The organism is Romboutsia sp. LXY-2 (assembly GCF_056171995.1).
The window spans coordinates 1-115343 of sequence record NZ_JBKFGI010000011.1 but is presented as its reverse complement, the minus strand read 5'-3'; the positions used below and the strand labels follow the sequence as shown (position 1 = coordinate 115343).

The window sequence follows — 115343 nt, the reverse complement described above, 5'->3', positions numbered from 1 at the left end:
AATATTATGGCTCAAATAGAAAGAAAGATAAACGTTGTATAGAACCGTATAAATTAATACTAAAAGAAAATAACTGGTATTTACAAGGATATTGTACTTTAAGAGAAGATTTTAGAGTATTTAAATTATCTAGAATATCAAATCTTGAAATACTAGAATCTACATTTACACCTAGGGAGTTTAAATCAAAACCATTAGACGGAAGTGGATGGATAGATAAAAAACTTGTTACTATTAAACTTTTAGTTGATTGGTCTCTTAGGGAATATATGGTTGAAAGATGTGGAGAAAATAATGTGAAATCTTATGGAGAAGATAAATTTATAATAGAATTTCCGTTTGTACCTGATGATTTAGGATATAATATATTAATGGGATTTGGGGATAAATGTGAATGTTTATCACCAGAAGATATACGTGTAGAACTTATTAATCGTATACAAAAACTATTGAAAATATATGGAGAAAATCATGAAGAACAAAATTTTAAATAATTTCATTTTAATGATAAAGTATAATTTTAGTACATTAATTTTATTTCAGCTATTTCACAAATTAATAATTTTACTTATGATTCCGATTTATAAATATATATTAGATATATCATTAGTGAGCTCTAATATAAAATATTTAAATGCAGATAATATTACAAAGTTATTAACCAATCCAATATCAGTAATTTTAATTTTATTAATATTTGTATTACTAGCATTTTACATATTGTTTGAATTTGTTTCAATGATTATATGTTTTAATGAGTCTATCCATTGTAAAAATATTGGAGTGTTTGAACTTATTAAAATATCAATAAATAGATGTATACAAATACTTAAATTAAAAAACATATTATTATTACTATTTGTATTACTTATAATTCCACTAACTAATTTAACTTTAACCTCTACTTTTATAGGAAAATTAAAGTTGCCAGATTATATACTAGATTATATCAGTTCTAATCAAGTATTAAACATAATTTATTTTGCGGTTATGTTGGTTTTATATATATTAGTTATTAGGTGGATTTTTAGTATACATGAAATCGCATTATCAACAACTAACTTTAAAGAAGCTAGAGAGAGTAGTATAAGAATTACTAAGGGTAAATATATTAAGATAATTCTAATTTCTATAGGACTATTTCTATTAACTTCAATTATAGGATACATAATTTATAAAGCCGCAATTATATTAATAGGTTTGTGGACAAAATATTATATTCCAAGACATTATGACTATAATACTGATCTAAAAAGTATATTTATAAATCGATGCTTTATGTTTAATGAATATGCAGTAGTTGGTTCAATGATACTTAATGCTATAATTAGTCTTGGTATTATTTCATCACTGTACTATGAGTATAAAGGGATTAGTGTTAATAAAACTAGTATTAACAAAAATAAAAAGTCAGTACTAAAATCTATTTTTAATTTAATAGTGATATTAATTTTATTTCAAATGGAATCATTAGGGTTTTCATATTTAACTCAAAATGATCAATTCAATACATCATTTTTCTATAACACAACAGCTACAGGTCATAGGATAGCTGCGGCAAGAGCACCGGAAAATACATTAGCAGCACTTGACGAAGCCATTAATAGTGGCGCAAAATATATAGAAATAGATGTTCAAGAGACAAAGGATAAAGAGTTAATTATAATACATGATTCAAACTTTAAAAGAACTACAGGTGTAGATAAAAATACTTGGGAAGTTAATTATGATGAGGTTAAAACCTACGATGCAGGAAGCTATTTTAGTTCAGATTTTGCTGGAGAGAAAATACCAACACTTCAGGAAATAATAGATCATTCTAAAGGAAAAATAAAACTAGTAATAGAGATAAAACTCAATGGTCATGAAAAGGATGATATAAGTCAAAGAGTTTTAGAGTTGATTAAAGCTAATAAGATTGATAATCAGTGTATTATAGCATCCATGGATCAAAATGTATTAAAAAGAGTTAAAGAATTAGATAAGGATATAGTAACATGTTATCTAACAGCAGTAGCTTATGGAAGTCTTTATGATTGGGATTATGTTGATATATATGGTATTGAATCTACGTTTGTAAATAAAGCAACTATTGAAGAGATACACAATAAGGGTAAACAAATATTTGTATGGACTGTTAATAATAGTAAACTAATAGATAAGATGATAGATTTAAACGTTGATAGTATAATTACAGATAACCCATATTTAGTTACGGATTCTATATATTGGAAGAAAAATGGATATATAAATAAAGTGGCTAATACTTTATTTACTAAAAAATAATGATATAAAAGGCAATTAATGGTTATGAATAAATAATATAAATTTTTCTTGTTTTATCTTGTAGATAGAAAAGGCAAATGTAAAGAAGTGTTCGTAAGCATGGGGACTGATTAAGCAAATAAAAATTAATTATGAGAAATTAGCACTAATCTTTGACTGATGAAGTGCTTTTTTTCTTTGCTATCAATTAAATTTGTCAGTAAAGGATATGGTTTATTTATATAAAATTTAAAGGGAGAATAAAAAATGATATATTTAACAATTTATTATTTCGACCCATTCTCCATTTATGCTTGCTATGAAAGATGCTAAAATATATGATCTTGATGAATGTCCAGTTTATATTAAAAAATGGACAGACTTAGAAAATGTGCGTACATACTATGACTTCTTTAAAGAACATGAAAATGAATTTTAATATATTAAAATATTTAAACTGTATCACAAATAAGTGATGCGGTTTTTTTATGTAATAAATATTAATCTACTATGTTTTAGGTATATAGGATCAAAGTTTTAGAAAATATGGCGACAAATTATGTGAATTTAAAACTATTGATTTTTTAAATTAATAATTTCTTTCATTACAAATGAATATAAATATTAAAACATATTATTAACGTAACGAGGTGATTAATATAAAATATGAAGTAGTAATAAAATATAATGGAGATATTTTAAATATAAAGAAAAAATCAGATGTAGATATAGAAATATTAAGCCCATCATATGCAATTATGACATCACCATCTGTAGAAAATATTGAGAGCCTTTTATATCATCCTCAAGTTGAGCAAATAGAAGAGCCATTTATATTGGATATGAAAGAAGAAGAAATATTATTTAATACTGAAATTAATAACTTTAAAAATAGGAATAAACTAAGCGGTAAAGGTACATTATTAGGAATAATAAGCTCAGGTATAGATTATAATCTTCCAGTTTTTAAAGATGCTAATGGTAAATCAAAGATACTTTATTACTATGATCAATCTGTGATTAATACACCACTCTATAAATTAAAAAAAGGCATGATATATAATAATGATGATATAAATAATGCAATTAACCATGTAATAAATAATAAAGATAATACTCCAATTTATTCAACTAGTGACAATGGAACTAGTATAGCTTCAATATGCTCAGAAATAGCAAACGAAGCAAATTTAATATTTGTGAGAGTAGGAAACCAGGAAGATAATAGTGCTAAAAGTACAGAAATTATGAGGGCAATAAAATTTATAATTAATAAGTCTATAGAGCTTAAAATGCCAGTAGCAATAAGTATTAATTATACTATTAATGAAAAGTACCATAGAAATACATCTTTGTTTGAACAATATCTTGAGGATATGTGTTTATTTGGGAAAAATAATATAGTTGTACCATTTTTAGTTTCTCATACTAAATCAAGGGTAATAGCAGGAACTCCACATATAGCAGGAATATGTTCATTACTATTACAATGGGGAGTAATAAATAATAATGATCCAGTTTTATATTCAATAAAGCTAAAAGAGCTCATCCTAAAATCCATAAGAGCCTCAGAAAAAATAATAAATCCAAAAAATCTGGTAAGGTATGAATCTTTAAACTTATCAGAGCTTAACCTAAAAAAATTTTTAGTGATAAATAAACTAAATAGTTATAAACACAGAAAAAAAACTAAAATGACAAAGAAAAGAAAAAGTGAATTGAAAAATTCAAACTATAGTTTATCAAGAAGACCTAAAAATATTAATGGAATTAATATTTTTCATAGGGGAAATTTTGAAGAAGAGATGAAATTAATATCTAAGGAAATAGAGTTTTATAAAATATGTGATAACTTTGGAGTAATATTCATAAATGAAAATAATTATAATACAGTTTTAAAAGCTATATCTTTGCCATCTGTCATCAGTTATGAGCCTACAGTAATGTTAGCCTCACTATCTGAAATATCTCAAGGAACTAATGATGGAGTAAATGCAAATGAAGAAATAGGAGCAAATTATTTGAAAAATAATGCGAATCTGTCCTTAACTGGAAGAGGAGTCTTGATAGCAATAATCGGAAGTGGTATAGATTATTTGCATCCTGATTTTATATATCCTGATGGAACATCAAAAATATTATTCTTGTGGGATCAAACAAAAGAAGGAAATCCTCCAAATAGATATTTTATAGGAACTGAATATACTAGGAATCAGATAAATGAAGCTATATCAAAAAATGATGGTAGTTTATCCTTTGATGAAGATGGAAGTGGAACCATGAATGCAGGTATATGTTCAGGGCTTGGAAACCTAAATAGTCAGTATAAAGGAATAGCAGAAGACTCTGATTTGATAGTAGTTAAAATGGATAAGATTAATGGAAGCTATAATAATGCAATGTATTTTGCAGCTTACCAGTATGCAATCCAAAAATCAATAGAAAATAAAATGCCTATAGTCATAAATGAATCATATGGAAATATCAGCTATTCAGGCTTATACACAAGAGCAATATTTGAGGATACATTTTATATTAGAGGAATTTGTACAGTTACAGCGGCTGGAAATGAAGGAGATACTCAAACCCATACCACAGGACAAATATTATTTAAAGGAGATACAAAAGAAGTGAATTTTGTTTTGACAAATGATGAAGAAGAAATCCAGATTCAGATCTGGATGGATAAGCCAGATATTGTAAAGGCTTCAATTATGACTCCTACTGGCGAACTCACTAGAAAAAATGTTTTATCAAATTATAGCATTATTTCAGGTTTATTAGATATAGAACAAACTAAGTATGAAATAACAAATATTTATCCAACAAGTTATTCGGGACAACAACAGATAAGTATAAAGTTGACCAACCTAAAAAAGGGAATTTGGAAAATACGATTAGAAGGGGAATATATAACAAATGGAATATATAACGTATATTTGCCTAATAGAGCCTTTATAGATGATGGAACTAGATTTTTAAATCCGGATCCAGACCAAACTACAACCTATCCATCAACGATTGAAGATAATATAACAGTTGGAGCCTATAATATTATAAATAATAGCTTATGGCAGGGGACATCAAGAGGTCCGGCTATATCTGGACATCAAAAGCCAGATATACTAGCACCTGGAGTTAATATAGTAGCACCATACCCAGACAATGAATATGCTATGATTACGGGTACAGCTGCGGCGGCATCCTATACATCAGGGTGTGTAGCATTATTATTACAATATTTATTATCAGAAAATATATATCCAGATAAAGGATTTGTTCAAAAGATAAGAACCTATCTTAGGATTGGAGCTACTAGAGATAATGATATTATATACCCAAACAATTTATATGGATTTGGCTATTTAAATGTGCGAAATACATTTGAGCAAATTAGATAGGAGGAGATTATGGAAATATCCTATACTATAATCTATCAAGGTAATATAGTTAATGCTCTAAACCAAGAGGGTATTAGCAAGTTTATGATTTTAAACGAAAAGTTAGCAATAATATATTTACCAGAAGGGTTTGAGGATACTATACTAGATAAAATAAAAGAAATTACCTGGTGGGAGATAGAGATGCCACTAAGCTCTTTAATTGAATTACAAGATGAAATTATAGATGGAGAAAGTGTAACAAATGCAGCCAAAACAGAGTTTATACATAGAAATCCATATATAAATCTTGATGGATCAGGTGTACTTATAGCAATAATAGACTCGGGTATTGACTATTTACATCCAGATTTTATAAGGGAAGATGGGACATCTAGGATAGTAAGTATATGGGATCAAGAAAGTGATAAGAAAAATCCTCCAGAAGGTATGATATATGGGAGTGAATTTACTAGAGACGATATAAATGAAGCAATATTAAAGAATGATTCTAACTTAAGTAAAGATATTATAGGAACTGGAACCATGGCTGCTGGAATAACTTCAGGAAGTGGAAGATTAGATCAAAGATATAAAGGCGTTGCTATTAATAGTGAATTAGTAGTAGTAAAATTGAATCAACACGAGGGCGTTTATAAAGAAGGCAAAATAAGCTATATTGACTCGGATTTTTTAGCAGGTATAAGATATGTTTTAAATGTAGCTAAACGAGAGAATAAAATGATTATTATAAATATTACTGTAGCAGATAGATCAAGGAGTTCAGTAATAACCAATTTATTAGATACATTTTCTGAAACAAGGGAAGTTGGTGTTGTATTAGTAAGTGGTGCAGGAAATGAGGGAAATACAGATATACATTTTGAAGGACGCTTTATAAATAATCAAGAATACCAAGATATATTAATACAAGTTGGAAATCAAAGAGCTCTTGATATTACCATATCGCCATCAGGTCCTGGTAAGATAGGAGCAAATTTAATATCGCCATCTGGAGAAATAAGCTTTACAGCAGAATATGCACCAGACTTGTTTATTTACGAAGGCGAATTTAATTTAGCAAACTCAACATATAGAATTGATATTGATTATCCATGGATTTTTTCGGGAAATCAAGAGCTAAAAATAAGTATAGATAACGTAAAACCAGGAATTTGGACCTTAAGATTGTTTCCGGAGCTTAGCATAACAGGGGATTATAACATATATCTTCCTAATAAAAATATAATAGATGCAAATACAAGGTTTATAGATTCAAGTGCAAACTCAACAATAACATTATATGCACTAACAGAAAGAGTAATAACTATAGGTGCATATAATGATAGAATTAATAGTATGTGGATTGGGTCATCAAAAGGTTCTTTGTTAGGACGTCTTACAAAGCCGAATCTTGTAGCTCCAGGAGTTGATATAATATCAACATATATTGACCAGGGGTACGCTATGGCAACTGGGACAGGTATAAGTGGGTCTTTAGTGGCAGGATTATTGGCGCTTATAATTGAGTATATAAGACAAAAAAAGCCATTACAAACAAGAGAGTTATTCACACATATTTTGAAAACATATTTAATGCTTGGGGCAACGAAGGAGGAGCTTTATAATTATCCAAATACTTATCAAGGATATGGAATTGTAGATTTTGAGGGAACAATAAAGGCTATATCTAAGTATCTTTAGAATATGCTATGTATATATTTATCTTAAAATATTTAATAATATAAGTCTTAGCTTAAATAAATTAGGCTAAGACTTTTTTGTCCATATATTAAAGATTATATTATAATTAGATATTAGCCGGTATATAAACTGACTTGAGCTTTAGAAAGGATAAGAATACTCTAGTATAGAAATTAATACTAATATGTAACATTATTACTAATATTTTGGAGGAGAATTATGGATGAACAATTTATAAATATAACTATTGATAATCTTGAAAGTCAGCACTTGTGCTGTGCTATTTCAGATAAAAAGCATCAACAGGGAGTTAGTACAAAAAAACAGTGGCTAAAAGATCGAATAAAAGAAGGTCATGTATTTCGTAAACTAGATGCTAAAGGGAAAGTGTTTATTGAATATGCTCCTACTGAAACTGCTTGGGTACCTATACATGGGGATAATTACTTATATATTTACTGTATGTGGGTATCAGGTTCATTTAAAGGAAAAGGATATGCAAATTCTCTTCTTAATTATTGTATAAATGATGCAAAAGAAAAAGGCAAGTCTGGGATCTGTATCTTAAGTTCTAAAAAGAAAAAGCCATACTTAAGTGATAAAAAATTTATGACTAAATATGGTTTTAAAGTAGTCGATACAATAGGAGACTATGAACTTTTGGCATTATCTTTTGATGGAACAAGTCCTTATTTTTCTGAAAGTATAAAGGGAGATAACAGAGAAAGTAATAAATTAACTATATATTATGGAATACAATGCCCTTATATTCCAAACTGTATCAAGGAAGTAAAAAATTATTGTGAAGAAAGTAATATATCTGTTGAGCTTATAGAAGTAGATACTTTAGAAAAAGCAAAGTCTCTTCCTTGTATTTTTAACAACTGGGCTGTTTATTATAATGGTAAGTTTGAGACAGTTAGTTTATTAAATGAAGGTAATTTGAAAAAGCTGTTAGGAAATTAAGACTATAAGTCTAAACAGTATAAATTTAAATTTAATAAGGATAATATACTATATCAATACTCCATAACATTTTTATTTATGGAGTATTTTTATATCTTAAGGTATTATAATCCATTTCGTTAAAAAGTAGTATGAAAATATTTATAAACTATACAGAAATATTTTTGGACTAGATAAATATACAGCAATTAGTATAGAATTAAAATATATAATACTGTAAAAATAAAGGAGATATTTTATGATAAATAGCAAGTATGATGATGAAAAATTCTTTGAGAAATATAGTCAAATGTCAAGATCAGTTTATGGTTTACAAGGTGCTGGTGAGTGGGAGACTTTAAAGAAGATGTTACCCGATTTTAAAGATAAAAGAGTATTAGATTTAGGATGTGGGTTTGGATGGCACTGTAAATATGCTATAGAGAATAATGCAAAAGAAGTAGTTGGGGTAGATTCATCAGAAAAAATGTTAGAAAAAGCTAAAAAAATAAATGGAGATAAATCTATAGAATATATAAATTCAACAATAGAGAACCTAGAAACTAAAAATGAATACTTTGATGTTGTAATAAGCTCTCTTGCTTTGCATTATGTAAAAGATTTCTCTGAAGTCTGTGAAAAAATATATGATACCTTAAAAGATGATGGAGATTTTGTATTTTCTGTTGAGCATCCAATATTTACAGCCTATGGAAATCAAAAATGGTATACTGATAAAAATGAAGAAATATTACATTGGCCAGTAGATAACTATTTTTATGAAGGAAAAAGAGAAAGTAATTTTTTAGGTGAAGATGTATTCAAATATCACAAAACATTAACTACATACATAAATGGTTTATTAAAATGTGGATTTATAATAAAAGAAGTTATTGAACCAACTCCACCAAAAAAAATGCTTGAAGAAATTGATGGCATGAAGGATGAGTTGCGTAGACCGATGATGTTATTAATTTCAGCAAGAAAAATAATTAATAATAAATAAATTAATCAATAAGAAACCAAGAAAATATGTAATAGAAAAGAAAGAGATAAGTTAATTAAAAATAGACAAATTAATTAAAAAAGAAAAGTTTACGACTGTGTAAATTCTAACAATATATTCAGATAAGGAAGGTATGTCAATAAAAGATGATCTTCCTTATATTTATGTGCTTAATTGTACTTGTGATAAATTTATAATATAATTAAGAATAGTTATTAATAAAAGGATGGGGGAGTATCAATGAAAATAAATTTTGAAATAACAAAAGATGACTACATAAATTTTAATTTACATCATCTAGAAAATTCTAAATCACAGAAAAATACATTTAATATCCTTAGATATATCTTGCCAATAGTATTTTCTGTACCATTATATTTTATAGGAACAGGTATATTTAATCAGCCTAGTCAGTTTTGGATTATAGTAGCTATAATTTTTATAGTTGTTTGGATTTTTACGTATCCAAAACAACATAGAAATTTAATAGTGAAACAAACTAATAAACTTTTAAGTGAAGGAGATAACTCATCAATATTTGGAAGTAAAAGTTTAGAAATTGTTGATGGAGACATAATAGTAAAAGGCGATTATACCTCAGAAACAATAGCATTAGAAAGTATTAAAGATATAAAAGTTTATGATGATATGATTCTCATATATATAAGTGCTTTTGTAGCTGAAATAATACCAAGAAGACACTTAGATGAAGAAGCGGAAAAAGAACTTATTGAAGCCCTTAAAAATAGTTAATATGTTTAATAAAAACTGATTAGGATGTGATTTTATGATTAACATATTAGGTCAGGTTAGGGTTTATATAAATAGTCTATATTAGAAATACAAAATATTACAAAAGACAAGAAGGCTTAATCTTTATAGATAGGCCTTTTATTTTAAATTATTTTAAAGGGGTTTAAAGATATGGCAAACTATAAAGAAATAACTTGTAATGAAGCCTGTAATAAACTTAAAAGGAAGATGCCTTACTCCTGGGATTTGAACATATATAGGGGGTGTGTACATGGCTGCAAATACTGTTATGCAATGTACTCACATAATTATCTAGGCTCAAATAAATACTTTGATGATATATATGTAAAAACAAACATAGTGGAAAAATTAGAAGAACAGTTAAGTCGTTCATCTTGGAAAAGAGAGGTAGTAAATATAGGAGGGGTTACTGATAGTTATCAAAAAATAGAAGAATACTATAAATTAATGCCAGAAATACTTAAACTAATGATTAAATATAAAACACCATGTATAATTTCTACAAAGTCAGATTTGATTCTAAGGGATTATGATTTAATAGATGAATTATCTAATATTACATATGTAAATATTGCAGCTACAATTACAACTATGGACGAAAATATAAGAAGAAAAATAGAACCTAATGGATTAGAATCTGCAAAAAGATTTGAGATGCTAAAAGAATTTTCAAAAACTAATGCTTCAACAGGTTTACATATTATGCCAATAATTCCTTATATAAATGATAATTATGAAAATCTAGAATGTTTATATAAAAATGCAAAAGAAAGTAATGTAAGCTATGTTTTGCCAGGAACACTTTATTTAAGAGGAAAGACAAGAGAAGAATTCTTTAAGTTTATCAAAGAAGAATTACCTGATTTTTATGAACTATTAAATGAATTATATGAAACGGGGTCAGCAGGTCAAGAATACAAAGATGAGTTATATAAAAATGTAAATGAAATAAAAGATAAGTACGGAATCTGTAATAGTTATTCAAAAATCATGAAAGAAAAATTTGATTATTTTAATGGTACTCAAATATCTTTTTTTACCTAAGAAAAAGAGTTTATTTCTATCCCACTATAATTATACCACAAATAATTATATTTTTTTAGACTTTGATTATATATACATTTCTATATAATTGGTATAGTAGATAAAATTAGTCAATTTATACTATTAAGGAGGAAATACATGAGTCTAAATAATAATGAATGGAAATTAGAAAATGAATGGCTAGAAAAAGTTCTTAAAGAGGCAAAAAAGCAGCTAGAAGAAAAGCGAGACGCTAAAGAACGATTAAAAAAAGAAGCATTAGAAACACAAAGAGAACTTTGGAATGACTTAGGATCTGTTTCTGTAGCAAATGGATTAGATCAACTTTCTGACTTTATGTCTTTTATGGACATTATGAAATATCAAAAAAGAGGCCATGAGTTTACACAAAAACTTGAAGACAAGTATGAAAAAATGCTTAAATCTCCTTATTTTGGTCGAATTGACTTTGTTGAAGATAATGAGGACTTTAATCAAAAATGCTATATTGGATTATCAAACCTTATTGATGAAGATTTTGATTTCCTTATTTATGACTGGAGGTCACCTATTTCAAGCATGTTTTATGACTATGAGACTGGTAAAGGAAGCTATGAGTGTCCAGAAGGCATGATTTCTGGTGAAATAACTGGCAAAAGACAATATAAAATAAGCAACGGAAAAATAGATTATATGTTTGATAGCAATCTAAGTATTGATGATGAAGTACTGCAAGAACTTTTAAGCAAAAACTCTGATGATAAAATGAAAGGCATAGTTACAAGTATTCAGAGAGAACAAAACCAAGTAATTCGTAATGAAAACTATAAAAATTTAATTGTTCAGGGGGCTGCTGGAAGTGGTAAAACTTCTGTTGCACTTCATAGAATAGCATATTTACTATATAAACACAGAGAAACAGTAACCCCTGAAAATATAATAATATTTTCTCCAAACAATATTTTTAATGACTATATTTCAAATGTATTACCTCAACTTGGGGAAGATAACATGTTCCAAACAACCTTTAAAGATTATATGCATAGTGAGTTAGGTAAAGAATTTAATAAAGAAACAGCTATGGAGATGATGGAATATATATTAGATTCTAAAGAAAAGCTAACTTATGAAGATAGAATTAAAAGTATTAAGTTTAAAACATCAGTAGATTTTGTAAAGATTTTAAAAGAATATATTAATTATGTAGAGACAAAAGAAAGAAACTTTAAGGATATAAATGTAAGAGGTAAATTAATAATATCATCAGAAGAAATAAAAAATCTATTCTTTAATGACTACTCAAATTTACCAGTAAAAAGAAGGCTAGAAAAACTAAGATCAAGGCTAGAATTTCTTATTGAACCCTATGAAAAAGCTTGGATTGAAGAATTATATGAAGAACTTTTCGCTTCTGGTGATTTTATAGATAAAGAAGAAATGAGAGAAAAAAGTACAGCAATAGTAAAAGGCAAATTAAGAAGTGAATATAACAAAATTTCTCAAATGACCTATTTTAATTTAGTACATGCTTATAAAGACCTATTTTATAAATTAGGTAAATTTACAAAGAAAATAAATCCTGAATATGATAATAAACTAATAGAAAATATAAAGGATTACACAATAGACAATTTAAATGCAAAAATACTTACTTATGAAGATCAAGTTGCACTTTTATATTTAAAAGGAGCACTTGGAGATACTCCAAATACATCACAAATTAAGTATATAATTATAGATGAAGCACAAGACTACACACCGTTACAATATGAAATATTTTATCAACTTTTTAGTTCAGCAAATATGACAATACTAGGAGATATAAATCAATCAATTAATCCATTTATGAATGTTGGAGATTATAATAATATTTACAACATATCTAAGAATAATACTTGTATAATAAATCTTACAAAAAGTTACCGTTCAACTATGGAAATCACTAAGTTTTCAAGAAATCTTCTTAGAGAGAATATAAATGATGACTATGTTGAAAGACATGGTGATGAGCCTAAGGTTATTAGTTTCAATGATGAAAATAAAATGAAGGCAAAACTAATTGAAGATATAAAAGTCCATAAAGATAATTATAAATCTATCGGTATTATTACTAAGACAGCAAGAGAGACTAAAGAATTATATGATTCCTTAAAAAACAATAATATTGATGTAAAATCTATAACTAAAGATGATGATGCATTTATCAATGGCGTAATAATAATACCTTCTTATTTAGCTAAAGGTCTAGAATTTGATGTGGTTCTTATATATGATGCAAGTAATGATAATTATAGCAGTGATGATGAGAGACTACTTTTATATACTTGTTGTACAAGGGCTCTTCATGTTCTAAACTTATATCATTTAGGGGAAATTACCTCGTTGTTAAAGAGCTAAAAATTAGTAAAGATAAAAATTAGTAAAGATAAAAATAGTATAAAGAAATATAAGTAAAGTCCAGCAATAATTTGCTGGATTTTTTTATTTTAAAAAATTAAACTCAAGAATAAGTAATAATTTATCAATCATTTGAAAAAACTATATACAATGATGTAATGGAGGATAATTAAATGAAAAAAATAAGTATATTATTAGTAATAGTGATGCTTTTCACTACAACTTCATATGCAATAGATAAAGCAAAACCTGAGACAATAAAATCAATTAATGAGCTTTCTGCAATAGATGGTGAATTATATATGGTTATCAATAATATAATAAACTGTAAATATGATAAAGATAATGAAGGTAAGACTTTAACTTTTATTAGAACTAGGCTTGGAGAGATTATGACTATGAACTATGCTTATTATAATATTAAAGACACGGACTTACTTAGCAATAGAGAATCTGCAGTTGTAATATATACAGCTTCATTATATGGACTAGCTATCAATGGTATAGGACTATACCTGGAAGACCCAGAGCGTAATCAAACTTTTTTAATAGATGCAATATCTCAATATAAAAGTGCGAATACATCATTATTAATGACTAAGCAATTAATTAAGTAATGTAAATAATATTTCAAATTAGATAAAATACTTTTGATTTAATATCTAACCACCTAGCAGTTATAAACTATATATAAAGGATTCTTATAACCTGTGAAGAACTATTAAATATAGAATTAATAAGGGGATTAAAATTTGAAAGGAAATAAAAAAGTATTATTATTAGTAATTTCGATATTAATATCTATATTTAGTATAGGTTGTTCAAAAGTAGAAAAATATACTGTAACTAATGAGAAGTCTCTAGAAGTTGGTGCAGATATACCAGAGGGAGTATACCTTGTTTATTCAGAAGATAAATCAGATAAAGATTCTAAAAAAGTTGAGGGGACTATAGGAGTAATAGAGAGTGATGAAGGACCAAGCGCAGTATATATAACAGGCAGCAATTTTACCGGTGCAGAAGTTGAGCTAAAAATAGGTATGACTGTATTTGCAGATGAAAATGTAGAATTAATTAAGAGATAGCATTTAATAAAAGAAGAGTAGATGAATAGAAGTAGCCTATTATAATAAAAATAGTGTGATAATAATTAATAAATATTACAGAAAAAAACTCATGATAAGAAAATATTATGAGTTTTTTGTTTATTTCTATTTTATAATTATTTTAATATTATAGAAATAAGCACTCTAAAACAAAAAAACTATTAAAGCATCATGTGTTAAACTTAACTTAAATATAAAAAGGGGATGGTACTATGAATAAAATCACATGTATATGCTTAGGGGTAAGAAACATGGAGAAAGCTATAAACTTTTACAGAGACAAGCTTGGATTTGAAACAGATGAAAATAGTAATAATCCAGAAGTAATATTTTTTAATACACCAGGAACTAAGTTTGAGCTTTATCCACTAGATTTATTAGCAAAAGATATTAGCGAAGAAAATACGCCGAAGATTTCTAACGGATTTGGTGGAATTACCTTAGCTTATAATGTGGAGCATAAAGAAGATGTAGATAAGGTTATTGAAAAAGCTAGAAGTGCTGGTGCAAAAATAGTTAAAGAACCTCAAGATGTTTTTTGGGGAGGATATCATGGGTATTTTGCAGATTTAGACGGATATTATTGGGAGGTAGCATGGGGACCAAACTTTAAATATGATGATAAAGGGATGCTTGTTTTTTAAGGATAAAAGAGAGGTATAGAAAATGAAGTATATGGGTGATAGTGAATGGTGGAATAATAGATTTAAAACTAGAGAATTGAAAGTTATGAGGCATGAAAAAATATTAGAAGATGACCTTTCATGTTTTCCAAAGGAAGGTAAAATATTGGATATTGCCTGTGGAGATGGAAGAAATGCTATTTATCTATCAAGATTAGGATATGAAGTTATTGCTATTGATTTTTGTGAAGAAGCTCTAAATAGGTTGAATTACTTTGTAAAAAATGAGGAAATCAATATAGATACCAAAATGGTAGATTTATCTAAAGATGATATATTTGCTAATTTAGGAAGTTTTGATGTAGTTATAATCAATCATTATAGATTGAATCCACAGTTATATAGTAATATAATGAATCATATTCAAAAAGATGGGATTTTGTGGGTAAATGGCTTTAGAGAAGTTCCTAATGATAACCCAAATATTACTGAATCAGATATATTAAAAGAAAATGATTTTTTATTTTTAGATAGACATAGATTAGAAAATAAAAAATTATATGAAATAGATCAAAGAAAGTTTATTAGGTATTTATGGAGAAAATAGATATAGTAAACCAAGTTAACTATTTGTATAAAAAGAGGCTCTATGGTATGAGAATAATGATTAGGATTGTATATTGTTAAACAGAACTGAGAGTATCACAATAGTAATACTCTCGGATTTTCATACAGAAAATTGGTAATCTATTATAATTTTTTAGGTAAATCAATAGTTATCTTATTACATTCACTGCAATAGTAGCCTTCTACCTTTGAGTCATACCATTCTAATATAGTGATTCCTTTTATAAAAGTATTTATAAACACGCCCTTATCTTTTTCTTTTGGAACCCATTTGATTGATTCTCTACTACCGCGTATAATTCCTAAAATCATTTCATTATTGCAGTATGGACATTGCATAATTATTCCCCCTAAATTTATATGTAAATATGCATCAATTGTAAATAAAAATGAATATGCTTTGATTTATTATAACATAAGCATAATTTCGCACACTATAAGAACTTAAAGATGAAATCGAATTAGTAGGATTTGAAACTACACAAAAGCACGTTATAGAAGGTATTATTTGGTTAGCTACATGTTTAGAAGAAAAGTGACCTAATAATTTATAGGTCACTTTTACTATTATAAAATATATTAATCAATATCATCTTCTTCTCTATCAAGCTCTTCCTCAATCCTATCCTTCTTCTTTTTACTTACATAATAAATAAGATAAGTACCACCACCAATGAAAACAGTATATATTAAAAAGAAGCTTAAAAGGTTCCATACATCTCTTTCACCAGTTAAAAAAGCATAAATAATAATAGTTCCCACTCCAGAAACTAAAGCATTCTTAAAAAGGCGCTTGCCTGAACCATTATTATCACAGTAAAAATCATCACCAAGGTTTAAATGACGAATCATAAAATAAATCCCAGCACCTATTAAACATAAAAGCTCACCCATAAACTGGCTAGGTGGAGCTTGTAAAAAGAACTGCTGAATTACTATTGATATTAATAATGCATAAACTAATAATTGATATCCATCACTTTGGATTCTTCTTTTTTGAGCTAAAATTCTTTCATCTTGATTTTTAATATTTTTCATAACTATTCCTCCCAAAATAAATCATCTAAGGTTTTCCCTAAAGCCTTACATATTGCAACACAAAGATTTAGAGTAGGATTATAATTTCCTGACTCTATTAATCCTATAGTTTGTCTTGTTACCCCTACTGCTTTGGCTAAATCGTCTTGTTTCATATCACATTCGATACGAGCTATTTTCATTCTTTTATTCTTCATATAAACCTCCTTATATTACATATGATATGATATAAATTACAAAAAGTAAACTATATATTGCATTTTGTTTTATAAAATATTCATTTAACTCTTTTAATGAAGTTGGTTTATATTGAAATTTTCTATATAAATTAATAAATTATTAAGTGAATATTTGAATTTAGAAAATCGAAAATAAATAAATAATAAGCAAAAATATACTTGGTAAAAAAGATTTTTATTTGGGTAATATAATCTTATACGAATCATTTAAGATAGGAGAGACATAAATGAAATACATTGTAAAAAGGGATGGCACAAAAGAAATATTCAACCGTAACAAAGTTTTTAACGCTATTTATAAATCAACTATCAACAGCAAACACGGCATAGATGCTAATCTTGCAGAAGAAATATCATTAAAAATAGAAGACCTTATAAATAGCAAAGATGAAATTACAGTAGAAGAAATTCAAGATACTGTAGAGCTATTACTTATGGAATCAAATAGAAAAGATGTAGCTAAAAAATACATCTTATACAGAGAAAAAAGATCAGATATTAGAAGTACAAAATGGAAAATGGACGAACTTCAAAAATCCATATGGAGCAATAAATATCAATACAACAATGAGTCTTTCAACGAATGGATAGAAAGAATATCTGGAGGCAATAAGAAAATAGCAAAGCTAATAAAAGAGAGAAAGTTCTTATTTGCAGGGCGAATATTAGCAAATAGAGGATTGCCAAAGGAAGGTATAAAAGTAACCTACTCAAATTGCTACGTATTAACACCACCTGAAGATAGTATAGAAAGTATCTTTGACACAGCTAAAAGACTAGCAAGAACCTTTAGCTATGGTGGAGGAGTAGGCTTTGATATTTCAAAACTAAGACCAAAAGGATCAGCTGTGCATAACTCAGCTAAGACAACTACAGGTGCAGTATCCTTTATGGATTTATACAGTATGACAACAGGGCTAATAGGACAAAGAGGAAGACGAGGAGCATTAATGATATCAATGGATGTTAATCATCCTGATATTGGAGAATTTATAGATATAAAGACAGATTTAGAAAGAGTAACTAAGGCAAATATATCAGTTAGAATAAATGATGAGTTTATGAAAGCTGTTGAAAATAAAGAAAAGTATGAGTGTAAATTTGTAGTAGACTCAACGGGTGAAGTTGTAAGTAAGGTAGTAGATGCTTATGAGCTTTTCATGAAGTTAGTAGTAAACAACTGGGACTATGCAGAACCAGGAATACTATTTTGGGACCACATTGAGAAAAATCATTTATTAAGTGAAGATAAAGAATTTAAATATGCAGGAGTTAATCCATGTGCGGAGGAGCCATTACCAGCAGGAGGTAGTTGTTTATTGGGCTCAATAAATTTATCTGAATTTATAGTAGAACCATTTACAGATAACGCAATATTTGATATAGAGAAATTTAAAGACTGTGTCCATGAAAGTGTAGTAGCACTTAATGAAGTATTAGAAGAAGGACTAGATTTACATCCATTAAAAGAGCAAAAAGAAACAGTAGGTAAATACAGACAAATAGGTCTTGGTGTAATGGGAATTGCTGATATGATGATAAAGCTAAACATAAGATATGGCTCAAAAGAAGCTATAGACCTTTGCGAAACTTTATCAAAAACAATGCTAAATGCGGCAGTAAAACAGTCAGCACTGATAGCAAAAGCAAAAGGAACTTATGAAAATTACAACAAAGAAGCCTTATTTAGTTCAGAGTTCTTCAAAAATAACGTAGAGCAAGATGTTAAAGAACTAGTTGAAAAATATGGTCTTAGAAATTCTCAAATACTTACAATACCACCAACAGGTTCAATTTCAACAATGCTTGGAATAAGTGGTGGAATAGAGCCAATGTTTAATACGTCCTACACAAGAAAGACAGAGACACTACATGACAAGGATGTATATTACAAGGTATACACTCCAATAGTTGAACAATACATGGATGTGAAGGATTTAATAGATGAAAAAGATCTACCAGACATCTTTGTAACAGCTATGACTTTAAGCCCTAAAGAAAGAATAGAAATGCAAAATGCTTGGCAAAAATACATTGATGCATCAATTTCATCAACAATAAATCTTCCTTATCAAGCTACTCCTAAAGATGTTTACGATATATATATGTTAGCTTGGAAAAATAATCTTAAGGGAATAACAATATATCGTGATGGATGTAAGAGAAGTGGTGTACTATTAAACGATAAAAATAAGAACAAGAAAAGTGAAGATAAAGAAAGTAGCGAAGAAAAGACAGAAGAGAAAAATGTAAAAGAAGTTAAGAAGGAAAGTAATGCTGAACATAATAAAGATAGTAATAAAGAACATGAAAGTGAAAGATTTGTTTGCCCAGAGTGTGGTAATGAAGCAATAATACCTACAGGTGGTTGCGCTATTTGTATGCAGTGTGGTTATAGTAAGTGCAATTAAGTAGTATTAAAGATAAGAATCCTGATAATACTTAGAGTATATAAAAAGAAGTCTGGGTATTAGTACAAGGAGAAAGAATGGATAATAATGAATTAAATAGTTCGCTAGATAATAATAAAGGTATAATATTTGTGTGTAGATACTGTGGTGAATTGTTTTGGAGCTTTGAAGAAAGAGACAAGCATAAAGCAAACTGTGAGCACAAAAAAGTTATTAAGTTAAGTAGACAAGTAGAGGTATACTAGTAGTGCATATAAGTAATGTTTGAGAAATAATGATTTCTTTACTATTAAGAGGTTATAGTCTATGAAAATAAAGTAGTTTAGCATAAAAGCTAGACTACTTTATTTTATTGTAGAAAAATGTAATAATTAGGAATCTAAATTATTCTAAAGTACCATTAAAATTACTACCCCATTATGATTACAACCATTAAAAATTAATTTAAAATATAATTAAAAAGTATTAAAATTATTAATCTTTTAAGTGAAGAAAAAAATAGTTTTTAGAAGTGAAGAAATATATCTTATATGTGGGCACTTAGAGATATATGGAGCTAGTAGTGCAACCGGCTAAATAACTGGTATATTTTTAAGGGGGAATAAATATGCAAGTTATTGTAATATCAGAATCACTTATAATTAGAAAAGGTATAGAAGGCATATTATCAAAAGAAAACTGTGTAAGAGACATTACAGAAAGTCATATATTTTCAGAAGCATATGAAGGAAATTATGATTTAATACTTATCGATTTAAACAAGAATAATGAACAATATTTAGATTATATTAGAGAAATAAAATGTAAGACTAATGCCAAAATCATGATATTAGATTTTTATGAAAATAAAAGTATATTTTCAAAATGTATGAAGGCAGGAGTAGATGGATACATATTGGCAAATATCGATTCAGAAGATATAGCTTATGCTGTAAAACAATTATCTAAAGGAAAAAAATATTACGATGGAGATTTTATAGAAAATTATATATCAAGAAAAAGTACAGAACAAGTGGATGAACTTACAAAAAGAGAAAGAGAAATACTAATATGCATAGCAAAAGGTAAAAGTAATTTTGAAATATCAAAGGACTTATTTATAACTGAACATACAGTAAAAAAACATACCAGCAATATTTTCTCTAAACTAAATTTAAAAGACCGAATTCAAGCAGCAATATATGCTTACGACAAGGGGCTATTAGTATTATAAAATATAAAAATAAGATTAGACTAGTGAAAAATTTATTTCCACTAGTCTAATTTCAGTAACATTTTTAAGCTCTAGTTAAATTAAATAAATAGTCTAGATATACCTGTTTGATTGAAATCTTTTTATCCTTAGAAATAGGTACCTGGCTTCCATTAGATAAAAGAAAATCACAATCAGAATAATTTTTCACATGCTCCAAGTTTACAATATAGCTTCTATGGCATCTTAAAAATATATCAGAATCTAATAATTTTTCAATCTGAGATAATGTCATATACGTCTTTATTGAATCAGAGGTAGTATGTATCAAACAATATTTATTAAATACTTCAATATATAAGATATTTTTTTGTAGAATCTTTATTAATAATCTATTAGATAAGACTTCAATATACTTTGAAGGCTGTGATAATAGTGAAAAACATCTATTTAAAGTGTTTAGAAGAACTTCAGATTTTATTGGTTTAACCAAGTAATCAAATGCATACACAGAGAATGCATCAAGGGCATGCTCATTACTAACAGTAGTAAAAATTATAATACAGCTTGAATCTATTTCTCTAATTTTTCTTGCAATATCAATACCAGTCATATCACTATTATCATTTAGATAAATATCTAAAAATATAAGGTTGATTTTATTCTCCTCAAAATTATTAAATAGATCATTACTATTACTACATGTAATTATATCAATATAATATTTATTTAAAAAACAATAGTTTTTAATATTATCGTAAAGAGTCATTCTATCGGTTTCTAAGTCATCACATATTATTATTCGCAAGTAAACACCTCTCAAAATATAGTTTTACAATAAAATTATTATATTTATTATAACATTAATTTTCAGAAAAATTATTAGAGTTGATTTCTATTTACACCATAAATTACCAAATTACGAAATGATACTTATATAAATTTCTTATTTTATTACAATTAAGTTATATAAATATAAAGAAGAAACAAATAGCTGTTTACAGAAGTATGGGGGAAATATGAATATACTAGTAGTTTCAAGTTCATTAATTATTAGAAGCGGATTAATAAATATATTAGATGGTGAAAGTATTGTATCAAGTATTGTGCAATGTAACACTTATGAAAAATTAGATTTAGAAGGAATTGATACAATAATTACAGATACAAATAATGGGAATATTAAATATTTAAACTTCTTGAAAAATATTAAAGATAAGAAAAACATTAAAATAATGATACTAGATTTTGAAGAAGATAAATCAATTTTTGGAAAAGCCATAGAACTTGGTTTTGATGCATATATTTTACCTAACATTGATTCGGAAAGTATTCCTTGGGCACTAAATCAAATACAAAAAGGGAAAAAATATCATGATGTAGAGTTATTAGATACAATTGTTCAAGGCCATAATAGTATAGCTACGTTTAAAGACTTAACAGCAAGAGAAAAAGAAATTACAATGTTGGTGTCAAAGGGAAAGTCTAATTTAGAAATTGCAAATGAATTATGTATAAGTACAAATACAGTAAAGAAGCATATTTCAAATATATTATCAAAATTAAGTTTAAAAGATAGGATACAAATAACCTTATATGTTTTTAATAATAGGAAATTTTAAATGGCTAAACCATTATAAAAATAGGACTGTAATTATGCAGTTCTATTTTGTGGTTTAGCCTTAAGTATTTAATTAGTTTATTTAATTTTTATCATTATCGATAGCCTAAATATATTATCAATGGTCTCAATTTTCATTTCACCATTATATTTGGTTACAATGTCACGAACGGAACATAAGCCTATACCTTGATATTGATAAGAACGCTTTGATGAAAGGTATACTTGGTCTTTTATTACTACTCTGCGATTAAAGTTATTATCTATTGCAATTATAAGCATATCATTATGATATCGAGATTTTATTAGTATACTTCGTTTATCTGATGGAATAGCATGGGAAGCTTCCATTGCATTTTCAATACAGTTACCAAATATTACACATAAATCACAATCTTTAATGGACGTATTGTTATCAAGTTGTAATTTTGTATCAATCTTAATATTCTTATCCTGAGCAATCGATAAATATTGTTGAAGAAGAGCATCAATAGCATAATTATTGCAAATACGAGTATCAACCTTAGTTGGTAGAGTATTTGCATAACTATTAACATAAGATGTTAGATTTTCATAGTCCTTCATATTCAAGTAACCGCCAATAACCATTAAGTGGTGTCTCAAATCATGGCGTGCAGCTCTGGTCTCTTTAATATTTTCAGTAATACTAGAATATTGTTCTTGAAGAAGAGTAACAACTCTTGACATATACATAGATTGCTTCTCTAATTTCGAATTTTGTTCAACCTCATTTATTATTTTAATATGTGTATGTATAACATAATACATGACTAGTAAGCTTGAGTATCGGGCAAAGATACGTCTAAATGATAAGTCATCATAAAATTCAAAATAAAACATTAGTATTATTGATACAAAGCATAAGCAAATTAAAAGTTTTGATGTATATTTCCATAGAACATCATTTCCCATATAAAGTGATGGAATAATTTTTTTATCCAAATATAACTTTACAAATGGATAACACATTATAAATTGGGCTATGGCAATAACTATTGTATATATATTAGGATTAAAGGAATTTAGATTATTTAGAAAAAAGAAATCTAAAAAGCTAGTATTCCAAAATATTACGGTGATAAAAATGTCTTGCAATAAAAATATATATAAAAATTTAGCAAACTTAGCTCTAACTAAATAGTATGAAATTCCCATAAAAAAGCAAGAAAATGCTAATTTTAAGCCTATTAAAGAGACTCCATTATAGTAGTTATCTTTTAATATTATTATCCATGAGATTATATTAATTAAAAATATAATAACTAGTGATACAAAAACTTTTTTAAAATCGTATCTTAAATTATGTCTAAAGGGATAATAAATAAATAAAAAAGAAACCATATAATAAACTAACATATATAATGAAAAATAAAATTTTGATGTCATCGTACCACTCCCTGATTAAAAACTCTGATGGATTTTTAGCATATGTTCATATAAAAAATATATTTTCTATATGTCAAAAGCTAACTTTATAGCATAAGAATAATCTAAAATTATTTTAGCATAAAACCAAGTTTCAAATCATTAAAAATAATAATGGTTTACATTAATTATTTTAATGGATATGATAAAAATCTCATTTGAGCCATTTAGATTTTGAAATTAAATAGAAGGAATTAATAGCGTGGTATTAAAATTAAAAGTATGATTCTTTTATATTTTTTGAATTGAATTATTATAACAAAAATGAACAATAATAAACATATAATAATAGTAACAAAAGTAAGGAGTGAAAGCATGAAAAATTTTAGAGACTTAGGTGGTTACAAAACCAGTGATGGAAGAAGTGTAAAAAAAGGAATATTTTACAGATCAGCACATCTAACAAATTTAAGTCAAGAAGATATAGATACACTAAAAAAACTAAATATTAAACATATATTTGACTATAGAAATGATGATGAAGCCGAAAAAAATCCATCAACAGAAATAGAAAACATAAAAAATATAAGAATTCCAGCACTAAAGATGCCAAGTACCGAAAGTGATGAATTTGACTCAGTAGAAGCAATGATTGATGAATTTTTTGAAAAAGGCATGGCATATAATAGAATGAAAGAAAGTTATTATCAGCTTCCTGTAAATAATGAATCTTATAAAAACTTAATAAACCTAGTAAAAGATCCCAATATGCTACCAATACTTAGCCACTGTACAGCAGGAAAAGATAGAACAGGGGTAGGATGCTCAATAATACTTATGCTACTAGGAGTACCTCGTGAAGATATAATTAAAGAATATTTAAAAAGTGAAGATTATGTAAAAGAATTTATAGGAGAGTTTTTATCTTTTAGACCAGACTTAAGTCATATACCTGAAGAAAAACTAAGATACATGTTTGGAGTATATGAAGATTATATTAAAGAGTGCTTTAAAAGAATTGATGAAATGTATAAAAGTCCTGAAGAGTACATTTGTAGCGAATTTAACATAACAGAAAAAGAGCTAGAAGAAATAAGAAATACTTATTTAGAATAATTTATTTTATAAAAACAAGGAATATTAACCATCGAAATAGAAATACTTAAATAAGGGTATATAAAACTATTTACTAGCTTTGTATACCTTCTATTTATATACAAAAATAGATATTATCTCATATACAAAATAAAAGAAATTGCATTTATTTATATTATGAATAAATGTGATTTATTTATTTTGGAGAAAAATATAAATTTTATATGCTATAACTAATAAATTATTAAATAGATAAATAATAGGAGGAGATTATAATGAAAGTGCTATTTTGCAACATAGCATGGATGGAAAACTACAAAGGAATAACTGAGAAAGATCAGCCTGAAAATGGAGGAAAATGGATTAAAGAAAAGCTACAATTAGAAGAGTGCTCTAACTTTTTAGTAAAAGAAGATGGTAGCTATCAAGGATATATTTACACCAAACCATCAAGAGGTAAAGATAGTGCACTAAAAATTGAAAATATAGAAGATATAACAGAAGAAGATGAAACAGCAAACAACGTATTAGTAATATGGGTAGCAAAAGATCCATTCCAAAACAAGCTAAATATAATAGGATGGTATAAAAATGCAACAGTATACAAATATGTAGATTTTGACAAAAATCAAAACAAATTCAATGTAACAGCAAAAGGAGAAGACTGTGTACTATTACCTATAAACAAGAGACATAAAATAGTACCAAAAGCAGGAAGAAGTGAAGACTCATACGGAATGGGCCAATCAAACGTATGGTATGGAAAAAAAGACGACAAAAATGCAGAAAAATATATAAGAAACATGGTAGACTATATAAATAACTATAACGATGAGAATCTATTACTAGAATCAAATTACTGATTCGTTTACAAATGATGTGAATTATTATAAGTGATATGCTGGTAAGCTTAATAAGCTTATCAGCATATTTTTTACGTATAAAAAATTAAAATTACCCACAAAACATGTATACAATATATTTATAAAAAAATGTTGCAAATAAAAATTGGAGTAACTACAATTTAAATATGTAAATATTCAGAAAATTAAATGTAGTACAAATAAACAATGTAGTATTGGGGACAAATATACATAGAGCAAAGGGGGGAGGATAAATAGCTTTAATTCAATACATTAATATAGATTATATGTTTTTTAACAGCAGGATAAGTACTTTCTTTAAAAGAAAAAGTGTAAATCAAAAGTTTGGTATTAACAGTCAGATATTATAAGGGGGAATAATAATGAATACAACTCTAGCAATTATTATTGCAAATATTATCGTTATAGGAGCAACTTTGATACCGACATATATAATAAGTAATAGAAAGAAAACATCAGAAGAAGACTGGGCTGTGGCAAGTAGAAGTCTTCCAATATACGTTGTTATAGGAACACAGTTTGCTAGTGCAATGGGTGGAGGAATATTAGTTGGTCACCTAGGAAACGCTTATGGAAATGGAGTAGCGGTTCTAATATATGGTCTTTTAGCATCACTTCCTTTTATAATCATAATGTACCCAGCAAAATGGCTAAGAGCAAATAACTACACTACTGTTCCAGAAATACTTAGAAACTTTTCAGGGAATAGTAAACTTGTTACAGTTGTAGCTGCATTAATGACAATAATTGTGCCATTTGGATGGGTAACATCACAAATAACAGCATTTGGTAGTATTTATACTACTATTACAGGAATTGATTATAATTTACTATGTATAATTTTCTGCGTAGTAAGCTTATTCTTTGTAATGCCATCTGGGTTAAAAACAGTGGCTTGGACAGATTTTATATTTTCATGTTTTATGATATTAATGTGTGCTATAAGTTTAGTTTTTGTAACAAAGTTAACAGGTGGATTTAGTGAAGTTAAGGAAAGTATAGAACCTGCAATGCTAAGCTTTTCAGGATCTATTGATAAGATAGGAAAGACAACAGTTTTCTTATGGATTTTCTCTATACTGCCAGGTGGTATAACTAATCAACTATATTTCCAAAGAGTATGTGCAATAGATGATGAAAAAAAAGTTAATAAGAGTTTAGGTATTTCTGCACTACTTTCATTCTTAAGTTTTATGTGGGCAGTGTATATGGGAATAAATATAAATGCTCTTAATCCAGCAATAGAAGGAAACGCAGCAACAGGTTGGTTTATGACTCAATTACCAACATTTTTATTAGCAGGGTTTGCAGCTTTAATATTTGCAACAATGATGTCTACGGTAAGTAGTGGAGTTCAATCTGTAGTTGTTAATATTACAAGAGATATTTTACCAATAGTAAAACCAGGTTTAGATTCTGAAAAAACATTAAAGTTGTCTAGAGCTCTTTCATTTGTAGTAATGCTAGTAGCAGTTTTAATGTGTTTAGTATTTACAGATACCTTAACTTGGCTAGTATCAACATATGCTTTCTCAGCAGCTACTCTATTGTGCCCTATATATGTAGGATATGCTTTTAGAAATAAAAAATTTATAACAAAAGTAGGAATAGTAGCAAGTATGATAGCTGGAGCTTTAGGATGTATTATAGGTATGATTTTACAGACAGCTATAAATTATGCTGCTATAGGAATAGTTCTATCATTAATAGCATTACTAGTAGTTAGTAAGATGACAAATAAAGAAAAATTAGAAGCTTAAAATTTTAATATAATTTACCAATATTAAATTAATATTAAGAATCATAATTCAAATGTAGTACATTTAAACAAATTATAGAATAGGGGGATTTTAATATGAGTTACAAATGGGCAATAGTAGGTGGAGGTAATGGTGGTCAATCAATGGCAGGTCATCTTGGAATACTTGGCAAAAGTGTAAAACTATTTGATGTTATGGAAGAAACAGTACAAAAAATAAATGAAAAAGGTGGCGTAGACGTTATAGGTGCAGTAAATGGATTTGGTAAAGTAGAGCTTGCAAGTACAGATATAGGAGAGGTAATAAAGGGGAGTGATGTTGTAGTTGTTGTATTGCCATCATTATACCATGAAAGCATAGCTAGAAAATGTGCACCATACTTAGAGGATGGTCAAGTAGTTGTAATACACCCAAGCTCAACATTTGCTGCCTTTGAGTTTAAGAAGATTTTAGAAGAAGAAGGTTGTAATAAAGAAGTAATAATAGGGGAAACAAGTACTCTTCTTTATGCATGTAGATTAAAAGAAATAAGCTTTGCAGAAATATATGGAGTTAAAAATATGGTAACAGTTGCAGCACTTCCTGCAAAGAAAAATAATATTTTAATTGAAAGACTTAACTCTGCATTTCCACAATTTAAGCTAGCTAAAAATGTATTGCAAACAAGTCTAGAGAATCTAAATGCAATGATGCATCCAGCACCAACAATATTTAACACATCTAAAATAGAAAACGAAGAAGATTTTTTATACTACATAAATGGAATAACACCATCTATAGGCAAATTTATAGAGGAGATGGATAAAGAAAGAGTTGATTTAGGTAAGGCTTTAGGTTTAAAATTAGAATCTATAGATGTTCTATATAAAGAAATGTATGATGCAGAGGGTGAACATTTATATGAAATAGCAAGAAGTGTAAAAGCATATAAAGGGGTAAAAGGTCAAAAAACACTTAGAACAAGATATTTACAAGAAGATATACCTAATTCACTACAACCAATGTCTTCATTAGGTAAAAAGCTTGGAGTAAAAACAGATAGAATGGATTCAATACTAAAGATAGCAAAACTACTTTTAGAAGGAGAATTTGTTGAAGGTAGAACTGTTGAAAGTGTTGGTCTAAATGAATTAAATATAGAAGAATTGCTGACTTATGTAGAAGAAGGTATAAAACCTATAGAAGTAACTGAATAATTAATATTAAAAGAGCATGTTAAATGTAGTACATTTAAACATGCTCTTTGTATGTATTGACAAATAGTGAATATTTTATTATTAACAGAAATAAGTTATAATTAATCTTAGATGGATAAAAAACATGGGGGAGTAAACATGATAAAGCCTATAAGTAAAAATAAATTATTTCAAGATATAACAGATCAGATTATAAATATGGTTAAAGAGGGCATTTGGAACCAAGGTGATAGAATACCTGGAGAAATAGAATTAGCAGAGAATTTTAATGTAAGTAGAAATATATTAAGAGAAGCACTAAAGTCACTTGAATTATCAGGTATATTAGAAGCAAAAGCTGGTAAAGGAACTTTTATAACAAAAGATGCATTAATAAATATTAAAAAGATGGACATGTTTAAGTCTCTTAAAGATAATAATGGAATAAAAGAGTTAATGGAAACTAGACTAGTATTAGAGCCATCATTAGCTAAATTAGCTGCTATAAATGCTACTGATGAAGAAATAGAAGAACTTGCTAAATACTGTATAAAAACAAATGCATATACAGTAAATGATGGAGTAAAATTTCATATGCAAGTAGCAAAACTATCAAAAAATAGAATACTTTATACGTTACTAAGTTCAATAACTGAAGAAATAGAAGCGCAAAGATTTATGTATATTGATAAATACAGAAAAGCAGAGAATCTTGATAAAAGCTTGGAAGAACATAAAAGAATATATGAAGCTCTAAAGAATAGAGATAAAGAGTTAATCTATGAACTTTTATATAACCATATCAGTAAAGAAATAATATGATGTGTCTTAAATTAATTTGAAAATGACTAATTGGAATTGATTTTGTAATATAAAATCAGGAGGTGATAGATTTATGAAATTAGAACATTTTAAAGGAACTCCATTTGATTATAGCGATGATAAATTAACTGTTTATTTTGAAATTGCAGATAAACAAAGTACAAGAAAAATTATGGGAAATATACCTTTTATAGATAACATTGAAGATTTAGAACATGGATTAGAAGTAAAAATTGCAAAACAACAAATACCAGAGGTAATTAGTTATTTATCACAGGAAAGTATTGCTATATATGCTGTAATTCCTCAAAGACAATAATATTGAATATCTTAATTTAACATTTAATTTCAACAAGGTAGTAAAACAGGTTAAATAATAAAATAGAAAGAATTCTAAATTAGTATAAATGTAAAATAAAATTTATCATTTATTATCTACTAATTTAGAATTCTTTTTTTTGCCTAATTAAAAAGAAGATAATATATTTTCTACTTTTTTTGTTGATAGAAGATGTCTCATTTTTTCTCTATGATATAAAAACATAGAGTATAAATCCTCAGAAGGCTTAGGATCACCATAAACCCTCCAGTACTTAGTGTTATGGAAGCTATAATTACCATAGCCCATGAATCCAACAACATCCTTTATAGGATAACCTAAAAATATACCAATCTCATCAGGAAAATTATCACCTTCTAATTTCTCAATCAAATGCTCAAGGCAAGAATCAACAGTAACATCTTTTGGATAGCCTAAATACTTTAAGAAATTTTGACACTTCTTACATTTTAACTTTTCACTTAAAGAATCTCTATTTATAAAAAGCACCTTTGTACCTTTACTTTCCTTGTTAATTACAATATGTTCAATTTTGTTACATCTGCTAAAATACTTATTGATTTCGTCTATTTTACTTTCTCTGTTTACATCATGAAATGGAACACTTATTATTTCAGATGGCTTAGAACCCATTAATACAGGTCCAAGTACCTCAATAAGCCATTTTATATATGATGAGTTTATATTATTTACACAGTGAAGAGAATTACAACATTTCATTTTTAATACACTCCTTTAGTTGATAATGATTATTATTATATTTTATTATAACTTAATTGATAATAATTATCAATAATAAGTTACTATTTACATTTATTACTAGGTTTAAAAAAATTATTTTGAATAAATAAAAATATTATTTTTTGGAATAATAATCTAGAGTAAATAAAAAATTTAAATTATTAATTAAAATATGACCTATATATTAGAGAGGATGACAAATATGAATAGAATTAAAGGGTTAATAATTACATTAACTATAATATTTAGTGTCACAATCATAGGTTGTACACAAAATAATACTAATATTCAACCAGATACAAATAATAATAAAGAAAATACATCAGATAAAAATCAAAATACATCACAAGATGTGCAAGATAAAACTGAGAATACAGTGTCTAGTGAAGATGAATACAGAAACTTCCTAACAAAAAATTATGAAAAATATATAAAGCCGCTAGATTTTGATAAGTACGATGATTTAAAAGAAATATTAACTCATAGAGGTGAAATTGATAATATAGAATTTTTCAATGAGTACAAAACCTATTTAGAAGATAACAAAAGTAACCTAAAATCATTTGAGCAAACTATGGGAAACTTATACCTGAATGATGCAAAATTAAAAGAAATTAACGATAGTTTAGTAAAAGAATGCAAAATATATGTAAATGATTTAGAAATGCAAATAACAGCTTTAGATCAAATAGATAAGGATGTCTTATATAAAACTAATAATGAATTTATTTTATATTTAGATGAACTAATAGATAGAGACGACCTAGAGAAAAATAACTTTGAAGATAAAATTGAAGAAACTGAAAAATTATTAAATTTAAGACTAGAAGAGAATCTTTAAGGGAAAAATAGTAATAGTTACTCAATAATTGATTTGATAGGTTTATTGAGTTTACTTATAAAAAATTATTAGGAGGAAGAAAATGAACAAGAAAAAAATAATTACAGTAGGTTTAGCATTAGCATTAACTTTTAGTGCTGTAGGATGTACAAAAAAATCAACAGTAGCAACACCAGAAAAAAACACAGCAACTACAGAAGATTATTCTAGCTATTATGCTACAGGATATAAAGACTACATAGCTGGATTAGATCAATACGCTATATATTCAAATCCAGCAGATATAACAAAAGTATATGAAAATAAAGAATATCCAGGTAATGAAGCATATTTAACAGATGTTAAAACAGCTTATAAAGAAAGTAGAGATAAAATACAAGGATTTGTTGATAATATGAAAAAACAAGACAACATTTCTGATAGCGAAGTTAAGAAAATGAATGATGATTTAATAGCAGAAGGAGAAAAATTAGTTGCTGAGATAGACACTAAAATGAAGCAATTAGAAGCTATTCCTGCTGAAAGTTATACTAAAACTAAAGAAGAATTCTCTACTGTTGTTAATGAAGCAACAACAGTTAAAAATTCAGTTTCTAACTCTTTTAATTCAATGATAAAGGACATGAATGAATTCTTTGGAATTAATAAAAAATAGTAAATTATAATTTTTAATGATTATAAATTTCAAATACTGTAATCAATTTTAATGATTCTGATTGAAAATTTTACACTAAATATTATTTTTTATATAAAAATAAATATTTATGATTGACATTAAAAACTAATTGATATAATATTTAAACATATCAGAAAACAAAGAAAATATATAAAATTAAATATCTCTTATCGAGAGAGGTGGAGGGACTGGCCCTGTGAAACCCGGCAACCAGTATATGTAAATATACAATGGTGCTAAATCCTGCAACTGTTATCAGTTGGTAGATGAGTATAAATTGCTAATTAAGCCTAAGTTTATACTTAGGCTTTTATTTATTTTAAGAAAAGGGAGATTTTACTTACAAAATATATGAGGGGGAAATGACATGATAAATATTAAAAATGTAGGTAAGTATTATGGTGAGACTCAAGTACTTAAAGACGTAAGTATTGATATAAATAAAGGAGAAATATTTGGAATAATAGGTCATAGTGGAGCAGGAAAATCAACAATACTTAGATGTATAAATGGACTAGAAGATTATAAAGAAGGTAGTATACTCGTTAACAATAAAGAAGTAAAGAAGCTTAATGAAGGGGAGCTAAGGGAATTAAGAAAAGATTTAGGAATGATATTTCAACATTTCTCATTATTAGAAAGAAAAACAGTATATGAAAATATTGCATTACCACTAGAATGTTTTAAATTCTCAAAATCAGATATAAAGAAAAGAGTAACAGAACTTCTCGACCTAGTAGGATTAAGTGATAAGAAAGATGTAAAACCAAGAAATTTAAGTGGAGGTCAAAAACAAAGAGTTGCAATAGCGAGAGCATTGGCACTAAATCCAAAAGTACTTCTATGTGATGAGGCTACATCAGCACTAGATCCAAACACAACAAAATCAATATTATCACTACTTGAAGATATAAATAAAAAACTTGGAATAACTATAATAATGGTTACACATCAAATGGAAGTAATTAAGCAAATATGTACTAGAGTAGCTATTATGGAAGGTGGAGAAGTTTTAGAAATAGGAGATACAGAGGAAATCTTCTTACAAAATACTAAAGCCCTTCAAACTTTACTAGGAGAAGAAAATATAGTATTACCTAAGGGGGTAAACATAAAAATACTTTTCCCTAAAGATATATCTAATGACACAATAATTACTAATATGGCTAGAAGTTTAGATATAGATTTTTCTATAGTGTTTGGTAAGTTAGAGAAATTCAAAGACGATATACTTGGATCATTAATAATAAATATTAAGAAAGAACATAAGAGTAAGGCAATGGCTTATTTAAATAGTCAAAATATTAGATGGGAGGAGATTATAAATGACTAGTTTAAGTACATTTTTAAATGAAATGCTTTTAGACGCACTACTAGAAACCATATATATGGCTGCAATACCAACAGTACTTGCAACACTAATAGGATTTATAATAGCAGTAATCTTAGTCGTAACTGCATCAGATGGACTAAAACCAAATGAACCAATAAATAAAACTTTAGGATTTATAGTAAACACACTAAGAAGTTTTCCATTTATAATCCTTATTGTAGCCCTAATACCACTGACAAGATTAATAGTAGGAACTAGCATAGGAGAAACTGCAGCACTTGTTCCAATAACAATAGGGGCAGCACCTTTTATAGCAAGAATAATCGAAAGTGCACTAAATGAAGTAGATAAAGGGCTTATAGAAGCAGCAAAATCTTTTGGAGCAACTAAAAGACAAATTGTATTTAAAGTAATGGTAAAAGAAGCAATGCCTTCAATTGTATCAGGTATTACATTATCAATAATATCAATACTAGGATATACAGCAATGGCAGGAGCTGTTGGAGCAGGTGGAATTGGTAAAATAGCATTAACTTATGGTCACCAAAGAAATGATACAGCAGTAATGATATATACAGTAGTAACATTAATAATATTAGTTCAAATAATTCAAGGGATAGGAAATCTAGCTTACAAAAAGCTTAAGTAAAGAATCTATACTTATATATTTATAGAAATAAGAATTAATAATATAATCTTTAAGACATTATTTAAAGAATGAGCAAGATAAAAAAGTATCAAAATTATAAAAAATAGTGAGATAAACAATAACAAATAATTACCTAGTTGGAATGAATAATAGTTATTGATTTATATAAAAAATTAAAAAAATAGGGGGAATTAAAAATGAAATTAAAAAGATTATTAACTTTAGGATTAGCATCAGTTGTGGCGGTATCGGTAATAGGATGTTCAAGTGGTGATAGTGAAAGTAAATCAGAGGTAAAGGGAAATGACAATAAAATAGTAATAGGGGCATCAGCTACTCCACATGCAGAAATACTTGAGGTGATAAAACCTCAAATAGAAAAAGCAGGATATGAATTAGATATAAAGGTGTTTGATGATTATGTACTACCAAATACAGGATTAGCTGAAGGATCATTAGATGCAAACTTCTTCCAACACGTGCCATACTTAGAGCAAACAGTAGCAGAAAGAAAGCTAGATTTAACTTACACTGCTAAAATACATTTAGAGCCAATAGGATTCTACTCAGAGAAAATAAAATCATTGGATGAATTAAAGGATGGTGCAGTTATAGCAATACCAAATGATGTAACTAACGGTGCAAGAGCATTAAAGCTTTTAGCAGACAATGGATTAATAGAAGTTAAAGAAGGGGACGATATAACTGTAAAAGATATAACTTCTAATCCTAAGAATTTAGAAATAAAAGAAATGAATGCAGAAATAATTGCTTCTACTTTACAAGATGTTGATGGAGCAGTTATAAATACAAACTATGCTTTAAGTGCTGGATTAAATCCAAGTAATGATTCAATAGTTATAGAATCTAAAGATTCTCCATATGCAAACATATTAGCTTGTAGAGAAGATAATAAAGAGAGTGAAAAGATTAAGGTTTTAACTGAGGCTTTAACTAGTAAAGAAGTAAAAGAATTTATAGAAGAAAAGTACCAAGGAAGTATAATACCATCATTCTAGAAATACGCTAGGCTATCTCGGTAAGAGTTCTGTCGTGTACTCGTCGCTCCGGATTGTATATATAAGTTCTATGTCATGCAGGCCAAAATCATGCCTGCAAATGGCATCTGAACTTATAAATCCAATCCTGCGCTAGAGTACACTGAGAACTCTTACAAACGAGATAGCCTTTTTGTATTCCGAAGAATAATGGACGGGGAGCGTAAAGGGAGAAGTCAAAGTAAATATATGTAATTAATTTAGGCTAGAATATACTAAGAACTTTCGCTTTTAAATAACCTTCTTGACTTTTTGGAAAACATAGAATACACTCATCTTAAATACATAGGAATCCGAGGTGTTATTCTTGAATAAGGAACTTATTAAAGGTAGTACTGTCACATTAATTTTAAATTCACTAAAAAAAGAGCCTACTTATGGATATGGGTTAATTAAAGAAATTGAAAATAAATCAAATGGCGTATTTCAATTTAAGGAAGGTACTTTATATCCTATTTTACATGGTCTTGAAAAAAATAAACTTATCGAATCATATTGGGAAGCTGAAAATGGACGCCGTAGAAAATATTACAGAATTACTAAAAAAGGTATTACAGAATTAGAAAGCCGAGAAAATGAATGGAGATTATTTAGTAAAACAATGAATTTAGTATTAGGAGGTCAATATTAATGTGTGAGAGAAATGTTTCAATAGAGAGGTTTTTACAATCTGTATGTAAATTCATCTCTACAGAAGATAAAGCAAAAGAAATACAAGATGAATTAAAGGATCATATTTATAGTTATATTGAGGAATATACTGAAAAGGGTATGAGTGAAGAAGAAGCTACAACCATAGCTTTAAAGCAAATGGGTGATCCAAATGCTTTAAGTAAAATGTATAAAGATAGGACTTGTAAAATTAGTAGGCTATTGCATATATTTGCAACTTTAACACTTTTATCAATATCAATAATCGCGGCAATTGGACATGGTTACCTTATCAATTTAGACAATCGTAGTTCCTTTTATATCTATTCACTTATAACTATATTTATAGGTGTAACACTAGGAATTCACATCATAGACATAATCAAAACACATAAAAAAGAGCGTAAACTTTCTAATGTAGATCCTCTTTTCTATATTCAATCATATAAATCATCGATCTTAGAAGAAAAACTAATAAAATATGCTCAAATAAGTATTTTAGTTATCTCTTTTGTAATACTAATAATTGTTTGTAGTGGATTTACCAAAATAGAATCAAAGGAAGCGTTGGCAAGTTATTTATCAAGCTTAGATTGTTTTGCATTTACACTATTTATCGTAATTAGTTTATCATTACTTACTCCAAAAGGAAAACACATAGCTGTATATTCTGATGGTATACTTACATTTAATTACTTCATACCTTGGGAAAGCATACAGGGATATATGTGGAGTAAAGAGTCAAAAGATGATAAGGACTTTTATAGTATTGATTTTTCCTTGAAAAAATCATATAAAATTGGAAATGACAGAGCGCCTATAAAAGTAAGTTCATCTCAGATAAATTTGATAAATGAATTATTGAAAAATAACAATATTATTGAGACTAACTGGTAATAACTAAATCTTATAAAGCAAGCTCTATTATAATTAAGCTTATTCATAAAAGCACCTATTTTGGCATATGATTTTGGTAAAATTTGTAGAGAGATTTAAACCTTATAAGTAATTAAGGTATGTTAATATATTACTATAATCATTAAATAATCTTTTATCATAATAATACAAAAAATTAAGGGAGTTGATCATTATGACATATAACACAGTTGAGAAAAATTATTTGAAAAATAGGGGGATAGAAAATAAATAGCCCCCATAAATTAATGGAGGAAGTTAATGAATAAAGAATTAATATTAAAGAAAATTGATGAAAGTAATTTTATAGAATGCTTTAATTTAAAGCTTGGAGAAGATCAAGATAATTTTGTATCACATCCTGTTCGTAGTTTGGCTCAGGCATATGTATATTATAATCAATGCACCCCTTTTGGTATTTTTAAAGAAAATATTATGGTAGGATATGTTATGGTTATTTATGATTATGATGAGGAAACCTATAATATTTGGCACATGATGATTGATGAAAAGTATCAAAATAATGGATATGGAACTAGAGCTTTAAAATTATGTTTAGATTATATAAAATCAAAGCCATTTGGAGAATCAAATGATATTATATTGACTTGTAATATAAAAAATTATAGAGCAATTAATATTTATGAAAAATTAGGGTTTAAAGATACAGGTGATGTTGATGATGACGAGATAGTTATGAAGTTAGTAATTTAACTAGAACATATTGGTATATTTGAAGGCGAGATAATACACTTATTTCGCCTTTTTAATGCAATAAACATGACTATATTTTGGCTCAAATCATTAAGCTCTAAATTCGGCTATCTATATACCTATATAATATAAAAAGTATTGTTACTTCGCATTATATTAAAATTAATTTTAAAATCTAATTATTTAGATATAAAAATAATAACATTATATAAATGAAAATAATGTATAATGCTTATAAAGGGGTGAGTAAATTTATGATTGATTTTTACTTTTTTATAGTGTTAATCATGGTGTTAATTGGGAGCGGAGAATTATACTTTAGCAAATTCTTAAATTTAAAATATAAGAAAATTACTTTATCAGAGGAGTTAAAGAAATATATAAATGATAATGAAGTAAATGAAATTAGCTTAACATATAGCAAGATATTTAAATACACAGGATTATTTAGTTTAATAACTGGAATAGTTTCAATTATATTTGAACCGATTATTAGTAAATACGATTATCTATCAATAATTCTTATATATTTATGCATATCAGTAATATTATTACTACTTCTTATAGTACTAATGTATACAATTGCAAATATTAAAAAATCAACAGCAGACAAACAAAGTAGGTGGATTTTTTTAATAATGATAATAGTATTTGCTATAGGACCATACTTAGATAATATAGCATATAACGCAAAAAACTTATATGGAGCAGTAGTTACAACAAAGATTAATCCTAATGAAGAATTTATATTATTCAAATGCAAAAGTGATAATCACAAAGCAGAGAAGGTCTATATGTCTATAAATGATATTTACAAAAATAAAGATAATGATATAATTCTTGATGTTAATTTAAGATATAAAGGTAAAAATAGCATCAATCTATATGGAAATGATAGTTTTGATGATTTAAGTGGATTTTATGCAGAAGCAGCTAGTATAGAAGATAGAAACGATTCTAAAGGATTTTATGCATCTATCTCAAATAAACTTGTTAAACGATGTAATCCTCAAATAGATAATTTAAATACTACAGTATCAAACGGAGATATTATAAACATCAAAGTACCTATAGAAACTAAAGGAAGTAAAGTAGAGGATTTTGAAATAAAGGATTTAAAATTTAAGATTCATAAGACATATAGTGGTGCTCATTATGGATTAGGAAGTTTTCAATATATAATATTAGAAAAATGATATGGAGAAATATGGAATACATCCAATGGAGATTTAACATTTAGTGATGATATAGGGGATATCTCATCATGGAATATAGATAACAAGGGCAATGTAAGTAGTGAAAGTTTTGGATACTTAGTATGTAATCCAAATTTTATGAAATACTAATACTTGTTTCAAAACAAGAAAAAGATGGATCTTAATGGAGTGGTGGAGATGGACTATACATTAGTGCTCCAGCTAAAAACAAACAAGAAGAAATTAACATGGATAAAAAGCTAAGTAACAAAAATGAATGGCTTTCAAAAACTGCCTGGAATTAATATTAATAAAATATACGAATATAACATAAAAATGGGGGATAAAATGGAACCAGGGCAATTTATTATTATGATTTTCCTACCAATAGCGATGCTAGTAGCAGGAATACATATATATGAAAAAAACTATATGTTTGGCATAGACAATTATGTATATAAACTTAGTATAAAACATAATATAGAGATAGATAAAGCTACATATTGTAGATTTGAGGGTATGCAAAGAATTAAAACAGGAACAAGTTTGTTAGTCTTAGAAGCAATATGCTTTTTATTTGGAATAAAATATCTTAATATAATGATAAAAATAATATTTATATGGGGAATAATTGACATAATTTTTTATTATAAAAATAGAAATAAACTTATAAAAAATCTAAATTTAAAGAATATGTAATCTTAGATATTTACGATAAATAATACCACGAAAACTAGATAGAAATTGTATCTAGTTTTTTATTGCGTAAAAATTTATTGAAAATATGTATAAAATCAGATCATGTTAATAAAGTTTATATATTAAAAAAAATGAAAGAAAAATATACTTACTATCTGTAATTGAAATATGATAATCAAAAAATAGGTTTAAATATTTAAAGAATAAGCCAAAATGCTTAATATTATTGATTAGAAAAACGTTATACCGAATGAATTTTCTGAAAAATAAAGTAGAAAGTAATGAAACTTCTAAAAATGATTTTAAAAAAAATAGCGTGTAGAAAAATGCCGAAAAATGCGTTGAAATTATTGAAAATGCTACTATAATAATAATTGACACAGAAATTATACATTTAAGGAGAATAGCATGGAAAACAAGACGCTTCAAAAAAATCTTGGTATGTCTGCAGCCTTATCTACTGTAGTAGGTATGGTTATAGGTGCAGGTGTATTCTTTAAGCCTCAATCAGTTTATGCATCAACTGGTGGAGCTCCAGGACTTGGAATTATTGCATGGGTAGTAGCAGGTATCATAACAATAACAGCAGGACTTACAGCTGCAGAGGTTTCAGCAGCCATACCTAAGACTGGTGGTATGATGGTATATATAAAAGAAATTTATGGAGAAAAATTAGGATTTTTAACAGGTTGGATGCAAACGGTATTATTTTTCCCTGGAACTATAGCAGCTCTTGGTGTTATATTTGCAGAGCAAGCAACAAGCTTAATGGGAAAACCTTATCTACTACTTCCTATAGCGGTGGGAATTATATTATTAGTGGCAGCATTAAATACTCTAGGTTCAAAAACTGGAGGGGCCATACAAACATTATCTACAGTATGTAAGTTAATACCTTTAGTATTAATTATGATATTTGGATTTATTAAGGGTTCAGGACAAAATGAAATATTAACACCTTTAGTTGGAGATGGAGTTAATGCAGGTAGTGTATTAGGACAAGTTTTAATAGCAATATTATTTGCATATGATGGATGGATAAATGTTGGTGCTTTAGCTGGAGAAATGAAAAATCCAGGTAAAGATTTACCGAAAGCTATAGTAGGTGGACTATCTTTAGTTATGGCAGTTTACTTAGCTATAAACTTAGCTTATCTTTGGGTATTACCAGCTAGTGAATTAGCTACTTACTCAGCGCCAGCGGCAGCAGTTGCAGAAGTAATATTTGGACCAGTAGGTGGAAAGATAATAACTGTAGGTATATTAATATCTGTATTTGGAACTTTAAATGGATTCATATTAACAGGATCTAGAGTTACATATACTTTAGCAGAGCAAAAAACTTTACCAGGATATAAAACATTATCTAAGTTAAACTCAGCTCAAGTACCAGCTAACTCAATAATATTAATAGCAGTATTAGCATCAGTGTATGCATTATCTGGACAATTTAACTTATTAAGTGATTTAGCAGTATTTGCAATATGGATATTCTATGTATTAACATTTGTAGGTGTAATTAAGTTAAGAAAAGATCAACCAAACCTACACAGACCATACAAGGTACCTTTATACCCGATAATACCATTAATAGCAATATTAAGTGGATTATTCGTTATAATTAATCAGTTATTATTCTCAGGAATTACTACTACTTTAATATCTGTAGGTGGACTTGTAGTAACAGCTATAGGTATTCCAGTATATAACTATATGACTAAAAAGACAAAAACTGAAATAAATTCAAAAGTAGCATAATATGCTTAAATAAATTTTATCAAAGGGGATGCCAATGGCATCCTTTTTTTACATACAAGAAATTTATAATTACAGACAATCTGTGGTTAATATTTAGTATCAAAGTAATATTTATATATTATAAAAAGAAAATATACAAAAAAGGTTAAAAATACTTTGTAACGAATTTAGTTATAGGGGGTCTTATATATAAAGGGGGGGAAAACTTGGCTGATAAATGTATGGAGGAGTTTGACAAAATATATAATCAATATTTCAAGGATGTTTATTTATTCATATTAAAACTAAGTAATGATGCCAAACTATCAGAAGAAATAACCCAAGAGACTTTCTTTAAAGCTATGAATAGCATAGAATCTTTCAAAGGTAATTGTAAGGTTAGTGTTTGGTTGTGCCAAATAGCAAAGAATACTTACTTTACTTATTTAAATAAACAAAAGAGATATATAGATAATTCTAGTATTGAAAATGATTATATTTTAAGTTTTGAAGATGAATTATTAAATAAAGAAAATAGATTTTATATTCACAAAATTTTACATGACTTAGAAGAGCCATATAAAGAAGTGTTTACATTAAGGGTGTTTGGAGAATTGTCTTATTTAGACATTGGACGATTATTTGATAAAACAGAAAACTGGGCTAGGGTTATATTTTATAGAGCTAAGAATAAAATTCGTGATAAATTTGAGGAGGTAAATAATGAATAAGATTACTTGTGAAATTATAAAAGATTTATTACCGCTTTATATAGATGACGTTTGTAGTGATGACAGCAAATATATATTAGAAGAACATATTTCTCATTGTGAAAGTTGTAAGAAGGAACTAGAAAATATTAAATCAGAGCTTTCCTTAATTGATAATAGAATTTATAAAGATTGTAATGAGATAAAAGATTTAGAAAGCATATCTAAAAAAATTAAAAAATCAAAGATAAAAAGTGCTTTTGTAGGAATAGGTGTTGCAATTTGTTTTTGTGCAATAATTTTTATAGGATACTTAGGACTATTCTGCTGGAGTATTGTTCCTATAGCTACAGAGGATTTACAGGTGTCAGAGATTAGTAAACTTACAGATGGACGATTTTCTTACAAATACAAGAAAGATTATGCATACCCAAATACTTTGATAAAGCTATCTGTAGATGATGAAGGTAATAAGTATGTAACTCATTATCGTTCTATACTACCTATGCAGGCTAAAAATAAATTAACTAAAGATTTATATTGGGTGTTTGATACAGATAAATTAGACAGTGATATTGAAATAAAAGCTATATATCTAGGAACTGAAAAAGATAAAAAACTTATGTGGGAAGAAGGATTGAGTTTACCAAAGGCAAGTAAAGATGCTGAAGATGTACTGACTTCTAACTAAATATATTACAGAGTATTTAGTATTAATTAAAGGAGATTTGTTATGGGTGCTGCGGTAATTTTTATTTTATAATAATAGTTGTATTGATTATTAGTGTTTTATAAGCGATAGTTTTTTATAAAAAAAGATGATATTTGAATAGTTTGAAAGACTGTAGATAGAATTTAAATATTAAATCTGCAGTTTTTTAGTTTTTATACTAGTAGATACATCTATATTTGAGCATATGATTTAACATATAAGTAATTGGTTAGAATTCATAATGAGTGATTAGTAATCGTACTAGATCATTAGAAAACCTTTATAAAAACTAGAAAAATAATGTCGAAATATAAGATAGGAAAACATAGTCAAGAAGATAGAAAACAATTTCCTTTGCGAAAGAACACTAAAAGAACAACTTATAAAACGTTGAAATATAGCCGTTTGTTATGTTTTCGACAAATGAGAGAAAAAAACATGAATAAATTTTATTGAATTAAAAAATATTTGTCTATATAATAAAAATATACAAGCGGTATACAATAAAAATAAATTGTATCCCGGGATACTATTGAAAGATTGATTGGAGGAATACTAGCTATGGAATTAAAAGTTACTGCTAGTGCTGGAACATTAGAATCAAGTGATATCCAAATCATATTAGAACCAAATGATAATGGAATAGTTGTAGAACTTGAAAGTACAGTAATGGCTCAATTTGGAGAACAAATTGAAAACGTTATAAGGGAAACTTTAAAATCTCTAAACGTAGAAAATGCAAAAGTATTTGCAAATGATAAAGGGGCTATAGATCCTGTAATAAAAAGTAGAGTACAAACTGCCGTATATCGTTCAGCTCAAACGAGCGAATACAAGTGGATGTAAGGGGGAACAACAAATGAAACTAAGACGTTCGATGTTATTCGTTCCTGGAAATAATCCTGGAATAATAAGAGATGTTCATATATATAAGCCAGACTCAGTAATGTTTGACTTAGAAGATGCTATTGCTATGACGGAAAAGGATTCTGCAAGATTCTTAGTACATAATATGTTAAAGAACCTTGGAGATTACTACAAGGAATTAGGAATAGAAACAGTAGTAAGAATAAATGGTCTTGCAACAGAATTCTGGCAAGAAGATATAGCAGCTGTTGTATCTGCTGGTGTTGAAGTGATAAGAATACCAATGACTGAATCAGTAGAAGACGTTATGGCAGTTGATGCTGAAATAGAAAAAATAGAAAAAGCTTGTGGAATGGAAGTTGGAACTACTAAGATAATGGTTGCAATAGAAACTGCTCTTGGTGTTATGAACTCTTTCGCTATAGCTAAGTCACCTACTAAGAGACTTATAGGTATGGCTTTAAGTGGAGAAGACTTCGTAACAAGTATGAAAACTACAAGAACTCCAGAAGGTGATGAATTATACGTAGCTAGAGGAATGATAGCTATGGCGGGTAGAGCTTGTGGACTTGAAGTATTAGATACAGTTTATGCTGATGTAAACAATGATGAAGGATTCTTAAAAGAAGCTAACTTAATAAAGAGAATGGGATTCGGTGGTAAGTCACTTATACATCCAAGACAAGTTGAGTTAATACATGATGTTTACACTCCAAGTGATAAAGAAATAGCTAAAGCGAAGAAAATCGTTGATGCTACTGCAGAAGCTTTAAAGCAAAACTTAGGAGTATTTACAGTAGACGGTAAAATGGTAGATAAGCCAATAATAGAAAGAGCTCAAAGAGTTTTACAACTTGCAGAAGCTGCAGGTGTTTTAGTTGGAGGTGACTGTTAATGCAAGCTAAAAGAGTAAGTACTGATATGTTAAAAAACATAAAAGGATATGAAAATAGATTAGCATACGATGCTCCTTTCACAAATGTTAGCGCTGATAGAAAAGTTGCAACTGACAGTGAAAACATAAAAGAACAAGTAAGAAGAGATAAATTAGTATCTTCTTTAAAAGAAGCAATCGAGAAATGTGAAATAAAAGATGGAATGACAATATCTTTCCACCACCACTTTAGAGCTGGTGATAAATTATTAATGCAAGTTGTTGATACATTAGCAGAAATGGGAATCAAGAACTTAAGAATAGCAGCTAGTTCATTAACTAGTGCTCATAATGGTCTTGTTGCTCACATTGAAAACGGTGTAGTAAACAGATTAGAAACAAGTGGTATAAGAGGTAAATTAGCTACAGCTGTTTCTGAAGGTATACTTGGAGAAAACCCTGCTGTTATACGTTCTCACGGAGGTAGAGCAAGAGCTATAACTTCTGGAGATGTTAAAATAGACGTTGCTTTCTTAGCTGCATCTTCAGCTGACTGTATGGGTAACGCAAACGGTGTAGTAGGAAAATCTATATGTGGAGCTATGGGATACGCTAAAGTTGATGCGGCTCATGCTGAAAAGGTTGTAGTAGTTACTGATACATTAGTACCTTATCCAAACTTCCCACAATCTATACCTCAAACTCAAGTTGACTACGTTGTAGTAGTTGATGAAGTAGGGGATTCTAATGGAATAATGTCTGGTGCTACTAGATTTACAAACAACCCTAAAGAGTTATTAATGGCTAAAAGAGTTTTAGAAGTAATGAAGGCATCTGGATTATTCGTAGATGGATTCTCTATGCAAACAGGTTCTGGTGGAGCATCACTTGCTGTTACTAGATTTGTTAAAGAAGAAATATTAAAGAGAAACATAAAGTTAAGTTATGCATTAGGTGGAATAACTGCACCAATGGTAGACTTATTAGAATCAGGACTAGTTGATCAATTATTCGATACGCAAAGTTTCGATTTAACTGCAGCTGAATCTGTTGGAAGAAATGAAAAGCACGTTGAAGTAAGTGCTGACTTCTACGCTTCTATAGGAAATAAATCTGCAGCAGTTAACAAGTTAGACTTCGTTATACTATCAGCTTTAGAAATAGATACAGACTTCAATGTTAACGTTATAGCTGGTTCTGATGGAGTTATAAGAGCTGCATCTGGTGGACACAGTGACACAGCTGCAATGGCTAAAATGTCAATATTAGTTGCACCACTTACAAGAGGAAGATTAGCAACTATAATAGACAAAGTTACTACAGTTGTTACTCCAGGAAGTACAGTTGACGTAGTAGTTACTGACTACGGTGTAATAGTTAACCCAAGAAGAACTGACTTAATGGAAAAGTTTGCTGAAGCTGGAGTTAAGATGATAACAATGGAAGAAGCAAGAGCAATAGCTACAAGATTACTAGGAACTCCAAAAGAAATAGAGTTTACAGATGAAGTTGTAGCAGTAGTTGAGTACAGAGATGGAAGCATAATAGATACTATTAGAAAAATAAAAAGATAGTGTTTTAGATAAATAGAAATAATTTTAAGTTTTTTAGTCAAACGGGCATGGTATTTCAAATGGATATTGCCATGACCCGTGCGAAATTTTTCTGATTATCAGTTAGGAGAAGGATTTGCTTCTCATGACATGATATATATATTTTAATTTAATGTATTATAATAACATCATAGGAGGAAACGACATGGCAACTTTAAGCGCTAGTCAAGCAACGAAAAAACAAACTTTAAAGTTCTTTGGTATGCCTTGGTACATATTTGCTGCAGTAGCAGGAATAGTATTCATAGCTACATTTGGTGGTTACTTACCAAACAACACAATAGGAGCATTTGCCCTACTTTACACATTAGGAATAATATTTGGATTTATAGGGGATAGAATACCTGTATGGAACACTTACATCGGTGGTGGTTCAATACTTGCATTCCTAGGTTCTGCTTATTTAGTTTATATTGGTTTAATACCAGAAGCTGCAATAGAAACAGTTAAGATATTCATGGATACAACTGACTTCTTAGATTTATTTATAGCAGTTTTAATAACAGGATCTATATTATCAGTAAATAGAAAATTATTATTAAAAGCTTTCGCAGGATACTTACCAGCAATAATAGCTGGGGTTGTAGGAGCTATAGCTTTAGGTATGGTTGGTGGAATGATATTTGGTGTATCTCCAGCTGACATTGCAACAAGATACGTATTACCTATAATGGGTGGTGGTACTGGTGCAGGTGCTATACCGATGGCAGAAATATATGCAAACGCTACTGGAAATGATCCAGCTCAATGGTTATCATTCGGTCTATCAATATTAACAATAGCAAACATAATAGCTATAATGGCGGCTGGTGTACTTAATAAATTAGGTACTACTAAAGCTGGTGCAAAGTTTAACGGAAACGGTGAGTTAATAAGAAATGCAGAAGACTTATCTAAGTTAGAAGATACTGTAGAAATAAAAGTTACTGCTAGAGAAATGGCTGTAGGTTTAATATTATCTTGTACATTCTATGTATTAGGTAACATATTATCAAAAGTTATACAAATACCAGAATTCGTATTATTTGGTTCAACAGTTAAGATAGACATACACAGATTCGCTTGGATGGTTCTTTTAGTTGCAACTGCAAACGTATTAGGAGTAATACCAGCAGAATTAAGAGAAGGTGCTAAGAAGTTACAAGGATTCTTCGCTAAGCAATTCTTATTAGTTATAATGGTTGGTGTTGGTATAGCATTAACTGATTTAGGTGAATTAATAGCTGCATTAACATTAGGAAATGTTGTAATAGCTGCATTCATAGTTGTAGGAGCAATAATAGGTTCTGGATTAGTTGGTTGGTTAGTAGGATTCTACCCAATAGAAACAGCTATAACTGCTGGATTATGTATGGCAAACAGAGGTGGTTCAGGAGACTTAGCAGTTCTTGGAGCAGCAAAGAGAATGGAATTAATATCATTCGCTCAAATATCTTCTCGTTTAGGTGGAGGATTAATGCTTATAATCGCATCTGTAGTATTCGGTATATTCGCATAATAAATATATAAATAAGAGGCGTATGTAGTATAAACTTGTGGCTTGCCGCTTCGGGGCTATATATCAGTTCCCTTCCAAGCAGGCCAAGTTCGGGCCTGCAAATGGAAGATGATCTGATATATTTCCCCTACGCTGGTGCACCGCATGGTATATACTACAACAGCCTCTTTATTTTATATTGTGGAAACAGTAGGTAGGGATAATTTATCTTTGTCGAAGGTTATAATAAGTATTATTTAGACCTATTATAAATTGATAGGTTAAGCTATAGTTTTCAATGTGTTTTGTAGATGTGTAGAATGGGTATTTAATAATTAGAAAGATAAATAAATGATTTTAAATGTTTAATTTATATATTGTGGGTAGAAGTTTTGGTGCCATTTTTAGCAAATTTTTATTGGGAGGTTGTACCATGGCTAAGAAGAATAAACAGACTAATAAGGAACTTATGAAAGAGGCTAGAGAAGAAGGATTATTTAAGGAAGCAGAGGAGTACTCTAAGAAAAAATATGTTGTAGCAAGTATATCAGATGGTGTTTTAATGGCTATTATAGTATTCTTAGGGGTTATAGTATTCACTATAACTAATCACTTCTTTGGTGTATAAAGAGAGGTTTTAAGATGTATTTTAATGTAGAGAGTGTAAATTTAAGATCAAGTTATGAAGTTAAAGAAGTAGAATCTTTTTTAAAGAGATTTGATTTAAAATATGATGATGTTGATTACAGTGTGGTAATAAAAGAAAATGATGAGATAATAGCAACATGCTCTAAAAAGGAAAACATACTTAAGTGTTTTGCTATAGATGAAAACTATCAAGGTCTTGGATTATCAAACAACTTAATATCTAAGGTAACTGAAAAATTATTCTTAGAAAATAGATATCACAGTTTTATATTTACTAAGCCAGAGAATCAATATTTATTTGAAGGTTTAGCATATAAAAATATATTTACTACTGATAAGGTAAGTTTATTAGAAAGTGGTAATAAAAATATAAACAGTAGTTTAGATAAACTAAAAAAAGCTTATGCTATAGAAGATGATAAAAGTTATGCTGCTATAGTAATGAATTGTAATCCATTTACTTTAGGTCATAGATACTTAATAGAAAAAGCAAGTAAAGAAAATGAAAATGTAATAATATTTGTTGTAGAAGAAGATAAGTCAGTGTTTCCATTTAAAGTTAGATATGATTTAATCAAAAAAGGTACATCTGATTTGGAAAATGTTACTGTAATACCTGCAGGAGAATATGTAATTTCATCTGCAACATTCCCAAATTATTTCTTAAAGAAAAACGATAATGTATTAAAAGAATATACAAAGTTAGATGTTAATGTATTTGGAAAGTACTTTGTTCCAAGATTTAATATAGTTAAAAGATATGTAGGAAGTGAACCTCATTGTGAAGTGACAAATATTTATAATGAAGCTATAAAAGAAGTTCTTCCAAAATACAATGTTAGTGTAGAAATAATAGAAAGAAAAGAAATAGAATCTGATGCAATAAGTGCTTCAAGAGTAAGAAGATTATTAAAAGAAGATAATATTAACGCAGTTGAAAACCTAGTACCTAAAACTACATTAGATTTTTTACTTAGTGAGGAAGGTGAAAAGGTAATAAGTACACTTTAAAGATACTTTTGCCGATAGTATGGAAAATAGTATGTTAATAGAAGAATTTTTATTTGATAGAGAAAAAAGAGTAGCACATCAAGAAGAATTAATGAGAAATAACAAAGATAAAACTTTAGTTACTATTAGAGTTAATTACCCTGGAATCGAAAAATCAAATTATATAACTGATGATATAGTAAACATAATATATAGCGATATAATAACTTATCATGATAGATATATAGTTTATAATGATAAATATAAAAATAGAGAAGGATTAGTCTGTCATTTACTATTTGATGTAGATTTTGTAAGAATCAAAAAACTTATGATAGATATAGAAGAAAAGCATCCACTTGGAAGATGTGTAGATATTGATGTATATACTTTTAAAGATGAAAAAGTTATAGGAATATCACGTTCACATTTATATAAAGCTCCAAGAAAGTGTTTTATATGTGATTTAGATGCAAAAATATGCTCTAGAGCACAAAGTCATACAATAGAAGAAATTAAAGAGTACTTTAATGAAGTATATAAAAAATATATAGATTCTCAAAAAAAAAGAGAATCAGTATCATACCAAACTTCTCAGTTATCTCTTAAGGCGCTTATTAGTGAGGTTTCAACTTTTCCCTCATTTGGTCTAGTATCTCCAGTAAGTGCTGGATCACATAAAGATATGGATTATTATACGTTTTTAAATAGTTCTGTGGCGATAGTTCCTCATTTGAAGGAAATGGCAAGTGCAGGATATAGCTACAAAAATCCAGAAGACATTTTTGCTGCAATAAGAAAAATAGGAATAATCTGTGAAGAAGATATGTTTAAGGCTACTAACAATATAAACACCCATAAAGGAATGATATTCTTAATGGGAATTTGTATTAGTGCAGTAGCGAAAAACTTGTATGAAGGCAAAAGCTTCGAAAATATTAAAGAAATCATTATAGATATGGTTAAAGATATTTTAGATGATTTTGAAAATCTTCATGAAAAAGAAAAGTTAACTCATGGAGAAAAACTTTATTTAGAGCATGGCTTTACAGGTATAAGAGGGCAAGTTAAAGATGGATTATCTGTAATATTTGATAATATAATACCTAAATACGAAAATAGTATTTTAAGTGGCAATAATCTGTACATACAAATATTAATTAGCCTTATGGCTGTAGTAGAAGATAGTACAGTGGTTTATAGGAAAGATATTGAGACCTTAAAGAAGGTTCAAAGTGATGCTAAAATACTTTTAGAACTAGGTGAAACTGATATATTAAAACAAGAACAAATGATAATAGATTTAGAAAAAGAATATATAGAAAAAAATATTAGTCCAGGTGGATGTGCTGATTTACTTGCTATAAGCATATTCATGTTGGATATTAAAAATAAATACTATAAAAATAAGCCAAACTTCTAAGTAAGATTGGCTTATTTTTTACATAATAATATAGCAAAATATCCTTTAGTAAATTTAAAACTTTAGAAATATATTTTGAAAACTTTATATAGTTTTATCTAGAATCAAAATGGTAATAAACTAAACAAATATGACATTGGTAAGACAACAATAAGAGAAGGTAGCATATTAATAATATCGTAAGTCTTTATTTTACTAATCTTTATCCCTACAGCAAAAGTAATAATCCCACCTAAAGCTTTAAAATCACCAATCATCGCTTCAGATAAAAATGGAATAAGTGTAGAACCAATGATAAACAACAATGTTCCTATTATAACTTGTGGAACAGCAATAGCACCAATTAAATATCCTACAATAGAACCAAAGATTAATGCTGTAAAGAAGTCTAATATAGATTTGGTAATAAGTACAGAGTGATCTCCGCTTATAGCAGAATCCATTGCTCCCAATATACCTGTACCACTAAAGCAAAAAAGAATTATCATACTTATTGATATATCAATATGCTCTTGAGTCATTTCATTTCCAGGCAATTTGCTTTCGATTTTATAAAGACTTACAGAAAGTAGTTTCTCTAAATCAAGAAATTCTCCAATTATTGTCCCAATTATTAATGCAAGTATTACAGGAGACAAAGAATCAAACTGAATAATTAATGATAAACCTAAAGCCAAAGCAGCAAGACCAAAAACATTAGTCAAAGCTTTAGATATTTTTTCGGGAATCCAGTGTCCAATAAATGCACCTAAAGTACCGCCTAATAAAACTGAAAAACCATTTACTAATACACCAACAGGCATATAGTTTCCCACTTTTTGTTTAATATGTATATATTTACATGTTTATATTACCGTATTAATAATTGTATTACAATATATAATTAAATTTTATAATAGTCATAGCATATAAAATATAATTTTTATTAATAAATAGTTTGATTATGAAAATTATTAGTATTATAATATTATTAATTATTAAATAATAAAAAATATTTTGTTATAAAATAGAGGTGCATATGAGAGTACTAAAACATGCCATATTAGGTTTTTTAGATAAATGCCAGATGTCTGGATATGATATAATGATGGAATTTAAAGAGCGTGAGATAGGACAATTTTGGAGTGCGAAGCATAGTCAAATTTATCCTGAATTGAAGAAATTATTAGACGAAGGTCTTATTGAATATCACATAGAAGTTCAAGGGACGAAACTTGAAAAAAAGGTATATTCTATTACGGAAAAAGGAAGAAATGAACTAAAAATTTGGCTATCTAAATTAGATGAGGATATTATTACACCTAAAGATGATTTTATGTTAAAGGCATATTTTGTGTCTTCGATTTCTAAAGAAGAAGCAAAACTTATTTTTGAAAATAGATTAAATCAGCATAAGGTGAAAAAGTATCATTTAGAGAATACGTTTAATAAGTTAGTAGAAGAAAATAGCCCAATAAAATATGGATCAGAAAACTTTGGACATTATTTAGTTTTAAGTAGAGCAGTAGAACGTGAAAGAACATATGTAAATTGGCTTGAAGAATCTATTAAATTATTCTAATTTTAAAAATATAATACTTAATAAAAAGTCTCTATTATATGATTGCAATAGAGACTTTTTACATATAAGGAATTTATAATGGGTCATAATTGATGTTAATTATTAATAACAAAGTAATTAAATAATTCATTTTTATTTGGGGAAAATAAATTGTAACTTATGCACTAATGTAAATAATTAAAAGGAAGTGAGTAAAATATGAAAACTCCAGATAATAATAAAAATGAATTAAAGTTTTTCAATATGCCATGGTATATATTTGCTACTGTAGTAGCTATAACGATTTATGCAGTTTATGGCGGGTATTTACCAGGAAATAGCTTAGGAGCATTTGCAATGCTTTATACATTAGGAATAATATTTGGATACATAGGGGATAGGATACCCATATGGAATACTTATATAGGTGGAGGATCAATACTTGCTTTTTTAGGGTCAGCATATTTAGTTTATATTGGTCTTATTCCAAACCATGCAATAGAAACAGTAAAAATATTTATGGATACTACAGATTTTTTAGATTTATTTATTGCAGTACTGATAACAGTCTCTATATTATCAGTAAATAGAAAACTACTATTAAAAGCTTTTGCAGGCTATCTGCCAGCAATATTAGCAGGATTAGTTGGAGCAGTAATCTTAGGTATATTAGGAGGATTAATTTTTGGAGTAGCACCAGCAGATATTGCTACAAGATATGTTCTACCAATAATGGGTGGAGGAACAGGTGCAGGAGCGATACCAATGGCAGAAATATATGAAAGTGCAACAGGTAATGATCCAGCAGCCTGGCTATCCTTTGGATTATCTATATTAACCATTGCAAATATTATAGCAATAATTGCAGCAGGTCTATTAAATAGATTTGGAAATTCTAAAAATGGAGAAAAGTATAATGGTCATGGCGGATTAATACGAAATGCAGATGATATTTCTCAGTTAGAAGATAAAGAAGACGTTGTTGTGACACCAAGAGATATGGCTGTTGGGTTAATATTATCCTGTACTTTTTATGTTTTAGGAAATATTTTATCAAATGTAATAAAGATACCAGAATTTATGTTATTTGGCTCATTATTAAAAATAGATATTCATAGATTTGCATGGATGGTAATTATGGTAGCCTTAGCTAATATTTCTGGATGTATACCAATTGAGCTAAGAGAAGGTGCAAAGAAGCTACAAGGATTTTTTACAAAGCAATTTTTACTAGTGATAATGGTTGGTGTAGGTATTGCTTTAACAGATTTAGGAGAGTTAATAGCTGCTCTTACAATCGGTAATGCTGTAATAGCTACCTGTATAGTTTTAGGTGCTATTATTGGTTCTGGTGTGGTCGGATGGATGGTGGGTTTTTATCCAATTGAGACGGCAATTACAGCAGGACTTTGTATGGCAAATAGAGGAGGTTCAGGAGACTTGGCAGTACTTGGAGCAGCTAAGAGGATGGAGTTAATATCTTTTGCCCAGATATCATCTAGATTGGGTGGAGGATTAATGCTTATTATAGCATCTATAGTGTTCGGTATATTCACATAATAAATACACAAATAATAGGAGTAAGAATTTACAAGTGATTGATATAAAATAGCACAATGGTTAAAGATGAAAATACGAATTAAATATATTATGAAACAAAAGTGATAGGAGCATATGCTCCTATTTTTTGATACATGGATAAATATGCTATAATTATCTATATAAAATAAAAAGGGAGTAAGTTAAGAGATGATAAAAGTTAACTTCTATACTTGGGATGAAATAAATGATTGTGATTTACTTTTTGCTGTAATAGTATCAAGATTTGAAAATAAATGGATTTTGTCAAAACATAAAGATAGATCAACTTGGGAAATTCCAGGTGGACATAGAGAAAAAGATGAAGAAATAAATATTACTGCATCAAGAGAACTTCAAGAGGAAACTGGAGGAAGAAAATTTAAACTTCAGCCTGTTTGCATTTATTCAGTTACAAAAGAAGACAAGGATATTACAAAACATCCAGTTTCAACTTTTGGAGGTTTATATTTTGCAGAAGTAACTGAACTTGGAGACTTACCAAATCTTGAAATAGAAAAAATTCAACTCTTTGATGAATTGCCAAGCAATTTAACTTATCCAGAAATACAACCATATTTATTTGATGAAGTACTTAAATATATTAGTAAATAAACTTTATACAATGTCTTATGCTACAATAAAATTAATATAAATAAGATATTAAAAGGAGAGAATTTTATATGGGATGTTTGATTTGTGAAAGAATAGAAATGATTAAACAAGGAACTAATCCATATTTTGTTATAGAACTAGAAACCGGGTATGTAGTAATAGGGGATCATCAACACTTCAAAGGATATACTTTGTTTTTATGTAAAGAACATATTACAGAATTACATAATTTAAGTCACAATGTGAAAATTAAGTACCTTGAAGAGATGAGTATAGTAGCAGAAGCTGTATATAATGTATTTAAACCAGAAAAGATGAATTATGAATTATTAGGAAATGGAGATGCTCATGTTCATTGGCATTTATTCCCAAGAACTGAGGGGGATACACCTCAAAGAGGTCCAGTATGGTGGCTTCCAAAAGATGAAATGTTTGATGATAGCAAGTGCCCTAATAGCAAAGAACTTAAGGAAATGGTAAATAAACTAAAAATAGAAATAAACAATTTATTAGAAAGATAATAATGGGAATTATTAGAGAAGAATAGATTAAGGGCGGTAACTTATAATGGATAAAATTTTAAATAAATCTGATAATATTATTTTAAGATATACTGAAATAAATGATTTAGATTTTGTACTTAATGCAGAACGTGAAGAAGAAAATGCTCAATATGTAGGACAATGGAGTAAAGAACAACATATAAACTCTTTATCAAATAAAGATATTCTTCATATAATCATAGAAGAAGCGAAGTCTAATAATCCGGTAGGGTACTTAATTTTAGCCGGAAAAGAAAATATAAGTAATAATATTGAGTTTAGAAGAATTGTAATATGTGAAAAGGACAAAGGCTATGGAAAGGAAACTTTGAGATTAGTTAAAGAGCTTTCTTTTGAAAAGTTAAATGCCCATAGGTTATGGTTAGATGTGAGATTAAAAAATAAAAAAGCGCAAAATCTTTATAAGTCTGAAGGATTTAAAGAAGAAGGAAATTTAAGAGAGTGTGTACTATATAAAAATAAATATGAATCTTTGATTGTAATGTCAATTTTAGAAAATGAATATTTTAAAAGATAGTAAGAATATAAAAATGTAAATTATTAGAGTAATAGAAAAAATATTACTCTTTTTTACTATTAGGATTATTATAGGAGGGAATAGAATTGGTTGAAATAGGATGTTTAGCAAGATTTTTTAATAGATATAAAGATGAAGTGGAATTTGCAAGAAAGAACAACTTTGATTTTATGCAATTGTGGTACGATAATAGAGGTCTTTGCTTACATAAAGATGACGAAGATTTTATAAATACTATAAAGAATTATAATTTTTCAACTATAATACATGCAGTTTTAAATATAAATGAATTTAATGAACATGTACCAAAGCTATTAGAAATACTTAATAAACTAGAACAAAAAGAATTAATAATCCATCCAATTTGCAAAAATGAAGTTATAGATGAATTCACTTTGGATAAATTAGATGAATGTATCAAATTTGCATTAGAGATACTTAAGCCATATGGAATAAAAGTATTTTTAGAAAATAATAGTAAGTTAGATCCAATATTTACAGATGCTAATGAGATAAAAAAGATTTTTGGCCAAAATAAAGATTTAGAGTTTGTATTAGATATAGCACATATTGATAATATTAATCATTTAAGAGATATGGTAAGCTATAAAAATCCAAAAATCTTACATATAGCTGATAAGCACTTTAATGTAATTCATGAACATTTACCTATTGGGCATGGTGAAATAGACTTTGAATATATATTTAAAGATATATTAAAGAATTATGAAGGTAAAATAATATTAGAAATAGTAAATGTAGATTTAGATATAAAAAATTCAAAAAGAATCATAGAAAATATTATTAAATCTAATTAAATTTATCAATAAATTAAGATAAAGAATTTTAAAATTAAATAACAAATTCATATATAACTACTACTGTTTGGGGTAACATTACTTTTGCAAAAAGGAGATTATAATGAGTGATTATATAAAATGGATAAGAGATAAAGTAGGAAAAGAAACTATAATTCTTAATTTTTCAGGAGCTTGCATTATTAATGAAAATAATGAATTATTACTACAAAAAAGAAGTGAAAAGGATGATATCTGGGGCATTCCAGGTGGTGCGGTAGAAGTAGGAGAATCTATTGAAGAGTCTGCAATTAGAGAAATTAAAGAAGAAACAGGTTTAGATATTAGCTTAGAATATTTAATCGGAGTTTATTCAAAGTATTTTATTGAATATCCAAATGGTGATAAAGCTCAAAGTATATGTTATTTTTTCAAAGGAAATGTAGTAGATGGAGACTTAAATATAGATGAAAAAGAAACCTTTGATTTAAAGTATTTTGCAAAAGATAAGTTACCAAATATATTTGTTCAACAACATATAGATGCAATTGAAGATTTTTATAATGATAAAAAAGGTGTTTTTAAATAGTTCTGCTATAATTACATTATAATGAACATAAAAAGGGGGCGATTATTATTTATTATGAATTTAATAGATTTTATATAGACTTAATTAATGATGAAGACTTAGAGGACATTGTAAACATATATAATTCTAATAAACTTTTTCTAAATAGTCACATTAATAAAGAAAGTATAAATAAAGATTGGGTAAATAGTGAGCTAGATATAATGAAAAATGAAGGTTTTTCGTCATGTAAAATAGTTGAAAAAAACTCCAATAAGATAATAGGTTTTATTGACTTTAAATTAGAAAAAGAAACTTATCTATCACTTTTTATGATAAACAATAATCTTAGAAATCAAGGAATAGGGAAAAAAGTTTATGAATTATTTGAAATGTATATAAAGTCTTGTAATAGCAATAAATTAAGAATAGATGTTGTAACTAATTATGATAAAAATGTACTAGACTTTTGGACTAAAAATGGATTTAAAAGTATAGAAAATATAACTTTAAATTGGAACGAAAAAGTATTACCAGCTGTTGTTATGAAGAAAGACTTACAATAAATCAATAATGGGGGTGAGATAAATGGATTTTCCAATATTAGAAACTAGTAGGCTATATTTAAGAAAAATTACTAATGAAGATGCAATTGATATATTTGAATATTTATCTAATGATATAGTTACAAGATATTTAGGCAAAGAATCATTAAATAACATAATAGAAGCTTATGAATTAATAAATAAAATAAATAATAACTATCTTGAAGGTAGAGGTATTAGATGGGGAATAGTTTATAAAGATAGCCAAAAGTTAATTGGCACTATGGGATACGATGGAATACATATGAAAAATAAAAGAGCAGATATAGGCTATGATCTAAACTCAAGTTATTGGAGATTAGGATATGCTACAGAAGCGATTAATGAAATAATAAAATTTGGATTTAATGAACTAGAATTAAATAGAATAGGCGCAGTGGCATTTTTAGATAATACAGCTTCCTTAAGTTTACTTGGAAAAGTAGGATTTACAAAAGAAGGAATTTTAAGAGAATATATTATACAAAATCATATACCAAGAGATACGGTAGTATTTTCATTATTAAGAAAGGAGTAGAAAATAAGTTGTTTATAAAGGGGGAGGAATCCAATGTTTAAGGATATGTTTATATTTTTTAATAAAAATAAAAACATTGCATTTATATTAATAGGATTAATTACTATACTTTTTTCTAGATATATCCGTGGGTTTCTTGGAGTAGATTTTGGAAATAATGATATTAATTTATTATTAGATGCTATATTTGGCTTAGCACTTGTGATGATTGGCTTACTTTATAAATTTAAAGAAGTTAGAGAGGATAATGAAGAATTATAATATCGATATAAAGAAGCTATAACATATTAGATTAATTAATTAAATAATCATTTTAGCATGAAGGGGAGATTATATTGGAGAAAATATTAATTTTAGGTGCAAGTGGATTAGTAGGTAGAGCTTTGTGTAATGAACTAAAAAATGAATATAAAGTTTATGGTACATATAATAATAGAGAAGATTATGTTGAAAATGTTGAAATGTCAAAGTTTCAAGTAGAAGACTCTATAAAAATAAAAGATATACTAAGTAACATTGAACCTAAGAAAATAATAATGTCACTAAGAGGAGACTTTGAAAAGGAGCTTGAAGTTGTAAAATATGTAACAGAATACTCGAAAAAAACTAATGCAAAAATATATTATATATCCACTTGGAATGTTTTTGATTCACATCAAAATAAAGTATACAATGAAAATGATGAAAGATTATCTGACACAGAGTATGGTAACTTCAAAATAAAAGCAGAAGACTTTTTAATGAATAATATAAAAGATAATTGTACAATATTAAGACTTACTATGATATGGGGGAAAAACTCTCCAAGATTAAATAAACTTAAAAGTAGTTTAGAAAACAATGAACCAATAGAAATTACTACTAACTTGTTCCTAAACAATAATAGTGATGAAATACTAGCAAAGCAAATTAAATATGTTTTAGATAACTATTCTAGTGGAATATTCCATTTAGGAAGCGCTGATGAAATTAGCCAAAAGGACTTTGTAGAATCTATAGTAGCTAGATTAGGATATAAAGACGTAAACTTTGATGAAACTACTTATGGAGATGGCAAGTGCATTTGTATGCTAGGAATAAGTGATAGACTACCAAAGGAGCTACAAGTCTCTAACAAAGATATAATTAATAATATATTAGAGTATGAAATAGAAGCTATAAATTAAATAGGGACTGTAAGTAGGTTTATATAAAAGTAAACTTACCTACAGTCCTAATATTTATTTTTCACCAACTACAACCTGCCAATGTCCGAAGCTTCCATCATTAATTAAGCTTCCCCATCTAAATTTCTTAGCCAAAACATCACCTTTTTTTACTGAATTATAATAGTCATCATCAACTTTAATACTAATAACTATATCATTAATACTATCTTTAAGATGCTTCTTAACACTAACAGTAGTGTGAGTTTGCCTAATATTTAAAGATAAAACTTTATCTGTAGAGGTATTTAACTCCAGATTTTCAGCACTTTGATTTATTTTGTTTTTAACAGTAATCTTCCAACTGCCAACAGTACCTTCAGTAACCAAACTACCAAATCTAAAATTATCTGCTAGTATAGTTCCTATTTCTACACTATCAAAATAATTTTTACTTACAGGTATTTTAAATTCAAAGGCATTTATAGCATCCTTAATGTATGTACCTAAAGAAAAGCTTAAATGGTTTTGTTTCACTTCAATTTCTAATACATAGGGGCTACTGTTAACAAAATCATTGTTCAGAGCTTCAATCTCATTTTTATTACCTTTAATCAAAGATGATACACCAAGTAAAATAATTCCAATAATAAATAGTGAAACTAATGTTTTAAATATTCGTCCTTTTTTTCTATTCATAATATACCACCTATCATTAACTAAATAATAATGTTATTATACTTTATTTACAATAACATGTGTTAACTTGATTATAAGATTATTAAATAATGAAATGAATAGTATCTGTAGCCAAAAAGTGTTTATATATAAATAGTAAATTTTAATCAATAGAGCAAATAAAGTTTAAGTAAAAAAATATTCATATATGATAAAGATAATAAATAGTACAGAAATAATTGTATTAATAACCTCAATGCCTTTTATTGTTTTATCATTTATCTTGAAGTTAATCAAATAGTTTAAAAGTATAGGAACTGCATACTTTTTTGTAAATATATAAATAAATATAATAAAACCAAGTTCAATAGAAAGAAAAGCTATAGATGCATCTTCATCTATAAATTCAAACAAACCAAATTTAAGTAAAATATAAATAATTAATAAGAAATACTCATAAATAGTATAAGTTAAAAATTTATATTTATCATATCTGATGAAATACTTTTCGTAGAAATCAATATATTCAGTTTTATTAATTTTATCTAAGACTTTTTCTTTTTCTATAAAATCATATTCATTATTGAATATTCCAACCTCAACAACATACATAGTAATATCTTCTCTATTTATATTATTAGAATAATGTGCTGATAGCTCAGTTACATCTTTATATACTTTTACTATTCTATAGGCATCCCTATGTACTACATTTATTAGATTTTTGTTATAACTTTACGGATGTCATCACTTTCTTTAACTATTGCTTTTGTAAAATATCCGCCATCATGAAGCAATATCTTATCATCTTGGTTTTTAATAATTATTCCTATTGTCCTAATACTCACGATACTCCTCCTTCTCCATAAGATGTTTAATTGTATATATCTAATTGTACACAAGAACAAGCAAAAATGCAGTTTCAAATGCAAAATTGTAGAATAATGAAGTAAAAAAGAAAAATTTGAAACATCAAAAAGCCACGAAGAACACCAAAAGAACACTTGTGGAAATGTTGAAATTTAAACGTTTTCCTGAATAGTTTAAAAAAACTGACAATTCAATATTGAATAATAATTTAACATATTATAAAATTAATTTGGGATACAAAGTAAAATGATTGTATACTCTTAATATTTTAGTGTATACTGGGATACTGAGTATCTTACACATCTAAATTCAAAAGGGGGAAATGGTTATATGGCATCAATAAGTGCTAGCGGATCAAACAAAAAGGAATTAAAATTCTTTGGTATGCCTTGGTACATATTTGCTGTTGTAGCAGGTGTTGTATTAATAGCAACAATGGGAGGATATCTTCCAAATAACACAATCGGGGCATTTGCTTTACTTTACACACTAGGAATAATATTTGGTTATATAGGTGATAGAATACCTATATGGAATACTTATGTAGGTGGAGGATCTATACTTGCATTTTTAGGTTCAGCATACTTAGTATACAAAGGATTAGTTCCAGAAGCAGCAATAGAGACAGTAAAGATATTCATGGACACAACAGACTTCTTAGATTTATTCATAGCAGTATTAATAACAGGATCAATTTTATCAGTAAACAGAAAGTTATTATTAAAGGCTTTTGCAGGATATTTACCAGCAATTATAGCAGGGGTTATAGGTGCAGGCGTATTAGGTATAGTTGGAGGACTATTATTTGGAGTAGCTCCATCTGATGTAGTTACAAGATATGTATTACCAATAATGGGTGGTGGTACTGGTGCAGGTGCAATACCAATGTCAGAAATATATGCAAATGCAACAGGAAATGACCCAGCTCAATGGTTATCTTTTGGTTTATCAATATTAACAATAGCAAACATAATAGCAATAGTTTCTGCTGGAGTACTTAACAAATTAGGTACAACAAAATCTGGAGCTAAGTTTAATGGAAATGGTGAATTAATAAGAAAAGCTGAAGATATTTCTAAATTAGAAGAAAAAGTAGAAGTAAAAGTAACAGCGAGAGATATGGCAGTAGGTTTAATATTAGCTTGTACATTCTATGTATGTGGTAACATTTTATCTAAAGTATTAGTTATACCTGAGTTTACATTATTTGGTTCAGTAGTTAAGGTTGATATACATAGATTTGCATGGATGGTTATATTAGTAGCTACTTGTAACGTATTAGGTGTAATCCCAGCTGAATTAAGAGAAGGTGCTAAGAAGCTACAAGGATTCTTTGCTAAACAATTCTTATTAGTAATAATGGTTGGTGTTGGTATAGCACTTACAGATTTAGGAGAATTAATAGCAGCATTTACAATAGGAAATGTTGTAATAGCAGCATTTATAGTTATAGGAGCAATAATAGGTTCTGGAGTTGTTGGTTGGTTAGTTGGATTCTTCCCAATAGAAACAGCTATAACAGCAGGACTATGTATGGCAAATAGAGGTGGTTCTGGAGATTTAGCAGTTCTTGGAGCAGCAAAGAGAATGGAGCTTATATCATTTGCACAAATATCTTCTCGTTTAGGTGGAGGATTGATGTTAATTATTGCAAGTATAGTATTTGGAATATTTGCTTAAAAAACTTATCAATAAAATATAAATATAAATTGATAAAAAATATAAAAAGATATTAATAGTTAATGTATTATATAAATATTTCTATAGAGGGTATCGTAGTATAACGAGACCAAAAGTACTTTATGCTGGAATGAGGTTTCGTTCCAGCTTTTTTAATTACGAGGGTGTTATAATACTTGTATATATTAATAAAATGTTATATGGTATATTAGTATCATTTTTAGAATTATAGTTATGCATCATAGAAACTCAGTGAAGAAGAGTGACAACCTGCTGAGAGCTGGCGGTGTCGGGAAGAATTTAAAAGGATACTTTGAAAATTCTATTCCTTTTATGATTTGCGAAAATCATAATGAATGGTAAGAGCCAAAAGAATAAGTCAGTTTGCCAAACTTTAGTGCATATAAAAGTAATAGCCTTGTGGTGGCTGTAATAGACGCCTCAGTGAGGAATAATCCAACGGGGTATAAGTGTGGTACCTTATATGACACTGGAAATACCAAATAAAGCCATTTGTCTTGAAACAGAGAAATCTGCGTATAACACAAGAACTATGTTGAAGTAGCCTTAGGACAAAGATAGATGATTTAAACTTCTGAAAGTTAGGTTAAATTTATGAGTAATCATTCTCATGTAGGATATGGTACTTTGTACTGGGATAAGAAGCTTAGGGTCGCTCCCAACAGCTCAGACTTATCTCCCTAGTGACTGAATATATATGAAACTTTTGTGAGGTACAGTGAAAACTGTCTATGATGTATAATTATAACTCTAAAATCATATCTAAATAAAAAGGAGTAAGTTGTGACTATGTATATCAATAATCTCAGCTTGCTCTTTTTATTTTTATTATTTCTAATCTTAAGTCTAATATTTGAATAATTTTAATTAACCATACTCTAAAAATACACTAAAAATATAATATTTAGTAGTGATTCATTAAAACATAGGATTTCAACGTTTAATTATATCATTTTAATTATTGATAAAAAAAAAAAGATGTACTACTATTAATGGATAATAATGTATAACTATTTTGGTAAACTATATAAAAATCAAAATAGAAAATAAAAACTTAAGGTGGAATTATGTATAAAATAATAAATTTATCTACATATGAATACGATATGAAAAGATTTGATAATGACACAAAAAATATAAATGACTTTTTAAATTCTAATAACATAGATGGAATTGAGCTATTTGGAATATCTTCATATAGTGATGGAATTATACCTAAAGATAGAGTAAAAGGTGTTCATTTGAGACACTATCCTATGTGGTTAGATTTTTGGAATAATAAAGAGGGTATGCTAGATGATTTTAAAAGCTTAGAAGATATTACAAGGTTCTATGGAGGAAATGATAAAAAATCAATAATTAATGAATTTAGAAAAGAAATAAAGCTTGCAGAAAAACTAGAAGCTGAATATGTAGTTTTTCATGTATCAGATGTTAAATTAAAACATTGCTTTGATTATAAATTCACCTACACAGACAAAGAAGTAATAGATGGAACTATTGAAATGATAAATGAGATTTTTAAAAATCTAGATACTAATATTGCTATACTTTTCGAAAATTTATGGTGGCCTGGGCTTAGGTTGGTAGATAAGGAATTAGTAAAATACTTTATCGAAAATATCCAATATGAAAACAAAGGTATAATGTTAGATACAAGTCATTTGATAAACACAAATTTAGAAATAAATAATGAAGAAGAAGGCATAGATTATTTAATAGATACTGTAAACAACTTAGGTGAATTGAAAAAATATATAAAAGGAATTCACTTAAGTAAGTCAAATTCTTCAGAATATGTAAAAAGCCAAATATGTAAATACAATGAATTAGAGCTAGGATTAGATGAAATGAATGAAAAAATAATATATCATGTTATGGAAATAGATCAGCATAATCCTTTTGCAAATAATAAAATAAAGAAGCTAATAGATATAATAAATCCAGAGTATTTAGTATATGAATTTATTACATATTCTATAGAAGAACTTAGAGATTTTATCATAATACAAGACAAAGCACTAGGTTTATACAAATAAAATTAATATGAAAACTAATAAAATGTAAATATTAAATGATCTAGCAGAAAATAATGAAATAATTAAAAATAATAAAAATTAAAAAAATACAGTAAAAAAACTTTAAAAATAGTTGACATTTTTTTACTAAATCAATAAAATAAAAATAAGTTACACAACGGGGTGTAAATTATTGAAGCAATGGCGCTCTTTAAGAATAGTTATTTGATGAAGCTTACTATCTTAAAGGGCTTTTACTATATTAGAGGTGATTAATTAGTTGAGGATTATTGTTGCAAGTAATGAAGTTAATAGAAGAGACGAAGTTAAAAAAATCTTAAATGAAGTTGGCTACAAGGTGGTAGCAGAAGCTTTAGATGGATTTGATGCAATAAAAGTTTGTAGACAACATAATCCAGATGTTATTTTGATGGAAACAAATTTGCCTTTATTAGATGGAATTAGTGCAGCTCAGATAATAAACAACGAAGATATTTCTGGCTCTATTGTATTTTTAGTTTCTAAAATAAATAAAGACACAATTAATAAAATCAAAATTGTGGGAGCAAGGGGTTGTGTTTCAAATCCTATCAATAAAGATTTACTTATTTCTACTCTAGAAATAGCAGCCTATACAGGTAAAGAGTATAGAAAGATTAAAAAGGAAAAAGAATCAATTGAACAAAGATTTGAAGACAGAAAAGCAATAGACAAAGCAAAAGGTATACTTATGGTAAATGAAAATCTTACAGAAGATGAAGCTTATGCTAGAATAAGAAAGTATAGCATGGAAAAAAGAGTTACTATGAGAGAAATATCAGAATTTATTATTGTAAGTTATAAATTTAAAAGTTAATATTCACAGTTACAAGGTAGTAATCTGTATAAAAGCAACGGAGCTTAAAAATATTTCACATATATTTTTAAGCTCTTTTTTACGTACAAGGATATTATGATAGTTCATATTGAAGACTATGATATCTCATAATTTATTTTGAACACATGCACAAAGTTATAATAATATACATATAACTTTTTATGTCAAACATTAAAAATCATTGGAGGAATAAAACATGAAGGAATTACTGTATGTAATAGAAGCAAATAAACACTCAGATAAAGAAATAGTAGATATATTAAATAGAAATAAAAATATAAGATTTGTATCATTAATGGGGGTAGACCTTGGTGGAAATGCTACAGATGAAAAAATACCAGTTGAGTTATTAATAGATGATATAGAAGGTTTCTTAGATTCGGGAATACAAACAGATGGTTCAAGTGTTGAACTAAATGAAATAGCAACATTAAATGATGCAAAGGTAGATTTATTCCCAGATAGCAACGTTAACTGGTATATAGATTATAATTATGAATATATAGATGATTTAACTGGATTACCAGTAGGTACATTAAAAATACCAGCATTCTTACTTCATAATGGGGAAAAAGTATGTTCAAGAGGAATATTAGAAAAATCAGTTAATTATTTTAAAGAAACCTTAAGAGAACTTATGGTAGAACATCCTCAAATAATAAATAATTTAGGAATAGAAAGCATTGAGGAAATAGACAACATAGTATTAACAGCAGCAACAGAATTAGAATTATGGGTAAAAACTCCAGAAGATAAGGCGGATTATGAGAAATTATATGTTTCACAAACCTTAAAAGAGCAATACTGGAAAAGAACTCATGGGGTAATAAGAACGGCTTTGGAAAAATCTTTAAGGGTTTTACAAATGATGGGAGTAGAACCAGAGATGGGTCACAAAGAAGTTGGGGGAATAAATAGTTCGGTTAGTATAGATGGAAATATAAAACATGCTATGGAGCAATTAGAAATAGACTGGAAATACTCCTCACCTCTACAAGCAGCGGATAATGAGTTAATAATAAGAGAAGTTGTAGAAGATATATTCACTTTACATGGTCTTAGAGTTAAGTTTCAAGCTAAGCCACTTCATGGGGTAGCAGGAAGTGGAGAACATACACATGTAGGTGTAAGTGTAAAACTTAATAATGGAAAGATGAAAAACTTATTTGCACCTAAAGTAATGACTGAAGATTACATGAGTGAAATAGGATATGGAGCTTTAATGGGAGTACTTAGAAACTATGAAGTATTAAGCCCAATAGTAACTTCTTCAAATGATGCATTTAACAGATTAGTACCAGGATTTGAGGCACCAGTTTGTATAGTTACATCTCTAGGTCATAGATATGATGCTATAGCAAGAAATAGATCAATATTAATAGGACTAATAAGAGACTTAAATAATCCAATGGCAACTAGATTTGAGTTAAGATCTCCAAATCCATTATCAAATACTTATTTAGTAATAGCTGGATTATATCAAACAATGTTACATGGTATCAAAGCAGTAGCTGAAAGTGGTCTTACAACTAAGGAATTAGAAAAAGAAATATCTAAAGAAGTTGGAGACGATAGCTTCTACTTAGATAAATTTAGAGCATACAGAGATGAAAATGATGTATTTGAACACTATACAGAAGAAGAAAGAAATTTAAGATACGCTAAGCCACCAGCAACAGTATATGAAAATGTTAAGAATTTCGAAACATATGAACATAAGTTAGAGTCGCTTAACCAAGGGGATGTATTTACTGAAAGAACATTAGATTCATTTAAGGCAGGGATACTAGACAGATGGCGTACAGAGTTAACATATAGAATAATTCAAAATAACATGAAAATCATAAAAGATTGTAAAAAAATTCATGAACTAGATAATATGGATGCGCTAGACGAATTACACTGGAATAACATAAACACATTAAGAAGATATTTAATGAAAGATACTATGACAAACAAGTGTCTATTTACTCAAATAAAAGAAGCGCTAGAATGTGGAGATTATGAAGTAGCATCGAATCTTCAATTAGAAATGAATGATAAAATGAATGAGTTACAAGAAAGATATATTTTATATAAGAAAAATATATTCTAAAAATTAGTCTCAAATTTAATCACTTTTTTATATGTATAATTAAGGGGAATAAAAAAAGTGAGGCGATTTAATTGGCTAAAAAAGTATTTTTAGGAGTAGGCCATGGAGGCAGTGACTCCGGTGCAGTAAGTGGTAGTTATAAAGAAAAAGAAATGAACTTAGAGATGGCACTTGCATGTAAATATGAACTAGAAAGACATGGAGTAGAAGTTAAGATGTCTAGAATTAGAGATGAAAATGACCCTGTAATTGATGAAATAAGAGAATGTAATGTATTTAATCCGGATTTAGCAGTAGATATCCATAATAACTCAGGTGGAGGAGATGGATTTGAAATATTCTATTATAGTGGTGGAGGAATATCTAAAGTATTAGCTAAAAATATTGAAGAAGAAGTAAAAAAAATAGGACAAAATTCTAGAGGCCTAAAAACAAAATTAAACAGTAGTGGAAGCGACTATTTTGGGTTTATTAGAGAAATAAAAGCGCCTTCAGTAATAGCAGAGGGAGTATTCTTAGATAATAAAACTGATATGACCATAGCTGATACTAAAGAGAAACAACGTAAATTTGGTGTTGCTTATGCAAAAGGTATATTAAAGACACTAGGTATAGAATATAAAGAAGTAGGTTCAGGAAACAATGATTCAGAAAAATATTACAGAGTTATAGCAGGTTCATTCACTATAAAACATAATGCAGAAAAGCTTATAGAAAAATTAAAAGACAAAGGATATAGTACATTCATAACTACTTTTAACAAAGATGGAGTAAATTACTATAGAGCAGTTGCTGGAAGCTTTAAGGAAAGAGAAAATGCAGACAAACAAATTGAAAAGCTTAAAAAAGATGGTTATGATGCATTTATAGAAATTTTTGAAAAATAAATATATACATTTTTCGACAAATATGTTAGAATATTTTTAACAAATAAATAGTACCTTTAAACCAGTTCAGAGAAGCTGGCAAGGTTTTCGGAAGAAAATTATTAAAAGAATTACTTAAGATAAAAAGATGGAAGCTAAAGTATAATTAAAAGTTAAATTATACTTTAGAATAATATCTTAACTATAGCTCATACCTAACGAAACCTCTTGCCTAGCAAGAGGTTTTTTGTTATATGTGAAATAATATTAGTTATTAATTAAAAGAGTAAATAGTAACATCTTAAGTAAATCTTTAATAGGTACTTGTAATATAAAGGAGATTATTATGAGTAAAAAACACCAAGATCACGATTTTTCATTAGAGGCGATACCTCAAAATGCTAAGAAAGGTTTTGTATCAATGCTAGTTGTTATGCTAGGGTTCACATTCTTCTCAGCTAGTATGTTAGCAGGTGGAACATTAGGAACATCATTAAGCATGGATAAATTCTTAAGCGCAGTATTTTTAGGAAACTTAATATTATGTGGATACACTGGACTTTTAGCATATATAGCAGGAGACACAGGATTATCTACACACTTATTAGCGAGATATTCATTTGGAGAAAAAGGTTCATATCTAGTATCATTCTTAGTTTCAGCAACACAAGTTGGATGGTTTGGAGTTGGGGTTGCAATGTTTGCAATACCAGTTTCTAAGGTAACAGGAATAAATGTAGGAATACTAGTAGCTGTATCAGGTATTTTAATGACAGCAACAGCTTTCTTTGGAATGAAGTCTTTAACAATATTAAGTATGATAGCAGTTCCATCAATAGCAGTACTTGGAGGATTATCAGTAAACTTAGCAATAGGTGATGTTGGAGGATTACAAGGGTTACTAGCAATAGAGCCAACAGGAACGATGACTATGAGTGCAGCCCTTGCATTATGTGTAGGAACATTTATAAGTGGAGGAACTTTAACTCCAGACTTTACAAGATTTGCAAAAGATAAAAAGACTGCAGTAAGTACAACAGTTATAGCATTCTTAATAGGTAACTCTTTAATGTTAATCTTTGGAGCAGTAGGTGCAATGGTTACTGGGCAAGCAGATATAGCAGAAGTAATGTTTTTACAAGGTTTAATAATACCGGCAATAGTAATACTTGGACTTAACATTTGGACTACAAATGATAATGCTTTATATGGTTCAGGACTTGGATTTGCAAATATAACTAAAAAGCCGAAAAGTATGATGGTTATAATGAATGGTATAATAGGAACAGTACTTGCAATGTTTTTATACAACAACTTCATGGGATGGCTAAACTTACTAAACTCATTTATACCAGCAACTGGAGCTGTAATAATAGCAGACTACTTTATAGTAAATAAGTGTAACTATACTGATTTTAAATATGCTAGATTTAAAAATATAAATATAAATGCTATAATAGCTTGGATAGCAGGTGTTATAGGAGCATTTGTTCTTCCAGGAATAACTCCGCTAAACTCGGTATTAGTGGCAATAGTAATATATGTAGCAGGAACAAAATTAACAAATAAAAAAAATCAATCAATATTCAGTAATGATACAGCAAAGAAAGCTGCATAATTATCAAGATTAATAAAGACTAGATTGATAAGGTATTTTAGAAAAGTAAATTATTTTATCAATCTATATTAAATATAAATTTGGTAGCTAGCAGTAATAATAGTATTAAAGGAGGACAATATGTTAATAAAAAACGCAAAATTAAGAAACAATGATAAATTAGTAGACATATTAATAGAAAATGGAAAAATAACTAAAATAGAGGAAAGTATAGAAGCAAATGGTGCTGAAACTATCGATGCTAAAGGATTCTTAGTAGTTCCTCCATTTATAGAGCCACATGTTCACTTAGATACAACTTTAACTGCTGGTGAGCCAAAATGGAATGAAAGTGGAACATTATTTGAAGGAATAGAACGTTGGTCGGAAAGAAAAGAATTCCTAAGTATAGAAGATGTGAAAACAAGAGCAAGAAAAGCGATAACATGGCAAGTAGCTAATGGTATTCAATTTATAAGAACTCATGTTGATACAACAGATCCTAACTTAACGGCAGTAAAGGCTATGGTTGAATTAAGAGAAGAACTAAAAGACTATGTAACAATACAAATAGTTGCTTTCCCACAAGAAGGGATATTATCATTCCCTAATGGATATGAACTATTAGAAGAAGCTATTAAGCTTGGATGTGATGTTATAGGTGCTATACCTCACTTTGAGTTTACAAGAGAATATGGAGTACAGTCTATAGAGAAAATGTTTGAACTTGCTAAGAAATATGATGTATTAGTAGATGTACATTGTGATGAAATAGATGATGAGCAGTCAAGATTTATAGAAGTATTAGCTACAAAAGCTTTAGAAAATAATATGGGTCATAAGGTTACTGCAAGTCATACAACAGCAATGCACTCATACAATGGAGCATATACTTACAAGTTATTTAGATTACTTAAGATGAGTGGAATAAACTTTGTAGCAAACCCACTAGTAAATATACATCTTCAAGGCAGATTTGATACTTATCCAAAAAGAAGAGGTATAACAAGAGTTAAGGAAATGTTAGAAGCTAACATAAATGTATGCTTTGGACATGATGATATATTTGACCCTTGGTATCCACTTGGAACAGGAAACATGTTACAAGTTCTTCATATGGGACTTCATGTATGCCAAATAATGGGATACAGTCAAATAAATGATTCATTAGATTTAATAAGTAACAACAGTGCGAGAGCACTTAATATAGTAGATAATTATGGTATAGAGGTTGGAAAGCCTGGTAACGTGATAATACTTCCAGCAGAGAGCGGATATGATGCTGTAAGAAGACAAGTACCAGTATATTACTCTATAAGAGAAGGTAGAGTAATAGCACATACTAAACTTAGTGAGACTACAGTATCACTAGGACAACCAGAAATATGTGATTTCAAAAGATAAATAGGATTCTCCCATAAGGGAGAGTCCTTTTTTTAGTGAGATTGTAATTGTACAGGATGCGAAACTAAACTTTCTCTGATATCATAGATATAGGATAATCAAATAGCTAAAAATATAAAATACAAGCGAGTGAAAAGGTGTTTAGAGAGCATAACTTTAATGTATGGGAAACTTATTGTGAATGCGGTAATGATTGCAGCATACTACAGAATAAACATCATCCTTGGGATGATACCAACTTCACAGTTAAATTAAAATGTAATGTTTGCGGAAATGAGTTAATTGTAGATAAAAAGAATGCACAAATATTTTATGATAACAAAATATTTTCATATTTTAATAATATATACGGTAGTGTTATTGATTTAGGATGCGGTGGTGGATTTCTAAGTCGATATTTAATATGCCAGCATAGTGTAGATAGGGTTTTAGGATTAGATATTGATAAGGATTGTACTCATGAACTATCAGATATAATAGGTCAAAATGAAAAGTTTGAGTTTATGGAATATGATGGACAAAATTTAAGAAAGTTATTTAATGAAAATAGTGTAGAATTTATGGTTAGTAGAGATGTATTTATGTTTATTGAGGATACCAATCAATATTTTGATGATGTATCGAAAATCGTAAAGAAAGGAATACGTCACATGGGATGGTATTCTGAAAATAACGAAAGAATGAAAAATAAGCTTACTCCACAACAAATTAAAAATGAGTATACAAAAAGAGGATGGATAGTTGAATCAGAATATCTAGATTGGTATAAAAGTGGATATTTTATTAATGCGTATAAGTAAATATAAATATTATAGTAAAGAATTATCAATACTTAATATAGGTATTTTAAAATAGTAGGGGGGATACTATAATGAAAGAGAAAAAATCCTATCTATATATAGGAATAGTTATAATAGTAATTTCTATTATATTTGGATATTCAAAATTCAAAGAATACAATACTATAAAGGATAGTTTAGTATTTTCAGAAGATAATATTGTTGCAGTTTGGAGAGTAAAAAAAGGTGAGGATATGCATGATTATAATTACAAATTGGAATCTGATAAAATAGATTACTTAAGTAATTTACTTTCCAAGGCTAAATTAATTAAAGCATCTGTAAATGATGGACCAAATGATAGACTGGGAAGTATTACGGTTCTCCTAGATGGAAGTCTTGATGGACCAGGAGTAAAGTACAAAAGAGGCATAACACTATTAAATATAAATACAAATAATGTATATGCTGTTGTGGAAGCAAATAGATTAAACGACAAAGGGGCATTTAATTCAAGAGGTTATATACAGAAATTTTACATTATAGAGTCAAAGGAACTTGTAAAGTTTATTAATGATAATACTTAAGAATTTAGTAAATGAGGTTATGTATATAACAATGACAATTTTAATTGTAATGAAGAGAAGAGCATTAGCTCTTCTTTTTGATTTTAATTCTACTTTTCTTCCCATCTTTAAACTCTATATTGACTAAGCGATAAGATTTATCTTATTTTATTTTTAAAGTTATTGAAGGAGAAATAATACTATATGGCGTATAATATTTGTATCAAAAGATACTATACGGCATATAATATATAAAAAGATATAGTAATAGATTTGGAGGGAGCATATGTCTTTTCAATTAGGCTCAACCTTACTAGATGCTTGTGTATTAGCAATACTAAGCAAAGAAGATACCTATGGATATATACTGACACAACAATTAAAAGAAGTAGTAGGCATTTCAGAATCAACATTATATCCAGTACTTAGAAGACTTCAAAAGAGTGAATATCTAACAACCTACGATAAACCATTTCAAGGTAGAAACCGAAGATATTATCAAATTACAAACTTAGGAATAGAAAAGCATAAAGAATATATGAATATGTGGCAAATTTATAAGGAAAGTGTAGATAAGATTTTAATGGGAGGAATAAAAAGTGAATAAAAATGAATTTATAAATTTATTAAACAAGAAGCTAAAAAAATTACCTGATTATGAACGAAAAGATGTAATAAGGTATTATGAAGAGTATTTTGAAGAAGCACAAATGAATGATGAGGATAATGTATTAAAAGAATTACCTCACCCATCAGAAATAGCATCACAAATATTATCAGAGTATGCAGTTAAAGAATTAAATAATAAAACAGTCAAAAACAAAATATCATCAGTTTGGTTTATATTACTAGCTTTAATTGTTTCACCTTTTGCTTTTCCCATAGCTTTACCAATACTAATATTTCTATTTGTAGCAATAATTCTTGTATTCGTATTTGTTGTAGTTTCAACATCATTAGTAGGCGCTGGGATTTCTGTGTTTGCTAGTGGAATAAGTAGTATTTTTTCAAATGTGGGAGTAGGTCTTATGTCTATAGGTACAGGAATAATAATGATAGGAATAATAGTATTAACTTTTATAGGGATAATTTATGCTATTAGTAAGTTATTTGATTTTATAGTTACTTCAACTAATAAAAGATTAAAGAGTAAAGAAGGAGAAAAAGAAAGTATACAAAAATAAATTGGAGGTATAGATAATGAAACTAAAAAATATCGTTAAAATAACATTAATAGCTATGGTAATAGGATTGATACTTACTATAGCAGGCTGTTCAATAAACAAAGGTTTTTCATTTGATAGTACAGTAGATACTAACATTATTAATATAAGCTCAATAGAATCAGAGAATGAAAAACTAGATAAATTTGTAAATATAGATATTGAATCAGAAGTAAGTAATATTAAAATAATACCTTCAGATGAATATAAAATAGAATTAAAATATATTAAAGATGAAAGTATTGTAAACTATGAAGTTAAAGATAATACATTAAAAATAAAACAAGAAAATTTGAAAAAAGTTAATAATAATATGGATTTATTAAAGGATGAATACAATTTAATTAAAATATACGTACCAAAAGGTTTTGTCATGGAAAACATAAATATTGTATCTAACGTAGGCAATATATCTTTAGATGAAATAAATTCAAATATATTAAGTGCAAGTTGTGATGTAGGAAATATAGAAATCAAAGATACTAATATAAATAAAAAATTAAATATAAGTAATGATGTAGGAAACATAGAAGTAAGTGGAAAAATTTACGGAGAATCAAATATTAAAAATAACATTGGAAATATAGATATTGAAGTAGATGAATACAAAAACTTGTATAATTATAAAATTAAAAATGAATTAGGAATATTAGAGCTAGATGGTAAAAACTATAAAAAAGAAGTTAATGCTGATAATAAATCTGAAAATAATCTTATCATTAACTGTGAAACTGGAAGAATAGAGTTAAACTTTAAATAAAAATAATATTTATTGTTGACTTTGACGTAACGTAAAGCTTTAAACTAGTTATTGAGGTGATGTTTATGGAGTATACAGTAAGGGATTTAGCTAAGTTATCAGGGATTAGTAGTAGAACCCTTAGATATTACGATGAAATTGATTTGTTAAAGCCATGTAGAATAAGTTCATCGGGATATAGAATATACGGTGAAAATGAAGTGAATTTACTTCAACAAATACTTTTTTATAAGGAATTAGAATTACCTTTAGAAAAAATAAAGTCAATAGTAACAAAAGATGACTTTGAATGTAGCAGTGCTTTACATGAGCACAAAGAAAATATTTTAAAAAGACAAGAAGAATTAAAAATTCTACTTAAAAATGTAGAAAAGACAATAAGTTCTTTAGAGGGAGAATACAATATGAGCAATGAAGAAAAATTCGAAGGATTAAAGAAAAAAATGATTCAAGAAAATGAAGAAAAATATGGTAAAGAAATAAGAGAGAAATACGGAGAAGATTCGGTAAATGAAAGCTATAAAAAGGTTTCAAAACTATCTAAAGAGCAGTGGTCAGAGGTTGAAGCTTTAAGTTTAAAAGTTAACGAAACTTTAAAAGAAGCAGTTGAAACAGGAAATCCTGCAGGTGAAAAGGCGATGGAAGCTGTAAAACTTCACAAACAGTGGTTAAGTCACTTCCATACTTATCCGAAGGAAGCTCATATAGGTCTTGGTCAAATGTATGTTGACGATGAGCGTTTTACAAAGTACTATGAAGACAATGTGTGTAAAAATGCAGCCGTATTCTTAAGAGATGCAATATTAGCTTATTATGAAAATTAATTAAAAAAGACTATAATGTCGTGACTAAGATAGGAGCAAATGCTCCTATTTTTTTATTGAGATGCAGACTTACAGAGTAACTATTTTCTTTTTATACTAGAAGAAAAGGTAAAATTGGTAAATTATAATCAAAATATACATTTTTGCATATATTTTCTACATATTTTTATGATAAACTTCTAATTGCTACAAAAGTTACAAAAAAGTTACAAATATGGGAGGAAATTGTATATGATAAAAAGAAAAGCGATGATACCGATGGCAGCCATAATGATAATGTCAACAAATATTAATTCATTTGCTAACGAAAACGAATCAGTGAAGACTGATGAATATAAGGAAATAAAATTTAAGACAGCAACAGTTACACCTAATATTGGATTAAATGTAAGGGAAAGTGCAGGTATAGATGAAAACAATAAGCTATATGCAGCAGTAAAAGGAACAGAATTTGATATAGTTGGACAAGAAAGTGATTGGTACAAGGTAAAATTAAACAATGACAAACTTGGATACATACATTCAAACTACGTAGAATTAAATAATAAAGACATATATGTAGATGAAGCTAGAGTAAACTTTAGAGAAGAAGCTAACTTAGATAGTAAAGTATTTAAAGTATTAACAGAAGGAACAGAGTTAGAATTAATAGAAGAATCTAATGAATGGTTAAAGATAAAGGTTGGAGATCAAGTTGGATATATTTATGCCGACTATGTTACTGATGAAAAACCAGTAGTAGAAGTACCTCAAAAACCTCAACAACCAAACAATACAACAATAAACAATAGTACTAATGATAACAACAGTAATGCTAATACAAATAACGCTACTAATAATAACACTACAAATAGTACTAATAATAATGCAAACAATAATGCATCTAACAATACTAATAATGGGGCTAACAATAATAATAGCGCAAATAACAACAATAATAATAACCAAACATCAAAGCCTCAAGAAAATACTAAACCAGAGCAAGATAATAAGCCACAAGAAGATCAAAATAAACCAGTAGAAAATACTAATAAGCAATCTGCTGTGGTAAACTTAGCTTATGCTCAATTAGGTAAGCCATATGTATGGGGAGCAGAAGGTCCTAACTCATTTGACTGTTCAGGATTAATACAATACATATATAGAAATGCTGCTGGTGTAAATTTACCAAGAACATCTAAGCAACAATCTGGAGTAGGTACAACGGTAAGTCGTTCTAACTTACAACCTGGAGATTTAATATTCTCAAGTACAGATGGTAGTGGAGGCGTTAGTCACGTTGGTATATACGTGGGAGACGGTTATATGATACATGCACCAAAGCCAGGAGATGTAGTACAAAAGACTAGTATAAACAATAGTTACTGGAACAGCACATACTTATGGGCAAAGAGAGTATTATAATTTAAAATAACAGTTTAAAATAAACATTTATTTATAATTTAATCAGCAAAAAAGCTATGCATGCAGGTGTTAATATTTGTAAAGCATAGCTTTTTTAAGTTTAGAGGATTATAATAGTCTCATATAGAGTGATTAAACATAAAATGACATAATTTTTAAAATGAAGTATTTATACTTTGCAATATTGGTAACACTATTGTGGTAAGGAGGCTATAAATGATAACAATATTAATAGTTGATGATGAAGTTAAAATATGTGAGTTTGTACAAGCATACTTACGAAGAGAAGGCTATAATACATTGGTATCAAACAGTGGAAATGATGCTATTAAAAATCTAGAAAATAATAATATAGATTTAATTATTTTAGATAGAAAATTGCCTGATATTAGTGGAGATGAGATTTGTCAGTATATAAGAGAAAAATCAGATTTACCAATAATTATGATTACTTCAAAGGATCAATCTCAGGAAAGAATAGAAGGGTTTAAGCTAGGTTGTGATGACTATATATGCAAGCCTTTTAATCCAGAAGAGCTTGTTTATAGAGTGAAGGCAATGCTAAAAAGATGTAAGGTAGACAATGATAGTATAATAAGATTTAAAAATGGATTAGAAATTAATAAATCTAAACGTAGTGTAACATTTAATGGAAATGATGTAGATTTAACTAAAACTGAATATGATATTTTAATATTTCTATCATCAAATCCAGATAAAATATATACGAGAGAAGAAATATTATTTAATGTGATTGAGGAATCTGATGATAAGTTAGATAGAAGTATAGATAATCATATAAAAAATATAAGAAAGAAGTTTGAGGACAAGAACTTAAAAGGAAAAATAATTAAAACAGTTTATGGAGTTGGATACAGATTTGAAGAATAGGAAAAGAAAATTAATTTCTATCAATCGAAAGATAATCTTAAGCTTTAGTATACCTATATTTATTTTTATACTTGTTTTTTACATTATCATTAATATAGTTTTTAGGGAAAAGTTTGAAGCCTATGTTACATATAAACAAGAAGAAACTATTGAAAAGGCTGATATAAAAATACATAAGGCATATCTTAATGATAAGTGGAACAAAAGTACATTAATAGGTGTTGGAGATGAGTTGTTATCAAAAGGTATCCTTCTAGAAATATTAGGCAAAGATCAGAAATACATCTACAGCATAATAAAAGAAGATGAGTATAAATGCGAGAAAGTATTTTTAGATATTTTAAATAATATGAAAAAAGTTAAACCACTATGGGTAGGAAACTTAACCAGCAAGGTAACACCAATATATGATGATGAAAACATGCTAATTGGTTACAAAAAGCTCACATATTATGATCAGATAGTTTATATGTCAGAAGAATTAATATTTATAAGTACAATAAATAAAATACTGGTTATAGTAGCAATAATATCTTTGTTTAGTATTTTATTTATGACAATATTAATATCAAAACATATATCTTATCCTATAAAAAAAGTATCTCAGATAACAAGATTTATAGGTGAAGGTAACTATAAGCAGTTAGAATATGACGGAAATATAATTGAAGTAGATCATTTAATAAACTCAATAAACAATCTATCATCATCTTTAGAGTCTCAAGAGCATATTAGAAGTCGATTAATTACAGATTTATCTCATGAACTTTCTAATCCAATGACAAGTATTCATGGACATCTAAGAGCAATAATTGACGGAATTTGGGAACCAAGTAAGGATAGATTAGTAAGTATAGACCAAGAGCTATTAAGAATAATAGAGTTAATAGATAAATTAAAGAATCTAAACAAATTAGAAAAAGATCCTTTGAACATAGAGAACACAAATTTAAAAAATGTTACAGAAAATGTAATTAATAACCTAGAAGCTAGTGCATTATGTAAAAATATTAAAATAGAACATGAGTTAGAAGATTTAAATTTAGATGTAGATAAAAATAAGCTATCTCAAGTTCTTGTAAACATAATATCTAATTCTATTAAATATAGTTACAATAATACCAAAATATTTGTAAAACTCAATAAGATTAATGATAAGGTATATATATGTGTAAGTGACAATGGTAAAGGTATACCAAAAAAAGATTTGCCTTATATTTTCGAAAGGTTTTATAGAGTAGATAAGTCAAAAAGTGATCATAGCGAAGGTCTAGGCGTTGGTCTTACAATAAGTAAGGTAATAGTAAATGAACATGGTGGAGAAATTAAAGTTAGTAGTGATGTTAATAAAGGAAGTCAATTTACAATAATTTTACCAACAGAAAGTGTAGATAAGAAATAGTAAAGTAAATCTTATCTACGCTTTATTTTTATAGAGTCTAGGATAATTTATAAAGTAAAACCCTAAACTAACATATATTAATAAAATATTGTAAAAATTTTAAAAATATATATAATAGTATTTAACGAAAGAGGAGAGGTGTATTATGAGAAAATTAGACAGTATATTAGAATTCAATAAAGACTTTGTTATAAATAAAGATTATGAAAAATATATAACATCAAAAGATCCAGATAAAAAGATATTAATAATTTCTTGTATGGATACAAGACTAACTGACTTGCTTCCTAAGGCTTTAAATCTTAAAAATGGTGATGCAAAAATAGTAAAAAATGCTGGTGCAACAATAATGCATCCATTCGGAAGTATTACAAGAAGTATTGCTGTTGCAATATATGAATTTGAAGTTGATGAAGTATTAATAATAGGACATCATGGTTGTGGTATGTGTAACTTAGATACACAAAGTATATTAGATAAGGCAATAAAAAGAGGAATAAGTCTTGATACTATAAATACTCTTGAAAACGCGGGTAGAGATGTTAAGAAATGGCTTCATGGATTTGAATCAGTTGAAGAGTCTATAGAAGATAGTGTAAACACCATAAAAAATCATCCATTAATTCCTAAAGATATTATTGTACATGGTTTAGTAATTTGCCCAGAAACAGGTAAACTAGATGTAATCGTAAATGGATATGAAGACTAGAAAGAAAAATATTATTTAGATAAACTAAGCTAAGAATAGGTTATATTTACTATAAATATAACTTATTCTTAGCTTTTTAAATTTAATTAAAGTATCTAAAGATAAAGTCTATAAATTATAGAAATATAGAGAATTACAAAATAAATAGATAAACAAAGTAAATAAATAAAATAATGATCCTACATAATTATAAGAATAAGAGAAATGTTAGATTTGTTTAGAAAAATTTAAGATTTACATAACTTAAATTGTAAGATTTCTATGATAATATATGACTATAATAAATTTTGTAAAGGAGATTCCATGAATAAGCATAAAGTTTTAGTAGTTGATGATGAAAAAGAAATACCTGATGCTATAGAGAGATATTTAAGACCAGAAAATATTAAAGTTATAAAGGCATATGATGGAAAACAAGCATTGGAAGTATTAGAAAAAGAAGAAGTTAATTTAGTACTTATGGATATTATGATGCCAAAATTAGATGGTATAGAAGCCACTATGAAAATAAGAGAAGAAAAAAATATTCCTGTAATAATGATTAGTGCAAAATCAGAGTATAGTGATAAAATTCTAGGATTAAATATAGGAGCAGATGATTATATAACTAAACCATTTTACCCGTTAGAGCTAGTAGCTAGGGTAAAGTCACAGCTTAGAAGGTACACTGAACTAGGAAATAGTAAAAATGAAACAACGGAAGAAATACTAAAAATAGGTGGAATAACTTTAAATACAATGACTAAAGAGCTTCAAGTCGATGGTGAAGCAAAGAAAATTACACCTATGGAGTATAAAATATTAGAAGTTTTAATGAATAATCCAGGTAGAGTATTTTCAGCAGAAGAAATATATGAAAGAGCTTGGAAGGAACATTGTATAAATACAGATACAGTAATGGTTCATATAAGAAGGATTAGAGAAAAGATTGAAATAAATCCTAAAGAACCAAGATATTTAAAGGTGGTGTGGGGAATTGGATATAAACTCGAGGAAAGATAAATTAATAAATTTTATAAGTAAAACAAAAAAAATAAGAAATATAGTATATATATTATTAGCAATAAGTGGACTAATTTTAATACTATTTATACCTAATAAAATCAATGGATTTATAATAACCTTAAGTGTTTTTACTTTAATATTAATAATAGAAAACTTAACTAATGACTTTAAAGATATGATGATGTTTCAATCAGTATATGAAATCTCAAAGGACAGTGAAGATATAGTTGATATATTTGAAAAAACAAAAGAAACTAATGAGGTAGAGCCTATACTTAGTAAATCACATAGGAAGTCACTAGAGTACTTATATAAAATAGAAAAGCATATTCACAACTCAACAATAAAGACAATTCAAAGCGAAAATCTATCTAATGAAATTGTTGTGGAAGTATCTAAAAATCTAAAAAATCCAGTGGATAATATTTCTAAATATTTAGATGTTTTGAAAAATGATATTGAAAATACAGATAATGAAGAATTAGAAATTATAGACCAAATAGAAGAAGAAACAGGGGTATTAAAATATAGAATAGAAGAATTGTTTGAGTTAACTAAAGTTGTAACTGGAACAGTAGAATTAAATATTCAAAAAATTGATATTAAAAATTTATTGAAGCAGTCCTTTGCTGAATATGAAGATAACTTTAAAAATAAAAATCTTAACTTAAAAACAAATATGTGTGAATCTAAAGCATCTGTAAGTTGTGATGGTCAACAAATGTGGAGGGTTTTTGAAATATTATTAGATAATGTAGAAAAATACTCAAAAGAAAATAGCAGAGTTTATGGTGAACTATATAAAGAAGATAAAAATGTTGTTATAAGTATTATTAATATTTCAGAAAAAGAATTAAACATTGATAAAAATGAATTTCTAAGATTAATAAGAGAAGATGGTGAAACTAAAAAAATGGGTATTGCCATAGCTTCTAACCTGGTAAAATTACAAAATGGACAATTTGACATTATTATTGATGGAGATATGTTCAAAATAGAAATGAAGTTTGAGGATATTGATAATACAAATTAGAAAGAGGTAGGTAATGTTAGAGTATTATTTTTACGAAAAAAATGACATATATAATTTATTTGAAGAAGAAGACTTAAAGATAAGAAAAAAAATAGCGAAACCTTTATTTATTCAAAAGTTTAGTTGGATGTTTTTATTATCAATATACTTCATATATATATATGCATTTAATCATAATCAAAATATATTACAGATAGGTTTAATCACAATATGTATAGTACTTGTTTTTAACTTAGTAAGTATAATATTTAAGACTTATGAAGTTAAAAAAATTGAACTAGATCCAGACAATGAAGGAAGAAAAGTACTATATAACGTAATGGTATTTAAAAAGTGGTATTCCTTAATATTTCAAGGCTTAATGATACTATCAATATTTAATTATATAAATGGAGATAAAAGTTATGGAAATTTAATTATTATATTATTAGTTATTAATGTAATAAGACTTCTTTTAAAGCTTGGAGTAAATAAGTTTAGAATGAGCTTAATTAAATTTTCACTAGAAAACGTAATTGATGAAGTAGAAAGTTTAGAAAAAGAAATTATTGAATTTGATGAATATATAGAAGCTGGAGAACAAATAGAGGTATTATTTGGAACAAGATATAGCGTAATAGTAAAAGAAGTTAATAAACTGCTTAAAAAGGTTTTAGAATGTACATTAAAGGAAAAGAATAGTCTTTACAGTAAATCACAGCTAGTAAGTAACCTTTCTCATGATCTTAAAACCCCTTTAACATCTATAATAAACTCAGTTTATATATTAAAACACGATAAACTTAATGAAGATGAAAAATTAGAGCAAATAAAGATATTAGAAGAAAAAACAATAAGGCTAAAGACTTTAATAGAAAATCTTAATGAAGTAATTATGTCAGAGGAAAATGAAATTATATTAAATAAAGAAAACTTAGATTTATCTATACTTATTGATGGCTGTATAAATAGTTTTAAACAAAAGCTTGAAGAAGCAAATCTTAATATAAAAATTAATAAGCCAGACGATGAGGTAATAGCATACTTAGATAAAGACAAGACAATAAGAATCTTTGAAAACTTAATATCAAACATTATTAAGTATTCATTAGAAGATACAAGAGTATACGTAGACATAATACAAGAGGAAGACAGTATTAAAGTAACTTTAAAAAATATAAGTAAATTTGAATTAGAAGTAGATAAAAATACTTTAGGAAATAGATTTGTAAAAGGAGATAAGTCAAGACATAATGATGGCTATGGTCTTGGTTTAAGCATAGTCAATAACCTTGTAAGAGTTCAAGGGGGAAAAGTAGATATATTTGTAGAAGGTGATTTATTTAAAGTAGAAATAAACTTTAAAAATAAATCTACTACATTATTTATGGACTAATAAATACAATCAACAGGAGGAAAAATGAAAAAACATAAATTGTTTGATTTAGTAAAATTAACAAATCCATCAATCCACCTTTCTATTATAGGATTAATATTTTCACTTTTAAGTGCAGTGTCAGGTTTATTAATGCCTTTAATAGTTAAACATGTGGTAGAAAATATACAAAATGGAATATCTCCTAAACTAGTTATTGGGATAGGTATAACTTTAGTATTTTGGATATTAAGTAGTATATTATCAGTATACTTACTTCAATATGTAGGAATTAAGGTCGTAAAAAATATAAGAACAAAATTATGGAGTAAGTTATTACACTTACCAGTTAAATACTATGATAAAGAACACTCTGGAGAACTAATATCAAGAGTTACAAATGATACAGTGGTGGTTAAAGAGTTACTTTCTTATCAGATTATAGATTTTATCACTAATATTGTAATAGTAATTGGTGCAATAGTATTCTTATTTATACTAGATAAACCAATGACACTAGTATTAGTATTCAGCGTACCTATAACATTATTAATAGTTATGCCTGTAGGAAAGAAACTTTACAAAATATCTCTTGATGAGCAAGAAGAAATGGCAAAGTTAACAGGAAACTTAAGTCAAACACTATCTGAAATAAGATTAATAAAAGCTTATGGAACTGAAAATAATGAGTTTGAAAGAGGAGAAGATAACTTCAAAAACTTATTTACTTACGGAATAAAAACAGCAAAAATCCAATCTATCTTATCACCTATGATTATGATTTTCTCTATGATTATGTTTATATATGTAATTGCCTTTGGTGCTTATAGAGTAAGTATTGGAGCTGTAACATCAGGTGAACTTGTTGCATTCCTACTTTATTTATTCCAAGTGGTTACACCTGTAGCTACTATTGGAGTATTTTTCTCGCAAGTTCAAAAAGCTAAGGGGGCAACTAAAAGACTATACGATATTCTTATGGAAGAAGAAGAAGATCTAAATGAAGGAAAAGAAATTGAGGATATAAATAGCGTAGAGTTTAAAAATATAGATTATTACTATGGAGATAAACAAGTTTTAGACAAATTATCATTTAATGTAAACAAAGGCGAAATAGTAGCACTAGTAGGGCCAAGTGGTGTAGGTAAATCAACAGTATTTTCAATTATTGAGAGATTTTTAAAGCCACAAAATGGAGAAATTCATGTAAATAATAATGATTTATATAACTACAGTATAAAATCATGGAGAAATAAAATAAGTTATGTTCAACAAGAGTGTCCATTATTAATAGGAACTATAAAAGAAAATATCACTTATGGCATAGATAGAAAAGTAAGTGATGATGAAATAACTGAAGCCTCTAAGCTAGCTGGTGCTTATGATTTTATTATGGAGTTACCAGAAAAGATTGAAACAGTAATAGGGGAAAGAGGTAGAAATATTTCTGGAGGTCAGAGACAAAGAATTGCCGTTGCGAGGGCAATTCTTAGAAATCCTAGTATATTGTTATTTGATGAAGCTACAGCAAGTCTTGATACAGAGTCAGAAAAAATTATTCAAGAATCTATCAACAAAGTAAAAGAAGGAAAGATAGTATTTGTAATTGCACATAGATTATCTACAGTAGTAGATGCTGATAAAATATTAGTGATGCAAGATGGTAATATATCAGGAAGTGGTACACACCAAGAATTATTAGAAAGTCATGAGTTTTATAGAAGCTTAGTAGAACAACAATTTTTAGACAAGTAAAATAGTAAACATAACAAATTAGTTTTCATATATATAAGTAACGTCTTATTATAGGTGAATGCTATGACAAAAAAGATTTTAATGATCATCGGTTTTATTATTATTACTTTATTACTTGCACTAAATGTCTATATGTCTGTAGATTCTAAGAGCATATTAGAAACAGCAGATAATAATAAATTTAATACACAAAGCATTGTAATTATGGATAAGTTTAGGCTTAGAATTAATGAAATGTGTCAGGCACATAAACTTTATTTGCTGACAGGTAAAGAAGAGTATAGAGCAAAGTATGAGAAAATACTAAATAATAATTATTTGTACATGGAAGAGTTATTGACAAAAGGAAGTATTACGGAAGAAGAAAGAGCACAAATTGCAAAATCCTTAGATGAATACTATAAGCTAGGATTAGACTCAAATACATTAGATTTAGACAACGGAAAAAGAAATGCAATAGAAAATGAGATGTTAAAGTCTAATATTACTCAACAAAATATACTAGCAAGCATAGATAAAATAGTAGAAGAAAAATCAAGGCTTGCAGAAGAAGAAAATAATATTATTATGTCATCAGCAACACAGCAAAAAAGTGGAGTACAGACTGTTAGTACAATAATAGCAAGTGTTGTATCTGCATTTATATATACATTAAAAAAATTAAAAGCAGATACGGGAAAAATTGATGAATTGTTAAACACTTTGAAAGATTTAATGAAAAAAAACACTGAAAGAGATAATGTTGATATAAAAAATATCGAAAAAGAAATATCAAACTGTGAACAAGAAGTTCAAAGTTTAAAAATAATATATAAACAGACATATAAGGTAGGTAATAATTTAAGTGAGGTTGAAAGAATAATTGATAGGATAGGGATTAAACTTGATGATTTAAAAATACAAATAGAAAATACACAAAATTGCTCATCTAAAGTTTCTAATATATTGGTTGAAGAAATAAATGGGAAATTAATAGATTTGAAAGTACTGTTAAGCAGTTTACCTATCTATAATGAGACTATAGCGGAACTATCAAAAGAAATGGTAGATAATTATAATAAAGAAAATAATAGTGATCACCATAATTAGGTGCTCACTATTATTTTTTACATATAATTTAATTTACGTTACTAATAATTTGATAAAAAATCCTTTAATGAATTTATATAAATTCGATAGTTCTTACATTATCAGGATCTATAGAAAAGTTACTTCCTAAATCTCGACCAGTCATAGTTAAGAATCCAACATCTTCGCCATTATTAAACATTTCTATCCAATCAAGCAAAGAGTTAAAATTTCTAACATTAGATCTATAAATAATTCTTTCAAATCCATTTTTATAAGTTACAATTACTGAATCAATTTTCAAATTTATCACCATCCTAAGTACTTTTATTTTATCTTATATACACATAAAATATCAATAATAAACAAAATTCAATGAAGATTAGAAGAGTATCATATTTATCATTATTTAGAAAGGTATAATTTTCAAAGAATTAACATTATCTTAATCCTATGTTTACAATATACACATATTATATAAGTGTAAAGATGTTATACAATAAAAAGAGAGGATTGATAATATGAATATATTAGATAATCATGTACACACGCATTTTTCAAGTGATGGAAAAGATAATATGGATGATGTAATAAAAGTAGCAATTAAGATGGGTGTAAAATATCTTACATTTACAGATCATCTAGAGTATAATGGCGAGAAATTCAGTCTAGACTTAGAAAAATATATTTCAACTATTTATAAATATAAAGAAAAATATAAGAAAGAAATACAATTACTTACAGGAATAGAAATAGGATATCAAAAACATATCAAAGATGATATAGAAAATATAGTTTCATCTTACCCTTTCGATTTTGTACTATGTTCAACTCATACAGTAGATAAAAGTCATGTATCACAACCTAAGTTTTTTGAACATAAAAGTAAAGAAGAGTCTTATTGGAGATACTTTGAAAGTATTATGGAGACTACTAGTAAATTCAAAAACTACGATTCTTATGGTCACCTAGATTATGTAATTAGATATGGAGGATATAAAGATAATAAAGTTATATACAATGACTATAAAGATGTATTAGATATAGCACTTAAAAATATAATAAATTCAGGTAATGGGATAGAATTAAATACTTCAGGGTACAGATACGGGTTAGATGCAATACATCCAAATGAAGATATACTTAGAAGATATAAAGAACTTGGTGGCGAGATAATAACTGTAGGTTCTGATTCTCATCAAGCAATTGATTTATGTAAGGATTTTGATAAGGCTTATAGTATGCTAAAATCCCTTGATTTTAAATATGTTTGTATATTTAAAGAAAGAGTAGCAAATTTTATATCTTTTGAAGAGCATAAGAAGATTTCTATTGCATAAATATATAATAGATTAATGTAGAAATACTCAAAAAGATTATTAAAAAAATATCAAAAAATTGTTGAAAGTTTAGAAAATTATGCTACTATTTAAATATAGTAAATATTTACAATAAATTAATAATAATGATAATTTAACCATGAAGGTTTATATGCTTAGAATGAGCATATTTATTTTCATGGTTTTTGTTTTTTTGCAAATATTCATAATACATAGGGGGAAATTTTATGAAACTAAAGAAATCAATATCGCTGTTCTTAACACTTATGTTAACTGTTACAGCATTAACAGGATGTTCTGGAAGTAGTGATGATAAAACTGAAACACCAGGTAATGAAGTAACAAATTCGAGAAGAGAAAAAAATGAACTAGTAGCTGCAGTAGCAGCAGAACCAGAGGCAGGATTTGATGCTACAGTTGGTGGTCATGGTTCTATAACAAAAGTATTTTTCTCTACATTATTTAAGAGGGATAAAGAACTAGGTATAGAAAATGACTTGGCAACAGGCTACGAAGTATCTGAAGATAGGTTAACATGGACTGTAAAATTAAGAGATGATGTGAAATTTACAGATGGCGAAAAGCTAACATCTGAAGACATAGTTTATACATATGAAAGTGCAAAAAAAAGTGGTTCAAGTATAGATTTAACAATGGTTGATAGTATTAAAGCAGTAGATGAGTATACAGTAGACTTTAAACTTAATCATCCTCAATCAACGTTTATAGAAAAGTTAGCCTCAGTTGGAATAGTACCAAAGCATGCTCACAATGATAGCTTCAAAGATAGTCCAATAGGCTCTGGGCCTTATAAGTTTGTACAATGGGATAAAGGTCAACAAGTTATAGCGATAGTAAATGAAGATTATTATGGTGAGAAGCCTCAAATAGAAAAGTTAACATTAGTATTTTTAGATAGCGATACAGCTTATGCAGCAGTAAAAGCTGGTGAAGTAGATATAGCTTCAATACCTGGTACTTTAGCAAATGATAAAGTAGAAGGAACTCAAATAATAAATATAGACAGTATTGAAACTTACGGAATAGAATTCCCAATGGTTAAAAGTGGAAAAACTACTGAAGAAGGAAATCCAATAGGTAATGATGTAACTAGTGATAAAGCAATAAGAGAAGCTTTAAACTATGCTATAAATAGACAAGAATTGGTAGATGGAGTATTAGAAGGATATGGTACAATATCAACAACAGGCCTTGAAAAAATGCCATGGTTAAATGAAGAAACTATATTAACTGGTGATGGTGATATAGAAAAAGCTAAGAAAATTTTAGAAGATGGCGGATGGAAAGATAGTGACAACGATGGAATAGTTGATAAAGACGGAGTTAAAGCTAAATTTGATTTATTATATACAGATGGACTATATAGACAAGCGATGGGTCTTTCAGTAGTCGAAGTAGCTAAACAAATAGGTATAGAGATTAAATTAGAAATGAGAACTTGGGATACTATTGAAACAGATATAAATTCACAAGCTGTATTATTTGGATGGGGTTCAGGAGATCCATCTGAGTTATATTACTTATATAGTAGTGAGGTTTGTGGAAAAGGAGTACCTTGGGATAATGCAGGATACTACAAAAATGAAAAAGTTGATAAATACATAGAAGAAGCTCTTCACAGTGAGAATGAAGAAGAAGCATTAGAATTCTGGAAAAAAGCACAATGGGATGGAGAAACAGGATTCTCAACAAAAGGAGATTCTACATACGCATGGTTAGTAAATGCTAATCACGTATATATAGCAGCTGAAGGATTAGATTTAGGTACACCAGTTGTGCAGCCACATGGAGGAAGAATATTAGATAATATTAATGAATGGAGCTGGAAGTAAGAATGAAAAATGTGGGAATATATATTATAAAAAAAATAGCAAAATTGGCTTCACTTCTTGTAGCAGTGTGTATTCTCACATTTTGCCTTATGGAAAAGTCGCCAATTGACCCAGTAACAGCATATGTTGGTGCTGACTTAAGTGTGTCAAAGGCACAAAGAGAAGATATAGCAGAACAGTGGGGGCTTAATAAGCCCCCTCAAGAAAGATTTATGTCTTGGTTTAGCTCAATTGCAAAAGGAGATTTAGGAACATCAATTATTTATAGAAGACCTGTAGTTGAAGTAATTAAGGAAAAGTTTATGGCATCACTATTACTAATGCTTGTAGCATGGGTAATATCAGGGGTTCTAGGCTTTGCAATGGGAATAATATCTGGAATTAATGAAGGAAAAATAATAGATAGGATAATTAGAGGGTATTGTTATGTACTTGTATCAACTCCAACCTTCTGGTTAGGAATACTATTTATTATGGTATTTGCAGTACAATTAAAAATATTCCCCGTAGGTTTAGGAGTACCTATAGGAGTAGTTGCAAGTGAAGTAACATTAAAAACTTCTTTAAAACACGTTGTATTACCAGCACTAACTCTAAGTGTTCTAGGTGTTGCTAATATATGTTTACATACTAGAGAAAAGGTTATTGATATACTTAACAGCGAATATATATTATTTGCAAAAGCAAGAGGAGAAAGTAAAAGAAGTATAGTATTTAATCATATTCTTAAAAATGTAGCATTACCAGCAATAACTCTTCAATTTTTATCTTTTAGTGAATTATTTGCAGGAACAGTATTTGCAGAACAAGTTTTCTCATACCCAGGACTTGGAAAAGCAACAGTAGATGCAGGAATAAAAGGCGATTTACCACTTCTTATGGGAATAGTTATTATAAGTTTATTATTTGTATTTACAGGAAATTTACTAGCAGATGTATTATATAGAGTTATAGATCCTAGAATGAAGGAGGAACAAGCTAAATGACCCAGCAAGCTGAAAAAATAGTATTAAGAGAAAAAAGAAAAATAAATTTTAATTTTGGTATAAGAGAAAAGACAATACTATCTATATTTGTATTTATAGTATTTTTAATAAGTATAATTACTTTAGGAAGTTTAATTTCAGAAGAACAAATAGGAGTAAATTTACTAAATAAAAACTTAGCTCCAAGTTCTACTCATATATTTGGAACAGACTGGATGGGTAGAGATATGTTTTATAGAACTATGAAGGGATTAAGCTTAAGTATGAAAATAGGTTTATTATCTTCATGTATAAGTGGAATTATAGCGCTTACACTTGGTCTTATGGGAGCAACACTTGGTAAAAAAGTAGATGCATGTATAACTTGGGTAATTGATTTATGTTTATCAGTTCCTCATGCACTAGTAATTATATTAATATCAATAGCAATGGGTGGTGGATTAAAGGGAATAGTGATAGGAGTTTCTCTTACTCACTGGCCATCTTTAACGAGAATAATAAGAGCAGAAGTTATGCAAATAAATAATTCTGATTATGCTAAAATCTCTAGAAACTTTGGAAAATCAAATATTTATATAGCCTTTAAGCATATACTACCTCACATAATACCTCAGTTATTAATAGGAGTAGTATTAATATTCCCTCATGCAGTGTTACATGAATCAGCTATTACCTTCTTAGGATTTGGTCTTGATCCTCATGAACCAGCAATCGGAATAATATTATCAGAAGCTATGAAATACTTAAGCAGTGGAAAGTGGTGGTTAGCATTTTTCCCAGGTCTATGTTTAGTAATAGTTTCAATGATGGTAGACACTATAGGAAAACAAGTAAGTAAATTAATAAATCCAAAGCTTTCGCATAAATAGGAGGACGCTATGAAAAAACCTATATTAACAGTGAAGAACCTTGGTGTTTCTTTTTCACAATATACTAAGGGTCTTAGAAGAAGAGATTTAAATGTCATAACAGACTTAGATATAGAACTTTATGAAGGTGAAATACTTGCAGTAGTTGGGTCAAGTGGTTCAGGTAAAAGTTTACTTGCTCATGCAATACTTGGAATACTTCCAAGTAACTCAACTACACAAGGTGAAATCATATATAAAGATGAACTATTAACACAAAAAAGAAAAGAAAAATTAAGAGGAAAAGAAATAGTATTAATTCCTCAATCAGTAAACTATTTAGATCCTTTAATGAAGGTATCAGAGCAAGTTAAAATATCAATAGAAGACAAAAATAATGCAGATATGATACAAAAAGGAATATTTAAAAAGTATGGCTTAGGAGAAAAGGTAAATAAATTATATCCTTTTCAATTATCAGGTGGAATGGCTAGAAAGGTATTATTATCAACAGCTCTAGTATCAAATACTAAGGTAATAATAGCAGATGAGCCAACACCAGGTCTTGATGAAAAATCTTTAAATGAAGCATTAGGTCATTTTAGAGAAATTGCAGATAATGGCTGTGCAGTATTAATGATAACTCATGATATAGAAGCAGCTTTAAAGGTAGCTGATAAAATAGCAGTATTTTACGCAGGAACAACTTTAGAAATAGCAAATGTAAGTGATTTTAAGGATGATGGGAAAAATCTTAGACATCCATATTCTAAGGCATTATACAATGCTCTTCCTCAAAATAACTTTAAGCCAATAAAAGGATCACAACCACTACCAACAGAACTTCCTAAAGGATGTTTATTTTATGAAAGATGCGATAAATCTGGTAGAGATTGTGAAAGTATAAGACCAAAGATAAGAGAAGTTAGAGATGGGATGGTGAGATGTTTAAATGCAACTTAGAGCAGAGAAAATTTGTTACAAATACAATAATAGCGATAAATATGTATTAGAAAATGTAGATTTTGAAATAAATAGTGGTGAAATAGTAGGTCTAGTAGCTCCAAGTGGATTTGGAAAAACTACTTTAGCTAAAATACTTTCAGGCTATGAAAAACCATGTAGTGGAAATGTAACTATAGAGGGTTCTGACAAAAAGAAAAGAGGGTATAATCCTATACAATTAATATTTCAACATCCAGAAAAATCAGTTAATCCAAAGTGGAAAATGGATAAAATATTAAATGAAGCTTTTAGCCCTTCAAAAGAGTTACTTGAGGATATGGGAATAAAGAATGAATGGCTAACAAGATGGCCAAGTGAACTATCAGGTGGAGAACTACAAAGGTTTTGTGTTGTAAGAGCATTATCCAAAGAAACAAAGTTTATTATAGCAGATGAGATGACTACAATGCTTGATGCAATTACACAAGCACAAATTTGGAAAGTAGTAATAGAGCATGTAAGAAAGAATAATATTGGCTTAATAGTAATTAGCCATGAAAAAGCATTAATCGAAAGATTATGTGATAGAGTAGTTAATTTAGAAAAATTTAAAGTCACTGCATAATATCTTTATACATAAATTAAATAAATTAAAAATAAGACCATGAAGGTTTATTACTTTTCATGGTTTTTTTGTACTTAGAAAAGGAGATCTTTATGAGCCAAGTAGATTTTTTCAATAATATAGCCAAAGAATGGGACAATATTATTGAAGTGAATGATGAAAAAATAAATATGCTATTATCAAAAATTAGCATTAAAGATGGAGAGAATATTTTAGACGTAGGTACAGGAACAGGAGTTTTAATTCCTTTTTTAAAGAGTTTAAATCCTAATGGAAATATTAAGGGAGTTGATATTTCTGAAGGTATGCTAACTGTCGCAAGGAATAAATTTAAAAATATAGCTAACTTATCATTTGAAGAAATTGATATTGAAAAAACATCGATGAAAGAAAAATACGACAAAATAGTTTTATATTCAATGTTTCCACATCTTCAAGATAAAACAAACGCAATAAAAGTATTAACAGAAAACAATCTAAAACAAGGTGGAAAACTTATTATTGCCCATTCGAATGGTAGAGAATACTTAAATAATATGCACAAAAAAGCTGATGAAAGGGTTAGTGAAGATAGATTAATACCAATTTTAAATCAGAAAAAGTTATTTGAGGAAGTTGGTTTAAAGGTAATTGATGCCTTTGAAAATGATGAGATTTATTACATAGTAATAGAAAATTAACAATTAATATTTATTAGGGGGAACTTAAATGAAAACTAAAAAAATAATATTATCAGGGATATTTATAGCTTTCGGGATTATTCTACCAATGATATTCCATACAGTTAATATGGCAGGTCCAATATTTTTACCAATGCATATTCCGGTTCTTATAGCAGGATTTTTATTAGGACCATTTTATGGTGGATTAGTAGGACTAATTACTCCAATATTAAGTGGATTAATGACAGGTATGCCACCTTTAGTTCCAGTTATGCCAATAATGGCGTTTGAACTTTTTGCTTACGGAATTATAACAGGCTTCTTATTTGAAAAAACAAACAAGATATATATTTCACTTATTGTGGCTATGATAGGTGGAAGGTTATTTGCTATGGTTGGAGCATATATAGTTTCAATAACAATTGCACCACAAGTAAGCCCACTTATGTTTGTATTTGGAAATCTAGCACAGGCAATCCCTGGAATGTTAATACAATTAATATTTATACCTATTTTAGTTAAATTTACAACTAAAAATCCAGAGATAGCTAAAGTATTAGCATAAAATGGAAATTTTAAGTTTAAAATAGTATAAAAAACATATAAGGTACAGCGTATAAATATACACTGTACTCTTTTTGCGAGTAATTAAATTATAATGCCACATATTTAATAAGTCATAGGTACAATGATTTTGTACCTTATTTGTCCTTAGAATGACACAAGATTGACACATTTTATTTGTATAATATAGTTAAATAGGCAACACTAAAGAAAAGTGGGGGATAAAAAATGAAAAAAATCAAATTCAATTCTAGCTTTACCCTAGGTATGATAGGAGCGGCTCTCTTTATTGCACTAAATCCAATACAAAGTAATGCAATGCATATCATGGAAGGATTCTTACCTATAAAATGGTCAATTTTATGGTCTGTAATATTTATTCCATTTTTCCTATTAGGTATAAAAAAAATAAACTCAATAGTTAAGCTAGAACCAAAGAAAAAGGTATTATTAGCTTTAGCAGGTGCATTTGTGTTTGTGTTGTCAGCTCTTAAAATACCTTCAATAACAGGTAGCTGTTCACACCCAACAGGTGTAGGATTAGGAGCTATATTATTTGGACCAAGTGTTATGGCTGTAATAGGAACAATTGCATTATTATTCCAAGCTATACTTCTTGCACATGGTGGACTTACAACTTTAGGAGCCAATGCATTTTCAATGGCAGTAGTTGGACCAATAGTAGCATATGCAATATTTAAGTTATGTAAAAAGTATAAACTTAACACTGGAATGAGTGTATTTTTAGCTGCTGCATTAGCAGATATAGCTACATACATGGTAACTTCAATACAACTAGGTTTAGCATTCCCAGACCCTGCAACAGGGGTATTTGTTTCAATAGCTAAGTTCTTAGGCGTATTTTTAATAACACAAATACCTATAGCTATAGCAGAAGGATTATTAACTACAATAGTATATAATCTTATAGAAGAAGGAAAAAGTGAAGGAGTTGAAAATTATGAGTTCTAAATCAAAAACGAAGCAAAATATTATATTATTAATAATAACTTTATTATTAATAGTGACTCCTTTATTATTAAACAAAAATGCTGAATATGGTGGAGCAGATGGTGAAGCAGAAGATTTAATAGGTCAAGTTGCACCGGATTATGAACCATGGTTTAGCTCAATATATGAACCACCAAGTGGAGAAATAGAATCTTTATTATTCTCTGTTCAAGCAGCTTTAGGAGCAGGTGTAATATGTTATTATCTAGGATATAAAAAAGGATCTAAAGTAAAAGAAAAAAGAAGTGAAGAAATAATTTAATTAGCCCTTAAGTCAGTTAATATATATCAACCTAACCTAATAATGCTTTAGCCTTTTGCTGAAGCATTATTTATTTGCAAAAAAAATATATATATATTAAGACTCCATACGTAAGAATTATAATTTTTTATAAAATTTGAAAGTATTGTTATATTTTACTATTAATAAAGTTGAAATGATATTAGATATAGGTATAATTAAAGGTAAAGTAATTATATGGTCATGATTTCCAAAATGGAGATTATATTGGTAAAAATTAATATTTATTTACTGTAAGGGGGAAAAAAATTGAATAATCCATTATTAATTTTGATTTGCGATGATCAAAAACTAGTACATGAAACAGTAGGAGAATATCTAAAATTAGAAGGAATAGAGTACATTTCAGCATATGATGGGTTAGAATCCTTAGAAAAAGCAAAGAAGTATAATCCAGATTTAATTTTGTTAGATTTAATGATGCCAAAAATATTTGGAATAGATGTATGTAAAGAAATAAGAAAAATAAGTAACATTCCTATAATTATGTTAACTGCTATGGGGGAAACTATGGATAAAATTATTGGATTAGAAGTAGGTGCAGATGACTATATATCTAAACCATTTTCTCCTAGAGAAGTAGTTACACGAATTAAAACAGTCCTTAGAAGAATAACTCCTACAGAAAAAAAATCAGATACTAAAATAAAATATAATAATCTAGAGATTGACATTGAAAAATATGAAATTTATGTAAATGGAAAACTGTTAAATGTTACACCTAAAGAAATGAAAATACTTTATTTTTTAGCTTCGAATCCTGGAATTACAATGAAAAGAGAGCATATATTAACTGAAGTATGGGGATATGACTACTTTGGAGATACAAGGGTTGTAGATACACAGATAAAAAGACTTAGAAAAAAGTTACCATCAGATAATATAGGTTGGGAAATAAAATCAATTTATGGAATAGGATATAAGTTTGAGGTATTAAATGAAGCAAAAATTATTTAAAAAAATATTAAAAACTATAAGTGTAATTATTATATGCGCAGCTGTAGCCACTATTATATTTGGTGGTGTAACTCTAAAAAATTATTTCTTAAGAACACAATTAGAGGAAGTGAGCAATCAAGCTAATACTATTGTTAAAAATATAGTTCATAATATAAATATATCCAATGATAGAGATAAATTAGCTGATTATATAAAAGAAGAACTTTTAGAATCTTGTGTAGTGTTATTTTACGATAACAATAAAGATAACCTGCTAAGGGTAGATGGTCAAAATCTTGATGAAAAACACTCGGATATCGGCACGGAGCAATTAAACAAGTCAACTGAAAGCTTTGTAGATATTGTTTTAAGTGGTAAAAGTATAAAAGGTATAACACAGCTTAATAAAATACCTGGTGATTCATTAATAGTAGGAGAACCCATAAGATATAACAATGAAATAATTGGAGCTCTTATTTTTGTAAAATTTCCAATGAATTTATCTCAGGTTTTATTTGGATTTTATCTTGTTTTAACAATAAGTATGGTAATAGCATTAATATTAATATTAGCACCAATTTACATATTTATAGAAAAATTATTTAAACCTTTAAATGATATGAATGATGCGGCAATGGCAATGGCAAAAGGAGATTTTTCTATTAGAATACATGAAAGTTCTGATGATGAAATAGGAGAAGTAGCGAAATCTATAAATTATTTAGCACAAAGGCTAGAAGAAAATGAAAAGCAAGCAAGTCTTCTAGAGCAAACACGTAGGGACTATATAGCAAATGTAAGTCATGAGTTAAGGACACCAGTTACAGCAATAAGAGCAGTTTCAGAAATGTTAAATGATGGTATAATAAAGGATGAAAAAGGAAAACAAAAATACTATAAACAAGTACTTAGAGAATCGGCTAGACTAGAATTACTTATAAAGGATATGCTTGAGTTATCAAGGTTACAGTCAGGAAATGTTTTTTTAGAAAAAACTAGTATACCATTGACTTCGATTTTAACAGAAGTAATAGAAGAATTTAGAATTATTGCTGATGATATGGATGTTAATTTTATCACACCTTTTAATTTAGACGATTTACCACTAGTATTCACAAATAAAGCTCGTATGGTTCAATTAATGATTATTTTGTTAGACAATGCTTTTAAGTATACTCCCTCTGAAGGGAATGTATATTTAGAAGTAAAATGTAAAAATTCTTTTGCTGAAATCATTGTAACAGACACAGGAATAGGGATACCATCTCAAGACTTGCCTTTTGTATTTGATAGATTTTATAAGGTAGATAAGTCTCATTCTTCTAATGGTACAGGTATAGGCCTTTCAATTGCTTATGAAATAGTTAAACATCTAAAGGAAGAAATACATGTAGAGTCGAAGTTAGATGAAGGATCCAAATTTGTATTTACCATTCATTATTGTTAAAAAAATAATCATTATTTGTTGACAAACTACATAAAATTATATACAATTTAATTAAGATAGAAAGTTAATTAAATAATAGAAATTTAGATATTTGAAAATATCTTATTTAAGTCAGAAGACTATATTGTCTTCTGACTTTTTTGATTTCAAGATCTCTATAGTTTATATTAATTTTTATCTATATTCTACTTTTCCCCAAAAGTAAGAATTACATATATGGATATGGGCTTTTAGCCCATTTTTTTTTTATTTAGTACTTAAGTTATTATTAAGGACATTATTAAGAAATTATGATGATGATAAGTTTTGAATATAGAAGTAATTTGCAATTAATAGTATAATTATAGAGATAGGGATAAATTTGTATTGAAATCAAAATAACAATTAAATTTGTAAAGGCTAATTACATTTATTATAATAAATTAAAAATGTATAGAATATGTAAAAATGAGTGCTAAATACCTTCAGTAAGCGAAGCATCTGTAAAGGGGTATGTTAGCTTAGAGAATTAAAAAGGGTTGACTATAGATTTTCCTAAGAAGGAAATTGAAAGTAAAATAATATAACTTAAGATAGTACAAACAGATGAAGAAATGGCAGAAAAATGAATTGTGAAATAAACACAAGCTTATATTTTGTTAATAGGCTAAGAATAATTGATGGAGAACCTTATACTATAGAGTATTCTTATTATAATAAAGATATAAAACCATATCTTAGTGAGGATATTGATAAAAAGTCTAAATACACATATATTACTGATGATTTAAAGTTAAACATAGGCTTTGCAGATAAAGTAATATATGCTGATAAGTTAAACAAGCAAAGTTCAAAGCTATTCAATTTAGAAGAAAATAATCCAGATTTAGTAATGGATGATACTGTATTTTTAAGTAATGGAGACATTTTTGAAGTATCTATAGCAATTCATAATTATAAAAAAGCAAAATTATTTAAATTTGCTAATTTTAAAATCAAAGGGAGAATGACATGTATTTTATTGGGGTAGATATTGGGGGAACAGGAATACAAGCAGGTATTGTTAATGAAAAGGGTCAAATACTTTATACAAAAGAATGTAAAACCGACTCAGATTCAGGTTTTGACAAGGTAATGAATGATATTAATAATCTTATAAGAAGCTTAGTAAAAGAAAATAATATGGAATTTAAAGATATTAAATCTATAGGATTTGGTGTACCAAGCTTTATTAATAAAAAAGGTGAAGTTACTTGCGTTAATTTAGGATGGGACAAAGTAAACTTTCTTAGTAAGTTAAGAGAAATATTCCCTGAGGTAAATACTTTTGCTGAAAATGATGCAACAGTTGCAGCTATTGCAGAATCCAAGTTTGGAAGTATGAAAGATAATCCTATTGCTGTTATGCTTACATTAGGAACAGGAGTAGGTGGGGGAATAATAATAAATGGGAAACCCTTTGTAGGCGCACATGGAATGGGCTCTGAAATGGGACATGCTATTATTGGTGAAAATTACTTTGACTGTAATTGTGGGAACAATGGATGCTTTGAAACCTTCTGTTCAGCAACTGCAATAATAAGTTATGCTCAAAAACTAATAAATGAAGGCATGACTAGTTGTATTAATGATAAATGTAGCTATGATATTTCAAAGATAAATGCAAAAATGGTATTTGATGCATATAAAGAAAATGATGCTGTTGCAAATTTAGTAATATCTAGATTTAAATCTTATTTAGCTATTGGAATAGCTGGTTTAATAAATACATTAGATCCAGATATAATATCTTTAGGTGGTGGAGTATCTAAATCAGGAGAATTATTATTAGAAAATCTAGAAGAAGAAATAAGAAAGCATATTTTATATAAAGAAGAGGAATTTGCAAATATAGTATTAGCTAGCCTAGGAAATGATGCTGGTATTATTGGAGCTGCATTTTTAAATAGAATTTATTAACTTATATGAAGAAATAAAAATAACATAATAATCTAAATGAAAAGAGGGTGTATTTTAACTAATAAATAGTTAAGATACGCTCTCTTTTTAGTATAAAGAAACTATAATTGCTCATAATCTGGATACAACTTATGCAACCAGGTTATACAAAAAATCGTACAAGTAAAAAAGACAAAATAAATAAAATATATCTTGAACTAAGAAAAACTACCTTGTATTTAATCGAAAAATATAAAATTTAAAGTCGCATAAAAACATAAATTGGAAACTGAAGCCGTAGACAAGATTCACCAATTTATTAATCAAAGGAAATAGAAAATATTTTAGTGAACTATTTATATAGCAAATTAAATACGAGAGGATAAATTTTATGAAATTGAGTAAAAAAATGGTTAGCTTAATATGTTTGTCATTTATAGTGATGATTTTATTTCCATCATCAAATAGTAACATAGAGGATAATTTGAATTTAAGCTCAATAGAAAGTACAGAAGTTAGTGATAATAGTGTTGAGGAGAGTATTAATACAGCCTTAATGGATACGAGAGATACTTCTGATCTTACAAATAATGAAGAAAATAATATAGAAAAAGATAATGACGATATCAATGAAAATTTAGTAACAGAAATCACTGAAAGAGCCGAAGTAGTATATAAAAGAAATGATATGACCTTGGCTAGTGGTATTACTAAAGAGGAACTTAAAGAAGTTTTTATGAATTATAATGGGGCATCTACTATGGCACATTTAGCTGATGCACTTGTTGATGCAGAAAAGGAATATGGAGTAAATGCATTTGCAATGGCAGGTATTGTGGCTTTAGAAAGTGGATTTGCAACATCACGAAGGGCTGTGGAAGATAATAATTTAACTGGATATGAAGTGTACACAGATGCTTCAGAGGGTAGATTATTTAATAGTCAATATGAGTCAATTATCCAAACTGCAAAGCATCTTTCTAAAAACTATTTAAGTGAGGGCGGATCTTATTATAAAGGGCTTTCAGTAGATGCTGTTCAAGATAGTTACTGTCCTGATGATCAATATAATTGGCACAATAAAGTGGATATGCTAGCTTTAGGATTTTTAAAAGTATACAAAGAAATTTATGGATAAAATAGTGAACTATATTTGAATTTAATTTTAAAGGAGTAGGCTAAAAGGATTAATAATTTGGTTTACTCCTTTTTAAGTAATAGACGTAGTAACTTTATGAATAGGGATATTGCTATTTAGTAGCCTTTTTTTATTTTGGTAGGGAATTTTTAGTGCTAGTTATACTAAAAACTAATAAAGCATATATATATTATACTAATGAAAAAGATGAATAAAGAAAGCTTAGCATTATTGTAAAAATATATTATTTTATAAAATAAGGGGTGAGAAAATAATGAAAAGAAGATGTTCTTCTAGTAAGAATAATAATGAAAGTAACAAAAGAACTAGCCTAGTACCTTCATTAAAAAATAAGAAAAATAAAAAAGATAATCAAAGTGATGATATAAAAGTTATTCAATCCAATACACCACAAGTGAATGATAATAAACCTACATACTATAATCAAAACAACAATGATAGTTATAATAATTATAAAAATATTGAAAATTATAATAAATCTAGTTTGGATGACTATAACAACATTATTTATAATGAAGATAAAAATAAGATAATGGAAAAAGTGACAATAAAAAATACGACAACAAAAAGCGTAGAAACAAGAACCCCAGATGGATATTATACTAATGCCACACAAAGTGATGAAAGTGTAAAAGAGTACACTAGATATGAAAGTAGTAATAGAGAAAGAAACAGAGCATTTGATGATGCTATAGATATGTATCCTTCATTTAATGAACCACAAACTATAGTACATGAAGCGAAACCATATTTAACTAAAAATCCAGTTGATACATTATTATTAGAGTACCCTAATAATCAAACTATGGATTTATGTTTAGAATCAGTAAAAGAAAATGGTTTGGCTCTACAATTTGTTGAACCTAAATATAGAAATAAAATGATAGAACTCATAGCTGTAAAGCAGAATGGTCTAGCACTACAATATATTGATGAGTATGACCAAAGTGAATCCATTTGCATAGAAGCAGTTAGACATAATGGATTAGCGCTACAATATGTTAAAAATCAAAATGAAAAAATATGTATTGCTGCTATACATGAAAATAGCGAAGCTTATAAATATGTAAAAATAAATAATCATAGGGTAAAGTTAAAAGCTCTAAAGTCTGATGGTATGCTTCTAAAATATATAGATGAGCAAAGTGATGAATTATGTATTAGTGCAGTATGCCAAAATGGATTAGCATTGAAGTACGTCAAGAATCAGAAAAATGAAATTTGCAAAGAAGCAATAAGAGAAAATTGGGCTGCATTTCATATGGTATTAGATAAAAACTATGATGTATGTATGGAAGGCGTAAAAAACAATGGATTACTTTTAGCATACATTAAAAATCAAGACGAAAGACTTTGTATTGAAGCTATAAATCAGAACCCTCATGCTCTAGCATTTGTATTAAATCAAAATGATGATATATGTAGGAATGCAATTTATAAAAGTGGTCTAAGTCTTCAATACGTACAAAATAAAACTAAAGAGTTATGTTTATTAGCTTTAAATCAGAATACATTGTCAATAAGATATTTTCCAATTGAAATTTTAGAAGAAGGTTTGGATTTTAAAGATTATGTATTTATTTATAGTAAAAAACATCTACTTGTAAATTCAATAAAGGAAGTAAGAAATCTTAGACAAATTAACTTACCAACTAATGAGAATGGATATCTAATAATAAATGCTATAGCACAATCAAACTATCCTACATCATTTATATTACAAAAAGATGATATTTATATAGATGATGATATAGTAGAAATTTTGGTTAATAATAATCATTTCGTAGCCTTAGCTAATGATTAAATTCAGACTAAGTTAATAATAAAGCTATATTAAAATGTAAAATATAATAAAAGCTCACCATCACATAGACTAAAAAAGTATATTTTTAGACTATGTGATAGTGAGCTTTTTATTCTGCAAAAAGTGTAAGAAAAACTAAATTAATCTAATCTAATACTATTTATCTTCTCTAAGTAAATAATTGTTATTATCATTATCCTTAAATAAGAACATACTTCCATAAGGCATAACTTGCAATTCTCCTACATTAACACCTTTAGATTTCATATTTTCATAAGCATTTTTAATATCAGTAGTGCTTAATATTACATTTGGATGATCTACATTAGCTTCAGGATTTTGAGCTAACATTGTTTCTTTGTTGTATAAAACAAAAGTAGTACCATTATCTCCTTTAGGTCCAACTTCTAACCATATCATATTAGGTCCCATTGGTTGCTCGAACTTTACATCAAAATCCATTTTTTCTGTCCAAAATTTTTTTGCATTATCTTGATTCGATACAAATATTGTTATTTTAGATATTTTACTTATCATAATTAACCTCCTAAATATATTATGCATTTATTATACCCATAAATATATAATTTGTAATATAAAAAATCGACAAATTTCTTGGTTATTATAAAAATTAAATGTACTGTATTTCCTAAGCAATAATTTAAACACTGATTTTGGGTTAATTAATTTAAAATTAGGTAGATAATTAAGTTAACTATAGTGTTAGACTAAGTGGTATTGTAACTAAGGACATGAACTAATCATATTATTATAGTAAAGTAAAATTTTGAGGGGGATAATATGGACTGCATAAAGTTAGAAAATGATAGTTCGCTAGTTAGAATATTTAATGCATCTAAAGAGGGACCGGCTGTAGATGTTTATATTAATGATAAACTTATATTTACTGATATAAAGTTTAAAAACTTCTCTAAGTATATAAAGCTAGAAGAGGGAAACTATAGAGTAGATGTTTATGAGAATAAAAATACACAACACCCATTAATAAATCAAACAGTACAAATAAATCCAAATGAGGTTTATACAATAGCAATAATAGGAAATATAGGAGATTTATCTTTATTAGTTATAAATGACTATGCATCTAAGACAATGAATGATGATTACAGTTCTTTTAGAGTAATTAATCTTTCATCAAATATATCACCAATAGATATTGTGGTTGATGGAGATACTTTATTTAAAACTATTGGCTACAAACAAGGTACAATCTATGCTGACGTAAATATCAATGAATATAATATTAAGATTATTGATAGCTTAGATGAAAAGACACTTTTGAAATTTAAAAGTAAATTTAATCCTAATAAAATATATACAATATATTTAGTAGACAATGAAGAATGCATAAATATTATTAAAAGCATAGATGGAAACACTCATATATGTAGAGAAAGATGAAGAAAAATATATAAAGTAAAAAGTAATCAAAGTTAGAATAGATATACAATAGTATTTTAAGATAATAAAATAAACTAATAAAGGTACTCTAGGAATTTAAAATAAGCTTAAATTCCTAGAGTGCCTTTATATTTACAAAGTTTTAGGTTTTTCTTTCTTATAGTACAAAAGAAAGATATAATTATATTAGTTAATGGGATATTTTTCCGATTGAATATTATGGATATGAAAAAATGCATTATTACTGGTTAATTATTTGGGGGAAAGATGATAGATAATAGCATATACAAAAATATAGTGAAAAATAGTAAGTCGGCATATTTTTATGGAGAAATAGTTAAAAACCAATCAGATAATATAATTGATTTTAAGGTGCTTGATATTAATAATGCTCTTGAAAAAAAGTTGAAGTTTGGAAAAGAATATATTATAGGTAACTTGTCCAATATTTTATGGGAAGAACTTGATTGGATAAAAATACTTAATAAAGTTATAGAATTCGAAAACTATAGCGATATTCATTATTTTGATATTTTTAGAGAATGGTATGAAATAGAGATACAAAAAATTGATGAAATTCATTTTTACATATTAATGAATGAGGCATATAAAATAGATAATTATACCCAGACCTTGTTAGATGTTTTTCCAGCTGGAATATGGTATAAAGATAATAATGGAAGATACATAGCAAGTAGTAAAACTATGCTATATAATGAGAGGGTTAAAGATAGAGATATTAAAGGCAAAACAGATATAGAAATACAGTATTCAAATGATGTGGCAAAAGAAATAATGGATCACGACTTTGAACTAATGGCATTTAGAAAGTCAGATGAGTATAATACAGTATTTGATAATAATACAACAGGTAGTACACAAAAACACTGCGTATTTGATAGAGATGGGAACATATTAGGAACTGTAGGTTTTTATATCGATATAACAGCTCATGAAAACTTAAAATCGGATTATCATAATCATAAAAAGTTATCTGATTCATTATTACAGACAATACAAGATCAATTAGTATATAAAGATATTAATGGAAAATATAAATATTGCAACAAAAGTTTTGTAGAATACTTAGGCTTAAATGATGAAAGAGATGTAATTGGTGAATACGATACTGATGTTTTTAAACATGATAAGAAAAAGCAAGAATTTTTTCCAGAAATAGATAAAGAGATAATAGAAGGTAAATCTCAACTAAGATATGAAATAATGCCTGTGAAAAATGGAGTCGTTAAATATTTTGACGTAATAAAGACCCCCTTCATAAATGATGAAGGTGAGGTTATTGGAATTACTGCTGTTATTAGAGATATTACAGAACAGCAAATGACTAAAAATAAAATTAAAGAAAATGAACAACAGCTAAACAGTATATTAGATGGTATTAATGATGCAATAATATTATCAGATAAAGATAGCGTTATTTATGTTAATAAAGCTTTTGAAGATATATTTGCAATTAATAAAGAGGAATATATTAAAAATCCTGTGTCATTATATAATTTATTTACTAAAGAATATAAAGAAAAGCTTGGATGTTATAAGTTTGAAGAAGATTATAATATAGAAATAAAAATAAAAACTAAAGATGGTAAATCAAAATGGATATGGTATAAGGGTTATTTACTAGATTCAAATAATAAAGATGGAAGAAAAATAACTATAATTAGAGATATTACAGCTAAAAAAGAATATGATTTGGAATTAGACAGAATTAAAATGGAGTTCTTTTCAAATATATCACATGAACTTAGAACACCTTTAAATCTAATATTTAGCTCATTACAGTTAATAGATTTGAAGTTACATAGCAATGGAAATAATATTAACTATTATGATAGATATTTAGATATAATAAGGCAAAATTCTTTAAGGCTCTTAAAGCTAGTAAACAATCTCATAGATTCAACAAAAATTGACTCTGGATATATTAGTAGTAAGTATGAAAATGGAGATATAATTTACTTTGTAGAACAAATATTTAACTCTATAGAGGAATATGCCAAATCTAAAAATATACAATTAATATTTGACACTGATGTTGAGGAAAAAGTAATTGCTTTTGATATGGATAAAATTGAAAGAATAATATTAAATTTATTATCAAATGCAATAAAGTTTAATAAAGAAAATGGTAAAATATTTGTGACAATGAAATCAAAAAGTAATATGACTGAGATTGTTATAAAAGATACAGGAATAGGAATACCGAAATGTAAGATAGAAACCATATTTGATAGGTTTACTCAAGTTAATAATAGAATGACTAAGATTAGCGAAGGAAGTGGAATAGGATTATCTTTAACCAAGTCATTAATAGAAATTCAAGGTGGAAGTATAGAAATTAATAGCGCATTAAATGAAGGTACAGAATTTAAACTAATGATACCTGATAAAAAGATAGATGATTATGATATTAACCACAAGCTAAATGGAGAATATAATTCTTTTGTTAAAAAGTTAGAGATAGAGTTTTCTGATATATATTAGAAAAGTTTGCTCTAGTTAAAAATCTTTCTTTGCTAAGTTCTTACTTTTTATAAATAGGCATAAACCTATAAAAAAGTAATTAATATGTTGGGGGATGAATTAATGATAAGAACCTATGAACATAGTGATAAAGAACAAATTATAGAAATCTTAGAGGCTGGATTAGAATTAGATATGTCTTACATAAATAATGATTTATGTGATGAAAATAGTGAAGTATTAGTTTATGCTGATGAATATATTAAAGGGTTTATATTATTAATACAAAGAAATCCTTTAACTAATTATTGGAATATAGATATTTATGTTAATCCTTGTGATAGAAACAAAGGTATAGGGAGTAAACTATATAATGAAGGCTTAAAATATCTAAAAAAAAGAAGAGCAAACTCATTATCAACAAAATATGTAGATAGTGAAAAAAGCATAACGGACTTCTATAAAAAACGAGGTTATAAAAGTTGGTTTTCATATTATGAAATGATATATAATGTAAAACACAAAAAGAAAAACAATATAGAATTTATAAATTATAAAGATGAGTATTATGAAAAATATGTTGATTTAATATCAGAAGGTTTTTATGAACTTAGATGTGCTAATGATATTCAGCCATATGTCTGTTATATACCTAGCGAAGAAGATAGAAAATGCTTATTAAAAGATAGTGAAAATATTTATCTAAGCATAGATGATAATAATGATATAGTTTCTACTGTACTAATAAATAATGGCTATATAGATGAGTTGGTAGTTAATAAAAAGTATGAAGGAAAAGGCATAGGAAAAGAAACAACAAGTTTTGCGATTAATAATTGTATTAATTCTAAGTCTGAAAAAATATGCTTAGATGTGGTAACCTGGAATACTAAAGCAATCTATATATATGAAAAATTAGGATTTGAATTAGTTCAAAAGTTTAATGTTGAAAGACAATATTTAGATAAAGAATAAGTAGAAGCTAAAAATTTAAATAAGAATAAATCAAAAAAATTAGTGAAAACTATGTATGTAAATACTTAGGAGGTGCTAATATGAACTTGAAAAATGATAACATGATAGGAAATTTACCCAAAGATATAAATAAAGAAGTGCCAACACCAAATGCAGATGCTAAAAGAATTACAAAACTAGTTAAGCACTCGGGGGATGTTATTGGATATGAACTATCAAATGGTCAAAGAATAAGTAAAGATGAGGGAATATCAATGGCTAAAATTGGTGAGATAAAAGGTGTAGCTGTTGCTATGAACAAAGGAAATGAATATTTAAGAAGCTTACCAGACGAAAGTGAAAATAATAATCTTGGTAGCTTACCAATAATAACAGAATAATTTATTAAAACAAGAGTTTAGAGTATAGTAATCTTTTATTATACTCTAAACTTTTTTACATATTAGGAGATTATAATTGCTCATAATCTGTGTATAACTAATACAATCAAGTGATATCAATACACTAATAGTAAGTAAAATGGAATTGTAGACCTAGTCGCTCAAGCGAAGCGAATTTTTAGTATAAAATGTAATAAAATTGTAATGGTAATTTAGGGAAAATGATTTTATACTAATATAAATGGAGGGATTATTATGAGTAATTGGGTTGAAATAACAATTTTTATTTTACTTACCTTATTAATACATTTAATAGGTCTAAGTACTCAAGCATTAAGTGGAAAGCAATATTTCTATGGGGTATATATAAAAAATATTGAATTAGATGAAAGTTCTAGAAATAAAATTTCTAAAGATTTTAAGAAAAGATTAAATCTATCTTTTATGTTGGTAGTACTATTATTTATAGTATTTGGAGTAATATTAGATACTGATCCAGGTCTTAATATAGCACTGCTTATGTTACTATACGTAGCATTTATGACTTTCTGTTTAAAGAAAGCCTATGATGAAGTGAAAATTATAAAGCAGCAATATTTAATTAGTCATGAAGTTGATGTTGAGAAGGAAGAGGTAATACAGAAAAAATTAACAATAGATACAGAATTGTTAAAGGAAAAAGCAAAAATCAAAAAGAAGTTTACTATATTATTTGGATTTTGTGTTGGACTTTCATTATTGTCTTTAATATACGTAATGGTAAAATATAATAGCCTTCCTGATGTTATCATTACTCACTGGGGAGCTAACGGTAAACCGGATGGCTTTTCTGAAAAGAACATATTTAATGTATTTTTTACAAATATAATTGATATATCTATGGTAATACTCTTAGCTTACATGGGAATTGGGATGATAGGTATGAAAACTTATATTGAACCCAGCAATATTGAAGTAAATAGAAAAAAGGCAATCAGGTATCTAAATGGAATTGGTTATTCTTTATTATTATTAACTTTAAGTGTTCAAATGATGACTACTACAATTCCAATTTACATGGTAAATCAAAGTAATATTCCTATAGGAATAGTTATAGTTGGGTGTATTATACCATTACCTATAAGTGTTGCCTTAATATATTATTATATGATGCTTAGAAGTTTAAGACCAATAGATAAGAATACCTATAACTGTGAGGACGATGATGAAAAATGGATTTATGGATTTTTCTATTATAACAAAGAAGATCCTTCAGTGTTAGTAGATAAAAGATTTGGAGCAGGTGGAACTATAAACTTTGGAAATCCTAAGGGGAAAGCTATAGGAATAATCTTACTTGTGATTACAGTAGGAAGTTTAATATTACCATTTGTACTATAAAGGGGGGAAATAGAGGTTTATGATTAGAAAACTTAAGGAAAGTGATAAAGATACTGTAATGGATTATGTATCTGAGGAACCTAGCATTAACTTATTTATAATTGGAGATATAGAACAACATGGATTTGACACGGATTTTCAAGAGGTATGGGGAAAATTTAATGCTGACAATAATATAGATGGTGTTTTGTTAAGATACCAAAATAACTTTATCGTTTATGTAAAAGATTTAGAAACAGACTTATCAGGCTTTAAAGAAATGATTAACTCTTTTGATGGCAAAAAAATGATATCAGGTAAAAGTACAATAATAAATAATTTTAAAGATAGCTTACAAAACTATGAAGAGAGACTTACATATTTTTGTGAATTAAGAGACAAAAGCAAATTATTATCTTGGGATAATAATATAAAAAGCGCTACTGAAGAAGATGCTAAAAAAATATATGACATAATAGATACTATAGATGAATTTTCAATAAAAGATAGTGTAGAAGCTATTAGAGATAAACTAAAAAACAATAGTAAAGTTGCATACTATATAGAAGATGAAAATGAAGAAATAATAACAGTTTCTCAAATAAGTGCTGAAAATAGTAAGTCAGCAATGGTAGTTGGAGTAGCTACTAGAAGAGAATATAGAGAAAAAGGCTATATGAGCAAGTGTTTATCAAAATTATGTTATGATTATTTAGTAAAAAATAAAATTTTATGCTTATTTTATGATAATCCTAAAGCAGGTAGAGTTTATCATAAGTTAGGATTTAAAGAAATTGGATTATGGACTATGTTAGTTGAAAAATAATAATAAAGGCTTAGTTAATTTATTTTAACTAGGCCTTTATTGTTATTACAGATACATTTTAATCTATATCATCAGTAAATAAGCCAACGATTGACTGCACTGCAGCTCCAATTAAAAATACTACCCAAGAATAGTCCCATCCATCAAAAATAAAGCCAACAATAAAAAATGAAGCTGTAGCTAACAGCCAAATTGCAGAGGATATTGCATCGCTTTTTTTAGACCTCTTTGCTTTTACTACTTCGGTTGGTTTTGAAGTGCATCCTAAGTAAACATAAATACCAACAGATGGAATTAAGCAAATAAAAAATGATACAACTCCTATGATTTCGTACTTAGTAAATTCGCTAATTAATATTAACATAAGTACTCCTACTAATATTAACATTGTAGCAAATGAATAACCTAAAGCCCTTTTTTTACTATTTTGATCCATATAAATCCCCCCTCGATTTAATTGTATGAAACAACTATAGTATATGCAACGCATATAGTAATAGTTATAGAAACCGTTTAAAAGATTAGTTAAGTAATAATACTAAATAGTATATAAGTTAGTTTATAAAAGAAAAGTGTATGGAATTGATTAGAAAATATGCTTTAAATGATATAAATATAATTTAATCATTTGAATTATTAATAATATATATAGGAAAAATTAATAAGCGCTTAAGCTTTTGAATGCTATAATATTAAATAGAGTAAATTTTTACAATATTATAAATAAAAATATGAAAATATTATAGGGTTGTGTATATGGAGGAAGATATGAAATATAATTTTGGAAAGAAAATAAATAGATATGAAAATCATTCTACAAAATGGACAGAAATGCATAATGCATTTATTTCAAATGATTTGTTACCATTTTGGATAGCAGACATGGACTTTGAAACTTGCCCTGAGGTACAAAAGGCAATGGAAGAGAAAATAAAACAAAATATATATGGATATGTACATACTAAACCAAGTTATTTTGAAAGTGCTTGTAATTTTACAAAAAGAAGATATGGATATGATATTGATATACAAACATTAGCTCACTCGCCAAGTGTTGCTTTATCATTAGCACTATGTGTTAGACTATTTACAGAATTAACAGACAAGGTAATGATCTCAACACCTGTATATGCACCTTTCCATGAGTGTGTATTACAAAATGGTAGAGAACTAGTGACTAATCAACTAGTAATAAAAGATGGAAAATATACAATAGACTTTGAAGATTTTGAAAAGAAAGCTTCAGATGAAAATTTAAAATGGTATATACTATGTAATCCTCATAATCCAACAGGTAGAGTATGGTCTAGGGATGAGCTTGAGAAGCTTTCTCAAATTTGTATAAAGCATAATGTAAGAGTAATAAGTGATGAAATCTGGAGAGATCTAGTTTTTAAAGAACATGAATTTACACCTTTTGCTTCTTTATCAAAGGAAGTAGAAGATATTACGATTACATGTTTTTCAGCGACTAAGACATTTAATTTAGCTGGATTACAAGCATCATTTATATCTTTACCTAGAGAAAATGAACTTCAAAAATTTAAGCAAGAATTATCTATATTACATTTAAATAGAAATAACTCTTTCAACGTTGTAGCTTGTGAAGCTGCTTTTAACAAAGGTGAAGAGTGGTTATCAGAGCTATTAGTATATCTTGAAGAAAATTTAAATTATGTAGAAGACTTCTTAAAAACTAAATTGCCTAAGATTAAGTTTATAAGACCCGAAGGTACCTATGTAATTTGGTTAGACTTTAGTGAATATGAAATAGATAATATTTACTTATTCATGCAAGAAAATGCTAAGGTTGCATTAGATAATGGCGCAAAATATGATAAGGCATCAAATGAATTTTTAAGATTAAACTTCGCTTGCCCAAGATATATATTAGAAGAAGGATTAGAGAAAATAGAAAAAGCATTGGAAAATAAATAGTTTTATAAATATTATTTTAAAATTAGAGTACTAATTTAATAAACGGATTTTATAAGGTAGCCTACGCTACCTTTTTTTGATATCGACAAGTATCATCGGTAAAAACTATTTTTTGACCCTTAATTATAGAAATTTACAATCATTTTATTGTGAAAAGATATGTTAGAATAATTTGGAAAGATAATGTATTTAAGGGGGATTTATAATGGGAGTAAGAAGTAAAAAACTAGTAGCGATTTTATCGACTTTAGTATTAGGGATGACTATTTTAACAGGTTGTTCTTCAAGCGAGGAACAAAAGAAAGAAGTATCAAATACTGAAAGCAAAGAAAAATTAGTGGTTGGAGTATCTACGGAGTATTATCCGTGGTGCTTTATTGAGAGTGAAGAAAACAAAGGTTTTGAAGTAGATGTATGGAAAGAGATAGGGAAAAGGGCTGGTTATGATATTGAGTTTCAAACAGCAAAATTTAGTGGTTTAGTTGGAATGTTAGATGCTGAAAAGATAGATACAGTTGCACATCAAATGTCAACTACAGAAGAGAGAAGAGCAAAATATGACTTTAGTGATACATATGCATATAGCAAATATAAATTTATTGTAAAAGAGGATAGTACAATTAGCAAAATTGAAGATGTAAAAGGTATGAAAGTTGGCTGTGTTTTAGGTGGTAATGGTGAAAAAACTATAAGAGAGCTAAATGATAAATATGACTTAAGTTTAGATATAGTAACATATGATGGGGTTCCGATGGAGCAAGATGTTGAAATAGGAAGACTTGATGCGGCATGGTTATCAGAAGTAAAAGCTAAGACTACTATAGAACAAGGAAATTTAAAATTAAAAGTTTCGGATATAGATACTGGAGTTTATGAGATAAATCAATATCCATTTAGAAAAGAAGATAAAAGTAAAGATAAATTAGAAAAAATTAATGATGCGATAAAATCTATGCATGAAGATAAAACATTTACAGAGCTATCAAACAAGTGGTTTGGTTTAGACACTACTAAAGAAAACTAGTAGGTGATAATATGCAAGTCTTTGACGTAGAGTTTATAGCAAAGTTAATACCTATAATGCTAAAATATTTAACTGTGACATTAAAAATGTCATTTTTAGCATTAATATTAGGCCTTATAGTATCAATAATAATAGCTTTAGTAGTTGATGCAAAAATACCTATTTTAGATAAATTAGCCAAAATTTATATATCATTCTTTAGAGGAACGCCATTAGTAGCTCAATTATTCTTTATATATTTTGGTTTAATAAGAATTATACCAGCATTAAAAGCCTTAGATGCTTTTAATGCTTCTGTAATTGTACTTGGTTTAAATTCATCTGCATATTTTGCAGAAAGTTTAAGAGGAGCTATTTCATCAGTAGATAAAGGTCAGATAGAAGCTAGCTATGCTTTTGGTATGACTTATACACAAGCTATGTATAGAATAATATTGCCTCAAGCTATAAGAGTGGCAATACCAGCAATGACAAATACTTTTGCAGATATTATTAAGGGTTCATCTCTTGCATTTACTATTGGTGTAACGGAGATAATGGCATCTGCTCAATCTGAAGCTGCTGCATCCTATAAATATTTAGAAGCATTTACATGTGTTGTAATAATTTATTGGATAATCAATTTATTATTGGTATTTGTCCAAAATAAATTAGAGAAAAAACTGAGTGAGGCTTATTAGTGTAGGATAGAAACATACAAGAATGATTTCTAGAGTAACTGTTTAGAGAAAATAAGGATACTAGAATTAATCAATTTGCTAGAATTGTAGTATAAATTATAGAGTATTAAATATTAAATAATAATGTATAGAACTTTTAAAATAGTAATAACCATATGGTTATTACTATTTTTGTTTTTATTTTAAAAAATATTTCATTAACCAATAATAATAAATAACTAAAGTAAAGTGTATAATAATTACAGACAGTAAGGTAATTTATAAAAGGGCTACGATGAAATGTTAAATAAAAATAAAAGAGGAGAATTTACATATGAGAATAGTAATTATGAAAGTGTATTTAAGAGCTAATTGGGTACACTCTTTGAAAGAAAAAAGAATGGTAGTAAAAAGTATAAATGCGAAGCTTAAAAATAAATTCAATGTTTCAGTTTCTGAAATTAAAAATCAAGATATACACCAAAGTATTGTAATTGGAATATGTGCAATTGCTCTTGAATCAAAAATAGCAGATTCTATAAGCGAAAATATTATAGATTTTATAGAAGATAATTGTGAAGCTGAAATAATAGACATAGAAAAACAAATTGAAATATATTAAAAGAGACTAGTGTAAAGTATAATAAAAACTATTATCTAAGTCTATAATTATTAAATAATAATATTATAGGGTAGGAGCATTCCTAAATAATATTAAATTATTTATTATAGGCTATATTATAGATATTATGCTATACATACTAGTCTCTTTGGAGGGAAAGAAACTTGTTATTTTAGATTGTAAACTTACTTAAATTGGTTCGTATATTTCTTATTCTTTTCTTTCTTACAACTACAATCATTTTTATGAGAAGGATCACATCCTTCTATTCTTTTTTTCGTAGTGCTAGACATTTTTACATCACTGTTACTACTGAATCTTGGTTGCTTGTTCATAGTTGTCCTCCTAATTAATATATCTAGTTTGCAGTAATTATTATTCTCTAAAGTTAATAAAATATTTAAAGCAATAATTTGCAATACTTCCAATAAAATAATTTATAGTCTATTAATTTATTTTATTTACAACTACTTCTAGAGAATCATCTAAATGGCTTTTAATTACATTAGCAGCTAACTCTTTATCTTTTGATACTATAGAATTAATTATTAATCTATGTTCTAGTAAAGCCTTTTCTCTACGGTTATTATCTAATATTGATATATTTCTAAATCTTTGTAAATAAGTATTTAAATTAGATATCATTATTGGAAGCCTTTTCATCTTACTGGCTTTATAAATTAATGTATTAAACTCACTGAATAACTCTATTACTTTTTCTATATCACCTTGTTGGTTAGTTTTTTCAGTAAGGTCTAGTAGCTCATTAATTTCTTTTATTTCTTCCTCGGTAATATTTTCCATAGCACACTCAGCTACTAATATTTCCAGTGATTCCCTTATTTTGTAGATTTCTATTACATCGCCTTTAGTAATTCTTTTTACTACTACACCTACTCTAGGCACATATTCTACTAAATTTTCACTTTCTAATTGTTTTAGAGCTTCTCTTACAGGTGTTCTACTAATATTTAATCTTTGAGAATATTCTTTTTCAACAAATCGTTCTCCAGCAGGAACTCTTCCTTCGATTAGTGTAGTTCTAATACTTTCGTAGACAACTTCACGAATAGGTCTATTTTGAGATAAGTCTGTATTATTTACAAAATCGTCCATCCAATTATGCATAACTATCGTCCTTCCATTGATTAATGTTAATTAAATATATATATTTAAATTCTACATCAAAAACAATAAAAATACCAACTTTTTTCGACAAGAAATCTTGATTATTAATGCAAATGGTATACCAAGTGGGTTTAAGGTATACTAAAAACATCAAAAAAACATATAAAATACATAAAAAACAATAAAAAGACTTGGTATACATACATATAAGGTACTATAATTAAATTAAGATAAAAAATAAATGGAAATGCCAAGAAAACATTATTTTGTTTAGGAAAACATTAAGATTGTTTTAAATAAAATGCTAACAGGAGTGTGATATTAAAGTGAGTCAGTTAAAAATAACTGAAACTGCGTTAAGAGATGGACATCAATCTCTAATGGCAACAAGGTTAACAACAGAAGAAATGATACCTATCCTTGAAACTATGGATAAGGTTGGATATCATTCTATGGAAGTATGG

At 27.7% G+C, this 115343-nt stretch carries 117 protein-coding genes and 2 riboswitches (1 of these 119 running past the window's edge); of the genes, 102 read left to right on the top strand and 15 right to left on the bottom strand.

The features are described 5' to 3' along the window. The 13 genes from ACI48P_RS16530 to ACI48P_RS16470 all read left to right on the top strand — a co-directional run. On the top strand, window positions 1-494 hold the 3' portion of the coding sequence (locus ACI48P_RS16530) for a helix-turn-helix transcriptional regulator (protein WP_475217748.1). It extends 463 nt beyond the left edge of the window; 494 of the gene's 957 nt are visible here — the last part of the coding sequence; its start codon lies beyond the left edge, outside the window; the stop codon is at window positions 492-494. Then, window positions 472-2286, top strand: coding sequence for a glycerophosphoryl diester phosphodiesterase membrane domain-containing protein (locus tag ACI48P_RS16525; RefSeq protein ID WP_475217746.1), 1815 nt, complete (start codon window positions 472-474; stop codon window positions 2284-2286). The genes ACI48P_RS16530 and ACI48P_RS16525 overlap by 23 nt, the downstream gene beginning before the upstream one ends. A 629-nt stretch (window positions 2287-2915) precedes the next feature. Next, window positions 2916-5666, top strand: coding sequence for a S8 family serine peptidase (locus ACI48P_RS16520; protein ID WP_475217742.1), 2751 nt, complete (start codon window positions 2916-2918; stop codon window positions 5664-5666). 9 nt (window positions 5667-5675) lie between these two features. Continuing rightward, window positions 5676-7349: a bile acid germinant receptor pseudoprotease CspC gene (gene cspC / locus ACI48P_RS16515; RefSeq protein ID WP_475217741.1), complete on the top strand. Its 1674-nt coding sequence runs from the start codon at window positions 5676-5678 to the stop codon at window positions 7347-7349. A gap of 219 nt (window positions 7350-7568) precedes the next feature. Beyond that, window positions 7569-8315: a GNAT family N-acetyltransferase gene (locus ACI48P_RS16510; protein WP_475217739.1), complete on the top strand. Its 747-nt coding sequence runs from the start codon at window positions 7569-7571 to the stop codon at window positions 8313-8315. A gap of 238 nt (window positions 8316-8553) precedes the next feature. Further along, window positions 8554-9300, top strand: coding sequence for a class I SAM-dependent methyltransferase (locus ACI48P_RS16505; protein ID WP_475217738.1), 747 nt, complete (start codon window positions 8554-8556; stop codon window positions 9298-9300). Window positions 9301-9540: 240 nt separating this feature from the next. Continuing rightward, window positions 9541-10053, top strand: a complete 513-nt coding sequence (locus ACI48P_RS16500) for a YcxB family protein (protein ID WP_475217736.1) — start codon at window positions 9541-9543, stop codon at window positions 10051-10053. A gap of 171 nt (window positions 10054-10224) precedes the next feature. Beyond that, window positions 10225-11118 carry an SPL family radical SAM protein gene (locus ACI48P_RS16495; protein WP_475217734.1) on the top strand — a complete coding sequence of 298 codons (894 nt, stop codon included), beginning with the start codon at window positions 10225-10227 and terminating at the stop codon, window positions 11116-11118. A gap of 138 nt (window positions 11119-11256) precedes the next feature. Beyond that, on the top strand, window positions 11257-13494 hold the full coding sequence (gene helD / locus ACI48P_RS16490; RefSeq protein ID WP_475217733.1) for an RNA polymerase recycling motor HelD: 2238 nt from the start codon (window positions 11257-11259) through the stop codon (window positions 13492-13494). Window positions 13495-13667: 173 nt separating this feature from the next. After that, entirely contained in the window at window positions 13668-14111 is a 444-nt protein-coding gene (locus tag ACI48P_RS16485; protein WP_475217731.1) for a hypothetical protein, read from the top strand. Between the two features lie 135 nt (window positions 14112-14246). Next, complete coding sequence (locus ACI48P_RS16480; protein ID WP_475217729.1) at window positions 14247-14579, top strand: hypothetical protein; 333 nt, start codon at window positions 14247-14249, stop codon at window positions 14577-14579. 233 nt (window positions 14580-14812) lie between these two features. Continuing rightward, entirely contained in the window at window positions 14813-15244 is a 432-nt protein-coding gene (locus ACI48P_RS16475) for a VOC family protein (protein WP_475217727.1), read from the top strand. 22 nt (window positions 15245-15266) lie between these two features. Then, a complete protein-coding gene (locus tag ACI48P_RS16470; protein ID WP_475217725.1) occupies window positions 15267-15830 on the top strand; it encodes a class I SAM-dependent methyltransferase in 564 nt (187 codons plus the stop codon). A gap of 143 nt (window positions 15831-15973) precedes the next feature. On the opposite strand, the gene ACI48P_RS16465 is transcribed toward ACI48P_RS16470, so the two are convergent. The 3 genes from ACI48P_RS16465 to ACI48P_RS16455 form a co-directional block, all read right to left on the bottom strand. Beyond that, window positions 15974-16189 carry a PF20097 family protein gene (locus tag ACI48P_RS16465; protein WP_475217722.1) on the bottom strand — a complete coding sequence of 72 codons (216 nt, stop codon included), beginning with the start codon at window positions 16187-16189 and terminating at the stop codon, window positions 15974-15976. Between the two features lie 240 nt (window positions 16190-16429). Then, window positions 16430-16888, bottom strand: a complete 459-nt coding sequence (locus tag ACI48P_RS16460) for a DUF6773 family protein (protein WP_475217719.1) — start codon at window positions 16886-16888, stop codon at window positions 16430-16432. Between the two features lie 2 nt (window positions 16889-16890). Then, window positions 16891-17085, bottom strand: coding sequence for a helix-turn-helix transcriptional regulator (locus ACI48P_RS16455; RefSeq protein WP_475217717.1), 195 nt, complete (start codon window positions 17083-17085; stop codon window positions 16891-16893). A gap of 269 nt (window positions 17086-17354) precedes the next feature. Here ACI48P_RS16455 and ACI48P_RS16450 point away from each other — a divergent pair, with 269 nt between their 5' ends. The 3 genes from ACI48P_RS16450 to ACI48P_RS16440 all read left to right on the top strand — a co-directional run bounded on the left by ACI48P_RS16450 (window position 17355) and on the right by ACI48P_RS16440 (window position 20751). Continuing rightward, window positions 17355-19538 (top strand): adenosylcobalamin-dependent ribonucleoside-diphosphate reductase, encoded by a 2184-nt coding sequence (locus tag ACI48P_RS16450; protein WP_475217714.1) that lies wholly within the window; start codon window positions 17355-17357, stop codon window positions 19536-19538. A 77-nt stretch (window positions 19539-19615) separates the two neighbouring features. Then, window positions 19616-19783 (top strand): hypothetical protein, encoded by a 168-nt coding sequence (locus ACI48P_RS16445; RefSeq protein WP_475217713.1) that lies wholly within the window; start codon window positions 19616-19618, stop codon window positions 19781-19783. Between the two features lie 254 nt (window positions 19784-20037). Further along, window positions 20038-20121: riboswitch (cyclic di-GMP riboswitch) on the top strand. A gap of 24 nt (window positions 20122-20145) precedes the next feature. After that, on the top strand, window positions 20146-20751 hold the full coding sequence (locus tag ACI48P_RS16440; protein WP_475217712.1) for a LuxR C-terminal-related transcriptional regulator: 606 nt from the start codon (window positions 20146-20148) through the stop codon (window positions 20749-20751). Window positions 20752-20815: 64 nt separating this feature from the next. Here ACI48P_RS16440 and ACI48P_RS16435 read toward each other — a convergent pair whose 3' ends face one another. Beyond that, window positions 20816-21538, bottom strand: coding sequence for a LytR/AlgR family response regulator transcription factor (locus ACI48P_RS16435; protein WP_475217710.1), 723 nt, complete (start codon window positions 21536-21538; stop codon window positions 20816-20818). Between the two features lie 211 nt (window positions 21539-21749). Here ACI48P_RS16435 and ACI48P_RS16430 point away from each other — a divergent pair, with 211 nt between their 5' ends. Further along, window positions 21750-22352, top strand: coding sequence for a response regulator transcription factor (locus ACI48P_RS16430; RefSeq protein WP_475217708.1), 603 nt, complete (start codon window positions 21750-21752; stop codon window positions 22350-22352). Between the two features lie 77 nt (window positions 22353-22429). Here ACI48P_RS16430 and ACI48P_RS16425 read toward each other — a convergent pair whose 3' ends face one another. Beyond that, on the bottom strand, window positions 22430-23065 hold the full coding sequence (locus ACI48P_RS16425; protein WP_475217706.1) for a sensor histidine kinase: 636 nt from the start codon (window positions 23063-23065) through the stop codon (window positions 22430-22432). A gap of 1047 nt (window positions 23066-24112) precedes the next feature. On the opposite strand from ACI48P_RS16425, the gene ACI48P_RS16420 reads away from it, so the two are divergent. The 6 genes from ACI48P_RS16420 (at window position 24113) to ACI48P_RS16395 (ending at window position 29792) form a co-directional block, all read left to right on the top strand. Beyond that, a complete protein-coding gene (locus tag ACI48P_RS16420; protein WP_475217705.1) occupies window positions 24113-24853 on the top strand; it encodes a tyrosine-protein phosphatase in 741 nt (246 codons plus the stop codon). 254 nt (window positions 24854-25107) lie between these two features. Then, entirely contained in the window at window positions 25108-25695 is a 588-nt protein-coding gene (locus ACI48P_RS16415; RefSeq protein WP_475217703.1) for a hypothetical protein, read from the top strand. A gap of 383 nt (window positions 25696-26078) precedes the next feature. Continuing rightward, entirely contained in the window at window positions 26079-27476 is a 1398-nt protein-coding gene (locus tag ACI48P_RS16410; protein ID WP_475217700.1) for a sodium:solute symporter family protein, read from the top strand. A gap of 95 nt (window positions 27477-27571) precedes the next feature. Continuing rightward, window positions 27572-28672, top strand: a complete 1101-nt coding sequence (locus ACI48P_RS16405; protein WP_475217698.1) for an NAD/NADP octopine/nopaline dehydrogenase family protein — start codon at window positions 27572-27574, stop codon at window positions 28670-28672. A 138-nt stretch (window positions 28673-28810) separates the two neighbouring features. Next, a complete protein-coding gene (locus ACI48P_RS16400; RefSeq protein ID WP_475217697.1) occupies window positions 28811-29473 on the top strand; it encodes a FadR/GntR family transcriptional regulator in 663 nt (220 codons plus the stop codon). Between the two features lie 73 nt (window positions 29474-29546). Then, window positions 29547-29792: a hypothetical protein gene (locus tag ACI48P_RS16395; protein WP_475217695.1), complete on the top strand. Its 246-nt coding sequence runs from the start codon at window positions 29547-29549 to the stop codon at window positions 29790-29792. A gap of 147 nt (window positions 29793-29939) precedes the next feature. Here ACI48P_RS16395 and ACI48P_RS16390 read toward each other — a convergent pair whose 3' ends face one another. After that, window positions 29940-30533 (bottom strand): DUF3793 family protein, encoded by a 594-nt coding sequence (locus ACI48P_RS16390; protein ID WP_475217693.1) that lies wholly within the window; start codon window positions 30531-30533, stop codon window positions 29940-29942. A gap of 223 nt (window positions 30534-30756) precedes the next feature. Here ACI48P_RS16390 and ACI48P_RS16385 point away from each other — a divergent pair, with 223 nt between their 5' ends. The 20 genes from ACI48P_RS16385 (at window position 30757) to citG (ending at window position 50337) form a co-directional block, all read left to right on the top strand. After that, a complete protein-coding gene (locus tag ACI48P_RS16385; protein ID WP_475217691.1) occupies window positions 30757-31395 on the top strand; it encodes a hypothetical protein in 639 nt (212 codons plus the stop codon). 82 nt (window positions 31396-31477) lie between these two features. Beyond that, on the top strand, window positions 31478-32050 hold the full coding sequence (locus ACI48P_RS16380; protein WP_475217690.1) for a hypothetical protein: 573 nt from the start codon (window positions 31478-31480) through the stop codon (window positions 32048-32050). Window positions 32051-32235: 185 nt separating this feature from the next. Further along, a riboswitch (SAM riboswitch) is annotated at window positions 32236-32344 on the top strand. 94 nt (window positions 32345-32438) lie between these two features. Further along, window positions 32439-33404: a methionine ABC transporter ATP-binding protein gene (locus ACI48P_RS16375; protein WP_475217687.1), complete on the top strand. Its 966-nt coding sequence runs from the start codon at window positions 32439-32441 to the stop codon at window positions 33402-33404. Beyond that, on the top strand, window positions 33397-34053 hold the full coding sequence (locus ACI48P_RS16370) for a methionine ABC transporter permease (protein WP_475217685.1): 657 nt from the start codon (window positions 33397-33399) through the stop codon (window positions 34051-34053). The genes ACI48P_RS16375 and ACI48P_RS16370 overlap by 8 nt, the downstream gene beginning before the upstream one ends. A 197-nt stretch (window positions 34054-34250) precedes the next feature. Next, complete coding sequence (locus ACI48P_RS16365; protein WP_475217682.1) at window positions 34251-35072, top strand: MetQ/NlpA family ABC transporter substrate-binding protein; 822 nt, start codon at window positions 34251-34253, stop codon at window positions 35070-35072. Between the two features lie 337 nt (window positions 35073-35409). Beyond that, window positions 35410-35742: a PadR family transcriptional regulator gene (locus ACI48P_RS16360; RefSeq protein WP_475217680.1), complete on the top strand. Its 333-nt coding sequence runs from the start codon at window positions 35410-35412 to the stop codon at window positions 35740-35742. After that, window positions 35742-36659, top strand: a complete 918-nt coding sequence (locus tag ACI48P_RS16355; protein WP_475217677.1) for a permease prefix domain 1-containing protein — start codon at window positions 35742-35744, stop codon at window positions 36657-36659. The genes ACI48P_RS16360 and ACI48P_RS16355 overlap by 1 nt, the downstream gene beginning before the upstream one ends. Window positions 36660-36938: 279 nt before the next feature. Continuing rightward, entirely contained in the window at window positions 36939-37391 is a 453-nt protein-coding gene (locus ACI48P_RS16350; RefSeq protein ID WP_475217675.1) for a GNAT family N-acetyltransferase, read from the top strand. A gap of 254 nt (window positions 37392-37645) precedes the next feature. Continuing rightward, window positions 37646-38587, top strand: a complete 942-nt coding sequence (locus ACI48P_RS16345) for a hypothetical protein (RefSeq protein WP_475217672.1) — start codon at window positions 37646-37648, stop codon at window positions 38585-38587. Between the two features lie 348 nt (window positions 38588-38935). Next, complete coding sequence (locus tag ACI48P_RS16340) at window positions 38936-39286, top strand: hypothetical protein (RefSeq protein ID WP_475217669.1); 351 nt, start codon at window positions 38936-38938, stop codon at window positions 39284-39286. 408 nt (window positions 39287-39694) lie between these two features. Beyond that, window positions 39695-41044, top strand: a complete 1350-nt coding sequence (locus ACI48P_RS16335) for an APC family permease (protein ID WP_475217666.1) — start codon at window positions 39695-39697, stop codon at window positions 41042-41044. Window positions 41045-41250: 206 nt separating this feature from the next. Next, window positions 41251-41754, top strand: coding sequence for an RNA polymerase sigma factor (locus tag ACI48P_RS16330; protein WP_475217664.1), 504 nt, complete (start codon window positions 41251-41253; stop codon window positions 41752-41754). After that, on the top strand, window positions 41747-42424 hold the full coding sequence (locus ACI48P_RS16325; protein ID WP_475217662.1) for a zf-HC2 domain-containing protein: 678 nt from the start codon (window positions 41747-41749) through the stop codon (window positions 42422-42424). The genes ACI48P_RS16330 and ACI48P_RS16325 overlap by 8 nt, the downstream gene beginning before the upstream one ends. A 582-nt stretch (window positions 42425-43006) precedes the next feature. Further along, the gene (gene citD / locus ACI48P_RS16320) at window positions 43007-43291 is read left to right on the top strand and encodes a citrate lyase acyl carrier protein (protein ID WP_475217660.1); all 285 of its coding nucleotides are present in this window, start codon (window positions 43007-43009) and stop codon (window positions 43289-43291) included. A gap of 13 nt (window positions 43292-43304) precedes the next feature. Continuing rightward, complete coding sequence (locus tag ACI48P_RS16315) at window positions 43305-44207, top strand: aldolase/citrate lyase family protein (protein WP_475217658.1); 903 nt, start codon at window positions 43305-43307, stop codon at window positions 44205-44207. After that, a complete protein-coding gene (citF, locus tag ACI48P_RS16310) occupies window positions 44207-45760 on the top strand; it encodes a citrate lyase subunit alpha (protein WP_475217656.1) in 1554 nt (517 codons plus the stop codon). Before ACI48P_RS16315 ends, citF begins: the two co-directional genes overlap by 1 nt. Window positions 45761-45944: 184 nt before the next feature. Continuing rightward, the gene (citS, locus tag ACI48P_RS16305) at window positions 45945-47297 is read left to right on the top strand and encodes a citrate/sodium symporter CitS (protein WP_475217655.1); all 1353 of its coding nucleotides are present in this window, start codon (window positions 45945-45947) and stop codon (window positions 47295-47297) included. Between the two features lie 412 nt (window positions 47298-47709). Next, the gene (locus tag ACI48P_RS16300; protein WP_475217653.1) at window positions 47710-47904 is read left to right on the top strand and encodes a hypothetical protein; all 195 of its coding nucleotides are present in this window, start codon (window positions 47710-47712) and stop codon (window positions 47902-47904) included. A gap of 14 nt (window positions 47905-47918) precedes the next feature. After that, window positions 47919-48935, top strand: coding sequence for a [citrate (pro-3S)-lyase] ligase (gene citC / locus ACI48P_RS16295; RefSeq protein WP_475217652.1), 1017 nt, complete (start codon window positions 47919-47921; stop codon window positions 48933-48935). 31 nt (window positions 48936-48966) lie between these two features. Beyond that, a complete protein-coding gene (gene citG / locus ACI48P_RS16290; protein WP_475217650.1) occupies window positions 48967-50337 on the top strand; it encodes a triphosphoribosyl-dephospho-CoA synthase CitG in 1371 nt (456 codons plus the stop codon). 104 nt (window positions 50338-50441) lie between these two features. Here the strand turns inward: citG and ACI48P_RS16285 are convergent, their stop codons facing one another. Next, on the bottom strand, window positions 50442-51140 hold the full coding sequence (locus ACI48P_RS16285; protein ID WP_475217648.1) for a DUF554 domain-containing protein: 699 nt from the start codon (window positions 51138-51140) through the stop codon (window positions 50442-50444). Window positions 51141-51355: 215 nt separating this feature from the next. On the opposite strand from ACI48P_RS16285, the gene ACI48P_RS16280 reads away from it, so the two are divergent. The 11 genes from ACI48P_RS16280 to ACI48P_RS16230 all read left to right on the top strand — a co-directional run bounded on the left by ACI48P_RS16280 (window position 51356) and on the right by ACI48P_RS16230 (window position 58803). After that, complete coding sequence (locus ACI48P_RS16280) at window positions 51356-51898, top strand: PadR family transcriptional regulator (protein ID WP_475217647.1); 543 nt, start codon at window positions 51356-51358, stop codon at window positions 51896-51898. Between the two features lie 198 nt (window positions 51899-52096). After that, a complete protein-coding gene (gene citS / locus ACI48P_RS16275; RefSeq protein ID WP_475217645.1) occupies window positions 52097-53437 on the top strand; it encodes a citrate/sodium symporter CitS in 1341 nt (446 codons plus the stop codon). A 189-nt stretch (window positions 53438-53626) separates the two neighbouring features. Continuing rightward, window positions 53627-54070, top strand: a complete 444-nt coding sequence (locus ACI48P_RS16270) for an NUDIX hydrolase (RefSeq protein WP_475217643.1) — start codon at window positions 53627-53629, stop codon at window positions 54068-54070. A 68-nt stretch (window positions 54071-54138) separates the two neighbouring features. After that, window positions 54139-54591 carry an HIT family protein gene (locus ACI48P_RS16265; protein ID WP_475217641.1) on the top strand — a complete coding sequence of 151 codons (453 nt, stop codon included), beginning with the start codon at window positions 54139-54141 and terminating at the stop codon, window positions 54589-54591. A gap of 46 nt (window positions 54592-54637) precedes the next feature. Further along, window positions 54638-55150: a GNAT family N-acetyltransferase gene (locus ACI48P_RS16260; RefSeq protein WP_475217639.1), complete on the top strand. Its 513-nt coding sequence runs from the start codon at window positions 54638-54640 to the stop codon at window positions 55148-55150. 86 nt (window positions 55151-55236) lie between these two features. Next, window positions 55237-55968 (top strand): TIM barrel protein, encoded by a 732-nt coding sequence (locus ACI48P_RS16255; protein WP_475217637.1) that lies wholly within the window; start codon window positions 55237-55239, stop codon window positions 55966-55968. Window positions 55969-56071: 103 nt separating this feature from the next. After that, window positions 56072-56536: an NUDIX hydrolase gene (locus tag ACI48P_RS16250; protein WP_475217636.1), complete on the top strand. Its 465-nt coding sequence runs from the start codon at window positions 56072-56074 to the stop codon at window positions 56534-56536. A 203-nt stretch (window positions 56537-56739) separates the two neighbouring features. Next, the gene (locus tag ACI48P_RS16245) at window positions 56740-57081 is read left to right on the top strand and encodes a GNAT family N-acetyltransferase (RefSeq protein ID WP_475217634.1); all 342 of its coding nucleotides are present in this window, start codon (window positions 56740-56742) and stop codon (window positions 57079-57081) included. Window positions 57082-57103: 22 nt separating this feature from the next. Further along, the gene (locus tag ACI48P_RS16240; protein WP_475217632.1) at window positions 57104-57637 is read left to right on the top strand and encodes a GNAT family N-acetyltransferase; all 534 of its coding nucleotides are present in this window, start codon (window positions 57104-57106) and stop codon (window positions 57635-57637) included. A 33-nt stretch (window positions 57638-57670) separates the two neighbouring features. Continuing rightward, complete coding sequence (locus tag ACI48P_RS16235) at window positions 57671-57898, top strand: hypothetical protein (RefSeq protein WP_475217630.1); 228 nt, start codon at window positions 57671-57673, stop codon at window positions 57896-57898. Window positions 57899-57972: 74 nt separating this feature from the next. Next, on the top strand, window positions 57973-58803 hold the full coding sequence (locus ACI48P_RS16230; protein ID WP_475217628.1) for a sugar nucleotide-binding protein: 831 nt from the start codon (window positions 57973-57975) through the stop codon (window positions 58801-58803). A gap of 54 nt (window positions 58804-58857) precedes the next feature. Here the strand turns inward: ACI48P_RS16230 and ACI48P_RS16225 are convergent, their stop codons facing one another. From ACI48P_RS16225 to ACI48P_RS16215, 3 genes are all read right to left on the bottom strand, one after another. Continuing rightward, window positions 58858-59481 carry a hypothetical protein gene (locus tag ACI48P_RS16225; protein WP_475217626.1) on the bottom strand — a complete coding sequence of 208 codons (624 nt, stop codon included), beginning with the start codon at window positions 59479-59481 and terminating at the stop codon, window positions 58858-58860. 165 nt (window positions 59482-59646) lie between these two features. After that, the gene (locus ACI48P_RS16220; RefSeq protein ID WP_475217625.1) at window positions 59647-60072 is read right to left on the bottom strand and encodes a hypothetical protein; all 426 of its coding nucleotides are present in this window, start codon (window positions 60070-60072) and stop codon (window positions 59647-59649) included. A 104-nt stretch (window positions 60073-60176) separates the two neighbouring features. Beyond that, window positions 60177-60308 carry a hypothetical protein gene (locus tag ACI48P_RS16215; RefSeq protein ID WP_475217624.1) on the bottom strand — a complete coding sequence of 44 codons (132 nt, stop codon included), beginning with the start codon at window positions 60306-60308 and terminating at the stop codon, window positions 60177-60179. A 352-nt stretch (window positions 60309-60660) separates the two neighbouring features. Between ACI48P_RS16215 and citS (ACI48P_RS16210) the strand changes: the two genes are divergently transcribed. From citS (ACI48P_RS16210) to ACI48P_RS16105, 22 genes are all read left to right on the top strand, one after another. After that, entirely contained in the window at window positions 60661-62010 is a 1350-nt protein-coding gene (citS, locus tag ACI48P_RS16210; protein WP_475217622.1) for a citrate/sodium symporter CitS, read from the top strand. 1088 nt (window positions 62011-63098) lie between these two features. Then, window positions 63099-64070 carry a TIM barrel protein gene (locus ACI48P_RS16205; RefSeq protein WP_475217620.1) on the top strand — a complete coding sequence of 324 codons (972 nt, stop codon included), beginning with the start codon at window positions 63099-63101 and terminating at the stop codon, window positions 64068-64070. A 259-nt stretch (window positions 64071-64329) separates the two neighbouring features. Further along, the gene (locus ACI48P_RS16200; protein WP_475217618.1) at window positions 64330-64905 is read left to right on the top strand and encodes an ANTAR domain-containing response regulator; all 576 of its coding nucleotides are present in this window, start codon (window positions 64330-64332) and stop codon (window positions 64903-64905) included. Window positions 64906-65122: 217 nt separating this feature from the next. Continuing rightward, complete coding sequence (locus tag ACI48P_RS16195; protein WP_475217616.1) at window positions 65123-67021, top strand: type I glutamate--ammonia ligase; 1899 nt, start codon at window positions 65123-65125, stop codon at window positions 67019-67021. A gap of 71 nt (window positions 67022-67092) precedes the next feature. Beyond that, a complete protein-coding gene (locus ACI48P_RS16190) occupies window positions 67093-67908 on the top strand; it encodes an N-acetylmuramoyl-L-alanine amidase (protein ID WP_475217615.1) in 816 nt (271 codons plus the stop codon). A 325-nt stretch (window positions 67909-68233) separates the two neighbouring features. After that, the gene (gene codB, locus ACI48P_RS16185; RefSeq protein ID WP_475217614.1) at window positions 68234-69505 is read left to right on the top strand and encodes a cytosine permease; all 1272 of its coding nucleotides are present in this window, start codon (window positions 68234-68236) and stop codon (window positions 69503-69505) included. Window positions 69506-69625: 120 nt separating this feature from the next. Then, window positions 69626-70888, top strand: coding sequence for a cytosine deaminase (locus ACI48P_RS16180; RefSeq protein ID WP_475217612.1), 1263 nt, complete (start codon window positions 69626-69628; stop codon window positions 70886-70888). Between the two features lie 137 nt (window positions 70889-71025). Further along, complete coding sequence (locus ACI48P_RS16175) at window positions 71026-71688, top strand: methyltransferase domain-containing protein (RefSeq protein ID WP_475217611.1); 663 nt, start codon at window positions 71026-71028, stop codon at window positions 71686-71688. 71 nt (window positions 71689-71759) lie between these two features. Then, window positions 71760-72254: a hypothetical protein gene (locus ACI48P_RS16170; protein WP_475217609.1), complete on the top strand. Its 495-nt coding sequence runs from the start codon at window positions 71760-71762 to the stop codon at window positions 72252-72254. A 265-nt stretch (window positions 72255-72519) separates the two neighbouring features. Then, window positions 72520-72840 (top strand): PadR family transcriptional regulator, encoded by a 321-nt coding sequence (locus tag ACI48P_RS16165; protein ID WP_475217607.1) that lies wholly within the window; start codon window positions 72520-72522, stop codon window positions 72838-72840. Then, window positions 72833-73417, top strand: a complete 585-nt coding sequence (locus tag ACI48P_RS16160; protein WP_475217605.1) for a DUF1700 domain-containing protein — start codon at window positions 72833-72835, stop codon at window positions 73415-73417. The genes ACI48P_RS16165 and ACI48P_RS16160 overlap by 8 nt, the downstream gene beginning before the upstream one ends. A gap of 16 nt (window positions 73418-73433) precedes the next feature. Continuing rightward, on the top strand, window positions 73434-74216 hold the full coding sequence (locus tag ACI48P_RS16155; RefSeq protein ID WP_475217603.1) for a DUF4097 family beta strand repeat-containing protein: 783 nt from the start codon (window positions 73434-73436) through the stop codon (window positions 74214-74216). Between the two features lie 65 nt (window positions 74217-74281). Beyond that, complete coding sequence (locus tag ACI48P_RS16150; RefSeq protein WP_475217601.1) at window positions 74282-75040, top strand: MerR family transcriptional regulator; 759 nt, start codon at window positions 74282-74284, stop codon at window positions 75038-75040. A 231-nt stretch (window positions 75041-75271) separates the two neighbouring features. Continuing rightward, window positions 75272-76444: a C40 family peptidase gene (locus tag ACI48P_RS16145; protein ID WP_475217599.1), complete on the top strand. Its 1173-nt coding sequence runs from the start codon at window positions 75272-75274 to the stop codon at window positions 76442-76444. A gap of 216 nt (window positions 76445-76660) precedes the next feature. Continuing rightward, window positions 76661-77335, top strand: a complete 675-nt coding sequence (locus ACI48P_RS16140; protein ID WP_475217597.1) for a response regulator transcription factor — start codon at window positions 76661-76663, stop codon at window positions 77333-77335. Further along, entirely contained in the window at window positions 77325-78737 is a 1413-nt protein-coding gene (locus ACI48P_RS16135) for a sensor histidine kinase (protein ID WP_475217595.1), read from the top strand. The genes ACI48P_RS16140 and ACI48P_RS16135 overlap by 11 nt, the downstream gene beginning before the upstream one ends. Window positions 78738-78882: 145 nt before the next feature. Continuing rightward, window positions 78883-79446, top strand: coding sequence for a beta-class carbonic anhydrase (locus tag ACI48P_RS16130; RefSeq protein ID WP_475217593.1), 564 nt, complete (start codon window positions 78883-78885; stop codon window positions 79444-79446). A 303-nt stretch (window positions 79447-79749) separates the two neighbouring features. Next, window positions 79750-80448: a response regulator transcription factor gene (locus ACI48P_RS16125; protein WP_475217591.1), complete on the top strand. Its 699-nt coding sequence runs from the start codon at window positions 79750-79752 to the stop codon at window positions 80446-80448. After that, window positions 80423-81484 carry a sensor histidine kinase gene (locus tag ACI48P_RS16120; RefSeq protein WP_475217589.1) on the top strand — a complete coding sequence of 354 codons (1062 nt, stop codon included), beginning with the start codon at window positions 80423-80425 and terminating at the stop codon, window positions 81482-81484. Before ACI48P_RS16125 ends, ACI48P_RS16120 begins: the two co-directional genes overlap by 26 nt. Window positions 81485-81497: 13 nt before the next feature. Further along, a complete protein-coding gene (locus ACI48P_RS16115; RefSeq protein ID WP_475217587.1) occupies window positions 81498-82859 on the top strand; it encodes a sensor histidine kinase in 1362 nt (453 codons plus the stop codon). Window positions 82860-82883: 24 nt separating this feature from the next. Beyond that, complete coding sequence (locus ACI48P_RS16110; protein ID WP_475217585.1) at window positions 82884-84593, top strand: ABC transporter ATP-binding protein; 1710 nt, start codon at window positions 82884-82886, stop codon at window positions 84591-84593. A 63-nt stretch (window positions 84594-84656) separates the two neighbouring features. Then, window positions 84657-85682 carry a hypothetical protein gene (locus tag ACI48P_RS16105; RefSeq protein WP_475217583.1) on the top strand — a complete coding sequence of 342 codons (1026 nt, stop codon included), beginning with the start codon at window positions 84657-84659 and terminating at the stop codon, window positions 85680-85682. A 73-nt stretch (window positions 85683-85755) separates the two neighbouring features. On the opposite strand, the gene ACI48P_RS16100 is transcribed toward ACI48P_RS16105, so the two are convergent. Further along, the gene (locus ACI48P_RS16100) at window positions 85756-85965 is read right to left on the bottom strand and encodes a hypothetical protein (protein WP_475217581.1); all 210 of its coding nucleotides are present in this window, start codon (window positions 85963-85965) and stop codon (window positions 85756-85758) included. Window positions 85966-86182: 217 nt separating this feature from the next. Here ACI48P_RS16100 and ACI48P_RS16095 point away from each other — a divergent pair, with 217 nt between their 5' ends. The 16 genes from ACI48P_RS16095 (at window position 86183) to ACI48P_RS16020 (ending at window position 102062) form a co-directional block, all read left to right on the top strand. After that, window positions 86183-87001: a histidinol-phosphatase HisJ family protein gene (locus tag ACI48P_RS16095; RefSeq protein WP_475217579.1), complete on the top strand. Its 819-nt coding sequence runs from the start codon at window positions 86183-86185 to the stop codon at window positions 86999-87001. A gap of 227 nt (window positions 87002-87228) precedes the next feature. Continuing rightward, window positions 87229-88854 (top strand): ABC transporter substrate-binding protein, encoded by a 1626-nt coding sequence (locus tag ACI48P_RS16090; protein ID WP_475217578.1) that lies wholly within the window; start codon window positions 87229-87231, stop codon window positions 88852-88854. A 2-nt stretch (window positions 88855-88856) separates the two neighbouring features. Next, window positions 88857-89840, top strand: a complete 984-nt coding sequence (locus tag ACI48P_RS16085; protein WP_475217577.1) for an ABC transporter permease — start codon at window positions 88857-88859, stop codon at window positions 89838-89840. Next, complete coding sequence (locus ACI48P_RS16080; protein WP_475217576.1) at window positions 89837-90709, top strand: ABC transporter permease; 873 nt, start codon at window positions 89837-89839, stop codon at window positions 90707-90709. The genes ACI48P_RS16085 and ACI48P_RS16080 overlap by 4 nt, the downstream gene beginning before the upstream one ends. A 9-nt stretch (window positions 90710-90718) precedes the next feature. After that, the gene (locus ACI48P_RS16075) at window positions 90719-91651 is read left to right on the top strand and encodes an oligopeptide/dipeptide ABC transporter ATP-binding protein (RefSeq protein ID WP_475217575.1); all 933 of its coding nucleotides are present in this window, start codon (window positions 90719-90721) and stop codon (window positions 91649-91651) included. Continuing rightward, window positions 91641-92258 (top strand): ABC transporter ATP-binding protein, encoded by a 618-nt coding sequence (locus ACI48P_RS16070; RefSeq protein WP_475217574.1) that lies wholly within the window; start codon window positions 91641-91643, stop codon window positions 92256-92258. The genes ACI48P_RS16075 and ACI48P_RS16070 overlap by 11 nt, the downstream gene beginning before the upstream one ends. A gap of 92 nt (window positions 92259-92350) precedes the next feature. Continuing rightward, window positions 92351-92938, top strand: a complete 588-nt coding sequence (locus ACI48P_RS16065) for a class I SAM-dependent methyltransferase (RefSeq protein WP_475217572.1) — start codon at window positions 92351-92353, stop codon at window positions 92936-92938. Window positions 92939-92966: 28 nt separating this feature from the next. After that, a complete protein-coding gene (locus ACI48P_RS16060; protein WP_475217570.1) occupies window positions 92967-93485 on the top strand; it encodes an ECF transporter S component in 519 nt (172 codons plus the stop codon). Between the two features lie 227 nt (window positions 93486-93712). Then, a complete protein-coding gene (locus ACI48P_RS16055) occupies window positions 93713-94456 on the top strand; it encodes an energy-coupling factor ABC transporter permease (protein ID WP_475217568.1) in 744 nt (247 codons plus the stop codon). Next, window positions 94446-94757, top strand: a complete 312-nt coding sequence (locus ACI48P_RS16050) for an energy-coupling factor ABC transporter substrate-binding protein (RefSeq protein ID WP_475217566.1) — start codon at window positions 94446-94448, stop codon at window positions 94755-94757. Before ACI48P_RS16055 ends, ACI48P_RS16050 begins: the two co-directional genes overlap by 11 nt. A 288-nt stretch (window positions 94758-95045) precedes the next feature. Then, entirely contained in the window at window positions 95046-95753 is a 708-nt protein-coding gene (locus tag ACI48P_RS16045) for a response regulator transcription factor (protein ID WP_475217564.1), read from the top strand. After that, window positions 95734-97182 carry a sensor histidine kinase gene (locus ACI48P_RS16040; RefSeq protein ID WP_475217562.1) on the top strand — a complete coding sequence of 483 codons (1449 nt, stop codon included), beginning with the start codon at window positions 95734-95736 and terminating at the stop codon, window positions 97180-97182. The genes ACI48P_RS16045 and ACI48P_RS16040 overlap by 20 nt, the downstream gene beginning before the upstream one ends. Window positions 97183-97786: 604 nt before the next feature. Beyond that, a complete protein-coding gene (locus ACI48P_RS16035; RefSeq protein ID WP_475217560.1) occupies window positions 97787-98191 on the top strand; it encodes a UTRA domain-containing protein in 405 nt (134 codons plus the stop codon). Next, window positions 98173-99120, top strand: coding sequence for an ROK family protein (locus tag ACI48P_RS16030; protein ID WP_475217558.1), 948 nt, complete (start codon window positions 98173-98175; stop codon window positions 99118-99120). The genes ACI48P_RS16035 and ACI48P_RS16030 overlap by 19 nt, the downstream gene beginning before the upstream one ends. Before the next feature lie 370 nt (window positions 99121-99490). Continuing rightward, window positions 99491-100237, top strand: coding sequence for a glucosaminidase domain-containing protein (locus ACI48P_RS16025; protein ID WP_475217556.1), 747 nt, complete (start codon window positions 99491-99493; stop codon window positions 100235-100237). A 274-nt stretch (window positions 100238-100511) separates the two neighbouring features. Further along, entirely contained in the window at window positions 100512-102062 is a 1551-nt protein-coding gene (locus tag ACI48P_RS16020; protein ID WP_475217555.1) for a DUF4116 domain-containing protein, read from the top strand. Window positions 102063-102218: 156 nt separating this feature from the next. Here ACI48P_RS16020 and ACI48P_RS16015 read toward each other — a convergent pair whose 3' ends face one another. Beyond that, window positions 102219-102599: a VOC family protein gene (locus tag ACI48P_RS16015; protein ID WP_475217553.1), complete on the bottom strand. Its 381-nt coding sequence runs from the start codon at window positions 102597-102599 to the stop codon at window positions 102219-102221. Window positions 102600-102863: 264 nt separating this feature from the next. Between ACI48P_RS16015 and ACI48P_RS16010 the strand changes: the two genes are divergently transcribed. The 6 genes from ACI48P_RS16010 (at window position 102864) to ACI48P_RS15985 (ending at window position 109508) form a co-directional block, all read left to right on the top strand. Continuing rightward, window positions 102864-103484, top strand: coding sequence for a DUF4397 domain-containing protein (locus ACI48P_RS16010; protein ID WP_475217551.1), 621 nt, complete (start codon window positions 102864-102866; stop codon window positions 103482-103484). A 267-nt stretch (window positions 103485-103751) separates the two neighbouring features. Then, entirely contained in the window at window positions 103752-105989 is a 2238-nt protein-coding gene (locus ACI48P_RS16005; RefSeq protein ID WP_475217549.1) for a sensor histidine kinase, read from the top strand. A gap of 102 nt (window positions 105990-106091) precedes the next feature. Beyond that, window positions 106092-106943, top strand: a complete 852-nt coding sequence (locus ACI48P_RS16000; protein WP_475217547.1) for a GNAT family N-acetyltransferase — start codon at window positions 106092-106094, stop codon at window positions 106941-106943. An 80-nt stretch (window positions 106944-107023) separates the two neighbouring features. Then, a complete protein-coding gene (locus ACI48P_RS15995; protein WP_475217545.1) occupies window positions 107024-107323 on the top strand; it encodes a DUF3892 domain-containing protein in 300 nt (99 codons plus the stop codon). A 255-nt stretch (window positions 107324-107578) separates the two neighbouring features. Then, the gene (locus ACI48P_RS15990) at window positions 107579-108703 is read left to right on the top strand and encodes a DUF1648 domain-containing protein (protein WP_475217543.1); all 1125 of its coding nucleotides are present in this window, start codon (window positions 107579-107581) and stop codon (window positions 108701-108703) included. A 19-nt stretch (window positions 108704-108722) separates the two neighbouring features. Further along, window positions 108723-109508, top strand: coding sequence for a GNAT family N-acetyltransferase (locus ACI48P_RS15985; protein ID WP_475217541.1), 786 nt, complete (start codon window positions 108723-108725; stop codon window positions 109506-109508). A 58-nt stretch (window positions 109509-109566) separates the two neighbouring features. Here ACI48P_RS15985 and ACI48P_RS15980 read toward each other — a convergent pair whose 3' ends face one another. After that, window positions 109567-109944 (bottom strand): hypothetical protein, encoded by a 378-nt coding sequence (locus tag ACI48P_RS15980; protein ID WP_475217539.1) that lies wholly within the window; start codon window positions 109942-109944, stop codon window positions 109567-109569. A gap of 332 nt (window positions 109945-110276) precedes the next feature. On the opposite strand from ACI48P_RS15980, the gene ACI48P_RS15975 reads away from it, so the two are divergent. From ACI48P_RS15975 to ACI48P_RS15960, 4 genes are all read left to right on the top strand, one after another. Continuing rightward, window positions 110277-111446 carry a MalY/PatB family protein gene (locus tag ACI48P_RS15975; protein ID WP_475217537.1) on the top strand — a complete coding sequence of 390 codons (1170 nt, stop codon included), beginning with the start codon at window positions 110277-110279 and terminating at the stop codon, window positions 111444-111446. Between the two features lie 205 nt (window positions 111447-111651). Continuing rightward, on the top strand, window positions 111652-112470 hold the full coding sequence (locus tag ACI48P_RS15970; RefSeq protein WP_475217535.1) for a transporter substrate-binding domain-containing protein: 819 nt from the start codon (window positions 111652-111654) through the stop codon (window positions 112468-112470). A gap of 11 nt (window positions 112471-112481) precedes the next feature. Further along, window positions 112482-113150 carry an amino acid ABC transporter permease gene (locus ACI48P_RS15965; RefSeq protein ID WP_475217533.1) on the top strand — a complete coding sequence of 223 codons (669 nt, stop codon included), beginning with the start codon at window positions 112482-112484 and terminating at the stop codon, window positions 113148-113150. A gap of 313 nt (window positions 113151-113463) precedes the next feature. Beyond that, window positions 113464-113751 carry a DUF503 domain-containing protein gene (locus ACI48P_RS15960; RefSeq protein ID WP_475217531.1) on the top strand — a complete coding sequence of 96 codons (288 nt, stop codon included), beginning with the start codon at window positions 113464-113466 and terminating at the stop codon, window positions 113749-113751. 185 nt (window positions 113752-113936) lie between these two features. On the opposite strand, the gene ACI48P_RS15955 is transcribed toward ACI48P_RS15960, so the two are convergent. Continuing rightward, window positions 113937-114086 carry a hypothetical protein gene (locus tag ACI48P_RS15955; RefSeq protein ID WP_475217529.1) on the bottom strand — a complete coding sequence of 50 codons (150 nt, stop codon included), beginning with the start codon at window positions 114084-114086 and terminating at the stop codon, window positions 113937-113939. Window positions 114087-114198: 112 nt separating this feature from the next. Beyond that, window positions 114199-114879, bottom strand: coding sequence for a GntR family transcriptional regulator (locus ACI48P_RS15950; RefSeq protein ID WP_475217527.1), 681 nt, complete (start codon window positions 114877-114879; stop codon window positions 114199-114201). Between the last annotated feature and the right edge of the window lie 464 nt (window positions 114880-115343).

Bases quoted from the DNA above. Each gene is read 5' to 3' on its own strand.
- ACI48P_RS16525 (WP_475217746.1), top strand. From the start codon at position 472: ATGAAGAACAAAATTTTAAATAATTTCATTTTAATGATAAAGTATAAT.
- cspC (WP_475217741.1), top strand. From the start codon at position 5,676: ATGGAAATATCCTATACTATAATCTATCAAGGTAATATAGTTAATGCT.
- ACI48P_RS16510 (WP_475217739.1), top strand. From the start codon at position 7,569: ATGGATGAACAATTTATAAATATAACTATTGATAATCTTGAAAGTCAG.
- ACI48P_RS16505 (WP_475217738.1), top strand. From the start codon at position 8,554: ATGATAAATAGCAAGTATGATGATGAAAAATTCTTTGAGAAATATAGT.
- ACI48P_RS16500 (WP_475217736.1), top strand. From the start codon at position 9,541: ATGAAAATAAATTTTGAAATAACAAAAGATGACTACATAAATTTTAAT.
- ACI48P_RS16495 (WP_475217734.1), top strand. From the start codon at position 10,225: ATGGCAAACTATAAAGAAATAACTTGTAATGAAGCCTGTAATAAACTT.
- helD (WP_475217733.1), top strand. From the start codon at position 11,257: ATGAGTCTAAATAATAATGAATGGAAATTAGAAAATGAATGGCTAGAA.
- ACI48P_RS16485 (WP_475217731.1), top strand. From the start codon at position 13,668: ATGAAAAAAATAAGTATATTATTAGTAATAGTGATGCTTTTCACTACA.
- ACI48P_RS16475 (WP_475217727.1), top strand. From the start codon at position 14,813: ATGAATAAAATCACATGTATATGCTTAGGGGTAAGAAACATGGAGAAA.
- ACI48P_RS16470 (WP_475217725.1), top strand. From the start codon at position 15,267: ATGAAGTATATGGGTGATAGTGAATGGTGGAATAATAGATTTAAAACT.
- ACI48P_RS16465 (WP_475217722.1), bottom strand. From the start codon at position 16,189: ATGCAATGTCCATACTGCAATAATGAAATGATTTTAGGAATTATACGC.
- ACI48P_RS16460 (WP_475217719.1), bottom strand. From the start codon at position 16,888: ATGAAAAATATTAAAAATCAAGATGAAAGAATTTTAGCTCAAAAAAGA.
- ACI48P_RS16455 (WP_475217717.1), bottom strand. From the start codon at position 17,085: ATGAAGAATAAAAGAATGAAAATAGCTCGTATCGAATGTGATATGAAA.
- ACI48P_RS16450 (WP_475217714.1), top strand. From the start codon at position 17,355: ATGAAATACATTGTAAAAAGGGATGGCACAAAAGAAATATTCAACCGT.
- ACI48P_RS16445 (WP_475217713.1), top strand. From the start codon at position 19,616: ATGGATAATAATGAATTAAATAGTTCGCTAGATAATAATAAAGGTATA.
- ACI48P_RS16440 (WP_475217712.1), top strand. From the start codon at position 20,146: ATGCAAGTTATTGTAATATCAGAATCACTTATAATTAGAAAAGGTATA.
- ACI48P_RS16430 (WP_475217708.1), top strand. From the start codon at position 21,750: ATGAATATACTAGTAGTTTCAAGTTCATTAATTATTAGAAGCGGATTA.
- ACI48P_RS16425 (WP_475217706.1), bottom strand. From the start codon at position 23,065: ATGTATATGTCAAGAGTTGTTACTCTTCTTCAAGAACAATATTCTAGT.
- ACI48P_RS16420 (WP_475217705.1), top strand. From the start codon at position 24,113: ATGAAAAATTTTAGAGACTTAGGTGGTTACAAAACCAGTGATGGAAGA.
- ACI48P_RS16415 (WP_475217703.1), top strand. From the start codon at position 25,108: ATGAAAGTGCTATTTTGCAACATAGCATGGATGGAAAACTACAAAGGA.
- ACI48P_RS16410 (WP_475217700.1), top strand. From the start codon at position 26,079: ATGAATACAACTCTAGCAATTATTATTGCAAATATTATCGTTATAGGA.
- ACI48P_RS16405 (WP_475217698.1), top strand. From the start codon at position 27,572: ATGAGTTACAAATGGGCAATAGTAGGTGGAGGTAATGGTGGTCAATCA.
- ACI48P_RS16400 (WP_475217697.1), top strand. From the start codon at position 28,811: ATGATAAAGCCTATAAGTAAAAATAAATTATTTCAAGATATAACAGAT.
- ACI48P_RS16395 (WP_475217695.1), top strand. From the start codon at position 29,547: ATGAAATTAGAACATTTTAAAGGAACTCCATTTGATTATAGCGATGAT.
- ACI48P_RS16390 (WP_475217693.1), bottom strand. From the start codon at position 30,533: ATGAAATGTTGTAATTCTCTTCACTGTGTAAATAATATAAACTCATCA.
- ACI48P_RS16385 (WP_475217691.1), top strand. From the start codon at position 30,757: ATGAATAGAATTAAAGGGTTAATAATTACATTAACTATAATATTTAGT.
- ACI48P_RS16380 (WP_475217690.1), top strand. From the start codon at position 31,478: ATGAACAAGAAAAAAATAATTACAGTAGGTTTAGCATTAGCATTAACT.
- ACI48P_RS16375 (WP_475217687.1), top strand. From the start codon at position 32,439: ATGATAAATATTAAAAATGTAGGTAAGTATTATGGTGAGACTCAAGTA.
- ACI48P_RS16370 (WP_475217685.1), top strand. From the start codon at position 33,397: ATGACTAGTTTAAGTACATTTTTAAATGAAATGCTTTTAGACGCACTA.
- ACI48P_RS16365 (WP_475217682.1), top strand. From the start codon at position 34,251: ATGAAATTAAAAAGATTATTAACTTTAGGATTAGCATCAGTTGTGGCG.
- ACI48P_RS16355 (WP_475217677.1), top strand. From the start codon at position 35,742: ATGTGTGAGAGAAATGTTTCAATAGAGAGGTTTTTACAATCTGTATGT.
- ACI48P_RS16350 (WP_475217675.1), top strand. From the start codon at position 36,939: ATGAATAAAGAATTAATATTAAAGAAAATTGATGAAAGTAATTTTATA.
- ACI48P_RS16345 (WP_475217672.1), top strand. From the start codon at position 37,646: ATGATTGATTTTTACTTTTTTATAGTGTTAATCATGGTGTTAATTGGG.
- ACI48P_RS16340 (WP_475217669.1), top strand. From the start codon at position 38,936: ATGGAACCAGGGCAATTTATTATTATGATTTTCCTACCAATAGCGATG.
- ACI48P_RS16335 (WP_475217666.1), top strand. From the start codon at position 39,695: ATGGAAAACAAGACGCTTCAAAAAAATCTTGGTATGTCTGCAGCCTTA.
- ACI48P_RS16325 (WP_475217662.1), top strand. From the start codon at position 41,747: ATGAATAAGATTACTTGTGAAATTATAAAAGATTTATTACCGCTTTAT.
- citD (WP_475217660.1), top strand. From the start codon at position 43,007: ATGGAATTAAAAGTTACTGCTAGTGCTGGAACATTAGAATCAAGTGAT.
- ACI48P_RS16315 (WP_475217658.1), top strand. From the start codon at position 43,305: ATGAAACTAAGACGTTCGATGTTATTCGTTCCTGGAAATAATCCTGGA.
- citF (WP_475217656.1), top strand. From the start codon at position 44,207: ATGCAAGCTAAAAGAGTAAGTACTGATATGTTAAAAAACATAAAAGGA.
- citS (WP_475217655.1), top strand. From the start codon at position 45,945: ATGGCAACTTTAAGCGCTAGTCAAGCAACGAAAAAACAAACTTTAAAG.
- ACI48P_RS16300 (WP_475217653.1), top strand. From the start codon at position 47,710: ATGGCTAAGAAGAATAAACAGACTAATAAGGAACTTATGAAAGAGGCT.
- citC (WP_475217652.1), top strand. From the start codon at position 47,919: ATGTATTTTAATGTAGAGAGTGTAAATTTAAGATCAAGTTATGAAGTT.
- citG (WP_475217650.1), top strand. From the start codon at position 48,967: ATGTTAATAGAAGAATTTTTATTTGATAGAGAAAAAAGAGTAGCACAT.
- ACI48P_RS16285 (WP_475217648.1), bottom strand. From the start codon at position 51,140: ATGCCTGTTGGTGTATTAGTAAATGGTTTTTCAGTTTTATTAGGCGGT.
- ACI48P_RS16280 (WP_475217647.1), top strand. From the start codon at position 51,356: ATGAGAGTACTAAAACATGCCATATTAGGTTTTTTAGATAAATGCCAG.
- citS (WP_475217645.1), top strand. From the start codon at position 52,097: ATGAAAACTCCAGATAATAATAAAAATGAATTAAAGTTTTTCAATATG.
- ACI48P_RS16270 (WP_475217643.1), top strand. From the start codon at position 53,627: ATGATAAAAGTTAACTTCTATACTTGGGATGAAATAAATGATTGTGAT.
- ACI48P_RS16265 (WP_475217641.1), top strand. From the start codon at position 54,139: ATGGGATGTTTGATTTGTGAAAGAATAGAAATGATTAAACAAGGAACT.
- ACI48P_RS16260 (WP_475217639.1), top strand. From the start codon at position 54,638: ATGGATAAAATTTTAAATAAATCTGATAATATTATTTTAAGATATACT.
- ACI48P_RS16250 (WP_475217636.1), top strand. From the start codon at position 56,072: ATGAGTGATTATATAAAATGGATAAGAGATAAAGTAGGAAAAGAAACT.
- ACI48P_RS16245 (WP_475217634.1), top strand. From the start codon at position 56,740: ATGAAAAATGAAGGTTTTTCGTCATGTAAAATAGTTGAAAAAAACTCC.
- ACI48P_RS16240 (WP_475217632.1), top strand. From the start codon at position 57,104: ATGGATTTTCCAATATTAGAAACTAGTAGGCTATATTTAAGAAAAATT.
- ACI48P_RS16235 (WP_475217630.1), top strand. From the start codon at position 57,671: ATGTTTAAGGATATGTTTATATTTTTTAATAAAAATAAAAACATTGCA.
- ACI48P_RS16225 (WP_475217626.1), bottom strand. From the start codon at position 59,481: ATGAATAGAAAAAAAGGACGAATATTTAAAACATTAGTTTCACTATTT.
- ACI48P_RS16220 (WP_475217625.1), bottom strand. From the start codon at position 60,072: ATGTATGTTGTTGAGGTTGGAATATTCAATAATGAATATGATTTTATA.
- citS (WP_475217622.1), top strand. From the start codon at position 60,661: ATGGCATCAATAAGTGCTAGCGGATCAAACAAAAAGGAATTAAAATTC.
- ACI48P_RS16205 (WP_475217620.1), top strand. From the start codon at position 63,099: ATGTATAAAATAATAAATTTATCTACATATGAATACGATATGAAAAGA.
- ACI48P_RS16195 (WP_475217616.1), top strand. From the start codon at position 65,123: ATGAAGGAATTACTGTATGTAATAGAAGCAAATAAACACTCAGATAAA.
- codB (WP_475217614.1), top strand. From the start codon at position 68,234: ATGAGTAAAAAACACCAAGATCACGATTTTTCATTAGAGGCGATACCT.
- ACI48P_RS16180 (WP_475217612.1), top strand. From the start codon at position 69,626: ATGTTAATAAAAAACGCAAAATTAAGAAACAATGATAAATTAGTAGAC.
- ACI48P_RS16170 (WP_475217609.1), top strand. From the start codon at position 71,760: ATGAAAGAGAAAAAATCCTATCTATATATAGGAATAGTTATAATAGTA.
- ACI48P_RS16165 (WP_475217607.1), top strand. From the start codon at position 72,520: ATGTCTTTTCAATTAGGCTCAACCTTACTAGATGCTTGTGTATTAGCA.
- ACI48P_RS16155 (WP_475217603.1), top strand. From the start codon at position 73,434: ATGAAACTAAAAAATATCGTTAAAATAACATTAATAGCTATGGTAATA.
- ACI48P_RS16150 (WP_475217601.1), top strand. From the start codon at position 74,282: ATGGAGTATACAGTAAGGGATTTAGCTAAGTTATCAGGGATTAGTAGT.
- ACI48P_RS16145 (WP_475217599.1), top strand. From the start codon at position 75,272: ATGATAAAAAGAAAAGCGATGATACCGATGGCAGCCATAATGATAATG.
- ACI48P_RS16140 (WP_475217597.1), top strand. From the start codon at position 76,661: ATGATAACAATATTAATAGTTGATGATGAAGTTAAAATATGTGAGTTT.
- ACI48P_RS16130 (WP_475217593.1), top strand. From the start codon at position 78,883: ATGAGAAAATTAGACAGTATATTAGAATTCAATAAAGACTTTGTTATA.
- ACI48P_RS16125 (WP_475217591.1), top strand. From the start codon at position 79,750: ATGAATAAGCATAAAGTTTTAGTAGTTGATGATGAAAAAGAAATACCT.
- ACI48P_RS16115 (WP_475217587.1), top strand. From the start codon at position 81,498: ATGTTAGAGTATTATTTTTACGAAAAAAATGACATATATAATTTATTT.
- ACI48P_RS16110 (WP_475217585.1), top strand. From the start codon at position 82,884: ATGAAAAAACATAAATTGTTTGATTTAGTAAAATTAACAAATCCATCA.
- ACI48P_RS16105 (WP_475217583.1), top strand. From the start codon at position 84,657: ATGACAAAAAAGATTTTAATGATCATCGGTTTTATTATTATTACTTTA.
- ACI48P_RS16095 (WP_475217579.1), top strand. From the start codon at position 86,183: ATGAATATATTAGATAATCATGTACACACGCATTTTTCAAGTGATGGA.
- ACI48P_RS16090 (WP_475217578.1), top strand. From the start codon at position 87,229: ATGAAACTAAAGAAATCAATATCGCTGTTCTTAACACTTATGTTAACT.
- ACI48P_RS16085 (WP_475217577.1), top strand. From the start codon at position 88,857: ATGAAAAATGTGGGAATATATATTATAAAAAAAATAGCAAAATTGGCT.
- ACI48P_RS16080 (WP_475217576.1), top strand. From the start codon at position 89,837: ATGACCCAGCAAGCTGAAAAAATAGTATTAAGAGAAAAAAGAAAAATA.
- ACI48P_RS16075 (WP_475217575.1), top strand. From the start codon at position 90,719: ATGAAAAAACCTATATTAACAGTGAAGAACCTTGGTGTTTCTTTTTCA.
- ACI48P_RS16070 (WP_475217574.1), top strand. From the start codon at position 91,641: ATGCAACTTAGAGCAGAGAAAATTTGTTACAAATACAATAATAGCGAT.
- ACI48P_RS16065 (WP_475217572.1), top strand. From the start codon at position 92,351: ATGAGCCAAGTAGATTTTTTCAATAATATAGCCAAAGAATGGGACAAT.
- ACI48P_RS16060 (WP_475217570.1), top strand. From the start codon at position 92,967: ATGAAAACTAAAAAAATAATATTATCAGGGATATTTATAGCTTTCGGG.
- ACI48P_RS16055 (WP_475217568.1), top strand. From the start codon at position 93,713: ATGAAAAAAATCAAATTCAATTCTAGCTTTACCCTAGGTATGATAGGA.
- ACI48P_RS16050 (WP_475217566.1), top strand. From the start codon at position 94,446: ATGAGTTCTAAATCAAAAACGAAGCAAAATATTATATTATTAATAATA.
- ACI48P_RS16040 (WP_475217562.1), top strand. From the start codon at position 95,734: ATGAAGCAAAAATTATTTAAAAAAATATTAAAAACTATAAGTGTAATT.
- ACI48P_RS16035 (WP_475217560.1), top strand. From the start codon at position 97,787: ATGAATTGTGAAATAAACACAAGCTTATATTTTGTTAATAGGCTAAGA.
- ACI48P_RS16030 (WP_475217558.1), top strand. From the start codon at position 98,173: ATGTATTTTATTGGGGTAGATATTGGGGGAACAGGAATACAAGCAGGT.
- ACI48P_RS16025 (WP_475217556.1), top strand. From the start codon at position 99,491: ATGAAATTGAGTAAAAAAATGGTTAGCTTAATATGTTTGTCATTTATA.
- ACI48P_RS16020 (WP_475217555.1), top strand. From the start codon at position 100,512: ATGAAAAGAAGATGTTCTTCTAGTAAGAATAATAATGAAAGTAACAAA.
- ACI48P_RS16015 (WP_475217553.1), bottom strand. From the start codon at position 102,599: ATGATAAGTAAAATATCTAAAATAACAATATTTGTATCGAATCAAGAT.
- ACI48P_RS16010 (WP_475217551.1), top strand. From the start codon at position 102,864: ATGGACTGCATAAAGTTAGAAAATGATAGTTCGCTAGTTAGAATATTT.
- ACI48P_RS16005 (WP_475217549.1), top strand. From the start codon at position 103,752: ATGATAGATAATAGCATATACAAAAATATAGTGAAAAATAGTAAGTCG.
- ACI48P_RS16000 (WP_475217547.1), top strand. From the start codon at position 106,092: ATGATAAGAACCTATGAACATAGTGATAAAGAACAAATTATAGAAATC.
- ACI48P_RS15995 (WP_475217545.1), top strand. From the start codon at position 107,024: ATGAACTTGAAAAATGATAACATGATAGGAAATTTACCCAAAGATATA.
- ACI48P_RS15990 (WP_475217543.1), top strand. From the start codon at position 107,579: ATGAGTAATTGGGTTGAAATAACAATTTTTATTTTACTTACCTTATTA.
- ACI48P_RS15985 (WP_475217541.1), top strand. From the start codon at position 108,723: ATGATTAGAAAACTTAAGGAAAGTGATAAAGATACTGTAATGGATTAT.
- ACI48P_RS15980 (WP_475217539.1), bottom strand. From the start codon at position 109,944: ATGGATCAAAATAGTAAAAAAAGGGCTTTAGGTTATTCATTTGCTACA.
- ACI48P_RS15975 (WP_475217537.1), top strand. From the start codon at position 110,277: ATGAAATATAATTTTGGAAAGAAAATAAATAGATATGAAAATCATTCT.
- ACI48P_RS15970 (WP_475217535.1), top strand. From the start codon at position 111,652: ATGGGAGTAAGAAGTAAAAAACTAGTAGCGATTTTATCGACTTTAGTA.
- ACI48P_RS15965 (WP_475217533.1), top strand. From the start codon at position 112,482: ATGCAAGTCTTTGACGTAGAGTTTATAGCAAAGTTAATACCTATAATG.
- ACI48P_RS15960 (WP_475217531.1), top strand. From the start codon at position 113,464: ATGAGAATAGTAATTATGAAAGTGTATTTAAGAGCTAATTGGGTACAC.
- ACI48P_RS15955 (WP_475217529.1), bottom strand. From the start codon at position 114,086: ATGAACAAGCAACCAAGATTCAGTAGTAACAGTGATGTAAAAATGTCT.
- ACI48P_RS15950 (WP_475217527.1), bottom strand. From the start codon at position 114,879: ATGCATAATTGGATGGACGATTTTGTAAATAATACAGACTTATCTCAA.